Source organism: Streptomyces sp. NPDC052043 (genome assembly GCF_044548235.1).
In the GTDB taxonomy this organism is placed as follows: domain Bacteria; phylum Actinomycetota; class Actinomycetes; order Streptomycetales; family Streptomycetaceae; genus Streptomyces.
This window is the reverse complement of the sequence record NZ_JBIUBT010000014.1, coordinates 1-114,014: the sequence shown is the minus strand read 5'-3', so window position 1 is coordinate 114,014 and position 114,014 is coordinate 1. Positions and strand designations below refer to the sequence as shown.

At 71.2% G+C, this 114,014-nt stretch carries 90 protein-coding genes and 5 pseudogenes; 51 read left to right on the top strand and 44 right to left on the bottom strand.

Annotated elements, in window-relative coordinates; translation table 11 throughout:
* Nucleotides 1-33 precede the first annotated feature (33 nt).
* The 4 genes from ACIHCX_RS30260 to ACIHCX_RS30245 all read left to right on the top strand — a co-directional run bounded on the left by ACIHCX_RS30260 (nt 34) and on the right by ACIHCX_RS30245 (nt 2,130).
* Nucleotides 34-381 (top strand): sortase-dependent protein, encoded by a 348-nt coding sequence (locus ACIHCX_RS30260; protein ID WP_400035017.1) that lies wholly within the window; start codon nt 34-36, stop codon nt 379-381.
* Nucleotides 378-1,010, top strand: a complete 633-nt coding sequence (locus ACIHCX_RS30255; protein WP_400035015.1) for a class F sortase — start codon at nt 378-380, stop codon at nt 1,008-1,010. The genes ACIHCX_RS30260 and ACIHCX_RS30255 overlap by 4 nt, the downstream gene beginning before the upstream one ends.
* Before the next feature lie 153 nt (nt 1,011-1,163).
* Nucleotides 1,164-1,655, top strand: coding sequence for an RNA polymerase sigma factor (locus ACIHCX_RS30250; RefSeq protein ID WP_400035013.1), 492 nt, complete (start codon nt 1,164-1,166; stop codon nt 1,653-1,655).
* Nucleotides 1,639-2,130, top strand: a complete 492-nt coding sequence (locus ACIHCX_RS30245; RefSeq protein WP_400035011.1) for a hypothetical protein — start codon at nt 1,639-1,641, stop codon at nt 2,128-2,130. Before ACIHCX_RS30250 ends, ACIHCX_RS30245 begins: the two co-directional genes overlap by 17 nt.
* A gap of 69 nt (nt 2,131-2,199) precedes the next feature.
* Here ACIHCX_RS30245 and ACIHCX_RS30240 read toward each other — a convergent pair whose 3' ends face one another.
* The 5 genes from ACIHCX_RS30240 to ACIHCX_RS30220 form a co-directional block, all read right to left on the bottom strand.
* Complete coding sequence (locus tag ACIHCX_RS30240; RefSeq protein WP_400035222.1) at nt 2,200-2,784, bottom strand: LuxR C-terminal-related transcriptional regulator; 585 nt, start codon at nt 2,782-2,784, stop codon at nt 2,200-2,202.
* Between the two features lie 722 nt (nt 2,785-3,506).
* Nucleotides 3,507-6,308 carry an ATP-binding protein gene (locus tag ACIHCX_RS30235; RefSeq protein ID WP_400035009.1) on the bottom strand — a complete coding sequence of 934 codons (2,802 nt, stop codon included), beginning with the start codon at nt 6,306-6,308 and terminating at the stop codon, nt 3,507-3,509.
* Between the two features lie 5 nt (nt 6,309-6,313).
* Nucleotides 6,314-9,079, bottom strand: a complete 2,766-nt coding sequence (locus ACIHCX_RS30230) for an AAA family ATPase (protein ID WP_400035007.1) — start codon at nt 9,077-9,079, stop codon at nt 6,314-6,316.
* Between the two features lie 85 nt (nt 9,080-9,164).
* A complete protein-coding gene (locus tag ACIHCX_RS30225; protein ID WP_400035005.1) occupies nt 9,165-12,005 on the bottom strand; it encodes an AAA family ATPase in 2,841 nt (946 codons plus the stop codon).
* Nucleotides 12,005-12,451 (bottom strand): MarR family winged helix-turn-helix transcriptional regulator, encoded by a 447-nt coding sequence (locus ACIHCX_RS30220; protein ID WP_400035003.1) that lies wholly within the window; start codon nt 12,449-12,451, stop codon nt 12,005-12,007. Before ACIHCX_RS30220 ends, ACIHCX_RS30225 begins: the two co-directional genes overlap by 1 nt.
* Nucleotides 12,452-13,415: 964 nt before the next feature.
* Between ACIHCX_RS30220 and ACIHCX_RS30215 the strand changes: the two genes are divergently transcribed.
* Complete coding sequence (locus tag ACIHCX_RS30215; protein WP_400035001.1) at nt 13,416-14,834, top strand: glycosyltransferase; 1,419 nt, start codon at nt 13,416-13,418, stop codon at nt 14,832-14,834.
* 148 nt (nt 14,835-14,982) lie between these two features.
* On the opposite strand, the gene ACIHCX_RS30210 is transcribed toward ACIHCX_RS30215, so the two are convergent.
* Genes ACIHCX_RS30210 through ACIHCX_RS30185 form a run of 6 tightly spaced genes read right to left on the bottom strand, consistent with a single transcriptional unit; the run spans nt 14,983 to nt 20,373 of the window.
* Nucleotides 14,983-16,248: a cytochrome P450 gene (locus ACIHCX_RS30210; RefSeq protein WP_400034999.1), complete on the bottom strand. Its 1,266-nt coding sequence runs from the start codon at nt 16,246-16,248 to the stop codon at nt 14,983-14,985.
* Nucleotides 16,249-16,294: 46 nt separating this feature from the next.
* Nucleotides 16,295-17,557, bottom strand: a complete 1,263-nt coding sequence (locus ACIHCX_RS30205) for a cytochrome P450 (protein WP_400034997.1) — start codon at nt 17,555-17,557, stop codon at nt 16,295-16,297.
* Nucleotides 17,554-18,159 (bottom strand): GTP-binding protein, encoded by a 606-nt coding sequence (locus ACIHCX_RS30200; RefSeq protein WP_400034995.1) that lies wholly within the window; start codon nt 18,157-18,159, stop codon nt 17,554-17,556. The genes ACIHCX_RS30205 and ACIHCX_RS30200 overlap by 4 nt, the downstream gene beginning before the upstream one ends.
* Nucleotides 18,137-18,496: a DUF742 domain-containing protein gene (locus ACIHCX_RS30195; RefSeq protein WP_400034993.1), complete on the bottom strand. Its 360-nt coding sequence runs from the start codon at nt 18,494-18,496 to the stop codon at nt 18,137-18,139. The genes ACIHCX_RS30200 and ACIHCX_RS30195 overlap by 23 nt, the downstream gene beginning before the upstream one ends.
* Complete coding sequence (locus tag ACIHCX_RS30190) at nt 18,493-18,909, bottom strand: roadblock/LC7 domain-containing protein (protein ID WP_400034991.1); 417 nt, start codon at nt 18,907-18,909, stop codon at nt 18,493-18,495. Before ACIHCX_RS30190 ends, ACIHCX_RS30195 begins: the two co-directional genes overlap by 4 nt.
* Nucleotides 18,910-18,918: 9 nt before the next feature.
* Nucleotides 18,919-20,373, bottom strand: a complete 1,455-nt coding sequence (locus tag ACIHCX_RS30185; RefSeq protein WP_400034989.1) for an ATP-binding protein — start codon at nt 20,371-20,373, stop codon at nt 18,919-18,921.
* A 403-nt stretch (nt 20,374-20,776) separates the two neighbouring features.
* Here ACIHCX_RS30185 and ACIHCX_RS30180 point away from each other — a divergent pair, with 403 nt between their 5' ends.
* Nucleotides 20,777-21,550: a polysaccharide deacetylase family protein gene (locus tag ACIHCX_RS30180; RefSeq protein WP_400034987.1), complete on the top strand. Its 774-nt coding sequence runs from the start codon at nt 20,777-20,779 to the stop codon at nt 21,548-21,550.
* Between the two features lie 89 nt (nt 21,551-21,639).
* On the opposite strand, the gene ACIHCX_RS30175 is transcribed toward ACIHCX_RS30180, so the two are convergent.
* From ACIHCX_RS30175 to ACIHCX_RS30160, 4 genes are all read right to left on the bottom strand, one after another.
* The gene (locus ACIHCX_RS30175) at nt 21,640-23,916 is read right to left on the bottom strand and encodes a heavy metal translocating P-type ATPase (RefSeq protein ID WP_400034985.1); all 2,277 of its coding nucleotides are present in this window, start codon (nt 23,914-23,916) and stop codon (nt 21,640-21,642) included.
* A 111-nt stretch (nt 23,917-24,027) separates the two neighbouring features.
* The gene (locus ACIHCX_RS30170; protein WP_400034983.1) at nt 24,028-24,165 is read right to left on the bottom strand and encodes a hypothetical protein; all 138 of its coding nucleotides are present in this window, start codon (nt 24,163-24,165) and stop codon (nt 24,028-24,030) included.
* Between the two features lie 211 nt (nt 24,166-24,376).
* Nucleotides 24,377-26,296: an ABC transporter ATP-binding protein gene (locus tag ACIHCX_RS30165; RefSeq protein ID WP_400034981.1), complete on the bottom strand. Its 1,920-nt coding sequence runs from the start codon at nt 26,294-26,296 to the stop codon at nt 24,377-24,379.
* 106 nt (nt 26,297-26,402) lie between these two features.
* On the bottom strand, nt 26,403-27,359 hold the full coding sequence (locus tag ACIHCX_RS30160; protein ID WP_400034979.1) for a patatin-like phospholipase family protein: 957 nt from the start codon (nt 27,357-27,359) through the stop codon (nt 26,403-26,405).
* Nucleotides 27,360-27,686: 327 nt separating this feature from the next.
* On the opposite strand from ACIHCX_RS30160, the gene ACIHCX_RS30155 reads away from it, so the two are divergent.
* Together ACIHCX_RS30155 and ACIHCX_RS30150 are read left to right on the top strand one after the other, a co-directional pair.
* The gene (locus ACIHCX_RS30155; protein ID WP_400034977.1) at nt 27,687-28,109 is read left to right on the top strand and encodes a hypothetical protein; all 423 of its coding nucleotides are present in this window, start codon (nt 27,687-27,689) and stop codon (nt 28,107-28,109) included.
* A gap of 267 nt (nt 28,110-28,376) precedes the next feature.
* Nucleotides 28,377-28,754, top strand: coding sequence for a VOC family protein (locus ACIHCX_RS30150; RefSeq protein WP_400034975.1), 378 nt, complete (start codon nt 28,377-28,379; stop codon nt 28,752-28,754).
* A gap of 48 nt (nt 28,755-28,802) precedes the next feature.
* Here ACIHCX_RS30150 and ACIHCX_RS30145 read toward each other — a convergent pair whose 3' ends face one another.
* Together ACIHCX_RS30145 and ACIHCX_RS30140 are read right to left on the bottom strand one after the other, a co-directional pair.
* Entirely contained in the window at nt 28,803-29,156 is a 354-nt protein-coding gene (locus ACIHCX_RS30145) for a hypothetical protein (protein WP_400034973.1), read from the bottom strand.
* Nucleotides 29,157-29,171: 15 nt separating this feature from the next.
* Nucleotides 29,172-29,630, bottom strand: a complete 459-nt coding sequence (locus ACIHCX_RS30140; protein ID WP_400034971.1) for a hypothetical protein — start codon at nt 29,628-29,630, stop codon at nt 29,172-29,174.
* 170 nt (nt 29,631-29,800) lie between these two features.
* Between ACIHCX_RS30140 and ACIHCX_RS30135 the strand changes: the two genes are divergently transcribed.
* From ACIHCX_RS30135 to ACIHCX_RS30125, 3 genes are all read left to right on the top strand, one after another.
* Nucleotides 29,801-30,466: a nitroreductase gene (locus ACIHCX_RS30135; RefSeq protein WP_400034969.1), complete on the top strand. Its 666-nt coding sequence runs from the start codon at nt 29,801-29,803 to the stop codon at nt 30,464-30,466.
* Nucleotides 30,467-30,619: 153 nt separating this feature from the next.
* Entirely contained in the window at nt 30,620-31,759 is a 1,140-nt protein-coding gene (gene dnaN, locus ACIHCX_RS30130; RefSeq protein ID WP_400034967.1) for a DNA polymerase III subunit beta, read from the top strand.
* 218 nt (nt 31,760-31,977) lie between these two features.
* Entirely contained in the window at nt 31,978-32,562 is a 585-nt protein-coding gene (locus ACIHCX_RS30125) for a hypothetical protein (protein WP_400034965.1), read from the top strand.
* 14 nt (nt 32,563-32,576) lie between these two features.
* Here ACIHCX_RS30125 and ACIHCX_RS30120 read toward each other — a convergent pair whose 3' ends face one another.
* Nucleotides 32,577-33,776 carry an RNA-guided endonuclease InsQ/TnpB family protein gene (locus tag ACIHCX_RS30120; RefSeq protein ID WP_400034963.1) on the bottom strand — a complete coding sequence of 400 codons (1,200 nt, stop codon included), beginning with the start codon at nt 33,774-33,776 and terminating at the stop codon, nt 32,577-32,579.
* Nucleotides 33,777-33,930: 154 nt separating this feature from the next.
* Between ACIHCX_RS30120 and ACIHCX_RS30115 the strand changes: the two genes are divergently transcribed.
* Nucleotides 33,931-35,280 carry a cytochrome P450 gene (locus ACIHCX_RS30115; RefSeq protein WP_400034961.1) on the top strand — a complete coding sequence of 450 codons (1,350 nt, stop codon included), beginning with the start codon at nt 33,931-33,933 and terminating at the stop codon, nt 35,278-35,280.
* A 112-nt stretch (nt 35,281-35,392) separates the two neighbouring features.
* Nucleotides 35,393-36,595 carry a cytochrome P450 gene (locus ACIHCX_RS30110; protein ID WP_400035220.1) on the top strand — a complete coding sequence of 401 codons (1,203 nt, stop codon included), beginning with the start codon at nt 35,393-35,395 and terminating at the stop codon, nt 36,593-36,595.
* A 54-nt stretch (nt 36,596-36,649) separates the two neighbouring features.
* Here the strand turns inward: ACIHCX_RS30110 and ACIHCX_RS30105 are convergent, their stop codons facing one another.
* Nucleotides 36,650-37,090 carry a VOC family protein gene (locus ACIHCX_RS30105; RefSeq protein WP_400034959.1) on the bottom strand — a complete coding sequence of 147 codons (441 nt, stop codon included), beginning with the start codon at nt 37,088-37,090 and terminating at the stop codon, nt 36,650-36,652.
* Between the two features lie 72 nt (nt 37,091-37,162).
* On the opposite strand from ACIHCX_RS30105, the gene ACIHCX_RS30100 reads away from it, so the two are divergent.
* Both ACIHCX_RS30100 and ACIHCX_RS30095 read left to right on the top strand, forming a co-directional pair.
* Nucleotides 37,163-37,399 carry a hypothetical protein gene (locus tag ACIHCX_RS30100; RefSeq protein WP_400034957.1) on the top strand — a complete coding sequence of 79 codons (237 nt, stop codon included), beginning with the start codon at nt 37,163-37,165 and terminating at the stop codon, nt 37,397-37,399.
* Nucleotides 37,400-37,467: 68 nt separating this feature from the next.
* Nucleotides 37,468-38,211: a DNA polymerase beta superfamily protein gene (locus tag ACIHCX_RS30095; protein WP_400034955.1), complete on the top strand. Its 744-nt coding sequence runs from the start codon at nt 37,468-37,470 to the stop codon at nt 38,209-38,211.
* A 43-nt stretch (nt 38,212-38,254) separates the two neighbouring features.
* On the opposite strand, the gene ACIHCX_RS30090 is transcribed toward ACIHCX_RS30095, so the two are convergent.
* Entirely contained in the window at nt 38,255-39,310 is a 1,056-nt protein-coding gene (locus tag ACIHCX_RS30090; protein WP_400034953.1) for an ROK family protein, read from the bottom strand.
* A 293-nt stretch (nt 39,311-39,603) separates the two neighbouring features.
* On the opposite strand from ACIHCX_RS30090, the gene ACIHCX_RS30085 reads away from it, so the two are divergent.
* The 5 genes from ACIHCX_RS30085 to ACIHCX_RS30065 are packed head-to-tail and all read left to right on the top strand — an operon-like array spanning nt 39,604 to nt 45,083.
* Nucleotides 39,604-40,911 carry an ABC transporter substrate-binding protein gene (locus tag ACIHCX_RS30085; protein WP_400034951.1) on the top strand — a complete coding sequence of 436 codons (1,308 nt, stop codon included), beginning with the start codon at nt 39,604-39,606 and terminating at the stop codon, nt 40,909-40,911.
* A gap of 9 nt (nt 40,912-40,920) precedes the next feature.
* Complete coding sequence (locus tag ACIHCX_RS30080; protein ID WP_400034949.1) at nt 40,921-41,802, top strand: carbohydrate ABC transporter permease; 882 nt, start codon at nt 40,921-40,923, stop codon at nt 41,800-41,802.
* The gene (locus tag ACIHCX_RS30075) at nt 41,799-42,638 is read left to right on the top strand and encodes a carbohydrate ABC transporter permease (protein WP_400034947.1); all 840 of its coding nucleotides are present in this window, start codon (nt 41,799-41,801) and stop codon (nt 42,636-42,638) included. The genes ACIHCX_RS30080 and ACIHCX_RS30075 overlap by 4 nt, the downstream gene beginning before the upstream one ends.
* A gap of 8 nt (nt 42,639-42,646) precedes the next feature.
* The gene (locus ACIHCX_RS30070; RefSeq protein ID WP_400034945.1) at nt 42,647-43,735 is read left to right on the top strand and encodes an ABC transporter ATP-binding protein; all 1,089 of its coding nucleotides are present in this window, start codon (nt 42,647-42,649) and stop codon (nt 43,733-43,735) included.
* A 1-nt stretch (nt 43,736) separates the two neighbouring features.
* Nucleotides 43,737-45,083, top strand: coding sequence for an MGH1-like glycoside hydrolase domain-containing protein (locus tag ACIHCX_RS30065; protein WP_400034943.1), 1,347 nt, complete (start codon nt 43,737-43,739; stop codon nt 45,081-45,083).
* A gap of 6 nt (nt 45,084-45,089) precedes the next feature.
* Here the strand turns inward: ACIHCX_RS30065 and ACIHCX_RS30060 are convergent, their stop codons facing one another.
* Complete coding sequence (locus ACIHCX_RS30060; protein WP_400034941.1) at nt 45,090-47,003, bottom strand: alkyl/aryl-sulfatase; 1,914 nt, start codon at nt 47,001-47,003, stop codon at nt 45,090-45,092.
* A gap of 373 nt (nt 47,004-47,376) precedes the next feature.
* Here ACIHCX_RS30060 and ACIHCX_RS30055 point away from each other — a divergent pair, with 373 nt between their 5' ends.
* The 6 genes from ACIHCX_RS30055 to ACIHCX_RS30030 all read left to right on the top strand — a co-directional run bounded on the left by ACIHCX_RS30055 (nt 47,377) and on the right by ACIHCX_RS30030 (nt 54,096).
* Nucleotides 47,377-48,687 (top strand): DUF2254 domain-containing protein, encoded by a 1,311-nt coding sequence (locus ACIHCX_RS30055; protein WP_400034939.1) that lies wholly within the window; start codon nt 47,377-47,379, stop codon nt 48,685-48,687.
* Nucleotides 48,688-48,864: 177 nt separating this feature from the next.
* Nucleotides 48,865-50,055, top strand: coding sequence for an NAD(P)/FAD-dependent oxidoreductase (locus tag ACIHCX_RS30050; protein WP_400034937.1), 1,191 nt, complete (start codon nt 48,865-48,867; stop codon nt 50,053-50,055).
* Nucleotides 50,056-50,065: 10 nt separating this feature from the next.
* Nucleotides 50,066-51,004: a sigma-70 family RNA polymerase sigma factor gene (locus ACIHCX_RS30045; RefSeq protein ID WP_400034935.1), complete on the top strand. Its 939-nt coding sequence runs from the start codon at nt 50,066-50,068 to the stop codon at nt 51,002-51,004.
* Nucleotides 51,005-51,365: 361 nt separating this feature from the next.
* Nucleotides 51,366-52,136 (top strand): lysostaphin resistance A-like protein, encoded by a 771-nt coding sequence (locus ACIHCX_RS30040; protein ID WP_400034933.1) that lies wholly within the window; start codon nt 51,366-51,368, stop codon nt 52,134-52,136.
* A 52-nt stretch (nt 52,137-52,188) separates the two neighbouring features.
* Complete coding sequence (locus ACIHCX_RS30035) at nt 52,189-53,400, top strand: sensor histidine kinase (RefSeq protein WP_400034931.1); 1,212 nt, start codon at nt 52,189-52,191, stop codon at nt 53,398-53,400.
* A 3-nt stretch (nt 53,401-53,403) separates the two neighbouring features.
* Entirely contained in the window at nt 53,404-54,096 is a 693-nt protein-coding gene (locus ACIHCX_RS30030; RefSeq protein ID WP_400034929.1) for a response regulator, read from the top strand.
* Between the two features lie 402 nt (nt 54,097-54,498).
* Here the strand turns inward: ACIHCX_RS30030 and ACIHCX_RS30025 are convergent, their stop codons facing one another.
* Entirely contained in the window at nt 54,499-56,301 is a 1,803-nt protein-coding gene (locus tag ACIHCX_RS30025) for a SpoIIE family protein phosphatase (protein ID WP_400034927.1), read from the bottom strand.
* Nucleotides 56,302-56,428: 127 nt separating this feature from the next.
* On the opposite strand from ACIHCX_RS30025, the gene ACIHCX_RS30020 reads away from it, so the two are divergent.
* Nucleotides 56,429-60,739 carry a HAMP domain-containing protein gene (locus ACIHCX_RS30020; RefSeq protein WP_400034925.1) on the top strand — a complete coding sequence of 1,437 codons (4,311 nt, stop codon included), beginning with the start codon at nt 56,429-56,431 and terminating at the stop codon, nt 60,737-60,739.
* The gene (locus tag ACIHCX_RS30015) at nt 60,736-61,335 is read left to right on the top strand and encodes a two-component system response regulator (RefSeq protein WP_400034923.1); all 600 of its coding nucleotides are present in this window, start codon (nt 60,736-60,738) and stop codon (nt 61,333-61,335) included. The genes ACIHCX_RS30020 and ACIHCX_RS30015 overlap by 4 nt, the downstream gene beginning before the upstream one ends.
* 189 nt (nt 61,336-61,524) lie before the next feature.
* Here ACIHCX_RS30015 and ACIHCX_RS30010 read toward each other — a convergent pair whose 3' ends face one another.
* Entirely contained in the window at nt 61,525-65,268 is a 3,744-nt protein-coding gene (locus ACIHCX_RS30010) for a S8 family peptidase (protein ID WP_400034921.1), read from the bottom strand.
* 402 nt (nt 65,269-65,670) lie between these two features.
* The gene (locus ACIHCX_RS30005) at nt 65,671-66,252 is read right to left on the bottom strand and encodes a hypothetical protein (protein ID WP_400034919.1); all 582 of its coding nucleotides are present in this window, start codon (nt 66,250-66,252) and stop codon (nt 65,671-65,673) included.
* A 195-nt stretch (nt 66,253-66,447) separates the two neighbouring features.
* Between ACIHCX_RS30005 and ACIHCX_RS30000 the strand changes: the two are divergent.
* The 3 genes and pseudogenes from ACIHCX_RS30000 to ACIHCX_RS29990 all read left to right on the top strand — a co-directional run.
* Nucleotides 66,448-66,684: pseudogene (locus ACIHCX_RS30000) on the top strand (IS701 family transposase); the annotation flags it as partial.
* Nucleotides 66,685-67,025: 341 nt separating this feature from the next.
* Nucleotides 67,026-69,392: a M4 family metallopeptidase gene (locus tag ACIHCX_RS29995; protein WP_400035218.1), complete on the top strand. Its 2,367-nt coding sequence runs from the start codon at nt 67,026-67,028 to the stop codon at nt 69,390-69,392.
* 277 nt (nt 69,393-69,669) lie between these two features.
* Nucleotides 69,670-69,987 (top strand): annotated as a pseudogene (locus ACIHCX_RS29990) (DUF4259 domain-containing protein); the annotation flags it as partial.
* Between the two features lie 165 nt (nt 69,988-70,152).
* On the opposite strand, the gene ACIHCX_RS29985 reads toward ACIHCX_RS29990, so the two are convergent.
* A complete protein-coding gene (locus ACIHCX_RS29985; RefSeq protein ID WP_400034917.1) occupies nt 70,153-71,580 on the bottom strand; it encodes a PP2C family protein-serine/threonine phosphatase in 1,428 nt (475 codons plus the stop codon).
* Nucleotide 71,581: 1 nt separating this feature from the next.
* Between ACIHCX_RS29985 and ACIHCX_RS29980 the strand changes: the two are divergent.
* The 3 genes and pseudogenes from ACIHCX_RS29980 to ACIHCX_RS29970 form a co-directional block, all read left to right on the top strand.
* Nucleotides 71,582-72,198: pseudogene (locus ACIHCX_RS29980) on the top strand (L-threonylcarbamoyladenylate synthase); the annotation flags it as partial.
* A pseudogene (locus ACIHCX_RS29975) lies at nt 72,172-72,791 on the top strand (L-threonylcarbamoyladenylate synthase); the annotation flags it as partial. The pseudogenes ACIHCX_RS29980 and ACIHCX_RS29975, both read left to right, overlap by 27 nt.
* A 303-nt stretch (nt 72,792-73,094) precedes the next feature.
* The gene (locus tag ACIHCX_RS29970) at nt 73,095-75,161 is read left to right on the top strand and encodes a SpoIIE family protein phosphatase (protein WP_400035216.1); all 2,067 of its coding nucleotides are present in this window, start codon (nt 73,095-73,097) and stop codon (nt 75,159-75,161) included.
* A 303-nt stretch (nt 75,162-75,464) separates the two neighbouring features.
* Here ACIHCX_RS29970 and ACIHCX_RS29965 read toward each other — a convergent pair.
* Nucleotides 75,465-75,569: pseudogene (locus tag ACIHCX_RS29965) on the bottom strand (IS5/IS1182 family transposase); the annotation flags it as partial.
* A 124-nt stretch (nt 75,570-75,693) separates the two neighbouring features.
* Nucleotides 75,694-76,689: an XRE family transcriptional regulator gene (locus tag ACIHCX_RS29960; RefSeq protein ID WP_400034915.1), complete on the bottom strand. Its 996-nt coding sequence runs from the start codon at nt 76,687-76,689 to the stop codon at nt 75,694-75,696.
* 533 nt (nt 76,690-77,222) lie between these two features.
* Here ACIHCX_RS29960 and ACIHCX_RS29955 point away from each other — a divergent pair.
* Nucleotides 77,223-80,165, top strand: coding sequence for a SpoIIE family protein phosphatase (locus ACIHCX_RS29955; RefSeq protein ID WP_400034913.1), 2,943 nt, complete (start codon nt 77,223-77,225; stop codon nt 80,163-80,165).
* Nucleotides 80,166-80,497: 332 nt separating this feature from the next.
* Here the strand turns inward: ACIHCX_RS29955 and ACIHCX_RS29950 are convergent, their stop codons facing one another.
* Nucleotides 80,498-80,635 (bottom strand): hypothetical protein, encoded by a 138-nt coding sequence (locus ACIHCX_RS29950; RefSeq protein ID WP_400034911.1) that lies wholly within the window; start codon nt 80,633-80,635, stop codon nt 80,498-80,500.
* A gap of 644 nt (nt 80,636-81,279) precedes the next feature.
* Between ACIHCX_RS29950 and ACIHCX_RS29945 the strand changes: the two genes are divergently transcribed.
* Both ACIHCX_RS29945 and ACIHCX_RS29940 read left to right on the top strand, forming a co-directional pair.
* A complete protein-coding gene (locus ACIHCX_RS29945) occupies nt 81,280-81,753 on the top strand; it encodes a hypothetical protein (protein WP_400034909.1) in 474 nt (157 codons plus the stop codon).
* A gap of 1 nt (nt 81,754) precedes the next feature.
* The gene (locus ACIHCX_RS29940; RefSeq protein ID WP_400035214.1) at nt 81,755-82,504 is read left to right on the top strand and encodes a tyrosine-type recombinase/integrase; all 750 of its coding nucleotides are present in this window, start codon (nt 81,755-81,757) and stop codon (nt 82,502-82,504) included.
* A 14-nt stretch (nt 82,505-82,518) separates the two neighbouring features.
* Here ACIHCX_RS29940 and ACIHCX_RS29935 read toward each other — a convergent pair whose 3' ends face one another.
* Nucleotides 82,519-83,754, bottom strand: coding sequence for an IS256 family transposase (locus tag ACIHCX_RS29935; protein ID WP_400034907.1), 1,236 nt, complete (start codon nt 83,752-83,754; stop codon nt 82,519-82,521).
* Between the two features lie 456 nt (nt 83,755-84,210).
* Here ACIHCX_RS29935 and dhaK point away from each other — a divergent pair, with 456 nt between their 5' ends.
* The 5 genes from dhaK (at nt 84,211) to ACIHCX_RS29910 (ending at nt 88,349) form a co-directional block, all read left to right on the top strand.
* Nucleotides 84,211-85,203, top strand: a complete 993-nt coding sequence (gene dhaK, locus ACIHCX_RS29930; RefSeq protein ID WP_400034905.1) for a dihydroxyacetone kinase subunit DhaK — start codon at nt 84,211-84,213, stop codon at nt 85,201-85,203.
* Between the two features lie 44 nt (nt 85,204-85,247).
* Nucleotides 85,248-85,853, top strand: coding sequence for a dihydroxyacetone kinase subunit DhaL (gene dhaL, locus ACIHCX_RS29925; protein WP_400034903.1), 606 nt, complete (start codon nt 85,248-85,250; stop codon nt 85,851-85,853).
* Between the two features lies 1 nt (nt 85,854).
* On the top strand, nt 85,855-86,265 hold the full coding sequence (locus ACIHCX_RS29920) for a PTS-dependent dihydroxyacetone kinase phosphotransferase subunit DhaM (protein ID WP_400034902.1): 411 nt from the start codon (nt 85,855-85,857) through the stop codon (nt 86,263-86,265).
* Between the two features lie 275 nt (nt 86,266-86,540).
* The gene (locus ACIHCX_RS29915) at nt 86,541-87,551 is read left to right on the top strand and encodes a fibronectin type III domain-containing protein (protein WP_400034900.1); all 1,011 of its coding nucleotides are present in this window, start codon (nt 86,541-86,543) and stop codon (nt 87,549-87,551) included.
* A gap of 207 nt (nt 87,552-87,758) precedes the next feature.
* Nucleotides 87,759-88,349 (top strand): hypothetical protein, encoded by a 591-nt coding sequence (locus ACIHCX_RS29910; protein ID WP_400034898.1) that lies wholly within the window; start codon nt 87,759-87,761, stop codon nt 88,347-88,349.
* A 6-nt stretch (nt 88,350-88,355) separates the two neighbouring features.
* Here ACIHCX_RS29910 and ACIHCX_RS29905 read toward each other — a convergent pair whose 3' ends face one another.
* From ACIHCX_RS29905 to ACIHCX_RS29895, 3 genes are all read right to left on the bottom strand, one after another.
* A complete protein-coding gene (locus ACIHCX_RS29905; protein WP_400034896.1) occupies nt 88,356-88,907 on the bottom strand; it encodes a PadR family transcriptional regulator in 552 nt (183 codons plus the stop codon).
* A gap of 65 nt (nt 88,908-88,972) precedes the next feature.
* Entirely contained in the window at nt 88,973-90,988 is a 2,016-nt protein-coding gene (locus ACIHCX_RS29900; RefSeq protein ID WP_400034894.1) for an FAD-dependent oxidoreductase, read from the bottom strand.
* An 87-nt stretch (nt 90,989-91,075) separates the two neighbouring features.
* Nucleotides 91,076-91,447: a hypothetical protein gene (locus tag ACIHCX_RS29895; protein ID WP_400034892.1), complete on the bottom strand. Its 372-nt coding sequence runs from the start codon at nt 91,445-91,447 to the stop codon at nt 91,076-91,078.
* Between the two features lie 252 nt (nt 91,448-91,699).
* Here ACIHCX_RS29895 and ACIHCX_RS29890 point away from each other — a divergent pair, with 252 nt between their 5' ends.
* Complete coding sequence (locus tag ACIHCX_RS29890) at nt 91,700-93,778, top strand: SpoIIE family protein phosphatase (protein WP_400034890.1); 2,079 nt, start codon at nt 91,700-91,702, stop codon at nt 93,776-93,778.
* A gap of 44 nt (nt 93,779-93,822) precedes the next feature.
* Here the strand turns inward: ACIHCX_RS29890 and ACIHCX_RS29885 are convergent, their stop codons facing one another.
* Nucleotides 93,823-94,668, bottom strand: coding sequence for a putative protein N(5)-glutamine methyltransferase (locus ACIHCX_RS29885; protein WP_400034888.1), 846 nt, complete (start codon nt 94,666-94,668; stop codon nt 93,823-93,825).
* Nucleotides 94,669-94,936: 268 nt separating this feature from the next.
* Here ACIHCX_RS29885 and ACIHCX_RS29880 point away from each other — a divergent pair, with 268 nt between their 5' ends.
* The gene (locus tag ACIHCX_RS29880) at nt 94,937-95,425 is read left to right on the top strand and encodes a MarR family winged helix-turn-helix transcriptional regulator (protein WP_400034886.1); all 489 of its coding nucleotides are present in this window, start codon (nt 94,937-94,939) and stop codon (nt 95,423-95,425) included.
* 149 nt (nt 95,426-95,574) lie between these two features.
* A complete protein-coding gene (locus ACIHCX_RS29875; RefSeq protein ID WP_400034884.1) occupies nt 95,575-96,543 on the top strand; it encodes an acetylxylan esterase in 969 nt (322 codons plus the stop codon).
* Between the two features lie 96 nt (nt 96,544-96,639).
* On the opposite strand, the gene ACIHCX_RS29870 is transcribed toward ACIHCX_RS29875, so the two are convergent.
* Complete coding sequence (locus ACIHCX_RS29870) at nt 96,640-98,760, bottom strand: N-acetylmuramoyl-L-alanine amidase (RefSeq protein WP_400035212.1); 2,121 nt, start codon at nt 98,758-98,760, stop codon at nt 96,640-96,642.
* A gap of 511 nt (nt 98,761-99,271) precedes the next feature.
* Between ACIHCX_RS29870 and rho the strand changes: the two genes are divergently transcribed.
* Both rho and ACIHCX_RS29860 read left to right on the top strand, forming a co-directional pair.
* Nucleotides 99,272-100,420 carry a transcription termination factor Rho gene (gene rho, locus ACIHCX_RS29865; protein WP_400034882.1) on the top strand — a complete coding sequence of 383 codons (1,149 nt, stop codon included), beginning with the start codon at nt 99,272-99,274 and terminating at the stop codon, nt 100,418-100,420.
* Nucleotides 100,421-100,577: 157 nt separating this feature from the next.
* A complete protein-coding gene (locus tag ACIHCX_RS29860) occupies nt 100,578-101,765 on the top strand; it encodes a D-alanyl-D-alanine carboxypeptidase family protein (RefSeq protein ID WP_400034880.1) in 1,188 nt (395 codons plus the stop codon).
* A 48-nt stretch (nt 101,766-101,813) separates the two neighbouring features.
* On the opposite strand, the gene ACIHCX_RS29855 is transcribed toward ACIHCX_RS29860, so the two are convergent.
* The 5 genes from ACIHCX_RS29855 to crcB (ACIHCX_RS29835) all read right to left on the bottom strand — a co-directional run bounded on the left by ACIHCX_RS29855 (nt 101,814) and on the right by crcB (ACIHCX_RS29835) (nt 104,983).
* Nucleotides 101,814-102,746, bottom strand: a complete 933-nt coding sequence (locus tag ACIHCX_RS29855) for a glutaminase (RefSeq protein WP_400034878.1) — start codon at nt 102,744-102,746, stop codon at nt 101,814-101,816.
* An 87-nt stretch (nt 102,747-102,833) separates the two neighbouring features.
* The gene (locus ACIHCX_RS29850) at nt 102,834-103,670 is read right to left on the bottom strand and encodes an undecaprenyl-diphosphate phosphatase (protein ID WP_400034876.1); all 837 of its coding nucleotides are present in this window, start codon (nt 103,668-103,670) and stop codon (nt 102,834-102,836) included.
* Nucleotides 103,671-103,794: 124 nt separating this feature from the next.
* Complete coding sequence (gene crcB, locus ACIHCX_RS29845) at nt 103,795-104,163, bottom strand: fluoride efflux transporter CrcB (protein WP_400034874.1); 369 nt, start codon at nt 104,161-104,163, stop codon at nt 103,795-103,797.
* On the bottom strand, nt 104,160-104,522 hold the full coding sequence (locus tag ACIHCX_RS29840) for a DUF190 domain-containing protein (protein WP_400035210.1): 363 nt from the start codon (nt 104,520-104,522) through the stop codon (nt 104,160-104,162). Before ACIHCX_RS29840 ends, crcB (ACIHCX_RS29845) begins: the two co-directional genes overlap by 4 nt.
* Nucleotides 104,522-104,983 carry a fluoride efflux transporter CrcB gene (crcB, locus tag ACIHCX_RS29835; RefSeq protein WP_400034872.1) on the bottom strand — a complete coding sequence of 154 codons (462 nt, stop codon included), beginning with the start codon at nt 104,981-104,983 and terminating at the stop codon, nt 104,522-104,524. Before crcB (ACIHCX_RS29835) ends, ACIHCX_RS29840 begins: the two co-directional genes overlap by 1 nt.
* Nucleotides 104,984-105,381: 398 nt before the next feature.
* On the opposite strand from crcB (ACIHCX_RS29835), the gene ACIHCX_RS29830 reads away from it, so the two are divergent.
* Nucleotides 105,382-105,726 (top strand): VOC family protein, encoded by a 345-nt coding sequence (locus ACIHCX_RS29830; protein ID WP_400035208.1) that lies wholly within the window; start codon nt 105,382-105,384, stop codon nt 105,724-105,726.
* A 69-nt stretch (nt 105,727-105,795) separates the two neighbouring features.
* Here ACIHCX_RS29830 and ACIHCX_RS29825 read toward each other — a convergent pair whose 3' ends face one another.
* From ACIHCX_RS29825 to ACIHCX_RS29815, 3 genes are all read right to left on the bottom strand, one after another.
* Entirely contained in the window at nt 105,796-106,203 is a 408-nt protein-coding gene (locus ACIHCX_RS29825; RefSeq protein ID WP_400034870.1) for an SseB family protein, read from the bottom strand.
* A 173-nt stretch (nt 106,204-106,376) separates the two neighbouring features.
* On the bottom strand, nt 106,377-107,417 hold the full coding sequence (locus ACIHCX_RS29820) for a PP2C family protein-serine/threonine phosphatase (RefSeq protein ID WP_400034868.1): 1,041 nt from the start codon (nt 107,415-107,417) through the stop codon (nt 106,377-106,379).
* A 295-nt stretch (nt 107,418-107,712) separates the two neighbouring features.
* Nucleotides 107,713-108,720: a LacI family DNA-binding transcriptional regulator gene (locus tag ACIHCX_RS29815; RefSeq protein WP_400034866.1), complete on the bottom strand. Its 1,008-nt coding sequence runs from the start codon at nt 108,718-108,720 to the stop codon at nt 107,713-107,715.
* Nucleotides 108,721-108,908: 188 nt separating this feature from the next.
* Between ACIHCX_RS29815 and ACIHCX_RS29810 the strand changes: the two genes are divergently transcribed.
* Nucleotides 108,909-110,063 (top strand): Gfo/Idh/MocA family protein, encoded by a 1,155-nt coding sequence (locus tag ACIHCX_RS29810; protein ID WP_400034864.1) that lies wholly within the window; start codon nt 108,909-108,911, stop codon nt 110,061-110,063.
* 11 nt (nt 110,064-110,074) lie between these two features.
* Here ACIHCX_RS29810 and ACIHCX_RS29805 read toward each other — a convergent pair whose 3' ends face one another.
* On the bottom strand, nt 110,075-110,590 hold the full coding sequence (locus tag ACIHCX_RS29805; RefSeq protein ID WP_400034862.1) for a GNAT family N-acetyltransferase: 516 nt from the start codon (nt 110,588-110,590) through the stop codon (nt 110,075-110,077).
* A gap of 131 nt (nt 110,591-110,721) precedes the next feature.
* Here ACIHCX_RS29805 and ACIHCX_RS29800 point away from each other — a divergent pair, with 131 nt between their 5' ends.
* Complete coding sequence (locus ACIHCX_RS29800) at nt 110,722-111,528, top strand: thioesterase family protein (protein ID WP_400034860.1); 807 nt, start codon at nt 110,722-110,724, stop codon at nt 111,526-111,528.
* A gap of 133 nt (nt 111,529-111,661) precedes the next feature.
* Complete coding sequence (locus ACIHCX_RS29795) at nt 111,662-112,687, top strand: alcohol dehydrogenase (protein ID WP_400034859.1); 1,026 nt, start codon at nt 111,662-111,664, stop codon at nt 112,685-112,687.
* Between the two features lie 43 nt (nt 112,688-112,730).
* Here the strand turns inward: ACIHCX_RS29795 and ACIHCX_RS29790 are convergent, their stop codons facing one another.
* Complete coding sequence (locus ACIHCX_RS29790; protein ID WP_400034857.1) at nt 112,731-113,678, bottom strand: MIP/aquaporin family protein; 948 nt, start codon at nt 113,676-113,678, stop codon at nt 112,731-112,733.
* Nucleotides 113,679-114,014: the final 336 nt, after the last annotated feature.

The following is a 114,014-nucleotide window of genomic DNA, read 5'->3' as shown; positions in this document are numbered from 1 at the left end:
GGCGGGCGGGCGCCGACGAAAGAGAGCGATCCGATGCGCCGAACCATCCTCACCGTCGCGGCAGCCGCCTGCACCGCCGTGCTGGCGGGAACCGCACCCGCCTTCGCCGACGGGGCCGCTCCCTCCCCGGTCCCCTCCAGGGCCACCACGCCCGCCGAGGCCGGCTCGGCGACCCCCGCGCCGATCGCCGAACCGACCCGTGCCCCGGCCGGTGACCAGGTCCGCGCGGTGCCGGCCGGCGCGCCCGACACGGGTGTGACCACCCCCGCCCAGGACTCCGGCTCGCGGGACGGCCTCATCGGCGGCGGCGCCGGCATCGCGCTGGTCGCGGCCGGCGGGGCCGTCCTCGCCGTCCGCCGCCGCCGGGCGACCGGCGCATGACACCGCTCTCCAGGCGCGCGTTCGGAACCGCGGCGCTGACCGCGCTGCTCACGGGCTGCCAAGGCGCGGTCGGCGGCCGGTCCGTGACCGCGACCGCCCACCCCGCGGCCCCGAACACGGCCGACCGCACGCCGAGCACCCCGGGCGCCGCCGACTCCCCGCGTCCACTGGGGCGTTCGGTCCCGGTCCGGCTTCTGATCCCGGCCATCGGGGTCGACACCCCGTTGCTGAGCCTGGGTCTGGAACGGGACGGCACCGTGGAGGTGCCCCCGGTCACCGCACACGACCGGGCGGGCTGGTACCGGCACTCCCCCACACCGGGGCAGCTCGGACCGTCGGTCGTCCTCGGCCATGTCACGGTCGGTCCCTACGGCGACGGGGTCTTCCGTCACCTGGACCGGCTGCGGACCGGCGAGACGATCGTCGCCCGCCTGGAGAACGGCACACAGGCGCAGTTCGCCGTCACCTCCGTACGGACGGTGGCCAAGGCGCGCTTCCCGACCGACGACGTCTACGGGAACGTGGACCGCCCGGAGTTGCGGCTCATCACCTGCGGCGGCCCGCGCGACGGCGACGGCTACCGCGACAACGTGATCGTCTTCGCCACCCTCGGCGCCACCGCCCCCTGACGCCGACGACCGGCTCCACGACGGCGGCCGGGCCGGCGGAACACGACACCGCCGGCCCGGCATCCTTCCTCCAGGAGCCGCCGACCCGCCCGCAGCCCCACCGTTTTTCCCCGCACACACGTGCCCGACGCGGCACCCCGACTCTGGAGAGCGTTGAAACGGTCCCGCGACAAGGCAGCGGCCGAACTGTTCGCCGCCCTGTACCCGCGCCTCGCCGGCTGGTGCCGCCGGCTCGTCGACGACGACGAGACGGCCCACGAGATTGCCTCAGAGGCGTTCACCCGGCTCTGGGCCCGCTGGACGTCCGTCGAGGAGCCCCACGGGTTTCTCTATGTGACCGCGGCCAACATCGTCCGCGACCACTGGCGCAAGCAGGAACGCGAGCGCCGCGCCGTGCGCCGCGCCACCACCGAGGCCGCGATCCGCCCCCACTCCGAGCAGACGGACCCGTCGGTACGCCTGCTCGTGCAGTCCCTGCCGGAACGACTGCGCGTCCCGATCCTTCTCCACTACTACGCTGACATGCCGATCCGGGAGGTGTCCGTGCTGACCGGACGCAAGGAAGGCACCGTCAAAGCCGATCTCCATGCGGCCCGAGAACTGCTCCGCGTCCACCTCAGGAGAAGCCTTGACCCCTCGCTTTGACCACGACCCGGAGTTCGCGCCCGACGACCCGCTCACGGTGCTCCTGCGGCCCCCCGCCGACCGTCTCGGGCCGCCCCCGGGCCGCTACGAGGCGATCCGTCGCGCGGCCGGCCGCCGCAGGCTGCTGCGGGCCGCGGCCGGAGCGGCCCTGACCTGTGCGGCGGCCGCCGTCGTCGTACTGCCGCCGCTTCTGTCGGCTCCCTCCTCCCCCGCCACGCCCACGGTTCCGCTGGCTCCGCCGCCTCCCGCGACCGCACCGGCCCCCAGCCCCACGACCGCACCGACGGCACGCCCGTCGGACTCCGTCACCCCGCGCCCCCTCGAGGACCCGGCGACCAGGACGATCCCGCACACCCCGAACCGCGCCGCGACAACCGGCAGCCCCGGCCCGGACGTGCCCGACCCGGTCCGTCCGACACCGGCCGCCGAGGTGTCCCGGGTGCTTCGCACGCCCGGAACAGTAACTCCCCGCTAGGGACGGTCCGTTCACAGACGCGTGCGGGCCGGGGCATCCCCGGCCCGCACCAGCGGCCGCGCCGCGCCGTCAGTCCTTGATGAAGTCCTGGACCACCTTCGGCGGCCAGACGCCGACTTTCAGCACCCCCATGGAGTACGCGCGGGAGACCAGCGCCGCCCGGTTCGGCACCCGGAGTTTCCGCAGCAGACAGGTCACGTGGTACTCGATGCCCTGCCGGCTCAGGTGCAGTCGCGAGGCGAGCGGGATCGTGGAGAGTCCGGAGGCTATGCCTTCGAGGATCCGGGCGTCGATCGGGCTCAGCAGCTTCTTGCCGCGTCCGCCCACGACCTCCGAGTCGGCCGCGTCGTCCTGTGCGCCGGGCATCATGACCAGGATCGAGGACTCGTCGGGGAGACCGCCGCGCACCATGAGCGCCGTCAGCGGGACGGTGAAGGTGGCGTCGTCCCGCCCCACCGCGATGACGTCGGTGACGAAGCGATCACGCCGGCCCTCGATGAGGCCGGTGAACTGCCGCATCAGCGGCTGCTGGACACTGGGGTGGACGAGGTCGCTGAAGGTCCGGCCGCACAGCTCCGCGGACGAGCCTCCGAACTGCCAGAAGAATCCCTCACTGACCTGCTGGATGGTCAGGGTCTGGTCGAGACGGGCCATGGTGAGGCGGCCCTCGTCGGGCAACGCGGTCTGCGGCGATCCGCCGCCCTCGACGAGGTCGCGTGCACGGCCCTTCCCCGAAGAGGCAAGGGTGGACGTGAGGGTGCTCGTCCCACGTCGGGAGTTGGTGACCTGCGGCATAATCGCCCTTCGTGCGGTGGGGGGTTGTACTCCGCGTGCGGTGGACCCGGTCCTCCCGGGCCCCGACGGGACGGTTCGGCACGACGGCGCCCGGGCGCCCCCGAAGGGAGGGGCGCACACCGACGTTGGCGGCGGGCAGTGCCTCACGCGTCTGACAACGTTGCCGGACAGCGGCCTCTCGGCGCCGTCACCGAACGTCGGTCCGCGCAGCGGTGAGTACTCATGTGATGGGTGAACAGGTATCGGGTTCCCGTGGTCTTCGTGGTCTCCTGGTCACGAAACCCGCCGATCCTCCGGCGCTTTCCCCTCTCCTCTCGCGCTCCTCTCCCGGGGAAGAAGAAGGCCGAGAAGGACGCGGTTTTGCGGACCATTCAATTCGCCATTCACCACTGGAACCACACCGGGAACTCTAGAGAGCCCACGGTGATCGGGTCAACGTGAACCGGCCCGATCCGGCCGATTCTGTGGAGTTGCGGGGGAAGGTTCGGTCGGCCGCCCGAACACCGCCCACAAGGTTCGGTACGGTAACGAAACCGCAGGTCAGAGACGACTTCCAGGGAACACCGGGACCGAATGCCCGGTCATCCGGCCGCATGCACCCCGGTTTCCTGGAGAACTGCGGCCAGCTCGCGCCTGCCCGCAATGCCGAGTTTACGATAGGAGTTTGTCAGATGCTTTTCCACGGCGCGGGCGCTCACTTGAAGTTCAGCTGCAATTTCCTGATTGGTGAGGCCATTGACAACCAGGGATGCCACGCGGCTCTCGGTACGGGTGAGTACGGTCCGTACGGCCGGCGCGGAGGGCCGCCCCTCCGACGTTCCCGGTCCGGGCAGCCAGGGAACGCCGCAGGACTCCGCCAGCTCACCGGCCTCACGCAACGCCTCACGCGCCTCGGCGCCGTCCCCCAGCAGTCGTCCCAAGTCCCGCACGGCCATGAAGAGTTCCAGTCCGTTGGCGGACTCGCGAAGTGTCCCGACGGCCTCCCGCAGCAGCTCCACCCGTGCGTCCGCCCCGTCGGTGCGGGCGCGCAGCCGCAGCGCCCGGCCGATGGCCACCGGCGCTCCCCACTCCCTCGCCCGCGCGTACTCCTCCGCCGCCAGGGTCCGGGCCAGGTGATGGTCGCCGAGCTGGTGGGAGAGGGATATCGCCCAAGGGCGCCAGGGGAAGAGCACGGGATTGCGCCACCCCGCGCACTCCAGCTGCCGACCGCATTCCAGGGCCGTCTCCAGGGCCGTCCCGGCCTCGCCCCCCTGGGCCTGCTCCGCCATCCGGACCAGGCTCAGCAGTGCGGTCGGGACCGGACCGAGGGACCGGCCGGCCGCCTCGCCCACGATGCGTGAACCCAGTTGCACGTCACGCGCCGACAGCGCCAGCGCGCCCAGCACACCGTAGACGAAGCAACGGCTCTCCTCCCCTATCGTGTCGGCCAGTTCGACGACGCGCTCCGCCCGTTCCCGGGCCTGGGGCAGTCGGCCGCGCGCGATGTGGAACAGCGCCCGCCGCGCATGCCCCATGGCGTCGACCCCGCCGTCCCCGCCGCCGTCGGCCCCGCGCCCGCTCCGCTCCGTCGCGTTCAGCCAGGACTCGGCGGCCTGCGGGGCGTCGGCGCCGACCAGGGAGAACATCACCAACTGCATCACCGAACCACCGCCGGCGGCGGTCGCGGGTTCCCAGTCGAGGAGGTCGCGTGCCTGACGTACGACCTCCGACGCCGCTCCGTCGGCGCTCAGCGTCGCCGCGTGCAGCAGCACGGCCAGCAGTTCCCGGCCGCCGCGCGAACGGACCGGGGGCTCCAGGGCGCGCAGTCTGCCGACGGCGTCGGCGAGTTGGGCGTAGTCGTCGAGCCGCATGTACCGCAGCCTCGCCTCCAGGCGCAGCGCCTCGTCGCCGTCGGGGTCGTCGCGCGGGCCCGGATCCACCAGCTCGTCGGCGGCGCGTCTGAGCAGGGCGGCCCCCGACGGGGTCACGGGGCTGGTCACACAGGGCGAGAGCCGCAGCACCGCGGCGGCACGGTCACGGGCCGTGGGCAGCAGCGGGAGCGCCTGCGCGACATGGGACTCGGCGGCCGGCGGATCGAAGGACAGCTCGACCACGGCCAGCTCGACCAGCAGCTGGGCCCGCGTACGGTCCTGCTCGACGGCTTCCAGCAACGCCCGCCGCAGATACCGGGCGGCCAGTTCCGGACTCCCCTTGCGCCGTGCGGTGTCCGCCGCGCTGCGCAGCACCGGGACGGCCCAGGCATACCCGGGCGTCGGAATCGCCACCAGCTGGGCGGCGACCTGCTCCGCCGGGAGCCCGCTGTCGTACAGGACCCCCGCGGCGGCCTCCTGCCAGCGCTGCCGTTCGGCGGCGCTCATCGAGCATTCGACGGCGTCCCGTACGGACGGGTGGACGAAGCGCGCCTCGTCCTCGGCGGCCGTCAGCCCGAGTTGGTGCAGGACGCGCAGCGCCGTCGTGAGGCCGACGGGGTCGAGTCGCGCGAGGCGGCCGAGGAGTGCGGGGTCCGCGTGCCCGGCCAGGGTGGCGATCGCGGCCGCCGTGTCCCGGACGGGTCGCGGCTGGAGCAGCAGGCAGTTGAGTAAGCGGTCACGCAGGTGCGCGGGGTGCGCCGCGCGCACGAGACCGACGCTCGCGGCGACGGGCGGGCAACCCGTGAGGGCGGCTTCGGACAGCACGGGCAGGAGGAACAGCGGGCGGCCCAGGGACAGGTCGTGGCAGGCGCGGACGAAGTCCTGGTCTGCGTGGTCCCCCACGTGCGCGCGGACGAGTTCCCCGGTGGCGGCCGGGGACAGGGGCGCGGGGCGCAGAATGCGGGCCGAGGTGCTCACCACCTCGTGCACCAGTGGGTCGCGCACGCCCGGGTCGCCGTCCCGCAGGGTGCACACGAGCAGCAGCCGCAGCCCGTCCAGCCGCGGGAGGAGATGGGCGAGCCAGCGCAGCGACCAGGGGTCGGCCCACTGAAGGTCGTCGATGAGGATCAGCAGGGGTGCCGTGGCGCTCAACTTGGCCAGCAGGGAGCGCAGATCGCGCAGAACCGTTCCGTCCGTGGCGCCGGGTTCGGGCACCGCGTCGTCGCCGAGCACCTGCCGTGCGGCCCCCGCGTCGGCGAGCAGCCGTTCCCGGTCCGGTCCCGGTGCCGCGGTGAGCAGGCTGTCGAACAGCTGGCGCACCACGCCGCAGGCGAGCTCTTGTTCCGTCGGTGCGGCGTGGGCCCGCAGCACATGCACCGCGCCCTCGTCGGCGCAGCGAGGCAGTGCGTGCAGCAGCGCCGAACGGCCGATGCCGAGCGGGCCGGACAGCACCATGTGGGAAGAGCGGCCCTCGGCGGCGGCGCGCAGGGCCTGCCGTACCGCCGCCAGCTCGGCACCTCGTTCGAGCAGCATCGCGTTCAGTGTCCTTCCATCGCGCGGACCAGTTCCCGCAGTTCCTGGCGCCCGTTGATCCGCAGCTTGCGGTAGACGCGGGCGAGCCGGAGTTCGACCGCACGGCTGGAGATCTCCAACAGCGCGGCGATGTCCCGGTTGCTGCGGCCGGCCAGGAGCGCGGACTGCCGCTCGGCCTCCGAGAGGTCGCCCCAGCCCGGAACGGACACCGTGCCGGTGGCCGCTCCGGCCAGCGCCCGGGCTCTGACCGCCATGGGGGCGGCCGGGTGAGCGGCGGTCAGCGCGCACAGTTCGGCGAGCGACAGGGCGGCCATCCGCCGGTCACCGCCGCTCTCCGTCATCTCCAGGGCCGTGTATTCCGCCAGGACCCGGGCGTACTCCGGACCGGTCGGCGCCGAGCGGACCTCTCCCATGGCGGAGCGGATGTCCGTCAGGCGGTCCTTCCGCCCGGTCACCAGCACCGAGGTCAGCCTGGCCCAGGCGAGGGTGCTGCCCGTACCCCAGCGCCGGGCGAGCGCCAGTTCCTGTTCGCTCAGACGCCGGGCCTCGGCCGACTCGCCCAGGGTGTGGCAGGTCAGAGCCGTCAGCGAACGCCACGGTACCAGTGCGGGGTTGAGGTGATGGCGGCTCAGCAGCCGGCGGCCGCACTCCCGGAACTGGTCGCGCGCCTCGGCGGGGTTGCCGCCGCGCAGCGCGACCACTCCGCGCGCGAACAACAGGCGGGGCCAGTGCTCGCTGTCCTCCGCGGCGGGCGGCAGGGGCGTGGCGGCCCGCTCGCGCGCCGCGTCGTCGCGGCCGCTCTCCACGTCCACGACGGCGCGGATGCCGTACAGATGGGGCAGCAGGGCGGCCGATCTGCCGAGCAGGCGCGCCCCCCGCTCGGCGGCCTCCAGGTCGCGCTCGGCCTGGGCGTGCCGTCCTCGGCGTATGTTGAGTTCGCCGCGCAGCGCGAGGATGTGGGGGGCGGCGAGCCGGAGCCGGCTGCCACCGAGTGCGCCGAGCAGCCGGTTCAGGCCGGACTCGGCATCGTCCAGCGCGTCGGTGAGGCACAGGGCCCGGCACGCCGCCAGGGCGGGCTGGATGAGCGGGCCGTCCGGCCGCTGGTCGTCGGTGAGGGCGGCCTGCGCCAGGTTCCTGACCTCGTGGAGGCTCTCGCCGTACAGGGCGAGTTGCCAGGCGCGCACAGCGGCCTGCGCGCGTGAGGCCGGACGCTGCGGCAGGGGCGGCACCGCGGGCACGGACGGTGCGCCGTTGCCCTGGCCGGTCGGGTCGGCGACCCAGAAGAGCGCGAGCAGGTCGTCCCGTTCGGTCCCGGTCGCGGCGGTCAGCGCGTCCGCGAGCGACCGGCGCACCACCTCGGTGCCGCCCCCGGTGAGCCCGAGGTCGGCGGCGTGCAGGCGCACGGCGGCGGGGTGCTGCGGCGTGCGGATCAGCCGCTCGATCCGCAGGTCTGCGGCCTCGGGCTCGGTGACCAGGTGAACGGCGGCGAGTTCGAGGTCGAGGCCGGCGCGCTCGGCGGGGTCCCGTTCCTCCTGCGCGGCATGCGCGAGGAGCACGGCGGCTCGGTCGTGCTCGCCCTCCCGTACGGCGTGGTCCGCGTCGCGGCGCAGCGTGCGGCCCGCCCAGGCGGACCCGGTCGGGCGCGCGGCGAGCAGGAGGTCGGCCACCGCGCGGTCCCCGGCTCCGAAGCGGTGGGCGAGTTCGGCGGCCCGGAGGTGCAGATCGGTCCGGTCGTCGGCGATCATCTCCTCCAACACGCGTACTCGCAGGGCCGGTTCGACCCGCAGACGGCCGTTCGGCAGGGTGTGGATGCCGGCCGTCAGCGCCAGGGCCGTCCGCAGTCGGCGTTCGTTGAGCGAGCCGGCGCGTGCGAGCGTGCGCACGAGGGGGAAGTCGAGCAGGTCTCCGCAGACCGCCAGCGCCCGCACCACCTCGCCCGCTTCGGCGCCGAGTTGCCGCACGGCGCTCATCAGGTGGTCGCCGAGCACGGCGGAGCCGGTCGCCCGCAGGACCGGCGCCCGGGACGCGGCCGGCCGGTGTCCGAGCGCGGCGAACCGGTGCAACAGGTCGTGCAGCACCGCGGGATGTCCGCCGCTGATCCGGCCGGCCTCGGCGGTGAACGCCTCGTCCGCCCGTCCGCAGACCCGGGCCACCTCGGCGGCGATCTCGTCCGGGGGCAGGGGGGCCAGGGTCAGGTGATGGGCGACCGGGCCGGGTGCGGAGCCGAGTTCGCCCGGCCACCCGGGATCGGCCGCCGCCGCGTCGACGCCTCCGCACACCACGGCGAGCGGTGCCCCGGCGGACCGGCGCAGCAGCGCCTGGAGCCAGTGCGACGACTCGCGGTCGAGCCAGTGGGCGTCCTCGACGGCGAGGACGGTCGGACGCTCGCGCGCCGCGCGCAGCAGCCGGGCCAGCCCCGGGAAGGGCTCACGCGGTGGTGCCGGGTTGTTCACCGGTGGGCTGCCGAGTGGTTCGAGCAGTTGGGTGACCACCGCGTACGGCAGCTCGGACTCCGACAGCGCCGCCCGGGCGCGCAGCACCCGGTGGCCCGACTCGTGGGCCCGCTCGGCGGCCCAGCGCACCAGTGAGGACTGGCCGAACCCGCTGCGGCCCGACAGCGTGACGAGCACCGGGCCCGAGGTGTCGAGCCCGTCGACGGCGGCTGCCACCATGGCCCGCTCCCGTACCCGGACGCGGGACGGCGGGTCCTCGGTGGCCGGCGCCTGCCGCGCCTGGTCCTGCGGCTGGGGAGAGGGGGTTGCCCCCGTCATCCGTCACTCACCCTGTCCTCCTGCCCCCGTTCGTGTCTGCGGTGTGCGGGTCCCGGGCCGGGCGAACCCCCTTACGGACGCACCCTCACGCCCCTTCCAGCACCGGCCGGCCCGGCAGTGGCCAGGAGCGGCCGTGCAGGGTGCGCAGGGCGTCCACGAGCTGGTCGCGTCGGCGCACCCCGAGCTTTCGGTAGACGTTGGTCAGATGTGACTCCACGGTGCGCACCGTGACGAACAGCCGTTGCGCGATCTGGCGGTTGCTGGCCCCGGACACCGCCAGCCCGGCCACTTTGAGTTCGGTGGTGGTGAGCAGGCCTCCGGTCGGCGCGTCGGCGGCGTGGCCCATGCGCCCTCCGGCGGAGAGCAGCAGGCTGCGGGCCGCCTCCGCCAGCGCGAGCGCCCCGCAGCCGCCCGCGATGCCGGCCGCCCTGCGCAGCCGCTCCCGGGCGCCGGCCTCGTCGCCGTGCACCAGAAGGGCCCGGCCCAGCGCGTACTCGGCGCGGGCGTACGCGGAGACCGCGGGCGACCGGGACAGTTCGTGGGCCGACTCGGCGAGCAGGTCGAGCCCGGCCCGGCCCGGTGTGAGGACGCCCGCCGCGAGCGCGGCGAGCCCGAGGGCGCGCGGCGTTCCCCAGCGCCGGGCGCGCTCGGCTCCCTGTTCGGCCAGTTCCCTGCCCTCCGCGGGCCGGATGGCCGCAAGGATCAGGCAGGTGTCCACCCACCAGGGGGTGAGCACCGGGTTCAGCACACCGGCGGTCTCCTGCACTGCGCCGCATTCGCGCAGCAGCCGCAGTGCCTGCCGGGGGTGGCCGGTCGCCCAGCGGGTGCGGGCGCGGGTGTGCAGATACAGCAGGCAGGCGAGGGCCGAGCCGTTGGCCTCGGCGCGGCCGATCCGCTCCAGCAGCCGCTCGGCCTGCTGCGGCTCGCCGCGGTCGACGAGCACCGAGGCCAGGACCGCTCGTGCGGTCACCAGCCGTGCCTCGCCGCCGGTCCGGCCCGCCGCGGCGATCGTCGAGCGGGCTTCCGCGGCGGCGTCGAGGACGGCACCGTCACGGTGCAGCAGGTGGGACCTCAGGGACCCGGCGAGCACCCGGACCCAGGCCGTCGGTTCGTCGCCCGCGCGCCGCAGCATGGTGTCCAGCGCGGTGTGCGCCTCCGTGGTCTCGTCGGCGAGGACGAGGGTGGCGGCGGCGGTGAACTGCAGCCACGGCGGCTGCTGCGGGGAGGGCATGGCCAGCGCGCGTCGGGCGCCTTTCAGGGCCGCCTCCCGGGAGTGGCCGGCCAGCGCGGTGCGCAGGGCGGCGAGCGCCTCCGTCTGGTGCCGGTCGGTGCGCGGCCGGTACGACGCCGCCGTACCGCGGTGCTCCCGCGCCACCGCACCGGTCCCGCGCCGCCCCATGAGCAGCAGCACGGCCGCCACCTGGTCGGGCAGGTGCGGGGCGCGCTCGGGGCCGGACTCCAGGGCGTCCCCGGCGGTCTCCAGGGCTCCCAGGATCTCGGCCCGGCAGACGGCGGGCAGCGGCACGGACAGGCATGCCATGGCGTACTGGACCGCGATCGCGGCTCGCGCGCGGGTGTCGGCCGCGCCGGCGAGTGCCGCGCGGAACAGCGGAACGGCGCTCAGGGGGTCGCCGGGTGCCACCGCGAGGGCCAGCCGCAGCCGGGTCTCCCCGTCGTCGGGCTCGGCCTCCAGCACCCGCCGCAGACAGCCGGCGGCCTCGGCGAAGGCGCCGCGCTGCTCGGCCCGGGCCGCGGCGTCCCGCAGCACCGCGGTCATCCAGGGTTCCAGGGCGCCGGGCAGCCGCGTCAGATGCCGGGCCACCTCTTCGGCGGGATGGCCGGCGTCGCTGAGCAACAGCGCGGCGCGGGCGTGCGTGTCGGCCGTCTGGGCGGTGGCGAGCGGTTCGAGCAGTGCGGTGCGTACGGTCTCGTGCACCGACGCGGTGCCGTCGGGGGTGAGGGCTCCGGCGTGGCGCAGCACGGCGATCGCCTCGTCGGTCTGTGCGCGGTCCACCTCCGCCAGCACCGCGACGCGCTCCGGGGACCGCGCGCTCCCCAGCAGCGCGATCGCCGTGGCGACCCTGCGGACCCCCGGGGGCTGGCGGTCGAGCACGCGCCGCACCGACCGTGCGGCCATACCGCCGCCGAGTTCCCAGGCCTGGTGTGCTCCGGCCTCGTCGGGAGCCGCGCCGCGTCTTCTCAGCTCGCGCAGCAGGCATGCCGCGGTGCGCGGGTTGCCGCCGGTGACGGTGGCGGCGCGCTCCGCGAGTTCGGGGTGCACCCGCGTGCCGAAGACCTGTTCGGCGAGGGCGCGTACCGCGTCCGTACCGAGTGGCCCGAGGGGCATCGCGGACACCGCGGGGTGGGCGAGGAGGTCCGCCCAGGCCCGGGGAGCACGCGGCTCGGTCCCTGAACTGCGGGCGAGGACCACCAGCAGCGGTTGCCCGGCCGCCCGCCGCAGCAGGAACTCCAGCCAGCGCAGGGAGTGTTCGTCGCAGTGGTGGGCGTCGTCGAGGGCGAGCAGCAGTGGCCGCCGCGCCGTGAGCCGCAGCACGTGCCCGACGAGCCGGCGGAACACCGGGTAGGCGGGGGTGAGGGTGAACCGCTGGGTGCCGCCGGGTCCGGGCAGGAACACGGCCGGGTTGTCCGCGCCCGGTTCCGGCTCCGGGCGCTCCAGGGCCGGCGCGCCCGCCGGGGCGAACAGGGCCCGCAGCCCCGCGTAGGCTCCCGCGCCTCCGGCCGCCTCGCCGCAGTGCGCCCGCAGCACCGTCATGTCCCGGCACACGGGTGCGCGCAGCAGGCCGTCGAGGAGAGTGCTCTTGCCGTAGCCGGGCGGTGCGGTCAGGACCGCGCACCCCGTTTCGCCGCGGCACGCGGCGGCCGCCCGGGCGCCGAGTGCGGCCAGCTCGTGGTCGCGGCCGTGCATCACCTCGTACTCCGGAGGCGGTCGAGCAGGTGGTCCAGAGTGGCCAGATCGTCCTCGCTGAACCGGGCGAAGGTGGCCAGCAGGTTGCGAACGTGTCCGGCGGCCGCCCGGGCGAGGACGTCGTGCCCGGCGTCGGTGATGGCGGCGTAGGCGATCCGCCGGTCCGTGACGCAGGGGCAGCGTTCGACGTAGCCGGCCGTCTGGATCCGGTCGATCAGTCGGGTGACCCCGCCGGTGGTCAGGACGATCTGGTCGGCCAGCGCGCTCATGGTCAACTGCCCTCTTTCCGAACGGGCCAGCCGGATCAGGACCTCGAACCAGAGGTGCGGCAGGCCCACTTCCGTCCGCATGGCCGCACCCAGGCGCCGCTCGAGGTGGCTGCGGGTCTCCACCAGGCGGCCGTACGTCGCGACAAGGGGGTGGTCGATCAGGTCCGAGGAAGGCACGCAAAGATTCTATGCCAGAACAGTTGTCCAGTCAGCTATTGCCCCGTCAGAGGCATGCGATTCACCAAGTATCCGGCCAACGGAATAGGATTGCGGACCGAGGCCTGCGTTCGTACGACTCAAGCCCTCACACCTGACACTTAACTTTGCAACCGCTAACATCCTGCAGCCGGTCGACGGTTGAATGCCGCGCGGTGGACAGGCCCCCTAGGGCCGACCGGACTCGGCCGGCGCCAGCCCCCCTCTCCCCCGAGGACCACGCCCCGGCGACACCTTGAATCGTGTCACCGACGCTCCCACGACGGCCGCGTCGGCATGCGGAGCCGCCCACTCCTCGGACACACCGCCCCCACACCACCCCACCGCCGCCGCCCGCACGCTCGACACTAGGGAATTTCCGGCGCCGGGCGTGAGATCACTTGGGGAGGAGAAGCGCACCCCGGCCAGGAAGGGGCGGGAGTCCGGCGAGAACCGCGGGAGGGCCGGACCACCCCCTGCCGCACTCGCGCCCCCGCACGTACCCATGCCCGGGAGGCACGGGTACGGCCGAACTCTCCATGTTCCCGTTGGCAAATACTCTCGGACGAAATGCGCAATGCGCCAATTCGGTGCCCTCCAGGCAGCGGAAGCACCGCCTTGCCATGATGTCAAGAATAGGGTCCCGCCGAGCCGCGCCCGCTTCATGACCGAAATGCAATTGACCTGAATCCACACACTTCCCCCGCCTTTCGGAAACCGCGCCTCCCCCTCCGCGCCACGGCGCTGAGAGGCACCCGGGCGTCGCCCCGCGCCCGCGCGGAGTCGGCTCTAGGGCTTTTCCGGACACCGCTCCGTGATCATGGGCGCGACGGGTCCGCCGACAGCCCCGTCCCGCGCCCGGCGGCCGGGACGCCGACCCCATGGGAGACCAGCGATGACCGGACGCCGTGAGCCGACTCCTCCCCTCAGGGGAGGAGGGGAGCACATGAGCCAGGAGTTCGGCACCGTGCGCGCGTTCGACCCGGTCGCCCTGTCCGCCCGCCGCCCGATCCTGTTCGTCAGCCGTCCCGAGCGCGGCCTGCTGAACCCGCTGCTGGTGCTGGCCGGTGAACTCTCCCGCCAGGGCGTGCAGGACCTGTGGTTCGCCACCGACGAGCCCCGCAGGGAGGACGTGCGCAGGACGACGCACCGCGCGCCGGTCCGGTTCGCCTCCCTCGGCGAGGCGATTCCGGAACTGTCCGCCGCGACCTGGCCCGACGACGTCTACCGGAAGGTCACGCAGCCCTCCCGGTTCCGGGCTCACCGCGCCGTCGTCAGGCAGTCCTACAGGCCCGCCCTCCAGGCCGGGAAGATCCGTCGGCTCCAGAAGATCGTCGACGAGGTCCGGCCGACGCTCGTGGTCGTGGACTGCATGAGCGGTTTCGCCGTGGACCTGGCGGTCGCACGGGGCATCCCCTTCGTGCTGAGTGTGCCGTTCCTGCCCAGCAAGGTGCTGACCTCGCACAGTCCCTTCGCCAAGGGGCTCACCCCGCCCGGCTTCCCCGTCCCGCACTCGGGGCTGCCGCGCCGGATGAACCTGGCGCAGCGGGTGGCCAACGCCCTGTTCAGGTTCCGTACCCTGGCCATGTTCCTCAACCCGGCCATGACCAGGGCGCGATCGGAGGACGCCCGGGTCCGCAAGAAGTTGGGCCTGCCGCCGCCCCACCCGATGACCCGGATCGAAAAGGCCGAGCTGGTGCTGTGCCACTCGGTCGCGGAGCTGGACTACCCGTGCGACATCCCGGAGCAGATGCGCCTCGTCGGGGCGGTGCTGCCGCCCCTGCCGGAGACCGCCGGAAACGATCCGGTGCGCACGTGGCTCGACGACCAGTCGTCCGTCGTCTACATGGGCTTCGGCACCGTCACCCGGCTGACCCGGGAACAGGTGGGCTCCCTGGTGGAGGTGGCCCGCCGGCTGGTCGGCGCGCACCAGGTGCTGTGGAAGCTGCCCGCCGAACAGCAGCATCTGCTGCCGGCGGCCGACGAGTTGCCGGGCAACCTGCGCATCGAGAGCTGGGTGCCCTCCCAGCTCGACGTCCTCGCCCATCCCAGCGTCAAGGTGTTCTTCACCCACGGCGGCGGCAACGGCTTCCACGAGGGCCTCTACTTCGGCAAGCCGCTGGTCGTACGCCCCCTGTGGGTGGACTGCTACGACCGGGCGGTACGCGGCCGGGACTTCAGGGTGAGCCTGACCCTCGACCACCCGGAGAGCATCGTCGCCGACGACGTCGTGGACAAACTCACCCGGGTGCTGAGCGAGCCGTCCTTCCACGAGAACGCGGAACGGATCGGCGCGTTGCAGCGGGCCGCGGGCGGCCGGACGGCCGCCGCCGACCTCGTCCTCGGCCTTCCGGCCCTGGTCTGAGATGACCGACCAGGGCCTTCGGGCAGCCCGGGTCCCGCCCCCGACACCATCGAGGCACTGCCCGAGCTCACCCGTGGTGGCCGCCCGCCGCGGCGACCGCGGCGGGGTCCTGGTGGCCGGGTGCCCGCCGCGGTCGGGCGCCCGTCGGTCAGGCGCCGTCGGAGTTCGGCGTGCCCAGGTGGACGGGGAGGGCCTGCACCGAGTTGGAGAACATGGAGGGGACGGGGACGAGGTCGCCGGGGTCAACGGCGAGCGCCAGGTCGGGATAGCGGGCGAACAGCGCCGGCAGCGCGATGTTCGCCTCCAGCCGGGCCAGCGGCGCGCCCACGCAGACGTGCGGCCCGTGGCCGAACGAGAGGTGCCTGGCCTGGGCGCGGGTGATGTCGAAGCGGTGCGCGTCCGGCCCGTGCTGGCCGCTGTCGCGCCCGACAGCGCTGTACGGGGCGAGGATGGCCTCGCCGGCGGGGATGGTGACGCCGGCGATCTCGATGTCCTCCAGGGGGTAGCGGGCCAGGAAGTTGCCGATCGGGGCGTCCCAGCGGAGGGTCTCCTCCACCACCGCCGACCAGACCGCGGCGTCGCCGCCGAGGGCGAGGGCACGCTGTTCGGGGTGGGTGAGCAGGGCCCGGACGGCGTTGGCCAGCAGGCTGAGGGTGGTCTCGTGGCCGGCGGCGACCATCACCCACAGCGTGCCGAGCAGTTCGTCGTCGCTGAGGGTGTCGGGCTCCTCCTCGCGGGCGGCGATGAGGGCACTGGTCAGGTCGTCCCCCGGCTCCTTGCGCCGCGCCTCGACGACCCGGTCGAGCAGCAGGTAGATGTCCCGCTGGGTGTTCAGCACCTCCTCCGGAGTGGTGTCGGTGCGGAAGATGCTGTCGACGAGGGCGCGCATCTCGTCGCGCTCGTGCTCGGGCACGCCGACCAGCTCGCAGATCACCTGCATGGGCACCGGGTAGGCGAAGTGGTGGCGCAGGTCGACCGAGCCGTCCGGCAGGGCGTGCCCGGGCAGGGCGTCCAGCAGGCCCTCGGTGATCTCGACGATGCGCGGGCGCAGGGCCTGGACCCGCTGCGGGGTCAGGGTCTTGGTGACCAGTCTGCGCAGCCGGTGGTGCTCCGCGCCGTCGGCGGTCACCATGTTGGTGACCTTGACCATGCCGGTCAGGGGCCAGTCGTCGGCTATCTCGCCGTCGCGGATGGCGTTCCAGCGGTGCCAGTCCTTGCTGACCCGGGGGTCGGCCACCAGGTCGGCGAGGAGCTGGTGGTGGGTGACCGCCCAGGCGTGCACGCCGCCGGGCAGCTCGATACGGACGACGGGGCCGAGCTCACGCAGTCGGGCGGCCTCGCCGTGGTGGTCGGAGCCGGTCGGGTCGAGGCGGACCAAGGGCACCTGGTGGGCGGAGACGTCCTGGGCGGTCATGCACTACCTCCGGTGGTGTGCTGCGGTCTGACGGTACGAAAGATGATCATGTCCTACAGGCCGGGGCCGGGGACAGGGGCGGGGTGAAGGTCACCGGCAGGGAGACCGGGCAGCGGGTCCACGGCGAGGGGCGCAGGGCGATCTCGTCCGCGGGGACCTCCAGGTGGATGTCGGGCAGGTGGTGCAGGGCGGTCTCGACGGCGGTACGGGTGATCAGACGGGCGGGGATCCGGGCGGGGCAGGCGTGCGGGCCGGCGCTCCAGGCCAGGTGGGACCGGTTTCCGGGCTCCGCCGAAGGGTCGCCGTCGTGGATGCGGGGATCACCGTTGGCGGCGGCCAGACCGAGGATCAGGGCATCGCCCTTGCGGATGCGCCGGCCGCCCAGCTCGGTGTCGCGCAGCGCGTAGCGGGCGGGCATGTGGGTCATGGGCGGATGGCGCCACAGCACCTCGTCCAGGGCGTCGTCGATGCCCAGGCGCCCGCCGCGCATCCGTCCGGCGAAGCGCGGGTCGGTGAGCATCAGTTCCAGGGTGCGGGCGATCCAGATGGTGGTGGTCTCCTGCCCGGCGGAGATCATCACCACCATGGACTGCAGGACCTCGGGGTCGTCGCGCAGGTCGGGGTGGGCGAGGAACCCGGAGGTGAGGTCGTCGGTGGGTGCGCTGCGGCGGGCGTTCATGACGTCGGCGAGGATCTCCTCGAACCGGCGGTTGCCGGCCTGGGAGTCGTCGGCGGAGCCGAACAGGGCCGCCAGACCGGCCAGCAGTTCGTACCGCTCGTCCATGTCCAGGCCGAACAGGGCGGCGATGGCGAGCAGCGGAATGGACTGCGCGTACTCGGCCACCAGGTCGGCGCTGCCGCGGCCGGCGAAGTTGGCGATCAGGTCGGCGCACATCGCCTGGACCGACCGGCGCATCCGCCGCTGGTCGATCGCGCTGACCCCGTCGTCCAGCGGCCGGCGCAGCCGCCGGTGCTCCTCCTCGTCGGCTCCGATGACATTGGCCCGCCAGAACATCATCGGACCGAGCCCGGAGTCCGGGGCGACCACACCGGTCTGGAAGTCGCCCCAGTTGCGTGCGTCGCGGGAGTAGAGCCGCTCGTTGCGGGTGATGGTGAGCAGTTCCCGGTAGCCCATCACGAGCCAGGCGGCCACGCCGGGTTCCAGCTCCACCCGGGCGACGTCGCCCCACTCCTCGCGCAGCCGGCGGTAGACGCTGTGCGGATCGGCGGCCGCCGTCGCGTCGGACAGGGAGGTGAGCCCGGCCGTCGTGGTGTGGGCCGGGCAGCCCGGCGGGGGTGAGAGGGTCATGAGGCCGCCTTCCGCGCGTGGGAGAGGTCGCTCGCGTGCTGGACGAGGGCGATCAGCACATCCATCGCCTCGGTCCGGTCACGGGCGTCGCACTCCACGATCGGGGTCTCGGGCAGCAGGTCCATCGCCTGCCGCAGATCCTGCTCGCTGTAGCGCTGGGTGTCGGGGAAGCGGTTGACCGCCACGACGAACGGGGTGTCTCCGCGCAGTTCGAGCTGGTCGAGCACCTCGAAGCTGTCCTCGAGGCGGCGGGTGTCGACCAGGACCAGCACCCCCACCGCGCCCTCGGCGAGGCCCTCCCAGAGGTTCCAGAAGCGGCGCTGGCCCGGGGCGCCGAACAGGTACAGCACCAGGCGGTCGTTGAGGGTGATACGGCCGAAGTCCATCGCGACCGTGGTGGTGTGCTTGTCCGGCAGGCCGGCCAGGCGGTCCACCCCCGCGCCGGCCTCGGTCATGGTCTCCTCGGTGCGCAGCGGCCGGATCTCACTGACCGAGCCGACCAGGGTGGTCTTGCCCACGCCGAGGGCGCCGACGACGAGGACCTTCACCGGCTGCTGCACGGTTGGGGGCAGATAGCGGTCAGCGGAGCTTGCGAAGCCCATGCAGTACCTCTTCAAGAAGTGACGGGTCGGGGGAGGAGGCAGCGGGGATACCCGAACGCGCCTGCAGATGGCCGGAGTCCACCAGGTCGGACGCCAGGATGGTGACGATGCTCACCGGAAGCTCCAGGTGAGCGGCCGCCTCCGCGAGGGAGAGCAGCCGCGCGCACATCGTCAGTAACGCCCGGTCCTGGCGGCTGGCCGACACCGGCAGAGGCTTGTCCGGGTCGGCCAGCAACAGGGTGTCGACCCGCAGGGTGTTGCGGGTCGGCCGCGATCGTCCCCCGGTGAGCACGTACGGCCGCAACGGGTCGTCCCGGTACTCCTGGGGGCTGCTCATGCCTGGGCTTCCTGGCGGGCCGGAGTCGCCAGCCCCCGCTCCCCTAGCTTGAGGACCTGGGCCTGCATCTGCTGCGCCACCAGGGCCGGGTCGACGACGGCCTCGGTGACCACCGCCAGGTGCGTGCCGGTGGCGGCGGAGCGGATGAACAGAAAGCCGCCGTCCCACTCGGTCATCTGCTGGCGCACCGCCTGGTTTCCGGAGCCGAACTCCTGCGCCAGGCTCTTGCCCAGGGACTGCAGGCCGGAGCAGGCCGCGGACAGCCGGTCGGCGGTCTCCTGGTCGGTGCGGTCGCACCAGGTCACCGGAAGCCCGTCCGAGCTCAGCACCACGACGTGCCGCACCCCCTGCACCGACGTGACGTCGGCGATCATCCAGCTCTGCTCCTGCGTCGTGCGCGGGTCCTGCGTCATCGCTCTTCCTCACTCCTGCGTGTTGTTACGGACGTTGTCGCCGGCGTCGCCGGTGGTGTCGTCCGGAGTCGGGTCCGCGCCTTGTCCCCCGTGGAAGAAGGCGCCCATCCAGTCCGCCGCCTGCCGCGGCGTCAGGGCCGGCGAGGCATCCGCCGGCCGCGCGACCGTGGAGTCGGCCGTCGGCGTGCCCCGCGGGGAGCGCCGCTGCGGAAGCCGCGACGTCGCGGTGGCCTCGCCGGCGGCTGCGTCGCGGGCCTCGGGGGCGGGGTCGCGCGAGGGCTCGGGTGCCGCTGCGCGGCCACGCTGCTCCGGAAGCCGTGTGCCCGCCGGATCCAGGATCTCCACCAGCGCGGCCGGAACCAGGGCCACGGCCCGCACCCCGCCGTACGGCGAGGGCAGCAGGTCCACACCGAACCCGTGGCGGCGGGCGTACTCGCCGACCACCGCGAGGCCCGTCTGCGGCACCTCGCCCACCTCACCGACCCCCACCGGCCTGCGCCCCGAGGCCACCTCGCCGGCCTTCGCCAGCGAGTGCTCGTCCATGCCCACGCCGCCGTCGTCGATCTCGACGACGGCCCCCCGCTGCACGGAGCGCACCGTCACCGACACCTTGGTGCGCGGCGGCGAGGACTGCGTGGCGTTGGCCAGCAGCTCGGCGGTCAGGTGGATCAGCGGCTCGACCACCTGCGGTGCGGCCGCCACATCCGGGTCCCCCGCCACCTCCACCCGCTGGAAGGCGGTGATCCGGCCGGAGGCGGCCCGCACCACGTCCACCAGCGCCAGCGGCTTCTGCCACTGCTGCCCCGGCCACTCTCGGCACAGCACCGCCAGGCTCTGCGCCAGCCGTGCCTGCTGGGCCGCGGAGTGGTCCACCGCCATGCTCGACTCCAGGACGTCGGCGTTCCCCGGGTGCCGGGCCGCCATCAGCGACGCCCCCTCCTGGATACGGTGCGCCGCCGCCTGCACCCGCCGGGCGAGGGCGACCACCGCCAGCCGCAGGGTCTCCTGCCGCTCCCGGTTCTCCTCGGCCGCCTCGGCCACCGCGGCGCGCACCCGCTCCACCTCCCGGACCGCCTCCTCGTCGGCCTTGTCGCCGAAGTGCGCGGGGGGCACCGCTTCGTCGCTCAGCAGCGCGGGCAGCTGCACCGTCACCAGGTTCTCGATCTCGGCGCGCAGCGCCTCGGACCGTTTGGCCGAGAGGGCGCGCCACTGGGCCTCGCGCTTCTGGATCTCCTTTCGGAGCCGAACGTTTTCAGCCATGGCGTCACGGTGCCGACGGCGCGCCCACTCCACGATCGCCAGCAGGACCAGGACCGCCGCGCCCCCCGTCGCGGCCCATTCGGTACGCGTTCCGCCGACGATCAGGGAGACGGCGGCGGTGCAGGCGGCGGCCGCGGCCAGGACGACCGGCCACACAAGCCCGCCCGGGCGCTGATACGACGCGGGAGCTGGGGAGCGAGCCATGAAACACCCTCAAGACGAGTCGACAACAGGAAACGGGGACCATCGTTCGCGACCGCGTGTCAACGGCAGAGCCCGCCCCTGTGCCGGGACCACGGCTGAGAGGAAGGTGGAGGTTGCCTGCTCCGCCGTGATCACCGTGCGGGAGAAGCCTATAGCTCCGTACATGCCGTGGCCGGAACCAGTCGATCACACGTCGTAACGGGTGCAGCTGGTCGGTGACTCTTCGTCAAAGGGCGCCGCACGGAACGACCGTGTGAGGATCGGACCCCAGTTGTCCGCGAACTCCTCCGGAAGTGTCCGTGATCGGTAACGGACGCATCCGGCGGCCGTCGCCCCTCGTCCTGCCAAGTGGTCGGAAGGCGACCGGCAATCGGCGAGGAACTGCGGGAAAGCGGGGCGGAACATGGCACGGCACGGCGGCGGGCGGGGCTGGTACGGCAAGGTGGCCGGGGCGGCCCTCGGGGTGACGGTCCTGGCCGCAGCTGCCTCGGTGTGGACCGCGCAGGCCGGTTCCGTGGGCGACTCGTTGCCTCGGGCGGCCGCGTCGGCCACGCCGGGCAGTGGCGTCAAGCCGGTGGAGACATCCATCGCGCACGCCTCGGACACGGGGGAGCGCGGCCTCAACCTCACCATCGACGACGGCCCCGACCCCGTGTGGACCCCGCAGGTGCTCGACGTGCTGCGGGAGTACGGAGTGAAGGCCACGTTCTGCATGGTGGGAACGCAGGCGCAGGCGCACCCGGACCTCGTGAGGAAGGTGGTCGCGGAGGGGCACCGGCTGTGCGACCACACGGTGTCGCACGACACCGCCATGGACACCAAGTCCCAGGCCTACCAGTCGCAGGAGATACTCGACGCCGAACGCATGATCACCGAGGCGTCCGGGGGCGTACGGCCGATGTACTACCGGGCGCCCGGCGGGGCGTTCACCCCCTACAGCCGCAAGCTGGCGGCCTCCCGGGGCATGCGCCCGCTGGGCTGGAACGTGGACACCAAGGACTTCGAGCAGCCGGGCACGGACGCCATCGTCGCCACCGTCGAGCGGGAGCTGCCCAACGGGCCGACGCTCCTGTTCCACGACGCGGGCGGCGACCGCTCCCAGACCGTCGAGGCCCTGCGCCGGATCCTCCCCCAGCTCAAGGAACAGGGCTACTCCTTCGGCTTCCCCGTGCGCTGAGCCCCGCCCCTGCCGTCCGGGGCGGGTCCGCCCCGGACGGCAGCACGGCAGAACGGCCGACCGTTCACCCAACAGGGTTGTGCTCGCGCCTACTTGAACGACCGCAGGCGCAGGCTGTTGGTGACGACGAAGACCGAGGAGAAGGCCATCGCGGCCCCGGCGATCATCGGGTTGAGCATCCCGGCGGCAGCGAGCGGCAGGGCCGCGACGTTGTAGCCGAAGGCCCAGAACAGGTTGCCCTTGATGGTGGCCAGGGTGGTGCGGGAGAGACGGATCGCATCCGCCGCCACCCGCAGGTCGCCGCGTACGAGGGTGAGGTCGCCGGCCTCGATCGCCGCGTCGGTGCCGGTGCCCATGGCCAGGCCCAGGTCGGCGGCGGCGAGGGCGGCGGCGTCGTTGACGCCGTCGCCGACCATGGCGACCGTACGGCCCTCGGCCTGCAGCCGCCTGACCACGTCGACCTTGCCCTCGGGGAGGACGTCGGCGATGACCTCGTCGATGCCCACGGTCCGGGCGACCGACTCGGCGACGAGCCGGTTGTCGCCGGTCAGCAGGACGGGTGTCAGACCGAGCCCGCGCAGTTCGGCCACGGCTTCGGCGCTGGTCTCCTTGATGGCGTCGGCGACGGTGAGGACGCCGCGCGCCGCGCCGTCCCAGGCGACGGCGACCGCCGTACGCCCCTCGGCCTCCGCCGCGGCCTTGGCCTCGGCCAGTTCCCGGGGCAGCTCGATGGCCCACTCGTGCAGGAGCTTCTCGCGCCCGACGAGTACGGCGTGGCCGTCGACGACGCCCTGGACGCCGAGGCCGGTGACGTTCTCGAAGCTCTCCGGCACGGGCAGGCCGCCGGACCGGTCGGCCGCGCCCGCCGCGACGGCCCGCGCGATCGGGTGCTCCGAGGCGTTCTCCAACGCGCCCGCCAGCCACAGCAGTTCGCCTTCGTCCACGCCCGGGGCGGGGAACACGTCCTGGAGCCTCATCCGGCCAGTGGTCACCGTGCCGGTCTTGTCGAGGACCACGGTGTCGACCCGGCGGGTGGACTCCAGCACCTCGGGGCCCTTGATGAGGATGCCGAGCTGGGCACCGCGACCGGTGCCGACCATCAGCGCGGTCGGCGTGGCCAGTCCGAGCGCGCAGGGGCAGGCGATGATCAGGACGGCCACAGCGGCGGTGAACGCGGCGGCCGCGTCGCCCGTGACGCCGAGCCAGACGCCGAGGGTGGCGGCGGCGATCAGCAGGACCGCGGGGACGAAGACGCCGGAGATCCGGTCGGCGAGCCGCTGGACCTCGGCCTTGCCGTTCTGCGCGTCCTCGACGAGCTGTGCCATGCGGGCGAGCTGGGTGTCCGCGCCGATGCGGGCCGCCTCGACGACGAGCCGGCCGCCGGCGTTGACGGTCGCACCGGTCACGGCGTCGCCGACCGTCACGTCCACGGGCGCGGACTCGCCGGTCAGCATGGAGGCGTCGACCGCCGAGGCGCCCTCGACGACGGTGCCGTCGGTGGCGATCTTCTCACCGGGCCGTACGACGAAGCGGTCTCCTACCGCCAACTGCGCTACCGGGATACGGACTTCCCTGCCGCCACGCAGCACCGAGACGTCCTTCGCGCCCAGTTCCAGCAACGCGCGCAGCGCCGCACCCGCCTTGCGCTTGGACTTCGCCTCCAGGTAGCGCCCGGCGAGGATGAACGTGGTCACGCCGGCCGCGGCCTCCAGGTAGATGGAGGAGGAGCCGTCCGAACGGGAGATGGTGAACTCGAACCCGTGCCGCATGCCCGGCATCCCGGCCTGCCCGTAGAACAGCGCCCACAGCGACCAGCCCAGGGCGGCGAGGGTGCCGATGGAGACCAGTGTGTCCATGGTCGCGGCACCGTGCCGGGCGTTCGTCCAGGCGGCCCTGTGGAAGGGGAAGGCGCCCCAGACCACCACCGGGGCGGCCAGCGTCAGCGACAGCCACTGCCAGTTGTCGAACTGCAGGGGCGGGACCATCGCCATGAGGACGACGGGCACGCTGAGCAGCAGCGACACGTACAGACGCTGCCGCAGTGACAGCAACTCGCCGTCCGCCGCCGAAGCGGCCCCACCCTCGCTCTCGGCGGTGGGGGCGGGCGGGGCCGGCTCCTCGGCGCTGTAGCCGGTCTTCTCGACTGTGGCGATGAGATCGGCGACGTCCACGCCAGCCACGTACGAGACCTTCGCCTTCTCCGTGGCGAAGTTGACGGTCGCCGTGACCCCGTCCATGCGGTTGAGCTTCTTCTCGATGCGGGCGGCGCACGAGGCGCAGGTCATGCCGCCGATGGAGAGCTCGACCTCATGGGCGGGCGCCAGTGCCGCGCCGGATGAGACCTTCTCGGAAACCGTGCTGGTCATGGGCGTATCTCCTGGGGAAGGCCGGAACGTGCAGCGTCCGTATCAGCGGAGCGACACGTCCCGGCGCGGGGAGGTGGTGCGCGTTGCCGGGCCACAAGCCCGACGGCGCGCTCAGAGGCGGCCGGCGAACTCGTGGCCCGCCTCGTCGACGGCGGCACGCACGGCCTCCTCGTCGACGGCGGCACGCACGGCCTCCTCGTCGAGCGTGACGGCAAGGGCCCAGGAACCGGACTTCGTCTCGGTGGTCAAGGCTTCTCCCTCGGGGTGTGCGTGCGTGGGTCATCGGCGGGAGAGGCGCGGCTTCCGGCCCCTCCCGACCGACGACAACATCATACCCCCTAGGGGTATTCCTTCGGCGCGGCACTGCCGGCAGCAGGGCAAGCGGACAGACGTACCCGCACGCGACGGACGCGTCAGCGTGACGCCGCCCGCGGTCGAGGACGGCCGGGAACCGACTCGGTCACGAGGACCCGGTGCCCGTACGAGCGTGCGGCGGCGTCCTGCGGCTCCCGCCCGGCACCGGGTCCACCGGTCCGCGCAGTCCGCCGGGACCGGCTTCCGGAACCGGGCGTCCGAGGGCCGACTCGGTGCTCTCGCCGAGGAAGCCCCCCGACTGGTGCTGCCACAGCTTGGCGTAGGCGCCGTCCGCTGCGAGCAGTTCCTCGTGGGTGCCCTGCTCGACGATGCTCCCGCGGTCGAGGATGACGAGACGGTCCATGCCGGCGACGGTGCTCAGGCGGTGGGCGACCACGAGGGCCGTACGTCCGTCCACCAACCGCCACAGGGCGTCCTGGACGAGGACCTCGCTCTCCGAGTCCAGCGCGCTGGTCGCCTCGTCGAGCAGCAGGATCGGGGCGTCGCGCAGGATGGCCCTGGCGAGGGCGACGCGCTGGCGCTGGCCGCCCGAGAGTTTGACTCCCCGCTCCCCCACCAGGGTGGCGAACCCGTCGGGGAGTTGGTCGGTGAACTCCGTGACGTGCGCGGCCTCGGCCGCCGCGTGGATCTCCTCGTCGGTGGCGCCGGGCCGGGCGAAGGCGATGTTGTCCCGCAGGCTGCGGTGGAACATGGCGGGTTCCTGCGGGACGTAGGAGATCAGTGAGCGCAGGTCGGTCTGGCGCAGCCGGCTGATGTCCTGGCCACCGATCAGGACGCGTCCGTCGTCGATGTCCGCCATCCGCAGCAGGAGCCGGGTGAGCGTGGTCTTGCCGCCGCCCGACCTGCCGACCAGGCCGATCCGTGTGCCTGCGGGCACGTCCAGGTCGAGGCCTTGGAAAATCGGCTTCGCACCCGTGTGGGCGAAGGTCACCGCCTCGAAGCGGATGCCCGTGTCCCGCGGTGCGAGCGGTTCGGGTTTCGTCGGGTCGAGCACGGTGGGCGGGTCCAGCAGCAGCTCCGTGAACTGCGCGGCCTCGGTCATCGAGCTTTCCAGACGCCGGTAGATCTGGTTGAACTCGAACATGATCTGTGTGGCGTTGGAGTAGTAGGTGAAAGCGACGACGATCTCCTCGACGCCCTGGCCCGCGCCGCCGAAGGCGACGGCGACCAGCAGACCCAGCACGTTGGTCAGCACGGACATGGGGGCGACCAGGGTGTCGACGCGCAGATTGCCGTAGTCCCACGACCTCAGCGTCAGGCGACGGGAGTCCGCGACACGGCTGCGGTGTTCGTCGGCCTCCCGCCGCTCGGCCGCGAACGCCCGGATGGTCTCCATGTTCATGAGGCTGTCGGCGACATGGCCGGACACCCGGGCGATCGCCGCCTCACGGTCGTTGACGAGCCGCTGCCGGCGGCGGACCAGAGGCGTCGCGACCACCACGGTCAGCGCGATCATCACCAGAAGGCCGACGACGAGCAGCGGCTCGTAGCTCCACAGCACCACGGCACCGAACACCAGGGGGACGAGACTGCCCACGATCCGGTACGTCACCGTGTCGACGAAGTCCTCGAAGCGCTTGCCGAAGCTGAGCACCCGTTTGGTCAGGGAGCCGGCGAAGTTGTCGTGGAAGAAGGCCGCGTCCTTGGCGAGGAGTTCGTCCATGCCGCTCACATACAGGTGTTCCATGCCGAGCGCGTCCACGCGGTTCAGGCAGTGCTGCCCGATCCGCCACACGGCCTCGGCGAGCAGCAGCGTCACGCCGAAACCCAGCACGTACGGCAGCGCCGAGCTGAGGGTGAGACCGCCGCCGCCGGCGGCCTGCGCCGCCAGTTTGGCGATCAGCAGCGGGGCGACGTAGCGGATGCCGATGTTGCCCACGGCCGGCAGCAGCAGCGCGGGCAGGGCCAGCAGTCGTAGTCGCAGAAGTTCCTGACCGTAGCGGCGTAGCGCCAGAACGACCGCGCTCCTGCCCGGCGTCGGCCCTGGCGAATCTGTTGTCCCCATCACACTCCCGGAGGTTCGGAAGTCGGAAGTCTCCCGTCCGCGGAGCTGCCCAGTCCAGGCATTTACCGCGGACTGGCGAGAACCGGACACGACCGCCGGCCGACGATCACGTCGGGAAAGTGGACGGCTTCTGAGGGTGTGTGACGTCGGGGGCGTCCTGGCGACCGCCGTCAAGCCATCGGCTGGTCGAGTCAGTGGCGGCTTCCAGGAGGTGCGCCGTCTGGCCGAAGTCGATGGGAAGGATCTCGACCGGGCTCGGTGACGGAAGCACATGCACCGTCACGTGGGGGCGCGCCTTCGCGATGGAGGCGGCCATGCGTTGCTCCTCCAGCAGGTTGTACGCGTGGATCGCCATGGCCAGGACGGTGGACGGTGGAGCGGGGAGATGACAGGAAAGGCCCGGCGCCAGGACGTAGACCTCATCCGCGCCGAGCTCGATCGCATGGTCAAGGGTCGTTCCGTTGGCCACGGCCCCGTCGATGAGATGGAAGCCGTCGATCTCCACCGGAGGATAGAACCCGGGGACGGCGATGCTGGCCAACAGCGCGGGTACCGCGGGGCCACGGGCGAGGAGCACCCCTCGCCCGTCACAGGCGTCCGCGGTCAGGATCCTGAGGTCGACCTCCGCGTCCTCGATGCGGCGCAGCGGCAGGGCGTCCTCGAGGAAAAACCGGAACCGGTGGTTGCTGAAGACGTGGTTGACCCTGCCGGCCGCTGCCCGAACGATCAGCAGTGGATGGACGGGGAACACGTAGTTGACCGCACCGGACGCCGCGGCCATGCCGCGCAGCGGGCGACCAGGAAGGCGGCTGAGCAGCCCGTGCACCATCTCCGACGACACCAGCGGATACACGTCGTGCTCGCCGACCCGCAGCCAGACCCTCGCGAGTTCCTCGACACCCTGTGCGTCGGGCCGCGCCGCGAAATAGGCGGCGTTCAGGGAGCCCACCGAGGCACCCACCACAAGGTCCGGACGAATGCCGCGGGCGGTCATCGCACGCAGCATCCCCACTTGCGCCGCGCCCAGACTGCCGCCGCCCGACAGAACGAATGCGGTGGTCATCGAGTCCTCCCGGCCGCTCAGGCCCCTCAGACCAGCCTGCGGCCAGGAGCGACGGCGCGCCACTGAAGCCGGCATCCACTCCAGCGACCACGACGACACCAGCCACCGTGCGCCGCGCTGCCCGACCCGATCGTCGGCCACACGCGCCGCCCAGCTTTCCTCAGTCCCGGATGCGCACTCCCCTGCTGGCGGCGTCCGAAAGGGCTGCGGTAGAAGCTTCTGGTTCGGCGGCAACCTTGTGCAGCACACCTCCGCGGAAGCTCTCCAACGGGCAGGGTGCCGGGCGACCCAGCAACGGTTCCTCCACTCGAAGTAACGTCCCGGTGCATGTCCTTCTTCACGTTCTTCGGCCCGCCCGCGATCACACTCCTCCTCTTCGCCGTCGGGACACTCCCGTACGCGTTATGGGTGACCTGGAGGAAGCCCTCACGGCCGGCCCGCTGGGCTGTCATCGGCATCGCGGCAGCGATCGCTGCCTATGGGGCCGGAACCGTCTACGGACTCGCCTTCACGAACCCGCTCGCCGTGTGCGGGGACAAGACCGGCCACGGCGTGTACATGGATGTCGCGCGGAAATACAGCCTGACCTCCGTGAGCGTGGACAGCTTCCCTCCGTCCATCACCTGCCACTGGACCAGTGGCCACAGCACCGAAGTGGTGTCCTGGGCTCCGCCCCTGCTGTACGCAGGGCTGGCCTGCTCTGTCGCCTGCTTCGTCCTGCTCTTCCTCAACCGAACGCGAAGATCTTGAGGGTCTTTCACGTCGTCCATTCCGGTAGGGGTTCTAGCTAGGAGACGCAGGTGAACATCGTCTTGACGTCCGACCCGCGTGTCACCGCCATCCCCCCGTCCAGGACTGCGCCGAGGAGTGCGTCGACGCCCGCGCCTGCGGCCTGTTCCTCTGGCCCTCGATGCCTACGCCTGGGCGGACCTCGTTGGTGGCAGGTTTCTCACCCAGCCGGCGCAGCCGTCTCCAGGGTGTGCGTCAGGGAAGTCCACTGATCGTCCCGGAGGCGCCATGCCCTTGCAGATGAAGTTGAGCGCGATAACCCTCGACTGCCCGGATCCGCTGGCTTTGGCGGCGTTCTATCAGCAGGCCACCGGTCTGGAACTCCATTCCAAGTCGAACGCCGACTTCGCCGGTCTCGACTGTGAGGACGAAGTCGTCATCGGCTTTCAACGAGTCGATGACTACCGGGCTCCGCGCTGGCCCGAACAGACCGTTCCTCAGCAACTTCACATGTGCTTCAAGGTCGAGCAGGACTTGGATGAGGTTGAAGCCCGGCTGCTCGAGTGGGGTGCGGGCAAACCGGATCATCAGCCTCATGGGGCCAGAGCGCGTGTTCTCACCGATCCGGTCGGGCACCCCTTCTGCATCGTCGCGAAGGCTGATTGAGGAGTTCACGACGGCTGCGGGTCCCAGCCATGCGCGCCCGTCGAGCGGTCACGGCTGGGCTGACGCGGCCGACGACGGGTGCGCCCGTTCCTTGCTCAGTGCTTCCTCGGGGAGTTCGCGGGGAACGTCGTGGTAACACGCGACGTAAGGATCGTCGCTGCCGGTGAGGCCGCCGTCCCGGGCGGCCTGGCGCCGCACGGCCTCGGTGTAGCCGGTGTTGCTCCACCACCGGTCCGGTGATTCGCCTGACTCGGGGACCATCCCGGCGACCAGGGCCAGTGCCTCGACCGGGCGGCGTACGGCGACCAAGGGCGCGGTGAACGCGCCGAATGACTGCCCCACGCCCCCGAGACTGCGACGGTCGCCGACCGTCTCGACCACGGCGTCGGCGATGTCGGGCAACGTCGGCGGGCATGCTCACGGCAGGTCGTTGCGCCCCAGCCATGCCGGCCTGACCGGCACTCCATCCGAGTACCGCTCGACCTGCTGCTCCGCCGGTTCAGCCGCCGCAGTGGCGGGCGCACCCGGCGCCGCCTGCACCACAGGTTCCGGAACGGTGGGCGCATCCGGCTCCTCCACCGCGGGTTCCGGGGCGGCGGGCGCATCGGAGTCCTCAAGCAGCTCCGCCACCGTGAACCGGGTGACGAACGACTGCCACGCCCCGTCTATGACGAGCAGGAACCCGTCGTCCTGCCGCAGGAGCCGACGGCGCTTGGGACTTCTGGGGTGCTCGGGTGAGTGGCTTCGCGCCCGCCGTTCCAGCTCCGCCAGTGCCTCCTCACGCGGTCCGGTGACGTGAGCCACCACGTATGCCTCGATGTGCTTGCGTTCCCCGACGCCCACAGTCGTCTCGATGATCAATCCCCATGTCGTCATGTTCTTCGCCCCTCTGTCCTCGACACGGCCGCGCCACCCGCTGTCTACAGCACGGCTCGGAGCGAGAAAAATCAACCGGAGGACGAACAGTCCCGGGCGGGGACCTGCGGCTGCCGGCGGTCTGGAGACGGTAGAGAGGTCGTTGCCGTTGAGTGAGGGGAAGAGCGGACATGGATGTGTACGAAGCTGTGGACAGTCGCCGGGCTGTGCGGGCGTTCAGCGATGAGCCGGTGTCCAAAGAGGTACTCGAACGCGTGCTGGCCGCGGCGACGCGGGCCCCGTCGAGTGGGAACCTCCAGCCGTGGCATGTGTATGTCGTGACCGGCGAGCCCCTGGCCGAGCTGAAGAGGCGCGCAACAGCCAGAGCAATGGCGGGAGACCCTGGAGATGAGCGGGAGTATCCGATGTACCCGGCCGAACTGGCCTCGCCGTACGTGGACCGTTTTTCCGCCGCGGCTGCTCAGCGGTACAAGGCACTGGGCATCGAGCGCGACGACCCCGACAGGCCTATGAAGATCGCCGCCTTGAACTCACAGGCCTTCGGGGCCCCGGTCGTGCTGTTCTGCTACCTCGATCAGACGATGGGGCCAGGGCAGTGGGCGGACGCGGGGATGCACTTGCAGACCGTCATGCTGCTGCTGAGGGCGGAAGGGCTGCACAGCTGTCCTCAGGTGATGTGGACGATGTATCGCAGGACCGTCGGCCAGATCGTGGGAGCCGATGACGGGCTCGCGCTGTTCTGCGGTGTCGCGGTGGGATTCGAGAAGGAGGGCGTGCCACGGCTGCGTACCGGGCGGGCGGACGTGGCAGAAACAGTCAGCTTCATCGGAGTGTGACCGGGCCTGCCGGTCTCGCGTCGGCCCCGACCCTCGCAGCTCGTGTGCGGAGAAGACACCGACGCGGGGGCGTTGGGCCGACCAGAGCGTCCGTGTCAGTGCTGACGTATAGCGTGCGCGGATCAACTGGTGCGACACGATGGGGATGTACGGATGGAGTTCCGGATCGAGCGAAGCGCTCTCGCGGAGGCCGTGGCCTGGGCGGCGAAGTCACTGCCCGCGCGTTCGCCGGTGCCCGTGCTGGGCGGCCTGATGCTGGATGTGCGGGAGGGACGACTGAGCATCTCGGGCTTCGACTACGAGGCGTCCGCGAACATCGAGGTACCGGCGGAGACTCAGGCAGCCGGCCGGGTGCTCGTGCTGGGGCGCAGACTGCTGGACATTTGCCGGGTGTTGCCCGATGCGGTGGTGGCGTGCGCGCTGGAAGGCACGCGCTTCACGATGGAAGGGGGCGGTACTCGCTTCGGGCTGTCGACGTTGCCCACGGAGGAGTACCCGGCGCTTCCCGAGCTTCCCGCATCGCACGGGACCGTGGACGCGGCTGAGTTCGCGGCGGCGGTCGCGCAGGTCGAGATGGCCGCGGCCCGTGACGACTCACTCCCGGTGCTTACGGGGATTCAGCTTCGGCTGGAGGGCGGGTCGATGACGTTGGCCGCCTCGGACCGGTACCGGTATGCCGTGCGCACGATGCCGTGGAAGCCGGAGGGGACAGGTTCCGAGGCGGTGGAGATGGTGGTTCCCGGTCGGAGGCTGACCGAGATCTCCCGTTCGCTGGCGAAGTCGGGGCTGATCCGCATCGGGCTGAACGGCTCAAGCGGCTCAAAGGGCGGCTTGATCGCCTTCGAGGGAGCCGGGATGCGTACGACACTGCGGCTGCTGGAAGGGCGGCTGCCGCGCTACGACAAGTTGTTCGCCCTGGACGGCCCAGCGGTCGCGGTCACGCAGCGAGAGGCGCTCGCCGACGCGGTCCGCCGTGTCGCGGTCGTGGCGGAGCCGAACAGCCCGATCCGACTCGACTTCTCCGCCCGGGGAACGGTCCTCCTGCAGGCGGGATACGAAGACGACATCGCCTCACAGCAACTCACGGCCACTTTGACCGGAGCCGATGACCTGGCAGTTGCCTTCAACCCCGCGTATCTGCTGGAAGCCCTCACCTCTTTCAGTGGCTCGCGCGTGCGCTTCGAACTTCTGGGCGCAGGCCAGCGGGCACTGCTCAGTGGCGACCCGGACGCGGATGACGCGTCGCGCGACGACCACCGACATCTGCTCATGTCGGTACGGCAGTTGAGCTAACGGGAGTACGCGGCGCAGGGGCGTCAACGCGCCAATTCCGGCGGTCTGGTGTGGCTGGAACAGATCGATCCCTCAACAATTCCGACCGGTTCGCCTACGCTCTGCATGCTCCCGACCCCCAAAAGGGGGTTCGATGTGTCATGAAAGGTTTTGCTTCTCGTGGCTGGCACCGGTGTCTGCAGGGTCGTCAGGTCGGGACCGCTGTGGTGAGCCGAACGGTGAGGGAGCCACGACGCGACCCCGGTGCGAGCGCCGCGGTCGCCGGATGGGCCGTCGCCCTGCTGGCCGCCGCCGGTGCGGCGTGGGCCGCCGTCAGCGCGCACGCCGAGTGGCACCGGGCCCTCGCGGGAGCCTGCGCCGCGGCCGTCGTCCTGCTGATCGCCCGCGTAGTGATCCTCACCCGGCGGCTGTCCACCGAGCGTGCCCTCCGTGCCCGGGAGGCCGGGGTCGCCGGCGCCCGGGGCACCGAGGTGGCGCATCTGGCCGCCGTACGCGTCCCGGCCATCGCCGAACGGCTGCGCACCGGACAGCGACTGGAGGGTGTGCCGGGGCCGGTGGCGTCGCCGGAGGAGACCGGCGAGGAGTTCGCCCGGGCGCTGGACTCGGTCGTCGTGGCGCTCGGCTCGGACGCGGCCGTGCACCGCGAGCGCACCCTGCGCGACTCGGTGCAGGCCGCCTTCGAATCCGTGGCGCGCACCATGCACGTGATGGCGACCGTGCAGCAGCAGGTCCTGGACGAGGTCGAGCGCTCCATCGAGGACCCTCGTCTGATGGCGGACGTGTTGACTTCCTCCCCCTCGTGAACGAGTGGGGATTCCTACGGCTCGCGCCGTGGGGTTTCCTGCTTCGCCGCCGACTGCCCGCCCGGAGTGCTCCGTTGAGGTCTTACACCGGCTCCACAGGCCGACACCGCCAGCCCGGCGGCCTTCAGGTTGTTTGCCGCGTTCACGTCGCGGTCATGGGTGGTGCCGCAGCCGCCGCACATCCAGGTGCGGACGTGGAGCGGCATCCTGTCCTGCAAGACTCCGCAGTGCGAGCACAGCTTGGAGGAGGGGAACCAGCGGTCGACCGCGATCACCTCGCGCCCGTACCAGCGCGCCTTGTATTCCAGCAGGCTGCGGAACTGCGACCATGCCGCGTCGCTGATGGCGCGGGCGAGACGGCCGTTCTTCAGCAGGTTCCGAACGGTGAGGTCCTCGATCACGATCGTTTGGTTTTCACGAACGAGCCGAGTGGTGGTCTTGTTCAGGTGATCCCGCCTGCGGTCGGCGATGCGGGCGTGGATACGGGCGACCTTCCGGCGTGCCCTGGCCCGGTTGGCGCCGTCGCCCGGCGCCTTGCGGGACAGCTCCCGCTGGGCCCTCGCCAGACGGGTACGGTCGCGCCGCTCGTGCCGGGGGTTGGCGATCTTCTCCCCGGTGGACAGGGTGAGCAGGTGGTCCAGGCCCGCGTCGATCCCGACCGCCGCATCGGTTGCGGGGAGCGGCTGGACGTGGGGGTCCTCCACCAGGAGGACCACATGCCAGCGTCCGGCCGCGTCCTGGGAGACGGTCACCGTGGACGGCTCAGCACCCTCAGGCAGGGGACGGGACCAGACGATGTCCAACGGTTCGGACATCTTCGCCAGGGTCAGCCGGCCGCCTTGGAAGCGGAACGCACTGGTGGTGTACTCGGCGGACTTGCGGGACTTCTTCCGCGACTTGAACCGCGGGTACTTCGCCCGCTTCCCGAAGAAACTGGTGAACGCCGCCTGCAGATGGCGCAGAGCCTGCTGGAGCGGGACGGAGGAGACGTCGTTGAGGTAGGCGAGCTCCTCGGTCTTCTCCCACGCCGTCAGCATCGCCGACGTCGCGTTGTAGTTGACCCGCTCGGCCCGCAGTGTCCACGCCTCGGTGCGCGCCGCGAGCGCCAGGTTGTACACCTTTCGCACACACCCGAACGTGCGCGACAGCTCCGCCGCCTGCGCATTCGTCGGACAGAAGCGGTACTTGAACGCCCGCATCACGCGAGTGGCCATAACTCACAAGCTACCACGCCAACTTGTGACCCCGTAGGAGTTTTCAGTGGTGGACGCCGGATCGCCCTGACAGCAATGCGGCTTTCCCTACCCGGCTCCGAAGGAGTCCGATTCCTCCCCCGCCTGAAGACGGGGGTTTCCTCGGAGGTTCCAGATGAGCACGCCGCACCCCACGGCCGGGCCGGCCGTCAGCTGCCCCGTGACCGGCGCCCCCGGCACGGCGGCCGCGCTGTACGGGCCCGGCCTCGACGGCAACACGATGCCCGCGCTGTACGAGGAACTGCGCGGCACACACGGCCCGGTGGCGCCGGTGTCCCTCGCCCCCGGCATCGACGCCTGGCTGGTCCTGGGCCACCGCGAACTGCTCCGGCTCACCCGCGAGGAGCAGGACTTCTCACACGACCCGCGCCGGTGGAGCCTGCTGCGCGAAGGCCGGGTGCCGGCCGACTCGCCGATCCTGCCGATGGTCGGCTGGCGCCCCGCGCTGCTCTTCGCGGACGGGCAGCAGCACCGCAGGATGCGCAACGCCGTCTCGGACGCGCTGGCCGGGATCAACGGGCACGAGCTGCGCCGCAGCGTCCGGGCCACCGCCGAGGCGCTGATCGCCGGATTCGCGGCGCACGGCGAGGCCGACCTCGTCGCCGCGTACGCGCGCAGGCTGCCGATGCGGGTGATCGCCGGGCTGCTCGGGGTGGACGACGGGACCGGCCGGGAGCTGGTGGAGGCGGTGGCGGGCCTCGTGTCCGCCACCAGCGGGGCGGGGGACGCCAGCCGCAGGATGGGCGCCATCCTGCAGGGGCTGATCGAGGAGAAGCGGCGGGTGAGGGGCGACGACATCGTCTCGGCGCTGCTGCACCACCCGGCGCGGCTCACCGACGAGGAGGTGCTGCACAACCTGGTGGTGATGTTCGTCGCGGGCAACCAGACCACGGTGAACTGGATCGCCACGGCGCTGCGCATCCTGCTCTGCGACCCCGCGCTGCGCTCCTCGCTGAGCGGCGGCCACCTCAGCGTGGACGACGCGCTCGACCTGGTCCTGTGGCGCTTCCCGCCCACCCAGAACTTCCCGGCCCGCTACGCCACCCGCGACATGAGGTTCGGCGGCCAGGACATCCGGGCGGGCGACATGCTGATCCTGAGCCTGGCAGCGGCCAACGCGGATCCGGAGGTCCTGCCGGCCGACGGCACCCCGGTGGTCGGCAACCGCTCCCATCTGGCGTTCGGCGCGGGCCCGCACACCTGCCCCGCCCAGGACCCGGCCCGGCTGATCACCCGGACCGCGGTCGACACGATCCGGCACCGCCTGCCCGACCTGGAACTGGCCGTTCCGGAGGACGAGTTGGAGTGGATCAACTCGCCGTGGAGCAAGGGTCTCGGCACGCTGCCCGTGCGCTTCACCTCGCCGCAGTTGCCGCAGGGCCCAATGCCCCCTCAGGCGGCCGAGGCCCCCGCCCCCGCGTGGCCGCACCGGCACGCGGCACAGCCACAGGCCCGGCCGCGCTGACCCGTTCAAAGCCCGCCCTTCCTCGGCTTGCCCCTCCCCTCCTCCCCTCCCGAGACCTGGAGCCCTGTTGAACACGTCACCGGTGGACCCCTCGGCCGACCGTCCGCACCGCCTGGACCCGGCGGGAGGCTGCCCGCACGCGGCCAACGCCCGGCTGCTGGCCCGGGGGGCGGTCACCCCGGTGGTCCTCCCCGGCGAGGTGGAGGGGATGGCGGTGCTGGGCCACGACGCGCTGAAGGAGTTCCTCGCGCATCCCGACGTCGCCAAGAACGCACGGCACTTCACGGCGCTCCAGGCCGGGGAGATAGCCGACGGCTGGCCGCTGAAGACGTTCGCCACGGTGCAGGGGATGACGACCGCGGACGGCGCCGACCACCGGCGGCTGCGGTCGCTGATGAGCAAGGCGTTCACGGCCCGCCGGGTCGAGGAACTCCGCCCGTACGTACGACAGCTGACGTCCCGTCTGCTGGACGGTCTTGAGGCGGCCGCCACCGAGGACGGCGTCGTCGATCTGCGTACCCACTTCGCGCTGCCGCTGCCGATGGGCGTCATCTGCGAACTGCTGGGCGTGGACGGGGCCCACCACGACCGGCTGCACCACCTCTCCAACCAGATCGTGGCCACGGACATCGGCCCGGCCGAGGCGATGGCGGCCAACCGGGAGATGGTGGAGGTGCTGAGCGCGGTCGCGGCCGCCCGGACGGCCGATCCGGGGGACGACCCCACCAGCGCGATGATCGCGGCCCGTGAGGAGAGCGGCGACCGGTTCAGCCCGCACGAGCTGATCGGCACGCTGATGCTGACCATCATCGCGGGGCACGAGACGACGCTGAATCTGATCACGAACGCCGTACGCGCCCTGTGTGCCCATCGGGACCAGCTCGACCTGGTCCTCTCCGGCGGGGCGAGCTGGGCGGACGTGGTGGAGGAGACCCTGCGCTGGGACAGCCCGGTCAGCTACTTCCCGTTCCGCTACCCGACCCGCGATCTGACCCTGGACGGCACCCTGATCCCCCAAGGCACCCCGGTCCTCGCAGGGTACTCGGCGGCCGGCCGCGACACACGGGCCCACGGGACGGACGCGGCACGCTTCGACATCACCCGCACCGGCGAGTCCCGCCATCTCTCCCTGGGACACGGCGCCCACTACTGCATGGGCGCACCCCTGGCCCGCCTGGAGAGCACCACGGCCCTGGAACAGCTCTTCACCCGCTTCCCGGCCCTGGACCTCGCGATCCCGGAGCCGGAACTTCCGCGCCACGCCTCGTTCGTGGGGAACAGCGTGCAGAAGCTGCCGGTGCGGCTGAAGGGGTGAGGGACACCGTGACCGTTCTGGCCGACCGCGGGAATGTTTCCCCGCAGACGGGACCTAGCCGATCCGTTCGGCCAGAGCGACGATGATTCCCGAGGGGCCGCGGAGGTTGCAGAGCCGGTAGACGTTCTCGTACTGCGCCACCTCGCCGAGGAGTTCGGCGCCATGGCGGCGCAGACGGCTGATCGTGTCGTCGATGTCGTCGACGGCGAACATGACACGGTGCAGGCCCAGAGTGTTGGGTGGCGGGTTGAGCGGTCCGGCGGTGATCGCCGCGGGGGTGTGGAACTTCGTCAGCTCCAGCTTGCCGTGGCCGTCCGGGGTGCGCATCATCGCGATGGCGCTGCGGACCCCGTCGAGGCCGACCGTCTGGTCCGCCCAGATCCCCTCGATCTGCGCTTCGCCCTCCAGTTCCATGCCGAGCTCGGTGAAGAAGGCGATGGCAGCCTCCAGGTCGTCGACGACGATGCCTACGTTGTCCATCCGCTGAATCGTCACGAGGTGCTCCTTCTTCGTCGCGCAGTCCGTTCTGGCTACTGTTACCCCTGGGACGGAAGCAGACTCCGTACGATGATCAGCGTGACTGAACGCCGCACCCTTGGCCCTGGCCCCGAGGCCCCCGCGCCCAGCATGCGCGCCGCCCAGGCCGACCTTCTCGACGGACTCCCCGGGATCCGTCTCCCCGACCTTGACGAGTTGCGGGCCCGTGGAGCGCTCGGAACCCACCCGACGACGTCCGCGAGCCCGCGGCGGACCCTTGGAGCCGGCGGCCGCGCCGACGAGGAACCGCCCCACCTCCCCGACTGACCCGTCCTCAGCGGCAGATCCCGCCCCGCCGCAGCGACCGACCTGAGATTCCACGTACGCTCCCAGGCATGCAGCCCGAGGACCTGGTACGCGACCACACGATCTACGCCTGTGTCATGGGGTCGCGTGCCTTCGGGCTGGAGACGGACGGCAGCGACACGGACCGCCGGGGCGTCTTCCTCGCCCCCACGGCCCTGTTCTGGGGCTTCGAGAAGCCGCCCACGCACGTCGAAGGGCCGCTCCCCGAGCAGTTCAGCTGGGAGCTGGAACGCTTCTGCGAACTGGCGCTGCGCGCCAACCCGAACATCCTGGAGTGCCTGCACTCGCCCCTGGTCGAGCACGTGAACGACACCGGCCGCGAGCTGCTGTCCCTGCGCGGCGCCTTCCTCTCCCGGCAGGTTTACGACACCTTCACCCGCTACGCCCTCGGCCAGCGCCGCAAGCTCGACGCCGATGTCCGTACGACGGGCACCCCGCGCTGGAAGCACGCGATGCACCTGCTCCGCCTGCTGATGACCGTCCGCGACCTGCTGTGCACGGGCGAGCTGCGCATCGATGTCGGCGACCAGCGGGAGCCCCTGCTCGCGGTGAAGCGGGGTGAGGTCTCCTGGGCGCGGGTCGAGGCCCGCATGGCCCGACTGGCGGCGGAGACCGAGGAGGCCCTGGGGCACACCCCGCTCCCGCCGGAACCGGACCGCGCGCGCGTGGCCGACTTCCTGTTCCGGGTGCGCCGCGCCTCAGCCGATCAGCCCGACGCGCACCACGAAGTCGTCCAGGGCGCCGTGCACGGTGGCCGCGTCGGTCAGGGCTGAGCCGGCCTGCGCCTCGTCGAGCGCCGACCACCAGAATGACGGTTCACACCGCTCTGCCGAGCGCGGCGTCCACCACATCGGGGCGCAGCACGTGGTCGGCGACCTTGCGGGCCAGACCGGTGGTGACCGCGTGTTCACCAAGGGCACCAGGGGTCACCTTGAGCGTCGCGGTGATGGCGCTGAGCGCTGTCCGCCTCAGCTGTTCGTCGACGGCCTCGACCACCGTGGGGATGCGGCCGATGATTCCGCCGAGCACGAGCGAGCCCGGGTTGAGCATGGAGCTGAGGGCGGCCAGTACCGTGCCGACGTGCCGGGCGGCCGTGGTCAGCGCCTCGGTCACCCGGGCGTCGCCGGCCTGGTCGCGGGCGACGAGTTCGTCGAGGCTCGACAGCTTCAGCTGCTGGGTGAGCGCGTGGCCCGATGCGTACGCGGCGACGCAGCCGTACTGCCCGCAGCGACACCTGGGGGCGTGGTCGGACGCGATCCTGATGTGCCCGATGTCCCCGGCTGCTCCGTCCTCGCCCCCGAGGAGCATTCCGTCGACGACCAGGCCGGCGCCCAGGCCGTGCGCCCACTTCACCGCGAGCAGGGTGCCCGCGGTGTGGACCGACGCCTCCCCGATGGCCAGAGCCCGGGCGTCGTTCTCCAGGAGCACCGGCACCTGCCACCGCTGCCTGATGCGTTCCGTGACCGGGTAGTCCTTCCATCTGGGCATGGTCCACATCCGGCCGGGCCGGCCGGTCCTGGGGTCGATGGGGGCGGGCAGGCCCGTGCCGACCCCCACCAGCCGCTCCTGGGGATCTCCCTGGGCCAGCAGTTCGGCGCCCGCGTCGAGCAGCGGCAGCAGCGTGGCGTCCGCCTCGCTGTGGTACATGTCGACGAGGGCCTGGCGGGAGCGGAGTTCGCGGCCGTGGATGTCGATGACGCCGACCCGGGCCCGGGTGTGCCCGATGTCGACGGCCAGCACCCGCAACCAGCGGTCGTCGAACCGGATGAGCTGTGCGGGCCGGCCCCGTGAGGCGGCCAGTGAACCCGTCTCGTACACGAGTCCCGCGTTGACCAGTGGCACCAGCCGTGCCAGCAAGGTGGGCCGTGACATGCCGGTGGCCTCCAGCAACTGCTGCCGCGTCCACTCGTCGCCCGACCTGATGAGGGCGAGCAGCCGCCCCGGACTGGCGCTGGGTACGCGATACGGCTCTCTGTCCCGCGACCCTGTGCCCCAGCCGTCCGTGCTCCGATGCGCAACCAATTGCCGTCCCCCCCTCTTGACGCGCTCATGACATCTACGGCTTTACTTACGTCACCCCGCTTTACGTAAGTAGGTTTTACAAAAATCTGTCGACCTCAAACCCCCAACCACCCACCCATCGGAGGCCGATGATGACCACTCAGATGTCCAGACGCACCCTGTTCGGCCTCGGACTCGGCGGTGCCGCGGCAGGTCTGCTGACCGCGTGCGCGGGAGCATCCACCACGGGGGCGAGCAGTGGCGCGCTCAGCTTCCTGTCCACCCAGTTCATCCCCATCGAGGAACGGCAGAAGTTCACCGCCATCCTCAAGAACCGGGTCACGTCGCCTGCCGTCGCGTTCAACTCGGTCGAGGCCGGAACGTTCGCCACCACGGTCACCTCGCAGGTGAAGGCCGGTCGTGTGTCGGTGAGCCTGCTCGGCGGGCTCCATGGTGACCTCGCCCCGCACACCGACCGGCTTCTCGACGTGGACGACCTGCTCGGCGAGCTGTCCGACGCGCACTTCTCACGGCAACTGGTCGACGTCGCCAAGTACGGCGGCGCGACGGCCAAGTACGTCCCCTGGATGCAGGCGTCGTACGTCCTGGCCGTCCACAAGAAGGCGCTGCAGTGGCTGCCCGGCGGCGTGGACGTCCACAACCTCACCTACGACCAGTTCCTGAGCTGGATGACCGCCGCCAAGAAGGGCGCAGGCAAGCCGGTCTTCGGGCTCCCCGCCGGACCCGACGGCCTGTACCACCGCTTCTTCCAGGGCTATCTGCTGCCCAGCTTCACCGGAGGCCAGGTGGTTCCGTTCCGCAGCCCGGACGCGGTCGAGGCGTGGAAGTACATGAAGGAGCTCTGGGCCGTCTCGACGCCCGCGTCCACCAACTACGCCTATATGCAGGAGCCGTTGAGCTCCGGCGAGGTCCTGGTCGCCTGGGACCACGTGGCCCGGCTGCTCGACGCGCCCGCCAAGAAACCCGACGAGTGGCTGATGGTGCCCGCTCCCCGCGGCCCCAAGGGGCTGGGGTACATGCTGATCGTGGCCGGGCTCGGAATTCTCAAGAAGTCTCCCCGGCAGAAGGAGGCCCAGGACGTCATCAAGGCGCTGTGCACGCCGGCCGCCCAAAAGGACGTGCTGCGCGAGAACGGCTTCTTCCCCACCGTCGGCGGGGACCTGCCGAGCGGGCTGCCGGCCGCGGTCGCGATGGAGGCCGACGCCGTCTCCCGCCAGCAGAGCGCCAAGGACGCCATCGCCTCGCTGCCCCCGGTGGGCGTGGGCACCCTGGACGGCCGGATATCCCAGGTCTTCAAGGACTGCTTCACCCTGATCTGCCTGCAGAACAAGCCGGTCCAGTCGTCCCTGGACCAGCAGGCGAACAAGCTCAACGCCCTGCTCAAGCAGGTCAAGGCACCCTGCTGGGCGCCGGACGACACCACGGCGGGCCAGACCTGCCAGGTTGCGTGAGAGGGCCGGATGTCCTCACCCGTTCGACGGCGACGCCGGCAGTCCCGCGGCCCGCGCACGGCCGCGGCCGTCCTGCTGGCACCGTCCACCCTGTTCATGAGCCTGCTGTTCCTCTGGCCGCTGGGTGTCGGCATCAGCCAGGCGATCCACGGACCGCACGGTTTCACCACCGACCGCCTGCGGCAGATGGTCGAAGACCCGCAGTTCTGGCCGTCGGTCCGCAACACCGTGCTGCTGATCGCCGTGGTCATCCCCGTGCAGTTCGCGGTCGCCATCGTGATGGCGCTGCTGCTGCGCGCGAATCCGCGGTTCTCGCAGGGCTGGTTCTATCTGTGGGTCATCCCGCTGGCGATCAGCGATCTGGCCGCCGGCCTGGTGTGGCTGTCGGTCTTCGCCGACCAGGGCTACCTCAACTCGATTCTGGTGGACCTCGGGCTCCCCACCTACTCGTGGCTGTCCTACCAGCACCCCGTCACCATGTTCCTGTGCGTGGCGATCGCCGAGATCTGGCGGGCGACCTCGCTGGTGCTGGTGATCGTCGTCGCCGGCATGCAGAGCATCCCGCGTGACTACGAGGAGGCCGCCGAAGTCTTCGGCGCCACCTACTGGCAACGGCTGCGGTACGTGCTGCTGCCGCAGCTGCGCCCCAGCCTGCAGGTCGCGCTGATCCTGCGCACCGTCCTCGCGCTGCAGACCTTCGCCGTGGCGCAGGCGCTGACCGGGCAGAACTTCCCGCTGCTCGTCGGCCAGACCTACCACTGGTACAACACGCTGCAAAGCCCCGAAGTGGCCGCGGCCATGGCCCTGGTGGTGCTCGGGCTGTCCCTGGCCACCTCCATGGTCTACCTGCGGGCCCTGCGTGACCGCACTCCCGGGGGGAACCCGCGATGACCGACTCACAGGCGGCCACGGCGCCGGAACGCAGGCGACGTCCGCGGATCATGCTGCACCTGGCCTGTGTCGCCGTGTCGCTGGCGATGGCAGTGCCGCTGTACCTGATCGCGCTGGCCGCGTTCTCCACCCCGGACGCGCTGAACGAGTTCCCGCTCTCGCTGCTGCCCACGCAGGTGTCCGCGGACACCATGAGCTCCTTCCTGGACTCCGTCGGAGTGCTGCCGGGACTGATCAACTCCCTTCAGGTGGGCGCCGGGGCGCTGCTGCTGTCGCTGCTGCTCGGGGTGCCCGCCGGCTACGCGCTGGCCCGGTACACCTTCCGCGGCCGGGACGCCTACCAGCTGTTCATGCTGCTCAGCAGGGCGCTTCCCATCGTGGTGCTGTCGGTGCCGCTCGCCCAGCTGTTCCTGTCCACCGGCCTGTACGACTCCACGTACGCGGTCGTACTGCTGCACACCGCTCTGGCACTGCCGACCACCGTTCTGATCACCACCTCGGTGTTCGTCGCGGTACCGCCCGACCACGAGGAGGCGGCGGCCGTCTTCGGCGCCACATCGCTCACCACCTTCTTCCGCGTGGTGCTGCCGCAGACCCTGCCGGGCATCTCGGCGGCGGCCCTGTTCACCTTCGTCACCTCCTGGAACGAGGTGCTGGGAGCCGCGATCCTCACCCTGGACCGGCGCACGCTCCCCGCCCAGGTGCTCAGTACCCTCGGCAACTCGCCGCTGGCCTACCGCTATGCGGGCGGCTTCGCCCTGGTGGTGCCGGCGCTGGTGTTCATCGCGTTGATGCGCCGCTACCTGCTCAACATGTGGGGCACAACCCTCCGGTAAGGAAAGACATGGCCGACATATCCCTGCGCAACATCGTCAAGACCTATCCCGGAACCGAACGCCCCGCCACCGAGAACATCTCCCTGGAGGTGGCCGACGGTGAACTGCTGGTGCTCGTCGGGCCGAGCGGCTGCGGAAAGACCACGCTGCTGCGCATGATCGCCGGACTGGAGAGCCCGGACTCCGGCACCGTGAGCATCGGCGGCCGGGACGTCACCGACCTGCCGGCCCGGCAGCGCAACGTCTCGATGGTCTTCCAGTCCTACGCGGTCTTCCCGCACATGAGGGTCCGGCAGAACATCGGCTTCGGCCTCATGCTCGCCAAGGTGCCCAAAGAGAAGATCGCCGAGCGGGTGGAACGCGCCGCCGAACTGCTCAACCTCGGCGACTACCTCGACCGCCACCCCGCCCAGCTCTCCGGCGGGCAGCGGCAGCGCGTCGCGGTGGCCCGGGCCATCGTGGTCGACGCCGACGTCCTGCTGATGGACGAACCGCTGTCCAACCTCGACGCGCTGCTGCGGTTGCAGTTCCGTTCCGAGTTCAAACGCATCGTCCGGCAGATCGGCACCACCACCGTCTACGTCACCCACGACCAGGCCGAGGCGCTCTCGCTCGGCGACCGGGTCGCCGTCATGCGCGACGGGCGCATCAGCCAGCTCGGCAACCCCATCGACGTCTACGACCGTCCCGCGGACTCGTTCGTCGGCGGCTTCCTCGGCGCCCCGCCGATGAACTTCCTCCCGGTGCGCGTCACCAGCGAGGCCGGCCGCACCGGTCTGACGCTGGGCGAGCTGAGCTGGGCCGGCCCCGAGCACCTCGCCTCCTTCACCGACCGTCCGGTGCTGCTCGGCGTGCGGGCCGAGAACATCACCGTCAGCACCGGCGACGTGCCCGGTTCACTGCCCGCCGAGATCGACGTGGTCGAGCCGACGGGCGCCGCGACCCTGCTGACCTGTCGGCTCGCCGGCCACGAGATCAAGGCGCAGGTGCCTGCCACGTTCCGCGGGGAACCCGGCACCCGGGTGTCCCTCACCTTCGCCGATCCCGCTGTGCGCTTCTACGACTCCGAGACCTCACTGCTGCTGGAGAACGCCTGACATGGCCGCCCCGACCGAATCCGCCCTTGCCGCCCACGCCGCCTATGTACTGCGCGGCAATGACACCGGCACGCTGACCACCGCGGCGCCCAAGCTGTACCCACACCAGTGGAGCTGGGACGCGGCCTTCATCACGATGGGCCTGTCCACCCTCTCGGTGCCGCGGGCCATCGCCGAACTCGACTGGCTGCTCGCGGCGCAGTGGAGCACCGGCATGCTTCCGCACATCGTGTTCGCCCCGGACACCGACTACTTCCCCGGTCCGGACGTGTGGGTGTCCCAGCGCTCCGAGCACGCGCCGAAGTCGGTGCGGACCTCCGGGATCTGCCAGCCTCCCGTGCACGCCATCGCCGTGCAGCAGGTGCTGGCCGCGGGGCGAAGGGCCGGCGGTACGGCACGGAAGGAGGCCGAGGAGTTCGTCGCCCGCACCTTCGACCAGTGGCTGGCCTGGCACCGCTGGCTGGACCGCGTCCGCGACCCGCACGACCGCGGCCTGCTGGAGATCCACCACGGCTGGGAATCCGGAATGGACAACTCACCGCGCTGGGATGCCGCCTACGCGGCCGTGCTCCCCCGCGAGAAGACCGAGCTGCGCCGCCATGACCTCGCGCACGTGGAGGACGCCGCGCAACGCCCCACGGACGCCGAGTACCAGCGGTACCTGTGGCTGGTCCGTCAGATGCGCGAGGCCGGCTACGACGACGAGCGGGTCCGCGATGTCGTCGACTTCCGCATGGTGGACGTCTTCATGTCCGCGATCATGGCCATCGCCAGCGACGTCCTGGCCGAACTCGGCGACGAACTGGGCCGGTCGGCCGAGGCGGCGGAACTGCGGGAGACCGCCGGCCGCTTCCGCCGTGGTGTGCTGTCCACCGTGTCGCCGGAGACCGGCCTGGCACGGGATCTGAACGTGCTCACCGGTGCCTGGGTGCAGACCGAGACCATCGCCGGATTCGCCCCGCTGCTCAGCGGCGGCGACGACGCGCTCGTCGAACGGCAGCTCGCGCTGCTGGCCTCGGAGCGCTGGTGCGGCCACCCCGAGTTGAAGTTCGCCGTACCGCCGTCCACCTCGCCGTGCAGCGCCGACTTCCGGCCCCGCTCGTACTGGCGCGGACCGCAGTGGCCCGTGGTCAACTGGCTGTTGACCTGGGCGCTGAACCGGCAGGGGGCGACGGACCTCGCCGAGTCGATCCGCGGCGAGTCCCTGCGCCAGCTGGCCGACCTGGCCTTCGGCGAGTACTACGAACCCTTCACCGGCGAGGCGCTGGGCAGCCGCCACCAGTCGTGGACCGCGGCGGTGACGCTCGGCTGGCTGAGCGACGAGCCCGCACGGGAGACCCACCGGTAGGCGACATCACGGCGTGACGATGGCGAAGTCCGGGTCCGGATCGCCGAGGTAGCCGAGAAGTTCGGTGAGTTTGCCCGGGTCACCAGTGATGGTGACGTCTGCGCGCGCCGCCAGGTCGCCGGGAGAGACAGTCCCGAGCAGGACGGCCCGCAGGCTGGGCTCGGCAAGGGTGACCTCGACGTCCGTGGCGGCCGTGGCGGGTCCGGTGCCGGTGCCGGTGACGTGAGTGAGGACGCCGTTGCGCAGCTGCTGGGTGACGGGCTCGCCGTCGGTGAGGTTCCAGCGGACGGTGATGACCGCGTCCCAGCTGCGCGGACCGTCCACCCGGACGGCGAGGGCGTCGAACAACTGATCCAGCGTCAACGCGGCCACCACGTCGGGGGAGGCGGCGACGGTGGGCGTGCCGACCGAGCCGTGGCGCAGTTCGTGCGCACCCATCAGGTAGAAGTTCCGCCAGGTACCGTTCTCGCTGCCGTACCCGAGCTGTTCCAGGGCATCGGCCTGCAAGGTGCGGGCTTCGGCGTTGTCCGGTTCGGCGAACAGCACGTGGTTGACGACCTGGGCCACCCAGCGGAAGTCACCCTCCTGGTAGGACTGGCGAGCGCGGCGCAGGACCTCGTCCGCGCCGCCCATGAACTCCACGTACCTCCTGGCGGCTTCGACCGGGGGATGCTCCCACAGGTGGGCCGGATTGCCGTCGAACCAGCCGAGGTAGCGCTGGTAGATCGCCTTGGTGTTGTGGCTGACCGAGCCGTAGTAGCCGTGGGTGTGCCACGCCCGCTCCAGCGCCGGAGGCAGCGTCATCTGCTCGGCAATCTCCAGTGCCGTCAGGCCCTGGTTGAGCATGCGCAGGGTCTGGTCGTGGAGGTAGGCATACAGGTCGCGCTGAGTGGTCAAGAACTCGACGACGCGCTCCCGACCGAAGGTGGGCCAGTGGTGCGAGGCGAACGCCACATCGCTGGATGCGGCGAACAGGCCGACGGCTTCGGCAAGGTAGCGGGCCCACACGCGCGGGTCGCGGACCTCGGCACCCCTCAGCGTGAGCAGGTTGTGCAGGTTGTGGGTGGCGTTCTCCGCCATGCACAGCGCCGCACGATCGGGGAAATGGATGTTCATCTCCGCAGGTGCCTCGGTGCCCGGAGTGAGCTGGAACACCATCCGAATGGTGTCGACGGTCTCCGTCTGTCCGGTCCGGGTGATGTCCAGTGTCGGCGGAATCAGGCCGACCGCACCGGTCGAGGTCGTCTGTCCCAGGCCCGATCCGACCTGCCCGCGCTCGCCCTTCGGCAGAGCGGCGCCGTACATGTAGGCGGCACGGCGGCCCATGGCCGTACCGGCATGGACGTTCTCGCTGACCGCGTGTTCCAGAAAGCCGTGAGGGGCGTACACCGGCACGCCGCCGGCAACGTCCTCCTCGCTGACGACACCCCGCACACCGCCGAAGTGGTCGGCGTGACTGTGGGTGTACAGCACGCCGGTCACAGGGCGCTCCCCCCGGTGGGAGCGGTAGAGGGCCAAACCCGCCGCCGCGGTCTCGGCGCACAGCAGCGGATCGATGACGAAGACACCGCGCTCGCCTTCCACCAGCGTCATGTTCGACAGATCGAAGCCGCGCACCTGGTAGATACCGTCGGTCACCTCGAACAGGCCGTGGTCCGCGCACAGCCGGCTCTGCCGCCACAGGCTCGGATTCGCCGTGTCCGGGCACTCCCGGTCGAGGAAGCCGTACACGCCCAGATCCCACACCGCGCGCCCCGCCCGGTCGCGGATGAGGTCGTCCCGCGCCGTGCCCACAAACCCGCGGCGAGCGTCCTCGAGGTCCTGCGTGTCACGGAAGGGAAGACGCCTTCTCACCTCGTCGTTGGCCCTGGCGATCCCCGGCTGCGCGGCCTTGGCCTCACGGTACTGAGACAACACCATCTCCCTCACAGGCGGTGAGCGCGATCGACCAGCGCAGGCACATTCATGGCCCGCTCCACCCTCCCTCGCCCTCTGCTGCCCCACCAGCCGAGATCCTCCGTCGGAGGGGTACCGCATGCTCCGGCTGCCCGGTCGGAGAGCGGCGGTGCTCGTCGCGACCGCGCCGTCTCATCCGCCCGGCTGAGCCGGTTCGCCCCGCGGCCGGCGCGGCTCGATGATCGAAGTCCCCTGCCTGTCACGGCAAGCACCGAGGAGGCCGACCAGTGAACGAGTGCCGGGCGTGCAGCAGGCCACCGCCCCGGTCCGAGCCTGCGCACACACAGGTGGAGACCGCTGACGTCAGTGGCTGGGCTCCCGCGCCGGCGAGCCCCCGGTGACGTCCGGAACCTGGGCGCGGCGTCCGCTGCACGGCCGCCCAGGCCACCGTGTCCGGGGCCTGCGCGGCCCAGGCGCGGCCGCGGCCCTGGTCGCGGGTGGAGTGCTGCTGGGCTGGTTCCTGCCGCGCTGGGAGAGGAGGCTACCGCTGCGCGGCCTGGGATTCGACGCCTCCACGGCGCAGGCGACCCTCGCCGCGGTCGCCGGCAGCATGATCACGCTGGCGGGGTTCATCGTCACGGCCATCACCCTGGTCGTGCAGACCGTCCAATCCATGTCCCCCCGACTGGTCGCAGCCCTCGGCTACTTCAGCCGTTACCTCGTGCTGTTCGGCCTGCTCATCGGCACCGCCGTGTACGCGCTGGTGGCACTCAGCCACGTCCGCGGCAACAGCGTCCCACGCCTGAGCGTGACCGTCGCGATCACGCTCGTCCTCATCGACGCCGTCGTCGTCCTGTACCTGCTGGCCTCACTGCGCCACGCGGTCACCGGCGGCGGCCTGTCCCGCGGTGTCGGACAACGCCTGCGCACCGTCATCGAGCACCAGCACCCCCCGGTCACCCGGACCGCCGCGCTCGCCGACCCCGCAGACGACGGGAACCGCCAGGGCACACTCCTGGTCACACACCGCGGCCGGCCATCCGTCGTCGTCTCCGTCAATGAAGGACGCATCACCCGGCTCGCCGCCCAGAACCGGCTCCGCATCCACCTCACCCACGCAGTGGGTGACTTCGTCGCCACAGGGGACCTCGTGGCGCGCGTGAAGCCGGAAGGAGCCCCCGTCGGCCCGCGTATGGCGCGCCGGATCAGCGCCTGCGTGCGCTACGGCCCCAGCCGCACCCTCGAACAGGACACTTCGTACGGCTTGCGGCTCCTCGCCGACATCGCCGTCCGCGCTCTCTCCCCCGCCATCAACGATCCCACCACGGCCGTCCAGGCCCTCCACCAGATCGAGGACGCGCTGCTGCGACTCGCACAGCGCCCCCTCGGCCCCACCTGGCTCCTCGACGCCCACGGCACACCCCGCGTCCTCCACCCGGCCCCGCAATGGCCGGACCTCGTCTCCCTCGCCCTCGACGAAACCCTCCTCTACGGCTCCTCCAGCCCTCAGACCGCCCGGCGGCTCCAGGCCCTCCTCCAACGCCTGCGCGCCACCGCACCCCCGAACCGGCTGCCGGCCCTCACCGAACGAGAGCAAGCCCTCCGACGCCTCATCGCCGAACACCTCACCGACCCACTCCTGATGCATCTGGCAAGCCAACCGGACCAGCAAGGACTCGGCAGCCCCTCCCACACACACGGCCTCTGACGAACCACCAGGCGAAGTCGAATGACCCGCCGCCCCGTGGCCGAGGTCGGCGCCCAGGCGCCTGTCGGAGGCTCGGCCACGCGCCTTGGTTCGGTGACCCGCATCACACCCGGTTCCTGTCAGCAATCGGGGCGCCGTCTCGTTCAGGGGGCACGCGAACGAGACAGGAGCAACGCCATGAAGCACCGCATCGTCGTACTCGGCGCCGGATACGCCGGGGCCTTCGCCGCCGGAAATCTGGCCCGCCGGCTCTCCCCCGCCGACACCGAGATCACCGTCGTCAACGCCGTGCCCGACTTCGTTGAGCGGATGCGGCTCCACCAGCTCGCGATCGGCCAGGACGTCGCGTTCCGCAAGCTCGCCGACGTATTCGCGGGCACCGGGGTGCGGCTGCGCCTGGCGCGCGTCACCGGCATCGACCCCGAGCGCAGGACCGTCGCCGTGACCGGCGAGGACGGCGACGGCGACCTCGCGTACGACACGCTTCTCTACACGCTCGGCAGCTCCGTGGCCCACCATGGCGTCCCCGGCGTCGCCGAGTACGCCTTCGATGTGACCGGCCGGTCCTCGGCGCTGCGTCTGCGTGAGCGCCTGGCCGGCCTGGGCGAGGGCGGCACCGTGCTGGTCGTCGGTGAGGGGCTGACCGGCATCGAGACCGCCACCGAGTTCGCCGAGTCCCGGCCCGACCTCTCGGTCGCGCTCGCCGCCCGCGGGGAGCTGGGCGCCTGGCTCTCCCCGAAGGCCCGCCGTCACCTGCGCCAGGCCTTCGACCGGCTCGGCATCACCGTTCACGAGCACACCGGCATCGAAGCCGTCGAGCCGACACGGGCGATCGCCGCCGACGGTACGTCCATCCCGGCCGACGTGACCGTGTGGTCGGCCGGGTTCGCCGTGCACCCCATCGCGGCCGCCGGCGGCCTGGAGGTCGCCGAGACCGGCCAGGTCGTCGTCGACCGCACCATGCGCTCGGTCTCGCACCCGGACGTCTACGCCGCCGGGGACTGCGCCTATGCGATCGGCGAGAACGGCCGGCCGCTGCCGATGTCCTGCGCCTCGGCCGGCTTCACGAACATGCAGGCGACCGCCGCGATCATCGCGCGCCTGACGGGCAGCGAGGTCCCTGCCGTTGGGCTGAAGTACTACGGCAACCACATCAGCCTCGGGCGGCGGGATGCGATCTTCCAGATGGTGGACGGGGACGTCCGGTCGAAGTCCTGGTACCTGGGCGGCCGGACCGCGGCGCGGCTCAAGTCGGGTGTGCTCAAGGGGGCCGGGTGGGGCATCGCCCACCCGACCTTCGGCATGCCGAAGCGCAAGCGCCACCTGGCCACCGCGCCTGACCGGCGCGGTGTGAGAACCGCCGCGTAGGCTGCTCCGCATGGACAGCGCAGCCATCGATCGGTTCGAGGCCGGCCGGGGCCGGCTGGCCTCGCTCGCGTACCGTCTGCTCGGCTCGGCGGCCGACGCCGAGGACGCCGTGCAGGACGCGTTTCTGCGCTGGCAGGCCGCCGACCGGGAGCGTATCGAGGTGCCGGAGGCATGGCTGACCAAGGTCGTCACCAATCTCTGCCTCGACCGGCTCCGCTCGGCGCAGGCACGCCATGAGCGCGCTGTCGGAGACTGGCTGCCCGAGCCGCTCCTCGAGGGCGACCCGATGCTCGGCCCTGCCGATACCTTCGAGCAGCGCGAATCGGTGTCGTTGGCCGTGCTGACCCTCATGGAGCGCCTCTCACCGGTCGAGCGGGCCGCTTACGTCCTGCGTGAGGCCTTCTCGTACCCCCACGCCGAGATCGCCGGGATCCTCGACATCACCGAGTCCGCGAGCCAGCAGCATGTCCACCGGGCCCGACGCCGGGTCGTCGCCGAGCGTCGCAGCGGCGGCGAGGTGGACCCGGCGTCCGCGCGCCGGATCGTCGAGGAGTTCCTCGCCGCCGCCTTGTCGGGGCGCACTGAACGGCTGGTGGCGCTGCTCACGGCCGACGCGACCGCGGTCTCGGACGGCGCCGGACTGGCCAGGCGGCTGCTGCGGTGCACGACGCGCGAGCGGGTCGCCTCCTCCGTGCGGGCCGGCTTCAAGCCCACTCCGGCGAAGCAGCGGCTGGCCGGCGGCTCCCCCACATTCCACATCGCAATGGTCAACGGCTCCCCGGCCGTCCTCGCCGTGGTCGACGGCCGGGTCGTGGGCACCGTGGCGTTCGAAGTCAGCGACTGCAAGGTCGCCTCCCTGCGCGGCATCGCCGCCGCGGACCGGCTCGCGCGCCTCAATGAGGCCTGGCGGCAGCACGAACCTGACGCGCCGGTCATCAACGCATGGTGACCAGGGCCATCGGAATCCAGTGACCTGAGTCGGAGCGAGGACGGACGCCCCTTCGGCCCCCTCGCTGCACGGCACCGGGCGGACCGCACCGGACCCCGGCGGCCGCCCGGCGTCCGGGGCACCTCGGCGGTGTCATCCCCCGTGAGAGCTACCGGTTGTGTCCGCTCGCGGGTGAATCGCGGACGCGGTGGTGTTCCTAGCGTGGTCGGCGGGCCGCAGCCTGTGCGGCCGAGTCCAAGGGGAGGCCATGATGAGCGCGACATCCACCACACACCACGAGTCGGAGCACGACCGGTTCCCGGGGGGCTCCGGTCCGGGCGGGAGCCGCGTCGGCCGGATCTTTCGCTCTCCGTTCGGCTGGATGCCGATCGGCATCGTCGGTGTCGGCGTGGTCTCGGCTTCGACGGCGACCGGCCCCGGTCCACTGCCGGTGGTGGGGGCGGCCGTTGCGGTGGGCGTGTACTGGGCGGTGATGCGCTTCGTCGCGCGGCGGCCGATGCCGGAGATCGCCCGGCGCGGGGCTGTGCGGGAGGCGTTGCTCGGCTGCGGGCTCGGCCTGGGCTTCATCCTCGTGTCCACCCTCGTGATCGCGGCGTTCGGGGGCTACTCGTTCTCCTGGGCCGGAAACGGGTTCTTCTCCGTCCTGGCGTCCGCGGTCACCGTGCAGGCGGGCGCGGCGGTCGCCGAGGAGCTGATGTTCCGCGGCCTCGCTCTGCAGGGCCTGGAGCAGAAATTCGGCAGCCGTGCCGCTGTCGCGATCACCGCGCTGCTCTTCGGTGCCGTGCACATGGCCAATCCCGGGGCCACCGCGTGGAGCGGACTGTCGATCGCCATCGAAGCGGGTGCGATGCTGGGGGCGGCGTTCCTGTGGCGGCGCAGCATCTGGTTCGTCGTGGGTGTGCACTTCGCCTGGAACGCCACCGAGCAGCTGCTCGGCATCCAGGTCTCGGGCAACACCGCCAAGGGGCTGCTGTCCGTGGACGCCAGTGGTCCGACCCTGCTGACCGGCGGCGCTTTCGGCCTTGAGGCGTCGGCCGTTACCGTCCTGATCGGTGCGGCGCTGGTGGTCCGGATGTTCGTCCGCGCCCACCGCCGGGGCGGTCTGCTTCCCCGGAGGCGCGTCGCCTCCTGAGCGCTGCGCGCGGCACCGCCTACGGCCGGACGGAACGGAGAGGGAAGTGACAGTGCTCGGGTCGTCTCGCAGACTGCCGCTGCTGCAGGGGCTGTTCCGCCGGTGGGCGGAGCGGAGGCGGTCGGTCGAGGACGGTGTTCTCGCGCTGGGTCTCACCCTGCTGGCCTTCGTGCCGACCCTGTCGCAGGTCGGGGCGCAGATCGCAGACCTGTCCGGGGATGCGCCGGGAGCGCTGAGCATCGGGCTGACCCTGGCTCAGACTCTGCCGCTGGCGGTGCGCACCCGGTGGCCCGCGGTCTGCCTCGCGGTCGTCGGTTGCGCGTTCGCGATGCATCAGGCCCTGGGCTGCCCGGCGACGTTCGGGACCGTCGGGCTCTATCCCGCCCTGTACTCGGCCGGGGCCCACCAGGCCTCCTTCCGCCGCGCTCTGCCCGCCGTGGCGAGCGCGGGCTATGCCGTGCTGGCGGTCGTCCTGCACCGCCTCGGCTCACCGCAGACGATCCCGGACTACCTCGCGTTCTATCTGGTCCTGGCCGGGGTCTGGCTGGTCGGGGGCGGCGTGCGCAGGCGTCGGACGGAGGAGGCCGAGCGCCGGCGGCTGGCAGCCGAGGTGGCCGCGGCCGCCGAACGCGCGCGTATCGCGCGCGAACTGCACGACGTGGTGACCCACCATGTGACGGCCATGGTGGTCCAGGCCGACGCGGCGCAGTTCCTTCTCACGTCCGCGCCGGCGCGCGTGGACGAAAGCCTGGCGGCTGTCAGCGGCACCGGTCGCCGGGCGCTGACCGAGCTGCGGTACCTGCTCGGTGTGCTGGAGGCGACCGGTCGGTCCGCGTCCGCGGACCGGGCGCCCGCCCTGGGAAAGGTGGGGGACCTGGTCGGGCAGGCCCGCAGGTCGGGTCAGCCCGTCGAGTTCACCGAGCGGGGCGAGCAGCGGCCGCAGGGTGTGGACGTGGAACTGGCCGCGTACCGCGTGGTGCAGGAAGCACTCACCAACGCGATGAAGCACGCGGCCGGGCGGCGGACGCAGGTCCTGGTCCTGCACGGCGAGGAGCACATCGAGGTGGACGTGGTCACCGAAGGGCCCGCCCCCTCCCCGGCTGCCGCACCGGCCGCGCGGAGGCCGGGCCCTGCGGGAGGACGAGGTCTGGCCGGGCTGCGTGAGCGGGTACGGATGCTCGATGGTGAACTGGTGGCCGGACCCAGGCCCGACGGCGGGTTCCGAGTCCGTGCCGTGATCCCGTCCGAGCCCGTGCAGGAGTGAACCTTGAGCGATGCGCCGCCGCCGATCCGTGTACTCGTCTGCGACGACCAGGCACTGGTGCGCACCGGCTACGTCACCATCTTCTCCGCCCAGCCCGACATGGAGGTCGTCGGGGAGGCCGAGAACGGGCACGCGGCGGTGCAGGCCGCGCGACAACTGCGCCCCGACGTGGTCGTGATGGACATCCGGATGCCCCTGCTCGACGGCATCGAGGCGACCCGTCGGCTGGCCGGCCCCGACGCCGTGGCACCACCGAAGGTGCTGGTCGTCACCACCTTCAACGTCGACGCCTACGTCTACGACGCGCTTCGGGCCGGAGCGAGCGGCTTCCTCCTCAAGGACTCGCCTCCGGCGGAGCTGGTCGGCGCAGTCCGGACGGTCGCCCGGGGCGAGGCACTGCTGGCGCCGGCCGTCACCCGCCACCTCATCGGCCACTTCGCCGAACGGCTCCGCCCGGCGGACACCTCCCGGCGGGCCGGGGAGGACGTCGTGAGCCTGCTGACCGTCCGCGAACTGGAGGCGCTCCGTCTGATCGCCGAAGGGCTGTCGAACGCGGAGATCGCCGCGGCGATGTTCATCGCCCCCGAGACGGTCAAGACCTATGTGTCGCGGATCCTGACCAAACTCGGCCTGCGCGACCGCGTCCAGGCTGTCGTCCTCGCCTACCGGACCGGCCTGGTGCCCGACACACCATGAGCCGGTACGGCCCTGTCGGCGGCGGCCGAATTTCAGGCGGTCGAAAGCGGCGGCTGCCGTGCGGGGGGGGATGGTCCCACGACGTAGTGGACCTCGACCGGTTTGGCAGACACGGGAGGGCTGATCAGCGGCCTGGTCCGCATCCCTGCTGGTCAGCGATATCCGTTGTCATGGCCTCATGGATCTGGATCAGGTGGTTGGGCGCGACCTCTCCGGCGTAGTCGGCCGCCTCGCCAAGCTCTGTCCAGGGTCCGCTCGTGGGCCCGACCGTCTCCCTACAACCGGCGCCGCCGCAACTCCGCTCGGCTACCTCACGCCAGTCGAGTTCGAGCAACAGCTGACCTCATCACCTACGCTGTCGCTCGTCGTATGAAACCCGGTGTCCACTCCCGAGGTTGAGCCTCAGAGTGGCCGTGCCCCGAAGACCGGAACGGCCTCCAGCACCAGCACGGCCAGGTCGTCGTCCATCGGCTCGGTGCTGAAGTCGTGAACGGCCCGCCGGACCCGCTCCGCCACGGCCTTGGCGCCCAGTCCGATGCATCCGCGCAGTATCTCCGTCAGGCCGTCGTCGTCGTCCAACTGCCGTGTGCCTCTGCGGCGTTCGGTGACGCCGTCGGTAACGCACAGGAGCGTCTCGCCCGGTGCGAGGGTGAAGGTGTTGGCGTGAAACTCCTCAAGCTTGTCGATTCCGAGCAGCATCTGCGGTGCTGCGGCGGGAGTCACCGAGCCGTCGGTCGACAGCCGCAACGGAAGCGGATGGCCGGCGCTGGCTATCGTGCACAGCGTGCCGCCGGTGACCCCATCCGGCTCCAGCTCTCCGTACAGCAGGCTCAGGAAGCGCGAGCCCTCGTGCTCGCCACGGAACGTCACGGCCTCGGCAGCCTCCTCCGCCATTGCGAGGTTCAGCCGGTTGAGCAGGGCTTCGACGCCGTGGCCCTCGCGTGCCAGCAGTCGTACGAGGTGCCGGGCCAGGCCGGTGCCGGACATGGCCTCCAGGTCGTGGCCGCACACATCGCCGAGCAGGAAGCACCAGCGGTGGTCTCCCATCGGGAACAGGTCATAGAAGTCTCCACCGACGGTCTGACCCTCACCACAGGGCTCGTAGACGATCGCCGTGTCGACGCCCGGAATGGTGGCGAGGGACGTGGGGAGCTGGCTGAGCTGGAGTGTGCGGCTGATGCTCGCCTGCCGGGTGTAGTGGCGGACGGTGACTACCGCCTGGGCCACCCGCCGGGCCACGTCCTCCGCGAGCCGTACGACGGCGTCGGCCATGTGAGGGAGTCCTGCTTGGCCGATCAGGAGCGTGCCGAGGCACTGCCCGCCCGCGACCAGCGGGAACGCCAGCGCGGAGCCGTCCTTCTCGGCTCCTTCACCCGCGGGCCAGGGCCACGGGGCACCGGTCATCCCCAGCCTGGCAGGCGGTCGGTCCTTCTCCAGCGCCAGGCGGAGTGTGCGGATCCGCTGCTCGTCCATGTGCCAGACCTGGGAAAGCCGCATCTCGGTGCTGTCGGTGGTCAGCCATACGCCGCACCAGTCGGCGAGCCTGGGGACCAGAAGCTGTCCGGCGAGCGCCGCGACCATGTCCTCGTCCAGCTGTCCGACGAGCAGCTCGCCGGCCTCGGCGAGGAACGACTGTCCTTCACGCTCGGCCCACTCGACGCTGCGGCACCGGCCCTCGCGCGGCGGTGCGGCGGTATCGGACTCGGCGGCAGCCGGCTCTCGGGGGACGGCTTCGGTGAGGCCCTGCTCTTCGGTCTTGAGCGGGGTCTCCATGGCGCACTCCACAGAGAACCAGTCGGCCTTCCCGGTGCGCCGGTAGGTCACCCCCCACGACTGGGCCAGCGCGCGCATCAGCTGTCGGCCGTAGTCGCCCATGTCACTGTGCATGCCCTTTCCATCATGGAGGGTGCCGAATGGGCTGCGGTCCAGCACTTCGACCACGACACCCACCCGTCCGGCCGCACGCTGCGCGGCTTCGGCCGGCGACCCTCCACTGACGTCGAGGCAGCAGACCACTTCGATCTCGCACGCGCCCTGCGTGGCGACGCTGGTGACCAGTTCGCTGACGAGGAGTGCAGCGTCGTCGAGGAGCCGCTCGCTGATCACTGGCACTCCGGGGAACTGCAGAGCGGAGCGCTCGACGAGCGCGGCGCGCAGGAACTTGCGCGCCGTCGAAGCAGCGAGTTCGTTCGCGGGTACGCGCATCCGCGACACGGATTCACGCGAATCAAGGGGTGAGCCCACGGGCGACTCGCGGCCGGTTCCACACACATGATGAATGTACCCTAAAAGGGAAGTAATCGAATCTTTTACTTGCCGGGAATGGGTTGCCATGGACTCTGCCACCCACCCTGACCGCGCTTCTCGTGAGTCAGAACTCCGGGACCGGGGGCCCGCTGAAACCAGCCCCGAGATCGCAGCCCGACCCGGCCCCGCGTCGGACGGCGAGTGGATACGTGTGGCCGATTTGCGTCCCCTGCTCGCGGCCATGAATTCATTCTGCGACGGCGACTTCACCGTACGCACGCAGGGGCTGTCCGCGGGGGTCCTCGCCGAGATGGCGGGGGTGCTCAACCAGATCATCGTGCGGAACGCACATCTGGCCTCGGAACTCGACCGAGTACGCCGGGAAGTGGTGCGACAGGGACGGCTGGACGAGCGGCTCGCAGCGAGTCCCGGACAGGGAGCGTGGACCACGAGCGTGGAAGCGGCCAACACCTTGCTGGAGGCGTTGGCCGTCCCTGCCGTGAACGCCACCCGCGTCCTGACTGCTGTTGCGGACGGTGATCTGACGCAGCGCGTCGAGTTGCACGACGGCAAGCGCCAACTCCGCGGCGATCTGCGGCGCCTGGGGCATGGGGTGAACCGCATGGTGGAGCAGTTGTCGCTGTTCACCGGCGAACTGACCCGCGTCGCCCGGGAGGTCGGAACCGAGGGCCGTCTCGGCGGGCAAGCCACGGTGCAGGGGCTGGTCGGCGACTGGCGTAACGCAACCGAGGCCGTCAACACGATGGCCTCGCGGCTGACCGCGCAGGTGCGCGACATCGCGGTGGTGACCACGTCGGTCGCGCGCGGCGATCTGACACGCCAGGTCACCGTCGAGGCGAACGGCGAGCTCCTGGAGCTGAAACTCACCGTGAACACGATGGTCGACCAGCTGCGCGCGTTCGCCGACGAGGTGACGCGGGTGTCCCGTGAGGTCGGTACGGAGGGCCAGCTGGGCGGGCGGGCACAGGTCCCGGGCGTCTCGGGCGTGTGGAAGGACCTCACCGACAATGTCAACTTCATGGCGTCGAACCTGACCTCGCAGGTCCGCAACATCGCCCAGGTGACCACGGCGGTCGCCAACGGCGACCTGAGCCAGAAGATCACGGTGGACGCGCGCGGCGAGATCCTGCAGCTGAAGGAGACCGTGAACACCATGGTCGACCAGCTGTCCGCGTTCGCGGACGAGGTCACGCGCGTCGCCCGCGAGGTCGGCACCGAAGGCCGGCTCGGTGGCCGGGCACAGGTGCGCGGCGTCTCGGGGGTGTGGAAGGACCTCACGGACAACGTCAACTTCATGGCAGAGAACCTGACCTCGCAGGTCCGCAACATCGCCCAGGTCGCCACCGCGGTCGCCCAGGGCGACCTCGGCAAGACGATCACCGTGGAGGCGAAAGGGGAGATCCTGGAGCTGAAGTCGACGATCAACACGATGGTCGACCAGCTGTCGGCGTTCGCGGACGAGGTCACGCGCGTCGCCCGCTTGGTCGGCACCGAGGGCAACCTGGGTGGACAGGCGCAGGTTCGTGGGGTCTCGGGCGTGTGGAAAGAGCTGACCGACAATGTCAACTTCATGGCGCTGAACCTGACCTCGCAGGTCCGCAACATCGCCCAGGTGACCACGTCCGTCGCCAACGGCGACCTGTCGAAGAAGATCACGGTGGACGCGCGCGGCGAGATCCTGCAGCTGAAGGAGACCGTGAACACCATGGTCGACCAGCTGCGCGCGTTCGCGGATGAGGTCACGCGCGTCGCCCGCGAGGTCGGCACCGAAGGCCGGCTCGGTGGCCGGGCACAGGTGCGCGGCGTCTCGGGGGTGTGGAAGGACCTCACGGACAACGTCAACTTCATGGCAGAGAACCTGACCTCGCAGGTCCGCAACATCGCCCAGGTCGCCACTGCCGTCGCCCAGGGCGACTTGTCGAAGAAGATCGATGTGGACGCGCGCGGCGAGATCCTGGAGCTGAAGACGACCATCAACACGATGGTCGACACGCTTTCCTCGTTCTCGTCCGAGGTCACCCGCGTCGCCCGCGAGGTCGGCAGTGAGGGGCAGCTGGGCGGTCAGGCCCGTGTGGAGGGCGTCTACGGAACGTGGAAGCGGCTGACCACCAACGTCAACGAGCTTGCCCTGAACCTCACCACCCAGGTCCGGGCGATCGCGGAGGTGGCCAGCGCCGTCACCCAGGGCGACATGTCCCGCGCCATCACGGTCGAAGCCCAGGGCGAGGTCGCCGAACTGAAGAACAACATCAACCTCATGGTCTCCAACCTCCGCGAGACCACCCGCGCCAAGGACTGGCTGGAGTCCAACCTCACCCGCATGGCCGCCCTCATGCAGGGCCATCGCGACCTTGTGGAGGTCGCCGACCTGATCCTGCGCGAGCTGACCCCGCTGGTGAACGCGCAGTTCGGTGCGTTCTTCCTGGCCGAGGCAGGCGCGCCGCACGGCGAGGGCCTGCAGTTCATCGCCGGGTACGGCACCGACCGGGCCGGCGAGAGCAGCCCGCTCCCCGGTACCGGCACCCCAGGCCGCGGCCTGATCGCACAGGCCGCGCAGGAAAAGCAGCGCATCATCATCACCGACGTCCCGACGGACTACATCACCATCAGCTCCGGGCTCGGCATGGCGTACCCCGCGAGCATTGTCATCCTGCCGATCCTCTTCGAGGATCAGGTGCTCGGCGTGATCGAGCTGGCCTCGCTCAGCAAGTTCAGTGATGTGCACCTGGCCTTCATGGATCAGTTCGCCAACACGATCGGCGTCTCGATCAACACGATCATCGCCAACTCCCGAACGGAGTCCCTGCTCTCGCAGTCCCAGCGCCTCACCTCCGAATTGCGCGAGCGCTCGGACGAACTGCAGTGCTCCAACGCCGAGTTGGAGGAGAAGGCGGCCCTCCTCGCAACCGCCTCACGGTACAAGTCGGAGTTCCTGGCGAACATGTCGCACGAGCTGCGCACCCCGCTCAACTCGCTGCTGATCCTGGCCCGGCTGCTCGCCGACAACCCCGACGGGAACCTGTCCGAACAGGAGGTGCAGTTCGCCACCACCATCCACCGTTCGGGCTCGGACCTGCTCCAGCTGATCAGCGACATCCTCGACCTGTCGAAGATCGAAGCCGGCCGGATGGACGTGCGCCCGAATATACTGCCGCTGGTCAAGCTGCTTGACTACGTGCACGCCACCTTCCGGCCGCTCACCATCGACAGGGGCCTGGGCTTCGATATCGCCGTCGGCGAGAACGTACCGGCCGAGCTGTACTCCGACGAGCAACGCCTGCAGCAGGTGTTGCGCAATCTGCTGTCCAACGCCCTGAAATTCACCCACTCCGGCAGCGTGGAACTGCACGTCGAGAAGGTGCCGGGGGAACAGTTCGAGGAGGAGACACTCAAAGACGCCGAAGCCGTCATCGCTTTCTCCGTCAAGGATACCGGGATCGGCATCGCCCCCGAAAAGCTTCCGATGATCTTCGAGGCGTTCCAGCAGTCCGAGGGCACCACCAACCGCAGGTACGGCGGTACCGGCCTCGGCCTGTCCATCAGCCGGGAGATAGCCGGGATGCTCGGCGGCAAGATCGTCGCGGAGAGTGAGTTGGGCGTGGGCTCCCTCTTCACCCTCTACATTCCCTCGCACTACCCAGGCTCCACCACCGGGCTGGGCCCGGCGGAGCTGCACACCGTCGGCGTCCCGCTCGCGGAGGACCGGGCGCCGGCAACCGCCGCCGAGGACGCATCGCCTGGGCAAGTGTTGGACAGCGCGGTGAGTGCCGGCATCCTGGATCCGGGCCGCCTGAGCCCGGACGACCTGATGGGCAGGGGAGCCACAGGGGCCGCTGACGGCCGCCAGGACGCCTGGCCGGAGGCGACTCGGCTCAAGGAATGGCTCATCGGGCGTCCCGGCCGCGTACTGGCAGGCCGTCACATCCTCATCATCGACGACGACATCCGCAATGTCTTCGCCCTCACCCACGTACTGGGCCGCGTGGGCATCACCGTGAAGTACGCCGAGAACGGCCGGGAGGGCCTCGAGGTCCTGGAACGGTCCCCTGATGTGTCCCTGGTCCTGATGGACATCATGATGCCGGAGATCGACGGATACGAAACCACCCGCATCATCCGGAACACACCCCGTCTCGCACACCTGCCGATCATCGCGCTCACTGCCAAAGCGATGCCCGGAGACCGCGAGAAAGCGATAGACAGCGGCGCCTCCGAGTACGTGCCCAAGCCGGTGAACGTCGACCACCTGCTGTCGGTCATCTGCGATCTGCTCGACCCGCAGAACGGCTCCCCGCAGCCGGCGCAGGACCGGGACGCCGATGAACCGTCCAACGCAGAGGACAGCGCCGACGATCCGCCCAGGGAAGCGCCATGAGCACCAGCCCGGTCGACCAATGCAGCATCCTGATCGTGGACGACATGGAGGAGAACCTCATCGCGTTCGAAGCCGTGCTCGGCCCGCTCCACCAGCACCTCGTCCACGCGCGCTCGGGGGAGGAAGCGCTGAAGGCAATGCTGCGAGAGGAATTCGCGGTCGTCCTCCTGGACGTCCGGATGCCCGGCATGGACGGCTTCGAGACCGCCACCAACATCAAGCGCCTCGACCAGACCAAGGACGTGCCCGTCATCCTGGTGACGGGGACCGAGCCCGGTACTGACTACACCTACCGGGGATACGCGATCGGCGCCGCCGACTTCATCACCAAGCCCATCGATCCCTGGGTGCTGCGCACCAAAGTCAACGTCTTTCTCGATTTGTACCGCAAGAACCGTCAGTTGGCGACGCGCGTGCAGCCTTCGGACGCAGACCGGCTTGCGGAGATCACCAAGCGGCTCGCCCAGATCGAGCTGCTGCTACGCAACAATCCCGAAGCGGAGACGGCCAGTCTCGCCGACCGCATCGCGGAGGTGGAACGTGCGGTGGGTACTCTCCTCCCAGGCCGCACCGGCCACTATTCAGCGTCGGGATGACGGAAGCCGCCCAGCCGTCCGTCGACCCCTGAATCGTCTCGCGGTAGGCAGGGTTCATACGGACGGCGCCGGCGTGGTCCCGGGCGGCTGTTCCTTGCCGGCGGAGCCCCGGTCTTTCGAGTGGTCCGCCGGACGGCCCCACCCCCACGGGAAGGCCGCCCGGCGGACCGGTTCGGATGACTCGTCGAACTAGCGCACGTCGTACGCGCGGTTCACGGTCTGGGTGACCGAGTTGCCCTTCGAGTCGGTCGCGGCGATCTTGACCGTGACCTGCTTGCCCGTGGCGCCGGTGTGGTTCACCGTCGCCGTCCAGACGCCGTCGCTCTGCGCCGTCTTCGCCTCGGTCCAGGTCTGGCCGTTGTCGTACGAGTACGACAGGGCGACCTTGGTGAGCCCGCCCGGCGTGTAGCCGGTGTGGCCGGTGACCGTCAGGCCGAGCCTCTGGCCGTCCTCGGCGGGAAGCGTCTTCAGCCCGTCCTCCGGGAGCGTGAGGTGCGGGAAGAGGAGCGGGATGCCCTGCGAGTAGACGTTCTCGTCGAGGTGCGAGCGGAACGACCAGGTGGTCGTGGTTTCCAGCGAACGGTTCCAGACCCCGCTGCTGTCCAACTTCATGGTGTTCAGGGTCATCTCGTACGCGGCGTCCTCGGACGGCACCGTGAAGACCCCGGAGGGCCAGGAGCTGGATCCGATGAGTTTGCCGTCGCGCTCCAGCGTCATGCCGCCCAGGTCGCCGAACCCGCCCTGCATGCCGAGGTGTTCGCCGTCACCCCAGAAACCGGGGGCGACACCGATCAGGTTGCCTTGGCGCTCCGCGGCGAGCATCTGCTTGCCGTCGTCGTCGAGCGGGGTCGTCGGGGCGACGACCCCGCCGTACCACTCCTGGGTCCGCTTCTCGCCCTTCGCGTACGTGCGCACCGGGTCGATCATGAACTCGCCCCAGGGGAAGCTGCTGGACACGAGCTGACCGAAGCCGGTGCCGGCCGAGTACAGCTCGGTGCGAGTGAACGGGGCGGGGACGGTGGCCAGTTCGGCGAAGCCTGCGGACAGTCCGTTCGGGCGGACGACCGAGGGGAAGTCGACGTAGTCGGCCGCCTTGCCCATGGCGCGGTAGGTCGCCTTGTTCGTGGCGAGGTCCGCGTCGTCGACCCGGTAGGTGCGCTCGGAGCGGATCTGGCCGTCTTCGGGGAAGGCCAGCGTGTAGACGTACGGGCTCTTGGCCGTCGCCTTCCAGCGCAGGGAGGTCTCGCCGGCGGCGATGCGGGCGGCGAGATCGGTCCCCTCGGCGGTCTCGACGGCGAGGACCGGGACCGGTCCGCCGGTGAAGCCGACGCTCGGGAACCAGCGGCCCGCGGCCTCGCGGTAGAGGATCAGGCCCTTGACGCCCGCCTTGCCGGCGTCCTGCGCGATGGTGTTCAGCGCGTCGCGGTCGGCCAGCTTGACGAGCGCCAGCTTGCCCTTGGCCGCGGCCAGTTCGGCGGGCGTGCCGGACTTGCCGTCGACGATCTGCGCGGAGCCGGTGCCGTCGAGGTTGACGGAGCTGGTGGAGCCGGTCGTCGGGTGCAGTGCGGGGCCGCCCTCGACGGCGAGCTCGGAGATCTGGGGTGCCGCGGCGCGCCAGAAGCTGTCGAACTCGAAGTCTCCGTCCTTGGCCTGGCCCTGGACGTCCGCGTAGTAGGCGTTCAGTCCGCGGCCGCCCTCGATGGTGGCCGCGTGCAGCCAGGTGTCGTCCCAGGTGCGGGCGAAGCCGAGGGTGGCGCCGCGGACCTCGGTGGGCCGGTCGGTGCGGATGTCGAGCCGGTGCGCGTCGCGGGCGTCGAGGACGATCGTGGTGTCCTTGGCGATGTCCACCTGCGGGCGGCCCAGGAAGGTCGCGGAGTCGGCGGCGGTGCCGTCCGCGGTGGGCGTCTCCACGAAACTGGACAGGAAGTAGGCGCCGGGCCGGATCTGGTACGTCTGCTCGGTGGCGCCTTCGTTGTAGCGGCGCTCGCCGGAGGCGTTGTCGGTGCCGATCACGTCGAGCGAGGTGCTGCCGCCGGCGGGCTTGCCGTGCCGGTCGAGGACCTTGACCTTCAGGGTGACGGTCTCGGGCTGCACGTAGAGCGAGAACGGCGTGCTGATGTGCACCCCGTCCGGGCCGGTGGCGAGGACGCGACCGGTGACGTCACCGTACTGGGCGGCCTTGAGCTTGGCGCTCGGGTCGATGGCCAGCGGGACCTTGACGGTGCCGCCCGCCGGGACGGTGACCGTGCGCTCGCCGATCTTGGCGACCGGGGTCGTCACGGTGGAGCCGTCGTTGCCGGTGACGCGGTCGACGGCGAGCTTCAACTGCACCGGCGTGTTGGTGGTGTTGGTGTACGGCACCTGGACGGTGGTGCGGTCGGCGACGCTCTGCGGCCAGTTGAAGGCGCCGCCCTGGACGGCGTCGGCGCCGAGGACCGTCTGGTCGATCGCGGCCTTCACGTCGAGCCGCCCGCCGCCGGTCTCCCGGACGTCGCCGGGGATGTCGGTCTCGGCGGAGGAGACGAGCGCGGACTTGACCTGCTGCGCGGTCCAGTCGGGGTGGCGCTGCTTGACGATGGCGGCGGCGCCCGCGACGTGCGGGGTGGCCATCGACGTACCGCTCATGGACTCATACGCGTACACGCCCCGGCCGCCCGCGGCGGCGGCGGAGATGGCGACGCCGGGGGCGGCGATCTCCGGCTTGAGGGTGTGGGTGCGCTGGACCGGGCTGCGGCTGGAGAAGTTCGCCGTGGAGTCGTCGCGGTCGACGGCGCCGACGGTGAGGACCTCGGGAACACAGCCGGGCGAGGACACGGTGTTGTTGCTCGGGCCCGAGTTGCCCGCGGCGATGACGAAGAGCGTGTCCTTCGCGGACAGCGCGAGTTCCTGCGTGGCCTGCGACAACGGGTCGGAGCAGTCGAGCTCGGACGGGTTGCCGAGGCTCATGGAGACGACGTCGGCCTTCTGGTCGACGGCCCACTGCATGCCGGCGATGATCCACGACGTGGCGCCCTCGCCCCAGTCGTTGAGGACCTTGCCGTTGAGGAGCGTGGTGCCGGGCGCGACGCCCTTCTTCTTGCCGTCGCTTGCGGCGCCGGAGCCACCAACGGTGGACGTGGTGTGCGTGCCGTGGCCCTGGTGGTCGTCGGCGCTGTCGGAGTCGGTGAAGTTCTTCGACTCCGCGACCCGACCCTTGAGGTCGGGGTGGTCGGTGTCGACGCCGGTGTCGAGGACGGCGACCTTGGTGCCCTTGCCGTCGTACCCGGCGGCCCAGGCCTGGTCGGCGTGCACCTGCTTGGTCGACTTGTCGAGCAGGGCCTTGACCTTGGCGTCGAGCCACAGCTTCTTGAGGTCGCCGCCGGCGCGGGACTTCGAGCTCGTGATGTCGGCCCAGAAGGCGGCGGCCTTCTTCTTGTCGGCCTTCAGGGCGACGCCGTCGACGGGCTCCAGAACCGGTCCGGTCTCAGCACCGCGCGGCGCGGCGGGCAGGGCTCTCTCCACGTCCACGGACTTGTCGTACGTGGCGATGAGCGGCAGCGATTCGCTGTGCGCGTCGTCGTAGCCCTGCCGGATCAGCCCTGTGACGTTGAAGAGTTCGTCGTCGACGAGGCCGTCGGCGATCGCCTTGACGGCGCCGTCCGGGTAGACGTACAGGTTCTTGCCCGACGTCCGGGTCTGTACGAGCGGCGCGGTCCCGTCCGCACCGGGTAGCACGGTCGCCACGCTGTGGCCCGAGCCGTCCTTGGTCACCATGACCCGGTCGCCGGTGACGAGGGTGACGACGGAGCCCGCGCCGTTCTTCGCTGCTGCCTCACTGCCGACCAGCGGCCTCGCGGTGTCCGTCCGTGTTCCGGCCGCGGTCGGGCCAGCCGCGGTGACGGCCAGGACGACGGCTGTTGCCGCCGCCGAGGCCGTACGCGATATCGCGCGCATCGTTCGCTCTCCCTATCCCCAGGTGAAAGCGCAGGTGATACGGCATCAATGCCGTATACCCGGGCTGAAGTTGGTACTGCGGTGGCGCCACATTGGCATACGCAGCGGTCGTGCAGGGAAGAGCGGCGCGGCGGGTTTGTGCCGTGGCGCGCCGTGGCGGTTTCCCGCCACCGCGCGGCCGGATCCGACGCTCGGGGAGGAGTATCGCCGCATGTGCGTGAATCCCAGGTGCAGCCGAAGGCAGCGGCGGAGATCATCAGCCTGCCCTGGCAGACGGGTGCACGCCCTCCCTGAGAAGCGGCCGATAAGCCCGTAGGCGGCCATTCGCTCGTTCGCCTGACCGGTCGCCACGGGTGACCTTCGCTGCCGCAAGGGCCGATACTGCCGGTAGAAACGACGCGTCTACGAAGTGTGCTTGCCAGCCAGTTGGGGTGCTGCGGAGGCCTCCACGATACGCATCTGCTGCCGACGGTGACTGAGCGACTGGTAAGCGACCAGTACCAGCAGTACAGCAAGCAGAGCGGCGGAGGTGATGGCAGTTCCCACTCCAAGGCCGCCTTGACTGACGGGCTTCTCTACCGCGTTCTCCGCAACCGCCCCCAGCGGGCGCGTCAACACATAGGCCGCCCAGAACAGCACCGTCCCCGAGATCGACGTCGCGTAGTGTGCGACAAGAATCAGCAGCATCGCCCCGGACAGGACCAACGCACTGTCGCGGAACCCGATACCCAGACCGTCGGACAGGAAATCACCGCTTGAGGTTCCCAACGTGTTGGAAACCAGTGTTGCGGTCCAGTACAGGGCTTCACCTTCGGTGGTGTTGATCCGTTCGACGTCCATGGTCTGCCCCGTTGCCCGCCATTCGAGCAGCACCAGGACCAGCAGGACGGTCAGCACGATCGCGCCGCCAGCGTAGCCCAGCCCGGCAGTGCGGTTCATGAAGTCCGACATCGCGGTGCCCACGATGCTGGTCGTCAGGATCACCGACCAGAACACGATGGGCCGGAAGTTCAACGCTGAGCCCGGAGGCAGCCCCGGCGAGCATGGCGACGTTGCACTCGAGCGCCGCCGTTGCACTTGTCCACCATGTAGAGCCAGCCGCCCGTATCTGGCAGGCAGAAGAAGCGTTCAGCAGACCATCGCGTCCATGAAGATCCGCCCCTCGCGAATACGGTGCAGTTCTGGTTGTCCGACCTGCCCTCCGGCATGTCTCTGACCACGCTGGTCCGGCTCGCCAAGCTCCGCTGGCGCATCGAGCACGACTGCCGGGAGATGAAGCACGCCCTGAGCCTGGCCCACTTCGAGGGCCGAACCTGAGGCGGCTGGCACCACCGCGTCACCGTTGTCTCTGTCGCGCATGCCTTCTGCACCCTGCAACGACTGGCTCGGGCCCCAAAAGACCCGGCGTCGGCCTGATCCTCTACCAAGTAGTCCGCGAGCTACGGACACTACTCGGGGTCTGGACCGGCGCCTGCCCGACCTGCCACCGCGACCTACCAGCACCAATACGGACCTGACCAAACCCTACAACGGTGGTGGTGAGGGATAACCCTCGAATCGACACCCCCCTGAGTGACATGAACCGATCAATGCTGCCACTCTTCCTCCAGCCACGACCGGACCGTCGCGGTGACCGTTCCCCCCGCACCGTTCAGCTCGTTCCGGACAGCACGTCCCGTCTGCCCGGTCTCTCAACGGCCGCAGGACTCGCGGCCGCAGCAGGAGGAGTACGAGTGAGACACAATCCCCGTCGGGCAATGGCGGCAGGCGCGCTGGTGGCGTCCACCGCCCTGCTCGTCCTCGGCACCCAGGCCGTCCCCGCGACCGCCAAACCCGCCCCCCATACCGGCTCCCTGCGAACAGGCGCGCTGCAGGCGAAGCTCACCGGCGCCCAGCGCGCCGCGCTGATCAAGAGCGCGGATGGCAACTCGACGCAGACGGCGCACTCCCTCGGCCTGGGTTCGAAGGAGAAGCTGGTCGTCAAGGACGTCGTCAAAGACAACGACGGTACTCTGCACACCCGCTATGAGCGCACCTACGACGGTCTGCCCGTCCTCGGCGGCGACCTGGTCGTGCACACCTCGCCGACCTCCGAGGCGTCGGGCACGGTGAGCACCACCTTCAACAACAAGCGCTCTCTCAAGGTGTCCACCACCACCGCGGCGATCACCAAGTCGGCCGCCGAGACCAAGGCGCTGAAGACGGCCAAGGCCCTCGACGCCGAGAAGCCCGCGACGGACAGCGCCCGCAAGGTCATCTGGGCCGGCGACGGTACCCCGAAGCTCGCCTGGGAGACGGTGGTCAGCGGTTTCCAGGACGACGGCACGCCCAGCAAGCTGCACGTCATCACCGACGCGACCACCGGCGACGAGCTGAACCGCTTCGAGTCCGTCATGACCGGCACCGGCAACACCCAGTACAGCGGCACGGTGACGCTGAACACTACGCTGTCCGGCTCGACGTACCAGCTGTACGACACCACGCGCGGCGGCCACAAGACGTACACCCTCAACGGCGGCACCTCGGGCACCGGCACCCTGATGACCAGCTCCAACGACGTCTGGGGCAACGGATCCGGGTCCAACACGGCGACCGCTGCCGCGGACGCCGCCTACGGCGCCCAGACGACCTGGGACTTCTACAAGAACACCTTTGGCCGCAACGGCATCAAGAACAACGGCGTCGCGGCCTACTCCCGGGTCCACTACAGCAGCAACTACGTCAACGCGTTCTGGGACGACAGCTGCTTCTGCATGACCTACGGCGACGGCTCCGGCAACGCGCACGCGCTGACCTCGCTGGACGTCGCCGGCCACGAGATGAGCCACGGTGTCACCGCCGCCACCGCCAAGCTGAACTACTCCGGCGAGTCCGGTGGCCTGAACGAGGCCACCTCCGACATCTTCGGCACCGGCGTGGAGTTCTACGCCAACAACCCGTCGGACCCCGGTGACTACCTCATCGGCGAGAAGATCAACATCAACGGCAACGGCACCCCGCTGCGCTACATGGACAAGCCCAGCAAGGACGGCGCCTCCGCCGACTACTGGTCCTCCACCGTGGGCAGCAAGGACGTGCACTACTCGTCCGGTCCGGCGAACCACATGTTCTACCTGCTCTCCGAGGGCAGCGGCGCCAAGACCATCAACGGCGTCAGCTACAACAGCCCGACCTCGGACGGCGTCGCCGTCACGGGCATAGGCCGGGATGCGGCCCTGCAGATCTGGTACAAGGCGCTGACGACGTACATGACGTCCAGCACCAATTACGCCGGTGCCCGCACCGCCGCCCTGAATGCTGCCGCGGCGCTGTACGGCACCAACTCCACCCAGTACGCCGGTGTGGGCAACGCGTTCGCCGGGATCAACGTCGGCAGCCACATCACGCCGCCGTCCGACGGCGTGACCGTCACCAACCCCGGTGACCAGTCCTCCACCGTGGGCAAGGCGGTGAGCCTGCAGGTCTCGGCTTCCACCACCAACGGCGGAGCGCTCACCTACAGCGCGACCGGTCTGCCGGCCGGTCTGTCGATCAACAACTCGACCGGTCTCATCTCCGGCACCCCGACCACGGCGACCACCTACAGCACCAAGGTGACGGCGACCGACAGCAAGGGTTCGTCCGGCTCGGCCTCCTTCAACTGGACGGTCAGCCCCTCCGGCGGCGGCTCGTGCACCTCGGCCCAGCTGCTGAGCAACCCGGGCTTCGAGTCGGGCAACACCGGCTGGACCACCAGCAGCGGTGTGATCGACAACAACCAGAACCAGCCGGCGCGCACCGGCTCCTGGAAGGCCTGGCTCGACGGGTACGGGACCACGCACACCGACACGCTGTCCCAGTCGGTGACGATCCCGGCCGGCTGCAAGGCGACCTTCAGCTTCTATCTGCACATCGACACCGCGGAGTCCACCACCGGGTCCGCGTACGACAAGCTGACGGTGACTGCCGGGGCGACCACGCTGGCGACGTACTCGAACCTCAACGCCGCCGCCGGTTACCAGCTGAAGTCCTTCGACCTGTCCTCCTTCGCGGGCTCCACGGTCACCCTGAAGTTCACGGGTGCGGAGGACTCCATCCTCTACACGGGCTTCGTCATCGATGACACCGCCCTGACGGTCAGCTGACCTGTGTTCCATCCGTGGGGGCCGTCCGCCGGGACGGCCCCCACAGCGCGTTTGCCGGCCCTTCTCATGCGTCAACCGCGGCCCGTCGTCCCGTGGACGGTGGGCACCACCCGGCTCGGCCGCCCTCGGTCTGAACCGACGGAAGTTCGTCGAACCCAACGGCAGAACCAATCGAGAGTTGCGGACAATCACTGCTCGACGACCCGGCCACCCCCGGCCGTCCTCTCCTCGGGCCGTCGCCGGATGAATCCTCCACCACCCGGACACCCTCACCGAGCGGACGATCGACGCCACCGGCTACCTCACGGAAGCGGAAGAAGCGGCGGCCGCCGCCGCACTGATCGCGGCGCAATGCCCCGGAGGCGACCCCGTCGACACACCCTACGGCCCGGAAACACCCATGCCCGCGTTGCCCACCGACCTTCGGACGCTCGCCGACGAAGCCCTCGCCCGCATCGCCTGCGACGAGGCGGGGCTGGCCTCAAACTGGGTCGCCCCGGAGGACTGGAAACAATGGCGGGCGATGCTCAACCACCTTCGCGCAGTACTCGCCCCGCCGCCGCCTTCCATCGCACTCTTCGATGTCCAGTCATAACTGAGCGTCGCTCGGCACGGAAGTTGTGCCCGAACCCCCGGAAGTGAACGAAGCCAACGGCAGTAAGGTCACAGCGCTCACCTCGTCGCTCCGGGATAGGTTTGTGTTCCGGGAGGCCTGGTCGGCAACGTCGCAGTCCTGCTCCGGAGGGGTCCGCCATGCCGCTCACGTTCCGCCTCGGCCATCGCGTTCACCCCAGTCGTCCGGGTACGTGGGGAGCTGACCCCTGACAAGGCCGATGACATCCGTAAAAAGCTCTGCGAAGCCTTCGCGCACGCCCCTGCCGTTGCCGAAGTGAACCTCAGCAAGGTCACCTACCTCAGTCCAGAGGCCGGCATCCTCCTCGTGGCGGCTGCAGCCACCGCACGCGCGCCTGATCTTGACCACGCTTCGGCACCCAGCCTGCGCGTTCTGCGCAACCTGAGCGTCCAGCGCCTCATGGACGATGCCACTCCGTCGGCACAAGGGGCTTGAGCCATTAACCGGTGGTGGAAGCGGCGGCGGTGCTGCCAGGGAACGGTGCCAGCGGCTTGTAATAGCACTCGGAGGCTTGTGGGGGGGGCCGCGGCTGTTGTGCCTTCCTGCAGGGCGTTCGAGGGCAATCATGGCGGCATCGTCGTCCAGTCGGCCGCCCGCGTGTGCGAGCAGGTCGCTGCGAAGGTGCTCCAGGAGTTCCTCGGGGTGCTGCCCGCTCCAGGCGGCGGCGCGTTCGGCGAGGGGATAGAAAGCGCCGCGGGAGTTGCGGGCTTCGGCCACGCCGTCGGTGTACAGCAGGAGCAGGTCGCCCTGCCCGAAGTGGAACGTGTCGACACAGTGACTGGGCTTGTCCAGCTGCAAGCCGAGCGGGAGGCCAGCCTGGTGGGCGCAGAGCGCGGTGGCCTGTCCCTGGTGTAGCCGCAGCGGCGGAGGGTGACCGCAGTGGACGATCTGGACCGAGGGAGCGTGGTCGGGGATGTCGATGAGCATCGCGGTGACGAAGCACTCCTGCGCCAGGTCGTCCTCACCGGGTTCGGCCAAATTCCAGCACACGCTCGCGTCCAGGTAGCTGGTGAGTTCCACCAGGCCCGTCTGCCGGTGCGCGGCCCCTCGGAAGGCGCTCAGCAGGAGCGCTGCGTCGCTCACGGCGGTCAGGCCCTTGCCACGGACGTCCCCGATGAGCAGCCGGGTACCGTGGGCGGTGCGGGCGGCCGCGTACAGGTCGCCGCCGATATGCATCTCCCGCTCCGCCGCCAGGTACACCGCAGCCACGCGCAGGGGCCCCATCTGTGGGGGCAGCGGGCGCAGAACCAGGTTCTGGGCGATCTCGGAGACCTGACGCACCCGCGTCAGCTCCCGTACCTTCCGCTCCCGTATCCCGGACAGGAGCGCGGCGAATGCCGAGGCCGCCACCACGGCGACGATCTGCGCCATCCGCTGCGCCGAGTGCAGGTCCTTGAGAAGGACGGCGAAGATCACCTGGTCCGCCAGGGCCAGCGCTCCGGTCAGTGCGGTCAGCTTCGGCCCCAGGGTCACCGCGGCGAGCACCGGCGCGACGATCAGGAGCGGTCCGACGTGCGGGTGGCCGGGAGTGGCCAGGTTGACGGTGGTGATCACGATGATCAGCGCAAGCGGAACACCGACAAGGCCGCGCGTCTCGTACCACGGCCGGCGGCGACTTGCAGGGCACTTTTGGGAGGGCATACTTCCGTGTACCCGTATTGCGGCCGACTGCCGTCCGCTTCCGCCATCACGGTCACCGCGTCCAGCCCCCGAGTGCTCGTCGACATCGCGGATGAACAGATCTTTGTGCGCCAGCAGGTCGGCTTCGACCTCGCGGCCTGCCTCCCGCAGCTCGTCGACGGCCAGGGACGTCCCCCTGGTCACCCTCGTCGACGACTACGCCGAGGCGCTCCGTTTTCGCGCCGAGGGCCGTCCAGGATGTTCCCGCGCCAGCACGCCTGCTGGCCGAACATTTCTGGCCGGGGCCGCTCCGGCTGGTCCTGCGGCGCGGTCCCCGCGTGCCCCCCCCGAAGCGACCGGAGGCCTGGAGACGGTGACCGTGCGCGTTCCCGACCACCCTGTCGCGCTTGCGCTCCTGCCAGCCTTCGGTGCCGGTGTCACGGCTCCGTCGCCAACCGTTTCGGCTCGGTCAGCCCCACAACGGCGGACCATGTCCGTGCCGAGCTCGGCAGGGCGGTCGACTTCGTGCTGGACGGCGGCCCCTGCGAGGTCGGCGTCGAGTCGACCATCGTCGACGCCACGGGCGATGCCCCAAGCGTCCTTCGGCCCGGCGGGGTGACGCTCGAGGACCTCGAAGCGGTGCTGGGGTGCCTGCCCGCGGTCCCCGCGACGAGTCGTGTTCGGGTGCCGGGCCAGCACCCGTCGCATTACGCGCCGCGTGCGCGGGTCGTCCTCGTCGAGCCGGAGAAGGTTGTCGCCGAAGCGGAGCTCGCGCAAGAGCTGGGGCACCGGGTGGGCGTCCACGTACCGCCCCTCGTAAGCGACGACCGTCCCCCATCCCCGGCACGCCTCACACCCCGTCCCCCGCGCCAGGTCGGCTCGGGGGACGGTGCTGGGGTCCTCACCCACGTATACGGCTATCCACCGGCCGTTGATGGGCTGTCCCAATCCCGACCCCGCGCTCAGGACCGGTGAAGGCGCACGCCGTGGTGACGGTCCCGGGTTCGTTGGCCACCTACACACGCGGGCTGTACGGGTTCCTGCGCGAACTCGACCAGCGGGGGTGCGACCTCATCATCGCGTCCTTGCCGATGGAGGAGGGGCTGGGGCTGGCGATCGCCAACCGGCTCCGCCGCGTGGCCGGCCAAGCATGCTCACCGAGATTCCCCGCCCACCAGACTTTGACCTGCGGCGGAGTGTCGCAACGTGGGATTCGCCGAGCAGTCACCCCGCACGACCACGTGCTGTCCAGGGTGGGTGAGGGAGCGGCTGCCGGCAACGCTGTCGGATTGAACGCTAAGAACTTGATCTCGGTCCGTGACACGTGGCGCGGCGGGTCGATAGTCCAGGAGGAACATGGAGATACCGAAGCCAGACTTCAGGCACAGAGCGAAGCCGAGGCACCACGGCGCGACACGTGGCGACGGCTGGCGGAGGGAGTGTTTGGTATGACATCCGAATCCTTCCCATCCAGCGGCGACGAGCCGGGCACCGGGCCACCCCATCTGAACGGGTTGCTGGACGTGCTCAGCATCGCCGCGGTGGTGCTGAATGCCGACGGGAGGATCGTGTTCTGGAGCCCGCAGGCCGAGGAGCTCTTCGGCTACAGGGCACAAGAGGCGCTCGGCCAGTACGCGGGCCGGCTACTGGTGCACGAGGAGCACCTGACGTCCGTCGTGTCGCTGTTCACCGACGTGATGGAGACCGGCCGGAGCTGGGGCGGTACCTTTCCCATCCGCCGCAAGGACGGCAGCACCCGCCTGGTGGAATTCCGCAACGTGCGGCTGCTGGATGATCTCGGGCACGTCTACGCCCTGGGCATCGCGGCCGATCACACCACGCTCCAACGGGTGGAAACCGGCCTGGCCCTGTATGAACGGCTGATCAACCAGTCACCGATCGGCGTGGCCCTGCTGGACCCCGACCTCCACTACCTGTTGGTCAACCCCGCGCTCGAGCACATCGACGGCGTACCCGCCGAAGCGCGCATCGGCCGCCACCTCCGTGAGACCCTGCCCTTCCCCGACATCGACACGATCGAGTCGGCCCTGCACCAGGTGCTGACCACCGGGAACCCGCTGCTCGACCAGTACGCGGTCGGCCGCGCCCCCGCCCACCCCGACACCGAGCACGCCTGGTCACTGTCCCTCTACCGGCTGGAGGACCCGGGCGGGCGGGTCCTCGGCGCCGCGACCCTGGCCGTCGACGTCACCGAACGGCACCGGGCGGCCACCGAAGCCGATCGGGCCCGACGGCGCCTGGCCCTGATCGCCGACGCCTCCGCCCGCGTAGGGACCGCCCTGGACGTCGACCTGACCGCCCGCGAGCTGGCCGAGATCGCCACACCCGATCTCGCCGACCTGGTCGCGGTGGACGTCCTCGACGACGTTCTGGCCTGCCGCCGCACCGGCACACCGGACAGGGGCCCGGAACTCTTCCGCGCCCTTGCGGTCAAGGCGGCCTTCCCCACCGTGGCCCTCCGCGCCGCCGACCCTGCCGGTGACCCCGCCGCGTATGACAGCGACCGCCTGGTCACCCTGTGCGTACACACCGGAAGGCCGGTCCTGGTCCGGCACGTGGACGACGAGGACCTGCAGCGCATCGCCCGCGATCAGCAGGCCGGCACGCTCCTGGCCCGCGCCGGCGTCCACTCCTACCTCGCGGTGCCGCTCATCGCCCGGGGCGAAGTACTCGGCGCCCTGGACCTCATGCGCACCCGCAACCCGCTGCCCTTCGACGAGGACGACGTCATCCTGGCCAGTGAGCTGGCCAACCGCGCCGCGGTCAGCATCGACAACGCCCGCTGGTACCAGAGCGTGCGCAACGCCGCCGTCACCCTCCAGCGCAGCCTGCTGCCGGAGCACCCACCGCACCTGGTGGGCCTGGAGGTCGCCTCCCGCTACCAGCCCGCCCAGGCCACCAGCGAGGTCGGCGGCGACTGGTACGACGTCATCCCCCTACCCGGCGACAAGACCGCGCTGGTGGTCGGCGACGTGATGGGCCACGGCATCGATGCCGCCGCCACCATGGGCCGCCTTCGCACCGCCACCTGTGCCTTCGCGGACCTCGACCTGGCCCCCCACGAAGTGCTCCAGCACCTCGACAAGATCACCTGCGGTCTTGAGCACTACATCGCCACCTGCATCTACGCGGTCTACGACCCTCACCGGATGCAGTGCCACATCGCCAATGCCGGGCACATGCCACCCGCGCTGGCCCGACCCGGCCCCGCCCCCCGGCTACTCAACCTACCCACCGGCGCCCCCCTCGGCGTCGGCGGCATCCCCTTCGACACCACCACCGTGAACGTCACGACCAGCGACCTACTGGTCCTCTACACCGACGGCCTCGTGGAAACCCGCCACGACCCCATCGACCAACGCCTGGAGATCCTCCTCAGCCTCCTCGACGAACCCAACCGCCCCCTGCAAGAGACCTGCGACCTGCTCCTGCACACCCTGCGCCACCCCGACGACCACGACGACGTCGCCCTCCTCATCGCCCGGGCCCAGTAAGCCGCGCAGCACGTGCCGCACCTCCCCGCCGAACGCCTCAAGACGCACAGCCTTCCAACAGACCAAACATGAAGGGCTACAGCCCCGACACGAGCGCGTGGAAGACGCATGAGGAGGATCGGTTCGAACCGCCAACTCGCGGGCGAATCCGAACTGATCCGTCCAACGAGCGACCAAGTGGGGAGATCGAGCACACGTGGTCGTTTTCAAGGCTCCGTCTGACCGCGATTCCATGAATAATCTCGGTGCCGCGGCAGGCTGCCGCCGAATCGGTCTCTCGACGGCGCTGACTAACTGATCATTTCAGAATGAAGTTCTAAGGCGGCGAAGGCACATGATGCTGCAGGCCAGTTCGAGCAGGCCCTGGTGGAGGTCGGCGCGGCGCTCGTAGCGGATGCGGAGCCGTTGAACTGGTGCCATGGGTCCAGTCTGGCAGGAGTTCAGTCCCGCTCGACCAACTAGGCCCCGATGCACATGGCGTCCAGGTCGCACGCTGGAACGTGGCCAGGGCGTGCGCGGGCCGTCGTCCGCGCTACGCCGCGCGGTCGAGCAATTCGGGCACGCACTGGGCGGTGGGGTGCGCCTTGAATAGGGGGATGAGTTCTCGGACCATTTGTACGCACCGTGGCGCGCCGATTCGCTCGGCCAGATTGAGGGAGTCGAGCGCTGCTGCGGCAGCGAGGTCTGGCTCCCTGAGATCAAGATGGCTTTTGGCCTGATACGCGAGGAAAACACCGCGAGTTTTGTCTCGGCTGCCAGGCAGCAGTTCCTGCCCCTCCCGGATGAGCTGGTGGGCTCGGCGGGTGTCACCGAGATCGAGCAGGCTCTGTCCGGAGTCGACTGCGAGGTCAGCTTCAGATAGCCACGAGCACCAGGCAGGCACAGGTTCTCCGGACGAGGCGGCAAGAAGGTGTTCCGCTGCGGCGAGGGCCCGCAGAGTGGCACGTTTCTCGCCCTGCGCTGCCATGGCTCGTGCAAGCCGAAGTTGTAGCAGCGACCGGGCAGCCGGGTGTCGGGTCCCGGACAGGGCTCGTTCGAGAATGCCAGCGGCCGTCTGCGGGTCGCGCCGCCAGGATGCCTGATAGGCGAGGTCTCCGAGCAGCGCCGCGCCCATATCCCGATCACCCCCAGAGTTGGCGCTGTGCAGGCCGGCGATCCAGTACTGACTCGCCTCGGCGTGAAGTCCGTAGTCGAAGCGGTGCCAGCCCACCGTTTGGCTCAGGCCCGCGGCAAGTGCGAGGAGGCGCAGCTTGACTGTCTGGCCGCATTGGCCGCCCTCGATGATGTCCGTGACCGTAGTCAGGAGTGCGTCAATGAGGGGCACGGTGTGCTGGCGTTGCTCGGTCGCCTGGGCGGTCAGCCGGGCGCTGGTCTCCTCCAGCAGGGTGACGAGATCCTCACCGACCGCTTTGGTGCCGTCGTTGTTGGCCCAAGCCCAGGTGTCGGCCGACGCCCAGGTGGAGGCCAGCGTAATCAGGGCGCTGCCAGAGATGGCTGTCAGGAAGGTACGGCGGGAAGCGCGTTCCATGGTCGTTCGCCATGCCTCTCGGAGAGCCGGAACCAGGCTGGCTGGACCGAGCGGAATCACCATGCCGCCGAGGCCCGGCAGCCAGTGGGCCACGAGTGGGATCGACCGCCTCGGCCGGAATCTCCAATGCCTCGGCGATGTAGGACTGGGAGTCCGCGTCGGGTGTGACTCCCTCCATCTCCCACTTGTAGACGCGTTGTTTAGTCGCGCCCGATCTCAGGCCGCGGCGTTCGGCTGCCCGTCGGATCTCCCGCGCGAGATCCACTCCTGTCATCCCGCGCGCCATCCGGGCTCTCGCCCATGGGTGCGTGTTCTCGGCCACGTCGCCATCCAATCAACCCTGCCTACACCGAGCGTAGCCGCGCACCGGCCGGGATGACCGCGGGATGACCGCCAACGCCTATCTCTGTCGGGACAGTTGGCCGACACTCGATCACTCCAGCGACACATCGCAGGTCGTGTAGGCGCCTCTGGCCCCGGCTCCCGGGGCGTCCGGGGGCCGGGGGCCGGAGGCCGAGCGTAAAATTGGCAGCGTGAACCCGCGACTGACTTTGCTCAGTACGGTGGCTTCCGGTGTCCCGGAAAGCAAAGTCTTCCGGCTGGCGCTCCAGCACGCCGTGGGTGAGTTGCGGGCTCTGGGTGGAATGATCCATCTCTGTGGTCCCACGTCCGCGTTGTGCCTGGCGTCGGCGGTCGGTCTGCCACCCGCTCTCACTCGTTCCTGGGAGATCATCGACCAGCAGAGTCCGCTTGCCCCGGCGCGTGCCCTGCACCAGGGCACCGCTGTATGGCTGCCGCTGCCTCCCAGCGGAGCCGCCGACGCCCCAGGGCCCGGCACAGGCCTGGCCGCCCTGCCGGTGTCCGGCGGGGGCCGCATCGTGGGCACCCTCACCGTTCTGACAGGCGACCGGAGCGAGCCGACCCCGGAACACTGGGACTTCCTCCGGACCCTCGTCGCCTGGGCCGAGGAGCGCATGTCGCAGGCTCCGAAGATGTCCGAATCTGCACCGACGGAGCCCGACGGTGAGCAGCCCCGGCAGGGGGTGCCAGGTCTCAGGGTCGGCTGGTGGGACTGGAATCTCCAGACCGACGAGCTTATCTGGGACGCGGCGATCATGGAGTTGTACGGCAGCAGGCCGGCCGATTTCACCGGAAAGATCCAGGACTGGATGCACATCCTCCACCCCGACGACCTGGCACCCACACTGGCAGAGGCGCAGCGGGCGATCCGCGACCACTCGGTGTACGAGGCCGTTTACCGGGTACGCCGTCTGGACGGCACGTACGGCTGGTCGCGGGCCCGCGGTATGCCCACGTACGACGAGCGGGGCCGGCCGCTCCGGATGGTCGGCGTGAGATGGGAGAGCAGCGAGTCGCCTTCCGCTCGGGACGCGCTCAGCCGGGCCCTTCGTCAGATGAGCGACGGTTTCCTGGCGGTGGACGCCGAATGGCGCATCATCTTCACCAACCTGGAAGCAGAACATGCGCTGGGCCTCTCTCAGGAGGAACTCTTCGGGCGTGTGCTGTGGGACCTGCCCGCCGCACGACGGATCAAGGGCCTGGAGCGTCGCTGTCAGAAGGCCGCCGCCGAGGAGAAGCCCGCCAGCTTTGATGTACGCATGCCGGACACGGGGCGTCGCTATCGGCTGCGGCTGGCCCCGGGGCCCGTAGGCCGCGCCCTCTACCTGACGGACGTCACCGAGAAACTGCATATGCAGGAGGAGCGCCGGGCGGCCGAGCGTGCCGCGTCCGAGCGAGCGGCCCAGATCACGGAGCTGACCGCGGCGCTCGCCAAGGCGACGACCTCACAGGACGTGGTGAACGCTGTCGCGCAGTGGGTGCTGCCAGCGTTCAACGCCGTCGGACTCATGGTGCAGGCCATCGAAGGAAACCGGCTCCTCGGTGTCGGGGCCGTCGGGTACGCGGACGACTTCCTGGACCTCCTGAACAGCCGCACCACAGGGGGCACCAGCCCGTCCTGGAAGGTGATCCGGTCCGGAGCAGCGGCGTTCCTGTCCTCGCCGCGGGAATACGCTGCGTACTCGCCCGATCACGCCGACCTGCCCGACATCGCCCACAAGCAGGCCTGGGCGTTCCTGCCGCTGACGGCGTCCGGTCACACCTTCGGGGTGTGCGTCGTGTCCTGGGACCGTCCGCATCGGCTCAGCGACGACGAGCGCTCATTGCTGACCACGATCAGCGCCCTCATCGCGCAAGCCCTGGAGCGGGCCCGGCTCTGCGACGCCGAGCGCATCCGGTCCCGCGAACTCCAGCGCAGCCTGCTTCCCACCGGCCTACCCGACCTGCCCGCATGCGTGACCGCCGCCCGTTACCTCCCCGCCGGGGAGGGCATGGACGTGGGCGGCGACTGGTACGACGTCGTCCCGCTCTCCAGCGGCCAGGTCGCCCTCGTCGTCGGCGACGTCATGGGCCACGGCCTGCCCGAGGCGGCCGCCATGGGCCGCCTGCGCACGGCCGTCCATACCCTGGCCGACCTCGAACTGCCCCCCGACGAAATCATGGGGCACCTCAACGACATTGTCGGTGACATGGGCGAGGAGTCGTACGTGACCTGCCTGTACGTGCTCTACGACTCCACCACACAGGTCTGCTCCATCACCCACTCCGGGCACCCGCCCCCGGCTCTGGTGCACCCCGACGGCACCGTGCTGTTCCCGAAACTGGGCGCCAACCCGCCTCTAGGTGCGGCCGAGCCGCCGTTCCAGACGGTCGAGCTGACGGTGCCCGAAGGCACCCTGGTCGTGCTCTACACCGACGGCCTCGTCGAGTCGGCGAAACGCGACATCGACGCGGGCATGGCAGACCTGGCCCGGCTCCTCCGCACCGCCCACGAGGACGGCCGTGACGCGGATCTGGAGCGCCTCTGCGACACTCTGACGGCTGGCCTGCTCCCCGCCGAGCACCAAGCGGCCGACGACGCAGCGCTCCTCGTTGCCCGCCTCCAGGCCCTGAACGCGGACAGGATGGCCTCCTGGCCGCTCACCGAGGACCCAAAGGCGGCCAGTCTGGCCCGCCGCCATGTCCGTGAACAACTCTCCGTCTGGGGCCTGGACGACCTGACATCCACCACGGAGCTGCTGGCCAGCGAATTGGTAGGCAACGTCGTACGGCACGCCAAGGGACCGGTCCGCCTGCGTCTGCTGCACGGAGCCGAGCTGATCTGCGAGGTCTTCGACGGCAGCCTCACGATGCCCCGTATGCGCCGCGCCGCGGACACCGACGAAGGCGGCCGCGGGCTGCAACTGATCACCGCGCTCTCGCAACGCTGGGGCAGCCGCTACACGGCGAAAGGAAAGTGCATCTGGACCGAGCAGGCCCTGCACGGCCCGGACGACCGCAGGAACCAGTCGTCCGATGCCTTGAAGCTGATGTTCCCGAACACGGATGGATTCGACAGAACAGGCGGATTCGACGTGGACCCGACCGGGCTCTCCTCCGGGGAGGAGGAGCAGTAGGGGCTACTTCAGGGCTATCGATCAACTCATCCACAACTCTTGAATATGCTCATCAAGTTCGATCCGTGGTTGACCTCGGGCCATAAGCAACAAATCCCGGCCGAGCCGCTCGCCAACCGCTCGGGGGTGGGGCACTTGCCCAGGAAACCGGGTAGTACCCCTCCTGTGTCGTGCCCCTCTGCGCCACCGCCGGACACTGGCTCCACTATGGTCCCTGCATGCCGCGTAAGCCCGACTCACAGCGAGGAGGCTCGCTAACACGCCAGTTGCCTCGGCTATACCAGCTTGCAGGCCCCGGGGCGGCACATGCTCGGCCGTCGCGAACAGGCAAGTCAGTCAGTGGAACTGACCGTCAAGGTGTAGCGCTCGGCTACGTTGCGCACCCGCTCGGCCACCAAGCCCTCGTGCTCCACGTTGAGGAAGACCAGGCCTGTGGTGGCTGACGAGTCGAGGGGTCGTGCCGATGACATCGCCCACGCCATACTTCATGTACGCGCTCACGGCGCCGGGCACTTGGAGCAGCGTGTCCACGTCCGGAAGTTCCTGGATCCTGCCCGGACGGATCGGAAGGTCACAGTTGACGACGATGCCGGGGGCATCGGTGCGCTGCCAGTCGGGTGTCAGCCCCAGGGAGGTGTCGATGAACGCCCCCCATAGATCCACCCCATGCTGCATCTTGACGCCTCGTGCGATGCCGCCGCCGGGACGGCAGGTGATCTCGCCTACGCGGAGGAAGAGCCTGTCTTGAACAGCTCCAGGTGTGTGATTCCTGAACGCAATCCGAGTGCCGCCACGACTTGGCGGTGCAGTCCGGCGATCTTCTCCCCGTCCGGGTGGGCCCCGGGCAAGACGTAAGAGCCGGTGAAGGCATCCGAGCGAATCCGCGTGGTCAAGGGCCGAGGCCGAGCCCGCACCGGCGGGTCGCCGAGCGCGATGAGCAGGCCGTGACCGTGTGGAAGGAGGCAACCTGGGACGAGGTAAATGAGCCCGGGCGGCCTGCGGAGGTTACGTCTGCTTCGAGGACGAAGCAGGCTTCACCGAAAGCCGCCCCGAGGACGCACCTGGGGCCGGCGCGGCCGCACCCCGGTCGTGACCGTCAGCGGGCGACGCCCCGGTGACGCGCTGGCTTTCGGGCCGGTTGCAGACCAGCGACCGCGCGGAGTCCGTCCGCCACTCACGCGATGCCTTCCGCTACTTCCTGCGCTGGCTCGCCAGGGCCCACCCCGAAGTCGACGCGATGACCCAGCTGGAGCGGCGGCACGTCGAGGGCTTCATGGCCCACCTGCACGAGCACATCAATGCCCGGACCGGCAGGCCGCTGACGGCACGGTCCCGCTACACCTATCTCAGCCCGCTGCTGCAGTTCTTCCGCGAGACCAGCCAGTGGGGCTGGAGCGATGTCCCGGGCCGCCCCCTGCTCGGCCGCTCGGACATGCCCAAACTCCCCTCCGCGCTGCCGCGGTTCATCCCCCGGGCCGAGCTGGACCGCCTCATGGACGCGGTCGAAGAACTCCAAGACCCCCACCAACGAGCCACTCTGCTTCTGCCGCGCTGGAGCGGCGCTCGACGCGGGAGATCGCACGGCTGACCTGGACTGCCTGGACGCCTACCTTGACGGCTATCCGCGGCTGCGGATCCCGGTCGGCAAGACCTACACCGAGCGCATGGTCCCGCTGCATCCCCAGGCGGCGGACGCCCTGCGCGACCTGATCGACGCAGCCAAGGCCGCGAACGCCGCGGCCCGCCACGACGCATGGGCCCAGCGGCCGGTCCGCTACGTGTTCATGCGACGGGGCAAGCCGATGGGCCGGCACTTCCTCTTCGAAGACGCCCTGGAGATCGCCTGCCGCAAGGCCGGACTCGTCGACGGCGACGGCAACCTCACCGTGACCGCCCACCGGTTCCGCCACACGGTCGGCACCCAGCTCGCCGACGGAGGCGCCCAGATCCAGACCATCATGGCGGTCCTCGGGCACCGCAACGCGCAGATGTCGGCCACGTACTCCCACATCAGCGGCCCCGTCCTGAAGGAGCAGTACGAGAAGGTCATCGCCGCCGGCGGACGGATCGCGGGACCGGCCGCCGAGGAGCTCCTGAACAGAAGGATCGGCGAGGGTGAGGCGGACGAGTCGGCGCTGACCGGAGAATCGCTGCCGGTGACCAAGAATCCCGGCGATGACGTGTACTCGGGGTCGGCGGTGTCGCGGGGCGGGCCGGTGGTGCGCATGTGGGCCCGGGAGCGGAACGAGCCGTGGCGAAGGGAGCGGTGCAGGCGATCCTCGGCCTCGCACAGGCCGGGTCACGTCCGCTGGAGTGGTGTATCGACGGCCACTCGGTGATCTCGTCTTTGAGGCTATGCGGTGAGTTCGGTGGGCAGGGTGGTGTCGTTGGTCTGTGACTCGATCGGGTGGAGGCGGGCTTTGGCGAGGGGTTCGCGGCTCATGTAGCGGCGGGCTTCGGTCCACTCGTCGTTCTGCTCGGCCAGGACCGCGCCGACCAGGCGGATCACGGCGGTGCGGTCGGGGAAGATGCCGACCACGTCGGTGCGGCGCCGGATCTCCTTGTTCAGTCGCTCTTGCGGGTTGTTCGACCAGATCTGCCGCCAGATCTCCCGCGGGAAGGCGGTGAAGGCCAGCAGGTCGTGCTGGGCGGAGTCCAAGTGGGATGCTGCCTTGGGGGACTTGGCCTCCAGTGCGTCGAGGACGTGCCGCATCTGGGCTTTCACGGCGTCGGTGTCGGGCTGTTCGAAGACGGTCCGCAGCAGCGTGGCCACCCAGGGCTGGGCCGACTTCGGCACCTGGCTCAGCAATTTTCTCGCGTAGTGGGTGCGGCACCGCTGCCAGGATGCGCCGGGCAGCACGGCGCCGATGGCGTCGACCAAGCCGGCGTGCGCGTCGGAGACGACGAGTTGGACGCCGGACAGCCCACGGGCGATCAGTGAGCGCAGGAAGGCCAGCCAGCCGGCCCCGTCCTCGGCGGTGGCCACGTCCAGACCGAGGATCTCGCGGTGTCCGTCGGCGTTCACGCCGGCCGCGATGAGCGCGTGGACGTTGATGCGGCCGCCCTCACGGACCTTCTGGGTCAGGGCATCGACCCAGACGAAGGTGTAGGGGCCAGCATCCAGGGGACGGTTACGGAAGGCGACGACCTGCTCGTCGAGGTGCTTGGCCATCGCGCTGACCTGCGACTTCGACAGCTGGGTGACGCCCAGGGACTCGGCGAGCTTCTCCACTCGGCGGGTGGAGACCCCGAGCAGGTAGGCGGTGGCGACCACCGAGATCAGGGCCTGCTCGGCCCGCCGACGTCGTTCCAGCAGCCAGTGGGGGAAGCAACTCCCGGACCTGAGCTTGGGGACGGCCAGTTCGACGGTGCCCGCCCGGGTGTCCCACTCGCGCGGGCGGTAGCCGTTGCGGTGGTTGACTCGCTCGTCGCTGACCTGGCGGTATTCGGCGTTGCAGAGGGCGTCGGCCTCCGCGGACATGAGCGCGTCGGCGAATGTTTTGATCATCGCGCGCAGCAGATCGGGACTCGCCGCGGCGAGGTTGTCCTCCGCGAGGGCGTGCAGGGGCAGACTGTCGGGTGCGGTCATCGTGCTGATCTCCTTCGAGGCTTCGACACTTCGAAGATCAGCCGGTGGCCGCTCATCTATGCGGGCACCATCCCGATGCCGGAGCAAACCCCCGGATCAGGTCGAACCCATACACCACTTCCCTGGACGCAACCCGCCGCGCCCCTGCACCCGCCTGCCCTGGCTGACGGATGCCCGCTCTCCCTGGGAAACGGCCGATGAGCCCGCAGGCGGCCATTCGCTCGTTCCTGACCGGTCGCCACAGGTGACCTTCGCTGCCGCAAGGCCGATACTGCCGGTAGAAACGTCGTGGCCGCGCCGCGTCCGCCGCGCCGCCCCCTGCACCTGACGACCCGCCATGGAAGTGAGCGTCCAGTCAGCACCAGTACCGCGAGCAGCCTTCGACCACCGTTACGCACTGTGACCAGCCGAGACGCGGGTTGATGCCCCGCTTGTTAGGCTCCGTAGGAGGTACCGATGAAAATGCTCATCAACGTCGCCGAAACCGTCGTGGCGGACGCGCTGCGCGGTATGGCGGCGGCCCACCCCGAGCTGACGGTCGACGTGGAGAACCGGGTCGTCGTGCGGCGGGACGCTCCCGTGGCGGGGAAGGTCGCGCTGGTCTCCGGCGGCGGATCGGGGCACGAGCCGCTGCACGGCGGGTTCGTCGGGCCCGGGATGCTCGCGGCGGCCTGTCCGGGGGAGGTCTTCACCTCACCGGTGCCGGACCAGATGCTGCGGGCGGCGGCAGCCGTGGACAGCGGGGCGGGCGTGCTGTTCGTCGTGAAGAACTACACCGGCGACGTGCTCAACTTCGACATGGCGGCCGAACTCGCCGAGGACGAGGGCATCCAGATCGCGAAGGTGCTCGTCAACGATGACGTGGCGGTGACCGACAGCCTCTACACGGCTGGACGGCGCGGCACCGGCGCGACCCTGTTCGTGGAGAAGATCGCGGGCGCCGCCGCGGACGAGGGTCAGCCGTTGGAGCGGGTGGAGTCGATCGGCCGGCAGGTCAACGAGAACTCCCGCAGCTTCGGCGTCGCGCTGAGCGCCTGCACCACCCCGGCCAAGGGCAGCCCCACCTTCGACCTGCCGCCCGGTGAGCTGGAGCTCGGCGTCGGCATCCACGGCGAGCCGGGCCGGGAGCGGCGGCCGATGATGACCTCGCACGAGATCGCCGACTTCGCGGTGCACGCCGTCCTGGAGGACATGAGCCCGAGCAACCCGGTGCTGCTGCTGGTCAACGGCATGGGCGCGACCCCACTGCTGGAGCTGTACGGCTTCGGCGCGGAGGTGCACCGGGTGCTCGCCGAGCGGGGTGTGGCCGTCGCCCGCACTCTGGTGGGCAACTACGTCACCTCCCTGGACATGGCGGGCGCCTCGGTCACCCTGTGCCAGATCGACGAGGAACTGCTGCGGCTGTGGGACGCGCCGGTGAGCACACCGGGCCTGCGCTGGGGCAGGTGACGTCGCGAGCGCCTCGACCGTACCTACCACGCAAGGGAGATCCAGTGCTCGACGCCGACTTCTTCCGCCGCTGGATGACGGCGACCGCCGCGTCCGTGGCCCGCGAGGCGGAATGGCTCACCGCCCTCGACTCACCCATCGGGGACGCCGACCACGGCACCAATCTTCAGCGCGGGTTCACGGCCGTACGGGCCGCGCTGGAGAAGGAGGCTCCACCGGCACCCGGCGCGATCCTGGTCCTCGCCGGGAAGCAGCTGATCTCGACGGTCGGCGGCGCGTCGGGGCCGCTGTACGGGACGCTGCTGCGGCGTACCGGCAAGGCGCTCGGGGACGCCGCCGAGGTGAGCGAGAAGCAGTTCGCCGAGGCCCTGCGGGCCGGGGTGGAGGGGGTCATGACGCTGGGCGGGGCCGCACCGGGCGACAAGACCATGATCGACGCGCTGGTCCCGGCGGTCGACGCGCTCGGTGACGGTTTCGCGACGGCCCGCGCCGCCGCCGAGGCGGGCGCCGAGGCGACCATTCCCCTGCTGGCCCGCAAGGGCCGGGCGAGTTATCTGGGCGAGCGCAGCATCGGGCACCAGGACCCGGGGGCCACCTCGTCCGCCCTGCTGATCGCGGCCCTGGCCGAGGCCGCCGCGGCGGAGGTGTGACATGAGCGGCGAGAAGGCGGTCGGGATCGTGCTGGTCTCGCACAGCGCCGAGGTGGCGTCCTCGGTGGTCGAACTGGCGAAGGGGCTGGCGGGCGGTGCGGCGACCGTGCCGGTGGCTGCGGCCGGCGGCCGGGAGGACGGCGGGCTGGGCACCAGTGCCGAACTGGTCTCCGCCGCGGCCGCGTCCGTGGACCGGGGCGCCGGGGTCGCCGTGCTCACCGACCTCGGCAGCGCGGTGCTCACCGTGAAGGCGCTGCTCGCCGAGGGCGACGAACTGCCGGGGAACACACGGCTGCTGGACGCCCCGTTCGTCGAGGGCGCGGTCGCCGCGGTGGTCACGGCGGCGGCGGGAGCCGACCTGGACGCCGTGGAGGCCGCGGCGTCGGAGGCGTACGGCTACCGGAAGGTGTGAGCAGCGGCCGGGGGCCTGGGTCCATGCCGACCCAGCCCCCGGACCGCCTGCGACGACGCGGGAGGCAGCGACGACAGCTGCCCGCGCCACGGCGTGAACTCCCCTGCTCTGCGGGGGAGTTCAGCCCGGAAGGAGCTTCAGCATACGTAATGCCCCGGCACTCCCACCAACTCCGGCCCTCTTGATGCGCTCCCCTCAACACGCCATATTGGTCCGGACCATTGTTCGTCCGGTGTGCGGGCCGTCCGCGCCGCCGTTCCCGGGGAGGCAGACCCGTGCGACGCGTTCCCGCCCCCGCTTCCCGCCGTCCCCGCGCGCCCGCTCGTGTCGTGGCACTGTGCGGTGCGCTGGCACTGCTCGCCGCCTGCGGCCGGAGTGTCGCGGACGACGGGGAGGGCGGCCGGCTACCCGGCGCTCCGACCGGCGTCACCGCCGCCGCGGGGAGCGCGAGCAGCGTGCACGTGATGTGGAACGCGCTGCCCGCGGCCTCGGACATCGGCACGTACGAGGTGTATCGCGGCACCACGAAGGTGAAGGCCGTACCGGCCCGTGAGCACATGGTGGACGTCATCCGGCTCAGCCCGTCGACCACGTACGTCTTCACCGTTCGGGCGCGGAGCACCGACGGCCGGCTCGGCCCGCGCAGCCGGCCGGTGCGGGCGACGACACCGGCCGCCGTCGCGGCCGACCACTCGGCCCCCAGCCGCCCGCTCGACGTGCGCGGCCGGACGATGGGCAGCCGGGCCGTCCAGCTGTCCTGGTCCCGTTCGACGGACGACCGGGGCGTGGTCTCCTACGAGGTCTACCAGGGCGGGACGAAGATCCACAGCGTCGGCGGCAGCCAGAGCGCCGCCGTGGTCACCGGCCTGCGGCCGGGCACCTCCTACGTGTTCACCGTGCGGGCCCGCGACGCGGCCGACAACCTCTCCCCCGCCGGCGCCCCCGTCCGGCTCACCACCGCGCCGGGATCCGACGACGGCCGGGCCACCGCGCCGTCCTCCTTCCGCGCCACGACCCACCGGACGGACGGGGCGTACTACCTCGACCTGAGCTGGGTCCCTCCGCGCACCGACGGTGTGGTGACGCAGTACCAGATACAGCTGGACGGACAGCCGGCCACCTCCCTCGTCTGGGGCGGCACGGCACCGCGCGCGAAGGCCTCGTACAGCTTCTACCTGGGGCGCGAGGCCGGGGTGAGCCACCGGGTGCGGATCCGGGCGATGCTCCCGGACGGCACCTGGGGCGGCTTCTCGCCCGAGGTCTCGGTGACGACCGGGAAGCCCTGAGCACCCGACCACACGGCCGCAACCGGGGGCAGCCCCGAGCACCCGACCGGGCGTCGGCCGCCCGGGCGGCGCCCACCCGTACGGACGCGCCCCGCATGCGGGCGGCCGTGGCGGGACGTTGGCTGGCTCCGAGGCAGCACGGGCGATTCCCCTATCTCCGGCGGCACATGGGATGGTCCGCCGACCGTGCCGCCGGAGGACAGTCCCATGCGCCATACTCAGCCCCCCTCACACTCCGCGGCCGTCGTCACGGCGGCCGCCCTCCTCGCCCTCGGTCCCGCGGCCGGCACCGCCGACGCCGCCGGCACCGGGATATCCGTCTCCGCCAACGGCTCGACGGTGACCGTGACGACCAGCGTGTGCAGCCAGGTCAACGGCCGCTGGGGCACTGCCTCGCTGCTCGCCGGCAACCAGACGAACTTCACCCAGGGACGCCAGGTGGCGCTCACCGGGACGGCCGGCGGCCAGGCGGCCGCCTGGCAGAGCGTGAGCCCCGGCACCTACACCGTGGCCGTCGTCTGTGCGAACAACATCACGGCGGGCACCCAGTCCATCAACGTCACCGGCGGCCGCGTCGGGCCGACCGTCTCGCCGAACGTCGCACCGAACGTCGCGCCCCCGAACACCCCGAACATCGCGCCCACGGCCGCGCCGACCCGGGGTGTGCTGGGCGGCCTGGGCGGGGGCGTCAAGGACTACGGGCCCCTCACGCTCACGGTCGGCGGGACCCTGGTCGGGGCGGCGGTGGTCGCCACCGGGTGGGCGCTGCGCCGACGTTCGAGGCCACAGCGGTTCTGACCGTCCTCACTGCGGGTCCTGCCCGGGCAGCTCGACGAACTCCTCCAGCGCGTGCCGGAGCCATTGCGCCCAGAAGGTCTCCAGGTCGATACCGGCGCGCAGGACCAGGTGCCGCAACCGATCCTCGGGGCTGTCCCTGCCGGGCGGGAAGTCACGCTCCTCGATCTCCCGGTACCTCGCCAACTGCCGCTCGTGCAGCTCCAGATGGTGCTCGAGGTCGGTCTGAAGGCCCGCGGTGCCCACCACGGCCGCCGCGCGCAGCCGCAGCAGCAGGGCGTCGCGGTAGGGCTTCGGCTCCTGGGAGGCGGCGGTCCAGCGGGCCAGTTCCGCGCGGCCCGCCGGCAGCACCTCGTAGTCCTTCTTCTGCCCGCGGGCCGGCTCCGTCGCCGGCAGGCCGCGGATCAGGCCGCCGGCCTCCAGCCGTCCCAGCTCGCGATAGATCTGCTGATGCGTCGCCGACCAGAAGTAGCCGATGGACTTGTCGAAGCGGCGCGTCAGCTCGAGCCCCGACGACGGCTTTTCGAGCAGGGCCGTGAGGATCGCGTGCGGAAGTGACATGGCGATCATCCTAGGGACGGGCCGCACACCGGCGGCGGTCCCGCGGGGCCGCCGCCGCTCGTCTCCTACAGGGCCGCCGCCAGTTCCGTGCCCTGCCTGACGGCGCGCTTGGCGTCGAGTTCGGCGGCCTCGTGCGCGCCGCCGATCAGATGCGCGCGGCGCCCGGCGGCGACCAGCTCCTCGTACAGGTCGCGCCGCGGCTCCTGCCCGGTGCACAGCACGATCGTGTCTACCTCCAGGACCGTGCTCGTGCCGTCGACGGTCAGGTGCAGGCCCCGGTCGTCGATCCGGTCGTAGCGCACCCCGGGCACCATGGTGACCCCGCGGTGCCTCAGCTCGGTGCGGTGGATCCAGCCGGTCGTCCTGCCCAGCCCGGCGCCGACCTTGGTGGTCCTGCGCTGGAGCAGGTGCACCGTGCGCGGCGGTGCGGGCCGCCGCGGCGCGGTGAGTCCCCCGGGCGCGCGCTGGTCCATGTCGACTCCCCAGAGCCGGAAGTACGCCGCCGGGTCCTCGCTCGCCCTGTCGCCGCCGTCGGTGAGGTACGCGGCCACGTCGAAGCCGATGCCGCCGGCTCCGAGGATCGCCACCCGGTCGCCGACGGGTGCGCCGTCCCGGAGCACGTCGAGGTAGCCGAGGACGCTCGGGTGGCCGACGCCGGGGATGTCGGGGGTGCGCGGGGTGACGCCGGTGGCGACGACCGTCTCGTCGTAGTCCGCGAGATCACCGGCGCTCACCCGGGTGTCCAGCCGTACGTCCACGCCGTGCGCGTCGAGTTGGTGGCGGAAGTAGCGCAGCGTCTCGTCGAACTCCTGCTTGCCGGGGACCTTGCGGGCCACGTTGAGCTGTCCGCCGATCTCGCCCGCCGCGTCGAACAGGGTGACCAGGTGGCCGCGTTCGGCGGCCGAGACCGCGCAGGCGAGCCCGGCGGGTCCGGCACCGACCACGGCGACCCGCTTGCGCCGCCGGGTCGGGGTCAGGACCAGCTCGGTCTCGTGGCAGGCGCGCGGGTTGACCAGACAGGAGGTGATCTGCCCGCTGAAGGTGTGGTCGAGGCAGGCCTGGTTGCAGCCGATGCAGGTGTTGATGGCCTCGGGGCGGCCCGCTGCGGCCTTGGCGACGAAGTCGGGGTCGGCGAGCATCGGGCGGGCCACGGAGACCATGTCGGCGTAGCCGTCGGCGAGCAACTGCTCCGCGACTTCCGGAGTGTTGATGCGGTTGGTGGTGATCAGGGGGACGGAGACCCGGCCCATCAGCTTCTTGGTGGCGAACGCGTAGGCACCGCGCGGTACGGAGGTGGCGATGGTGGGGATGCGGGCCTCGTGCCAGCCGATGCCGGTGTTGATGAGGGTCGCCCCGGCGGCCTCGACGGCCCCGGCGAGCGCGACGACCTCGTCCAGGGTCGAGCCGTCGGGCACGAGGTCCAGCATGGACAGCCGGTAGATGATGACGAAGTCCTCGCCGACGGCCTCGCGCACCCGGCGCACGATCTCGACCGGGAAACGCGTCCGGTTCTCGTAGGAACCGCCCCACCGGTCGGTGCGGTGGTTGGTCCGCGCGGCGATGAACTCGTTGACGAGGTAGCCCTCGGAGCCCATGATCTCGACGCCGTCGTACCCGGCCCGGCGGGCGAGGCGGGCGGTGCGCGTGTAGTCGTCGATGGTCCGCTCGACATCGGCGTCGGTGAGCTCGCGGGGCACGAACGGGCTGATGGGAGCTTTGAGGGGGCTGGGCGCGACCAGGTCGCGATGGTAGGCGTAGCGGCCGAAGTGCAGGATCTGCAGGGCGATCCGGCCGCCCTCGCGGTGCACGGCGGCGGTGACGGTCGCGTGCTGCTCGGCCTCCTGCTCGGTGGTGAGCTTCGCGCCGCCCTCGTACGGCCGCCCCTCCTCGTTGGGCGCGATGCCGCCGGTGACGATGAGCCCCACTCCGCCGCGGGCCCGGGCGGCGTAGAACGCCGCCATCCGCTCGAATCCACGCTCGGCCTCCTCGAGGCCGACGTGCATCGAGCCCATGAGGACACGGTTCGGCAGCGTGGTGAAGCCCAGGTCGAGCGGGCGCAGCAGATGGGGGTAACGGCTCATGTCCGTAGTTGTAGAGGACGCCGAGGGGGTTGTGCAACTAGTTGCATAAACCCCTCGGCGTCTCCTGCGTCTCCTCGACGGTCCGCGTCAGCGACCTTCCAGGCGGACGTGGAGTTCACGTTCCTGATCGCCGGAGGCCATGCACAGGTCCTGGACGGTGAACAGGGAGTCCAGGGTGGTGCGGAAACGGTCGATCGCCCAGTAGCCGCCCTGCACGTCAACCACGACGGACGACCCGAGCCGGGTGGGCCCGCGCTCCGCCCCGTGCCGTTCGGCCACGTCGAATGTGCCGAGCCATACGGTCGGGCGCACCTCGTGGTAGTCCCTGGGCACGTCGTCCGCGCACCGGTCGGAGGAGAAGCAGGCGCACAGCACGTCGAACACGGTCCGGGCGTCTTCCTTGGTGCATCCGCTCAGCTCCACCGAGACGGATTCGGGGTGCTCCGGCTCGTTCGCCATCACGATCACTCCCTCTCGTGGCCGGGGTACCGCACGAAGTTCCCTCCGCGCGGCCCTCCACTCACAAGAACCAGCAAAGCACCGTTTCCCGGCAGAACACCACCGCCGGCCGATTCGGCGCGAAGGAGCCCTTCCGGTGCGGGATGGTGGAAGGAAGCAGTGGACCGCCTCGACGACGGGTGCGGGCGCGGTACGCCAGGGGTGCCCGCACCGGAACGACGGGCCGCGCGGACAGGCGAAGGCGGTGCGTGGATGACTGCTTCCGGGGCCCCCTCTGCCGAGGGCGAGGAGCCGGCGGGCCGGGCCGCACGGCCGGGCGGACTGCTCGACGTGCTGGGCGTCGCCTCCGTGGTCCTGGACGCCCGGGGACGCATCGTGCTGTGGAGCCCGCAGGCCGCGGAGCTCTTCGGCTACTCGGCGCGGGAGGCACTGGGGCAGTACGCGGCCCAGCTCATCGTCCACGAGCAGCACCTCGACCTGGTGATCGAGCTGTTCTCGGACGTGCTGCGGACCGGCCGGGGCTGGGCGGGCACCTTTCCCGTCCGGCACAAGGACGGCAGCACCCGCCTGGTGGAGTTCCGCACCATGCGGCTGCTCGACGACCGCGGGGAGGCCCACGCGCTCGGGCTCGCCGCCGACCAGTCGACCGTACGGCGGCTGGAGCGGGACGTGGCGCTGTCGGAGCGGGTTGTCTCGCAGTCCCCGATCGGCCTGGCCGTGCTGGACAACCGGCTGCGGTACGTCTCGGTCAACCCGGCCCTGGAACGCATCAACGGCCTGCCCGCCGAGGAGCACGTGGGCCGCACGGCCCGCGCGCTGCTGCCCGGGTTGGACGCGGAGGCCCTGGAGTCCGAGGCTCGCCAGGTACTGGAGACCGGGCAGCCGCTCGTCGGCCTGTCCACGGTCGGCAGGACCCCGGCCGATCCCGGCGAGGACCACGCCTGGTCGTACTCGCTGTACCGGTTGGAGGACGCCGGCGGCACCGTGCTGGGCGTGGCCGTGTCGGTCGTCGACATCACCGAGCAGTACCGGGCGGGCGTCGAGGCGGAGGCCGCACGCCGCCGCCTGGCCCTCATCGCCGACGCCTCGGCCCGCATCGGCACCACCCTGGAGCTGGAGCGCACGGCCCGGGAGCTGGCCGACGTCGCCGTGCCGGAGCTGGCCGACGTGGCCGCGGTGGACCTGCTGGAGGCCGTGGTCGAGGGGCGCCGCAGCAGCCTCGGACCGGCCGAACCGGCGGCGATCCGGGCCCTGGCCGTACGGGCGGACCACGCCGCGGACGCCCTGAAGGCGGCCGATCAGCCCGGACAGATCGCCCACTACGGCCCCGAACGGCTGGTCACGCTGTGTGTGCGTACCGGGCGCCCGGTCCTGGTCGCGCGAGTCAGGGACGAGGACCTGCCCAGGATCGCCCGGTCCCCGAAGGCCGCCTGGCTGCTGGGCCGGGCGGGCGTGCACTCGTATCTGGCCGTGCCGCTGATCGCGCGGGGCGAGGTGCTGGGCGCGCTGGACCTCAAGCGCACCCGCAATCCGGAGCCGTTCAGCGCGGACGACGTGCTGCTGGCCGGGGAGCTCGCCGCCCGCGCGGCCGTGCTGATCGACAACGCCCGCTGGTACCAGAACGCCCGCGACGCCGCCCTCACCCTCCAGCGCAGCCTGCTGCCCCGGCACCCGTCGGTCACGGGCGGGTTGGAGGTCGCCTCCCGCTACCAGCCGGCGGGCGGCACCGTCGAGGTGGGCGGCGACTGGTTCGACGTGATCCCGCTGGAACGCGACAGGACCGCCCTCGTCGTCGGCGACGTCATGGGCAGCGGCATCAACGCGGCGGCCACGATGGGCCGGCTGCGCACCGCGACGAAGGCCCTGGCCTCGCTGGACCTGGACCCCGCACAGCTCCTGGAACACCTCGACCGGATCACCGACGGCCTGGACCACTCCATAGCCACCTGCCTCTACGCCGTGCACGACCCGCACCTGCGGCGGTGCCTGATCGCCAACGCCGGGCACCTCCCCCCGGCCCGGATCCCGGTGGGCGGTCCCCCGGAGCTGCTCGACCTGCCCACCGGGGTTCCGCTGGGCGTCGGCGGCATCCCTTTCTCCACCACGACGGTGCACCTGGATCCGGGCGACCGGCTGGTGTTCTACACCGACGGGCTGGTCGAGACGCGCCGGGAGTCCCTGGACGAGCGCCTGGCGACGCTGCTGACGCTGCTGGGCGGCCCGGCCCGGCCGCTGGAGGACCTCTGCGACCTCCTGCTGCGCACCCTCCACCGGCCGGACAACCACGACGACGTGGCCCTGCTCGTCGCCCACGCCCATGCACTGCCGTAGTCCCCCGGCCACGCCGACGCCACGACCCCACCGCGTCAGTGTGGTCAGTGTCTGGTCCCGGTCACCACGTTCGCGCAGAGGTCTTCCGAGACAGCGAGGTGTGTGGTCAGGCCCGCCCGGGTGAAGGCGGCGAGGGCTTGTGGGGCCTGGTGTTCGCTGGTCTCGACCAGGAGACAGCCGCCGGGGGCGAGCCAGTCGGCGGCCTCGGCGGTGACACGGCGCAGGACGTCGAGGCCGTCGGCACCGCCGTCCAGGGCGACCAGCGGTTCGTGGTCGCGGGCCTCGGGCGGCAGGAGGCCCACCTCTCCCGTGGGCACGTAGGGCACGTTGGCGGCGAGGATGTCGACGCGGCCCCGCAGACGTCCTGGGAGCGCGTCGAACAGGTCACCCTCGTGCACCGTGCCGCCCCTGGGGACGACGTTGCGCCGGGCGCAGCGCGTCGCGGCCGGGTCGATGTCGGCGGCGTGCAGTTCCACCGGGCCGAGCGCGGCGGCCAGCGCCGCGCCCACCGCGCCCGAACCGCAGCACAGGTCCACGACGACGGACGCCTTCGGTGACCGGGCCACCGCCTGGTCGACCAGGAACTCGGTACGACGCCGTGGCACGAAGACACCCGGGTCCACGGCGATCCGCAGACCGTGAAACCCGGCCCAACCGAGGACCTGTTCGAGGGGGAATCCAGCGACGCGCCGCTCCACCAGGACGGCGAGCTCCCGTGGCGTGCGCGCGCCGGTGAGGATCAGTTCGGCCTCCTCCTCGGCGAACACGCAGCCGGCGGCGCGCAGCGCGGCGACCACCCCGGCACGCGGGGGCGGGGAAGCGGGAGAGGGAGAAGAAGGACCGGAAGAGGGAGTGGAGGACGAGGCAGGAGGGGGAGGAAGTGCGGGCATGGAATGCCGGGGCCTTTCGGGAGCCGAAGGGCGCTCCCGCGGTCACCTACCGACGGTGATCCGCGCCGTTGCGAGGGGAGAGCACCCGAGCTGACACAGCGGTAATGGGTCTCACCTCCTCGGTTTCCTGCGACCGGGACCCTCCGCGGCCGCAGGTCACCCTACCCCAACCCTCGGCCGCAGACTCCCTCTTCGGCCCCACCGGTGGCCGGCCCCCATCTCCCAGGCCAGTTGTACTATGCAACCGGGAGAGCACGGGAGGCATTCGGTGACCGCAGCGACAGAACCGGACGAGGGCGCCGTCACACGGCGGACGCCCGCCGGGGAGACGGCCGTCGAGACCATCCACCGCGAGATGACGGTCTTCGCCCGCCGGGCCCGGGCCTCGGCGGGGCGCATGCACCCCGAACTGTCGCTGGTGTCGTACACGCTGCTCGGGCATCTGGAGGAGAGCGGCGGCTGCCGGGCCACGGACCTGGCCGCGCACTACGCGCTGGACAAGTCCACCGTCAGCCGGCAGGTGTCCGCGCTGGAGCGCGCCGGGCTCGTCGAGCGCCGTACCGACCCCGGCGACCACCGCGTCCAGGTGCTCCACCTGACGGCCGCCGGCCGGCGGATCCTCGCCCGGGTCACCGAGAGCCGCCGTGCGGCCTTCCACGAGCGCCTGGCCGGCTGGCCGGAGGACGACCTCGAGCGGTTCGCCGGCTACCTCACCCGTTACAACGCCTGGCACCACCGGGACGACGACGGCGCCTGACACGCCCGGGGCCGCCCGCGCACCTCGTCCGGAACGAACGCCTCGGCCGACGGCGGGCCGCGCCGGGGCCGTACGGTGTGGCGTCCTCAGTCTCTTCACACGTCTCTACGCATGTCTCTATGCATGTCTCTACGCAAAGGCGGTTGGTGATGGCCCTGTTCGACCTCCCTCTCGACGAGCTCCGCGAGTACCGCAGTTCGTCCGTCGAGCCCGAGGACTTCGACGCCTTCTGGTCCAAGACGCTCCAGGAGGCCCGCGAGCACGACCTGGACGCCCGGTTCGACCTGGTGGACGCGGGGCTGGCGACGGTGAAGGTGTACGACGTGACCTTCGCCGGCTTCGGCGGGCACCCGGTCAAGGGCTGGCTGACGCTGCCCGCGCGGGTCGACGCGCCGCTGCCGCTGGTCGTGGAGTTCGTCGGCTACGGCGGCGGGCGCGGCCTGGCGCACGAACACCTGCTGTGGGCGTCGACGGGCCGCGCGCACTTCGTGATGGACACGCGCGGGCAGGGCAGCGTCTGGGGCGGCGGAGGCGGCACCCCCGATCCGGTCGGCGGCGCGCCGGCGCATCCCGGATTCATGACCCGCGGTCTGGACGCGCCGGAGAACTACTACTACCGCCGGGTGTTCACCGACGCGGTCCGGGCGATCGAGGCGGCGCGCTCGCACCCGCTGACCGACGCCGGGCGGACCGTGGCGACCGGCGTGAGCCAGGGCGGCGGCATCACGATCGCGGTGGGGGCTCTGGTGCCGGACCTGGTCGCGATAGCGCCGGACGTGCCGTTCCTGTGCGACTACCCGCGCGCGGCGACGCTGACCGACCGCCACCCGTACCGGGAGATCGGTCTCTATCTCAGGACCCACCGCGGCCGCACCGAGGACGCCCTGCGCACGCTGTCGTACTTCGACGGCGTGCACTTCGCGGCCCGCGGCCGGGCGCCCGCGCTCTTCTCGGCGGCCCTGGAGGACCAGACCTGCCCGCCCTCCACGGTGTTCGCCGCGTTCAACGCCTGGGCGCACCAGGACAAGCAGATCGAGGTGTACGACTTCAACGACCACGAGGGCGGCGGCCCCTATCAGGAGGCGGCCCAGGTCCGCTGGCTGCGGTCGTACGCCTGACGCCCCGGGGCCCTGCATGCCCGCGAGCCCGGCAGTCGCCTGTGGGCGGCTGCCGGACTCGCGGTGTTGCCCGCTCCCGGGCGCGGGAGGGATGGGCTACTTGATGTAGACGAGGCCGTCCGTGGTGATCGTGGCCCGGCCGGAGGTGCCGACGACGACGATCTTGACGGTGTGCTTGGCACTGCTGGACCAGGTCTTGGTCCAGATGGCCTGCCGGTACTGGGTGGTGGAGGACTTCAGGTCGACCGTGGCGACCTTGGTGCCGTCGACGTAGACGTAGGCCTGGCCGGAGGTCGAGGCGCGGGAGACCACCCAGGCGGCGGAGCGGCCGGTGAAGGTCCAGGTGAGGGAGGCGCCCTTGGAGCCGCTGGAGTACGACTTGCCGCCGAGGTAGCTGGTCGACGAGCGGCTGGTCCAGCTGCCGGACTTGGTGGCGGAGCTCTCCTGGAGGATCACGGGCGTGTACGACGGGGACGACGTGCGGGAGTTGCCGGCGTAGTCATTGGCGCGCATCGACCAGGTGGAGGCGGCGCCGGACTTGGCGGTGCGGCTGGAGCTGGTGGTGGTCGGGCCGAAGGTGGCCGTGGTCGGGGACAGCAGCTCCACGGAGCGCAGGGCCGTTTCGTCCGCCGCCTTCCAGCTGAGGGTGACCGGGACGGCGGCGGTGTTGACGGTGCCGCCGCGCAGGGCGAGCTTCGGTGTGGTGGTGAAGGTCGGGGCGGTCGTCTCCGCCGTGACGTTCAGCGCGGCCGTGGTCGCGGTCTTCCCGGACTGGTGCACGGCCCGCACGGCAACGGTGTGCTTGCCCGCGGCCACCGTGGCAGAGGCGGAGGTGGCGGTGCCGGACGTCGTGGCGACCGTCTTGCCGTCCACCAGCAGCTGGAAGTTCTTGATGAGCGAGCCCGGTGTGGTCGCCGTCCACTTCACGGTGAGGGCGCCCTTGGTGTAGTACGTCGAGCCCGACAGGGTCGCGCCGGTGACCGAGCCGATCTTCAGGCCCTGCACCGGGCCGGCCGCCCAGGAGCGGATGGTGGGCAGCTGGGCGTACAGGGAAGCGCCGGGGCACTCGGTGGCGTAGCCGTCGCGGTGACCGGAGATCCGGTTGAAGGTGTACGTGCTGCCCGCGGTGAAGCTGGTGCCGGAGAGGTTCTTCTGAGTGGCCGCCGTGGTCAGCTGGACGGTACCGGCGGGGTCGGCTCCGTACTGGCCGAGCTTCCAGGCCGCCACGCGGGCGACGGAGGCCAGTGCGGCGCTGGAGGCGCTGGTGGAGGTGTAGTCACCGAGCACTGCGATGCCCGTGGACTCCCGGTTCCAGCCGTAGGTGTGGGCGCCGAGGACCGGCAGGCCGACACCGCCCTTGCGGCCCTCGAAGACGGTGCCGCACTTGTCGACCAGGAAGTTGTAGCCGATGTCGTTCCAGCCGTTGCCGCTCGGCTCGGCGTGCGTGTGAAACGCGTAGATGCCGCGCACGATCGACGCCGACTGGTCGCAGGTGTAGGCGGCACCGTCCGTGTGGTGGACGAACACAGCCTTCACATCGGCGTTGTACTCCGACGGGTCGGGGCTGAGCGACTCGTCGGCGCCCCAGTCGGCGCGCGAGACGATCGGCGGCTGGGGGACGGTGGACGGCGGCGCCGACGGGGTGTCGGGCGGCATGTCGGTGCTCGTCGCGTCGGGGCTGGTTCCGGCGACGAAGGCGGCCGGCTCGTTCCCGGTGGGAGCCTTGGTCTCGGCGTCGGTCACCACGCCCGGATCGACCAGGTTGACCTTGAGCCCCTTGGGCATCGGGCCGGTGGTGCCGTTCTTGCGGACGATCTGCACCTGAACGCCGTCGGAGGGCCCGACCCACAGCGGCTCGGACGCGCCGCGCACGCGGCTGCCGGGCTTCTCCAGCGGGTCGGCGTCCAGTTCGAGGTCGCGCCAGGCGCTCCACTCGCCACTCGCCGTGCTCCGGGTGCGCACCTGCGCCGTGCCGTGCAGCCGCTGGGTGGCACCCGTCCAGGTGACGCCGAGCAGCGAGAACTGCTGGGTGTCCGTGCGAGGCAGCTCGCGCCTGGCGTCCGTGTCGCCGTTCAGCGCGAGGTCGTAGACCTTCGGCGGGCGCTTGGCCCGGCCCGTGGCGCCGTGGTCGGCCGAAGGACTGGCGACGGCGTACGTCACGATGCCCCCACCCCCGAGGACCACGGCACCGAGCGTCAACCACGCCCGTCTTTTCAGGCTCAGCGGTCTGTACGCGTGCGACGTACGACGGCTCACGGCGAATCCACCCCCACAGGGCCCGAAACGGACCGAAGAAGAAAATCAGAAGGCACACCCGTCACGCGGGTGGTCGGTTCTTTCAGCGCTTCGCTGTCGGCGAACGTCACGGACAGATGGGTGACAGTGGCGCAGATCACTCCGACCGGCGTGCGGCGGCGCGCTCCTACGCGGGCGGGAACTCCACGGCAGGCGAGCCGGGTGGTATGGTTCTGTCAGCACTTGTGTACGCCCTGTTGCGGGCGCCGGTGCGTTTCTTCATCAGTTCGCCGGTTCGCCGCGCCTGTCGCGGTCGACGCGATCTGCTTCTTCTCACCCTCTCCGTGAGCGGCGATCCGCCCTCCCCGGGCAGCACGCCGCGGCCGAGGTGGTGTCTCCCGCCACAGGCCCTGCTCCACGCCTCCCTGTCGCGGCTTCTCCTTTCCCTCCCCCGCACGCCCCGTGCCGTCCGTCCGCGAAAGGACCTCCCTCCATGACCATCACCCTCGAACGCCCCGCCGCACCGCGGCAGCCGTCCGCGGCTGCCCGGTCCGTCACCGGTGTCCTCGACATCGACGCGTCCGGCAAGGGGCATCTGCGCGGCGAGGACTGCCTGCCCACGCCCGCCGACCCCCGTCTCTCCCCGGCGCTGATCCGCCGCCACGGCCTGCGCAAGGGCGATGCCGTCACCGGCGTGCGCGGGCAGCAGCACACCGTCAGCGAGGTCACGCGCGTGGCCGGCCGCGCGCCGGACGAGGCCCGGGCCCGGCGCCGCTTCCACGACCTCACTCCGCTGCACCCGAGCGAGCGGCTGCGCCTCGAGCACCCCGCCGCCGGGCTCACCGGCCGCGTCACCGACCTGATCGCGCCCGTCGGCAGGGGGCAGCGCGGGCTCGTCGTGGCACCACCGAAGACCGGGAAGACCGTGCTGCTCCAGCAGATCGCCGCCGCCGTGGCCGGCAACCACCCCGAGTGCCGGCTGATGGTGGTGCTGCTCGACGAACGCCCCGAGGAGGTCACCGACATGCGGCGGCGTGTGCGCGGCGAGGTGTATGCCTCCACCTTCGACCGGTCCCCGAGGCAGCACATCGCGCTCGCCGAACTCGTCGTCGAGCGGGCCAAACGGCTGGTCGAGGCGGGCGAGGACGTGGTCGTCCTGCTCGACTCGCTCACCCGGCTGTGCCGGGCCCACAACAACGCGGCCGCGGCGGGCGGCCGCACCCTCAGCGGCGGGGTGGACGCGGGCGCGCTCCAGGGACCCAAGCGGCTCTTCGGAGCAGCGCGGTCGGTCGAGGAGGGCGGCTCGCTCACCATCCTGGCCACCGCGCTGGTGGAGACCGGCTCCCGTGCCGACGACTTCTTCTTCGAGGAGCTGAAGAGCACCGGCAACATGGAGCTGCGGCTGAGCCGCGAACTCGCCGACCGCCGCGTCTTCCCGGCCGTCGACATCGACCCCTCGGGCACCCGCCGCGAGGAACTCCTGCACAGCCCGGCCGAGTTGACGGCGGTGCGTGGTCTGCGACGCGTACTGCGCGGCCGCGAGGGCAGGACCGGCCTGGAGACCCTCCTGGAACGGCTGCGCGACACGCCCGACAACGCCACGTTCCTGCGCCGCGTCCAGCCGACCCTGCCCCGCGGCTAGCCGGCCGGGCGCTCGACGCCCCTCCCCCTCGCGCCCGCTGCGCGTCCGTCAGCACATGCGTCCGTCGGGGCGTGCGCTAGGACATCCGGGTGCCGGCGAACCCCGTTCGGCTCTGGACAGCGTCCCACGTGCGCCCTTTTGTCCCTAGGTTTGCGGTATGAAGATCAGATTTCCTATGCGCGCCTCCGTAGCGGCCTGCGCACTCTGCGCCGCGACCACCCTGGCGCCGGCCTCTCCGGTCGCGGCCCTCGGCCCGACCGGCGGGGGCCCGGGCGCCATAGTGCGGCCCGAGGCGACCGTGCCGCAGCCGGCCGTGCTGTACGGCGAGGGCACTCAGGTCCGGCTCCGCAGCGGGGCGCACGCGCTTCCGGACGTCTCCGCGCTGTCCTGGGTGGTGGCCGACGCCGCATCCGGCGAGGTGCTGGCCGCGCACGACGCGCACCGCAGACTGCCGCCCGCGAGCACGCTCAAGACGCTGTTCGCGCTGACCGCGCTGCCGGCCTTCCCCGGAGGCATCCGGCACACCGTCAGCGCCAAGGAGCTGCTGGGCATCGGGGAGGGCAGCAGCCTGGTGGGGGTCGTCCAGGGCCACACGTACCAGGTGGCCGATCTGTGGCGGGGGGTGTTCCTCAACTCCGGCAACGACGCGGTGCACGTGCTCGCCGCGCTCAACGGAGGCTGGGAGCACACGGCCCGGCAGATGGAGGACAAGGCCCGCTCCCTGGGTGCCCTGGACACCACGGTCGTCTCCCCCGACGGCTACGACGCCGACGGGCAGGACTCCTCGGCGTACGACCTGGCCGTGTTCGGGCGGGCCGGACTGCGCGACCCGGACTTCGCGCGGTACTGCTCCACCGCGCGAGCCGCCTTCCCCGGCACCGACGGCACGTTCCAGATCGCGAACACCAACCGCCTGCTGACCGGCGCCGACGGCGTGGCGCCGTATCCGGGTCTGATCGGGATCAAGAACGGCTACACCACCAACGCGGGCAACACGCTCGTCGCCGCGGCCCACCGCAGCGGGCGCACCCTCGTGGTGACGGTGATGCACCCCGAGGCGGGCGGCCACGCCGTCTACGAGGAGGCGCGCGCGCTGCTGGACTGGGGGTTCGCCGCCGCCGGGCACGTCGATCCGGTCGGCTCGCTCGACGCTCTGCGGCCCGTCCCGCGCGAGGCGACGACCGGGGCGAAGCCCAAAACGGCGGTCGTGGCCTCCACCGGGTCACCCCGGTCCGCCGGGCCGGACTGGACGCAGACGGGGGCCATCGTGGGCGCCGCCGGGCTGGGCGCGGGGGTCCTGCTGCTCGGCCTGCGGTTCCGGTACAAGCGTGCCTCGCGCGCCTGACCGGCCGACGACCGGGCGCGGTCCGCACGGTGTCGCCGGGGCCGCCCCTCAGAACACCGACAGGCCGGTGAGGGTCGTGAAGCGGTCCAGGGCCGCCACGCCGGCCACGGAGTTGCCGCGCTCGTCCAGGCCGGGGCTCCACACGCACAGCGCGATCCGGCCCGGTACGACGGCGACGATGCCGCCGCCCACGCCGCTCTTGCCGGGCAGGCCGACCCGGTAGGCGAAGTCGCCGGCCGCGTCGTACGTCCCGCAGGTCAGCATGACCGCGTTGACCTGTTTGGCCTGGCTGCCTTCGAGCAGCCGGGTGCCGTCCGCCCGTATGCCGTGCCGGGCGAGGAACGAGGTGGCCAGCGCGAGGTCGGCGCAGGAGGCCGCGATCGAGCACTGGCGGAAGTACTGGTCCAGCAGGACAGGCACCGGATTGTCGACGTTCCCGTAGGACGCCATGAGGTGGGCGAGGGCGGCGTTGCGGTCGCCGTGCGCGGTCTCCGACGCGGCGACCTCCTCGTCGAAGTCCAGCTCCGGGTTGCCGCTCTCGGCGCGCAGGAAGCGCAGCAGCTCGCCCGCCGCGTCGCCGGTACGGGTCTGGAGCCGGTCGGTGACCACCAGGGCGCCGGCGTTGATGAACGGGTTGCGCGGGATGCCGTTCTCGTACTCCAGCTGCACCAGGGAGTTGAACGGGTTGCCGGAGGGCTCGCGGCCCACGTGCTCCCAGAGTTCGTCGCCCTCGCGCGCCAGGTCGAGGGCGAGGGTGAACACCTTGGTGAGGGACTGTGTGGAGAACGGCTCCCGCCAGTCCCCCACTCCGTACACCGTGCCGTCCAGCTCCGCGACGGCCATGCCGAAGGCGCGGGCGTCTCGGGCCGCGAGCGCCGGGATGTAGTCGGCCGGACGCCCGCGGCCGGGCGTGTGCCCGATCTCCTCGGCGATGCGCTCCAGGACCGGCAGGTAGGTCGGGGACGACGTCATGATCGCCATTCTGCCTCCGGGCCGGTCCCGGTGCGCTGCGACGGCGGCCGGCCGGCGGGCACGGCAGTGCCGCGGAACTCGGCCGCCACCCGGTGCTCAGCTGCTGAGGACACCCGTGCCGAGCAGGCCGAACAGCAGCAGGCCGACCAGGATCCGGTAGACGACGAACGCGTTGAAGGAGTGCTTGGCGACGAACTTCAGCAGCCAGGCGATGGAGCCGTAGGCCACCACGAAGGACACCACGGTGCCGACGGCGAGGGGAACGGCGCCCACGTTCTCGCCGAGCGCGTCCTTGAGCTCGTAGATGCCGGCGCCGGTCAGGGCCGGGAGGCCGAGGAAGAAGGACAGGCGGGTGGCGGCGACACGGTCCAGGTCCAGGATGAGCGCGGTCGACATGGTGGCGCCGGAGCGGGAGAAGCCGGGGAAGAGCAGGGCGAGGATCTGGGAGCTGCCGACCAGCATCGCGTCCTTGAAGGAGGTGTCGTCCTCACCGCGCTTGTGCCGTCCCATCTGGTCCGCGCACCACATCACCACGCTGCCCGCGATCAGCGAGCCGGCGACCACCCACAGGGAGCCGAGCGGCCCCTCGATGAAGGGCTTGGCGGCCAGGCCCACCACCACGATCGGCATCGTCGCGAAGATGACCCACCAGGCGAACTTGTAGTCGTGGTGGTAGCGCTCCTCCCGGTGCGCCAGTCCGCGGAACCAGGCGGACATGATCCGCACGATGTCCTTGAAGAAGTACACCAGCACGGCGGCGATGGCGCCGACCTGGATGACGGCGGAGAACGCGACGACCGACGCGTCGTCGACGGGGATGCCCATGAGCCCCTCGGTGATCTTCAGGTGGCCGGTGGAGGACACCGGGAGGAACTCGGTCACCCCCTCGACGACTCCGAGGACGACGGCCTGACCGACGGAGATGGCGCTCATGGGATCCAGTTCTGGGGACGGTGATCGACAGTGGTGGTCACACACTTACGGTGCCGAGGTGACAGCCCGGTGACGGGCACCGGAATCCCATGGCAACCGTCGGAGGCTTCCGGCGGTCCACGCCTCAGAGGACTCCGGCGATCCACACCCCGGCGAAGGCCGCGCCGAGCCCCGCCGCGACGCTGGCGACGACGTTGGCGAGGGCGTAGGAGCCGGCACCGGTCTCGGTGAGCCGCAGCGTCTCGTAGGAGAAGGTCGAGTACGTGGTCAGGGCCCCGCACAGACCGGTGCCGAGGAGCAGTTGCAGGTGCGGTCCTGCGACGCCCCCGGCCGCCGCGCCGGTCAGCAGGCCGAGTATCAGACAGCCGGAGACGTTCACCACGAAGGTGCCCCAGGGGAACACCGAGTCGTGCCGGGACTGCACCGCACGGTCGGTGAGGTAGCGCAGGGGCGCGCCGACCGCCGCCCCGGCGACCACCAGCAGCCAGTTCACGACGGCGCCCCGCCCTTCGCGGCCGCGCGCCCGACGTACCGGATGACCTCGCAGTCGTCGAGCATCACCAGCCCCTCGGCGACCAGCTCGTCCAGCTGCGGCAGGAACGCCCGCACCCGCTCCTCGGTGTCCACGATCACCACCGCCACCGGCAGGTCCTCGCTCATCGACAGCAGTCGTGAGGTGTGGATCAGGGAGGTCGCGCCGAACCCCTCCACACCGCGGAAGACGCTGGCACCCGCGAGGCCCGCCGCATGGGCCCGGTGGACGATCTCGGAGTACAGGGGCCGGTGGTGCCAGGTGTCGTTCTCCCCGACGAAGACGGTCACGCGCAGTGCGCTGCCGGTGAGCCTGGTCATCATCCCTGCCTCCACTTCAGAACACGGCGGGCCGCCGTCATGGCGAGCCACACCGCCGCGAGCGCCGCGCACGGCGTCGCGGCGAGGTACGCAAGGCCGGTGCCGGCGTGGCCGGAGTCCACCAGCCGCTGGATGTCGACGGCGTACGTCGAGAAGGTGGTGAAACCACCGAGCACACCGGTGCCGAAGAACGGGCGGACCAGCCGGTGGGCGCCCCACACGTCGGTGATGACCACCATGAAGACACCGATCACCGCGCATCCGAGGACGTTGACCCAGAAGATCGCCCAGGGAAAGCCCCCGGTCGGGGCCGGCAGCCACTGCGAGACGGCGTAGCGGGCGGTGGCCCCGAGCGCTCCGCCGAGCGCCACCACCGCGACCACCGGTGTCTGCGTCCGCCAGGCACGCCGCCGCGCGGGACTGGTCCGCGCCCGCAGGCTCTCTTTTTCCGGGACGGTCATGCTGCTGCGTCTCCTGCTCGCCCGCGTCCGGGCACCCCGGAACGCTCCTTGTACGCGAGTAGGGACCGTTGGCGGCACCAGTGCCACGGTTTCGGTACGGCGGGCCCCACCGCCGCGCCGCGAGGTCGTCGCGGCCGGGGTCCAGGCTAACCCCACCCCGATCCGTACCGCACGCGCCGACGGGGGTGTGTACGGCGAGGGGGTGACGCCTGCCGCAACCGGTCAGGATCGGAGAAGCCGCGCGGCACCCGGCCGCCCTAGCGTGGAACCGTCGACGCACACGTCGGCCCCCTCCTCTGTCGAGGGCGGAGACATTGCTCTGTCGAGTGCGAAGCCTCTGCCGAGTGCACGGCCTCCGCCGACCACAGAGCCGAACACCAAGGAGCACCACCATGGCCCTGACCGCCGGCCTCCAGACGATCATCTACCCCGTCAAGGACCTCGACCGGGCCAAAGCCCTGTTCAGCGCGCTGCTGGAGGTCGAGCCGTACGCCGACACGCCCTACTACGTCGGGTACAAGGCTGCCGGGCAGGACGTCGGGCTCGACCCGAACGGGCACTCCAAGGGCATGACCGGACCGGTGCCGTTCTGGCACGTCGACGACATCAGGGCCCGGCTGGCGGCGCTGGTGTCCGCGGGCGCCGAGGTGCTCCAGGACGTGCAGGAGGTGGGCGGCGGCAGGCTGATCGCCTCGGTGAAGGACGCCGAAGGCAACCTGATCGGCCTCCTCCAGGACGCCTGAGCCGGCCGCCGCGGCGGTGCCGCCCACCGCGGACGGCCGGGCGGGTTCGGCCGGTCCTCGCGGCGCCGCTCAGGCCTGCGGCCGGGCCAGCAGGTTGCGCACTCCCTCCGAGGTGAGCGTCAGACCGTGGGGCGAACTGGCGTCTATGGTCAGCGACAGGTCGTCGGCCGGCCACTGGGACGCCAGCGCGCCGAGCGGCACGAGGCGGTAGCGGGAGACGAAGGGCAGCAGGTCGGACATCTCCAGTTCGGAGGTGAACACGGGCACCACCGGCGCCCCGCCCGGCTGTTCGAGCACGGGCAGGGCCACCGCCGTGGGGTTGGTGGCGTCCTCCTCGCTCGCGTCGTCCGGCACGGGGACCAGCACGTCGCTGCTCGCGAGCGTCTCCAGTGCCCTCGTGTCCTCGGCGTTCTCGACAAGCACGTCCAGCGCTTGCTGGGCGGGCGTCGGGGTGTTGTCGTTCGCTGGTGTCTGCATGGCGGTTTTCCCTGGTCGCGGCAGTCGAGCGGCCCGCCCGGCAGCTGACCGGCCGGGCACGGGCTCTGCTCGCGTACCCGATCGCACACCGCGCAATCACCGGGCGCCGGGAGATTCCACGAGCCGTACCGGCCGACGGCCGTGACCGGCGGTCCGCGAGGCGGCGCCCGGTGTCACCACGGGGTGCGGCGGATCGCGACGGCCGCCGCGTCGTCGCCCAGGTGGCCGTGGGTGTGGGCGAGGAGGTCGTCGTGGAGCCGGCGCAGGACGAGGTCCGGCGGTTCGCCGGCCCAGGCGCCGGCCCGGTCGGTGAGGGGGTAGAAGTCGCCCCGCGCGTTGCGCGCCTCCAGGACGCCGTCGGTGTGCAGGAGCAGGGTGTCGCCGGGCAGGAAAGGGAACGAGGCGACCACGTAGTCCACGGCGTCGGACAGTTCGCCCAGTCCCAGTGGTGGTGCGACGACCTGCGCGGTCAGGGGCTCGGCGCTCGCCCCGCCGATGAGCAGCGGGGCGGGGTGGCCGCAGTTGAGCAGGTGCAGCACGGGCTCGGTGTCGGGGATGTCCACCAGCAGCGCGGTGGCGAACGACTCGTCGATGTCGAGCATCTGCGCGGTCTGCCACTGCCGGAACTCCCAGCGCATGGCGCCGTCCAGGTGCACGGCCAGCCGCGGCAGCGAGGGCCGGCGGTGCGCGGCCGCGCGGAAGGCGCCGAGCAGCAGCGCGGCATGGCTGATCGCGGGCAGGCCCTTGCCCCGCACGTCGGCGATGAGCAGCCGGGTGCTGTGTCCGGTGCGGGCGGCGGCGTAGAGGTCCCCGCCCATGGTGGCCTCGTCCTGGGCGGCGAGGTACAGGCAGGCGATCCGCAGGGGGCCGCTGCGCTCGGGCAGGGCCGGGAAGAGCACGTTCTGGACGGCCTGGGCCACGACCCGACTCTGCGTCAACTGGTGCTCGCGCCGGTCTCGGAACAGGCAGAACACCACGATCATACCGGAGACGATGATCAGGGACGCGACCTCCGCCTGGAGGTTCTGGGTGCCCAGCGTGCCCTGGACCCCTCCGATGGAGAGCTCGGTCCCGGCGGCCAGCGCGCCGATCAGCGCGGTGAGCCAGGGCCCGGAGAACGCGGCGGTGAACGCGGGAGCCGCGACCAGCAGCGGGCCGAGGTGCACATCCGGCGGGGTGAAGGCGTCCACGACGCCCACCACAGCAATCAGCACCAGGGGGATGAGAATCAGGACCCGTCCCGATGGTGAACGCCGTAGGTCCATGAGCGACACACGCCATGTTCTCACCCCTGGGCCGACCCGGCGAGGCGGCGGTCGCCGCAGGCCGCGCCGCCGGAGGCGGGGCGGTGGACGGCGCCGTGCGTGGGCCCTCCGCGACGCGGAGGCGCGGAGGACCCCGGTGGGCTCACTGCCGAACCCCGGGGTCCGGGTAACCAGCGACCGGGGGCCGATGCACGGGGCCTGCCCCCGGACGTCCGCCCCGGCCGTCGGACCGGGAGGGTGCGCGTCAGTCGGCTGCGGCGGGTGGTGCGGTCGTGCCGCGCACTTCCAGGACCGGGCTGGTCAACTCCACCGTTCCGGGCGAGTCCGGATCGTCGATGCGGTCGAGCAGCCGCTGGGCGGCGCGCCGGCCCACGTCGTGGCCGGCGTTGTCCACGGTGGTCAGCCACAGGTGGCGCAGACGCGACAGGTAGGTGTTGTCGTAGCCGGCCAGGGAGAGGTCCCGGGGGACCCGAAGGCCGCTCTCCTCCGCGGCGGACAGCGCGCCGACACAGGCCATGTCGTTGACCGCGAACACGGCGGTGGGCCGCCGGGCCCGGCTGAGCAGCCGTACGGTGGCTCGGTAGCCGCCCTCCTCGGTGAGGTCGCCCTGCTCGACGACCGCCGTGCCGGCCAGCCCGTGCAGGCGCATGGTGGCCTCGAAGCCGCGGCGGCGCAGCTCGCCGACCGCGCCCCGGCCGGCGATGTGGGCGATGTGCCGGTGGCCGAGGGCGATGAGGTGCTCGGTGGCCAGCCGGGCGCCCTGCTCGTCGTCGCCCGCGACGACGTCCACCCGCGGCAGGTCGGGTTCACGGGTACCGGCGACGACGGTGGGCACCCGGCCGGCCGCGACGCGCAGGGCCCGCGGGTCCCACAGGGTTCCGACGGCGACCAGGCCGTCGACACGCAGTTCGGTGAAGGTCCGGGTGAGGTCCTCCCCCAGGCGCCGGTTGAGGTGGCCGTCGGCGAGCAGCATGTGCAGACCGCGGTCGTACAGGCGGGAGTTCAGCCCGTCGAGGAGTTCCACGAACCAGGGGTTGCGCAGGTCGTTCAGCAGCACGCCGACGGTGCGGGTGCGGCGCTCGCTGAGGCTGCGGGCGGCCGCGTTGGGCCGGTAGCCGAGTTCCTCGACCGCGGCGAGGACCGCCCGCCGCTTCTCCGGACGCACGCTGCCGGAGCCGCGCAGCACCAGCGAGACCAGGGACTTGGACACACCGGCGCGCGCGGCGACGTCGCGGATGGTGGGTGGGCGCACGGTGTGGACCGTTCCACGGGAGCAGGCCTCTTGTAAAGGGCCGGGAAGCGGTCCGGAGGCGCCGGAAGGGAGCTTCACACGGCGGCTCGATTGGCGTCCTGCCTGTCTTGCGAGGTGGCTTGACACCCTGCGAGGGGCGGCCCCATGGTGAGCCACCAGGTTGTGGATCGGTCCAAACGAGGGGTGTCATGGTGCCTACGCTCGGCGTCGCCGTCGTCGGATTCGGCTGGATGGGGCGGGTGCACACGCAGGCGTACTCCCGTGTGGCCCACCACTTCCCCCGGCTCGCGGTACGTCCGCGTCTGGTCGCCGTCGCCGACGAGGTGCCCGGCCGGGCCGAGGAGGCGGCCGAGCGGTACGGCTTCGACTCCGCCACCCGCGACTGGCGGGAGGTCGCCGCCGACCCCCGGGTGCGGGCGGTCAGCATCACCGCCCCGAATTTCCTGCACCGCGAGATCGGTGTGGCCATGGCCGCGGCGGGCAAGCACATCTGGATCGAGAAGCCGGTGGGCCTGAGCGCCGACGACGCCCGCGCGGTCGCCGAGGCCGCCGCCGAAGCCGGTGTGCGGGGCACGGTCGGCTTCAACTACCGCAACGCCCCCGCCGTCGCCGCCGCCCGCGAGCTGATCGCGGCCGGCGAGATCGGCCGGGTCACCCATGTGCGCATCCGGCTGTTCAGCGACTACGCGGCCCATCCTGAAGGTGCCCTGACCTGGCGCTACGAGCGGGAACGCGGCGGCAGCGGGGTACTTGGCGACCTGGCCTCGCACGGGGTCGACCTGGCCCGCCATCTGCTCGGCGAGATCGAGTCGCTGGCCGCCGACACCGCCGTGTTCGTGCCCGAACGGGCCCGGCCCACCGGCGCCACCGCCGGTCACACCCGGGCGGCCGGCGGCGAGCTCGGTCCGGTCGAGAACGACGACTACGTCAGCTGCCTGCTGCGGTTCGCCTCCGGCGCGCGCGGCGTCCTGGAGGCGTGCCGGGTCTCGGTGGGCGAGCAGAACGCCTACGGCTTCGAGATCCACGGCACCCGGGGCGCGCTTCGGTGGGACTTCCGGCGCATGGGCGAACTCGGCGTCAGCCGCGGCACCGGGTACCAGGACCAGCCCGTCAGCACCGTCTACGTGGGGCCCGGCCACGGCGAGTACGAGGCCTTCCAGCCGGGTGCGGCCAACGCCATGGGCTACGACGACCTCAAGGTCATCGAGGCGTACCACTTCCTGCGCTCGGTCGCGGAGGGCGCGGCCCACGGCGCCACCCTCGACGACGCCGTGGCCGCCGCGGTGGTCCTGGACGCGATGGCACGCTCCGCCGAGCGGCGCGCGTGGGTGACGCTCGGCTGACCCGCGCCGCCTCATCGCAGCGTCAGGTCCGTGCGCGGCGTGATCGCCCAGTGGTTGGTGCGCAGCACCCGGCCGGCGAACGCCGTCTCGCGCTCGCCCACGAACCGGAAGCCGAGCGAGCGGCAGATGCCGTTCGAGGCCGCGTTGGTGGTGGCCGGGAAGGCGTGCACCACTCCCCAGCGGTCCTCGTCCCGCGCCCGTTCCAGCAGCGCGCGGGCCGCGCGCCCGCCGAGGCCGCGGCCCTGGTACCGGGGCAGCACCATCCAGCCGATCTCCGACATCGGGCCGTCGTCGCCGTCGTGGGTCCAGACGGTCACCGTCCCGGCCACCTCCTCGGGGATGTCCGGGTCGGGGACGATCATCTTGATCCAGGCGGTGCCGGCCGCCGCCTGCCGGGCGTCCCGGCGCACCTTGTCCGCCATGCCGTCGGCCGGCAGGGGCCCGCCGAGCTCGGCCATCATGACCGGGTCGCAGCGCATCCGGACGTAGGCGTCCACATCGTCGGGGGTGACGTCACGCAAGAGCACGGGGCCTCCTGAGCGCAGGTGGGTGTAGGTGCCACGTACGGGCTGGGTCATGATGGGGCCTGCCCGGCCGATCCGGCGCGCGAACCCGTGCCAGTTCGGCTTCCTGTGAACAGCCTGAGGAGAAGCCCCCGTTGAACACCGGCGCCCCGGCTCCCGACAGCTACTACGAGCGCATCGACGAGCGCCGTTTCAAGCCCACCGCACACGCCGGCGGCGCGTGGGACGTGCGCGAGCAGCACTTCAGCCCACTGGGCGGACTGGTCGTCCACGCGGTCGAGGACCATCTGGCCGCGCGTGGGGGCAGCGCGCTGATACCGGCCCGGATCAGCTACGACATCCTGGGCCGCCCGGCCCTGGACGAGTGCGAGATCGAGGTGGAGACCCTCCGCCCCGGCCGCACCATCGAACTCCTGGAAGCCGTCGTGCGCATCGCCGGCCGTCCGGTGGTCCGGGCCCGCGTCTGGCTGCTGTCGGCCCAGGACACCGCGGCCGTCGCCGGGGGCGCCGGCGACCGGCTCGCCCCGCCCGAGGGGCTCTCGTCCTGGGCGATGGACGAGCTCTGGCCGGGCGGTTTCATCGCGTCCCTGGACATCCGCCCGCTCGCCCCGCCGAGCCCCGGCCGCACCACCGCCTGGGTCTCCACCCCGCTCACCCTGGTCGCCGGCGAGCCCAGCAGCCCGCTCGCCTCGTACCTCTCCCTCGTCGACACGGCGAACGGCATCGCCGCACGCCAGTCGCCCACCGAGTGGATGTTCCCCAACGTCGACCTGACCGTGCACCTGCACCGCCGCCCGGAGGGCCGCTGGACCGGTCTGGACACCACCGTCGCCTTCGGCCCGACCGGCGTGGGCCTGACCAGCACGGTCCTGCACGACCTGCACGGCCCGGTCGGCCACGCCCAGCAGATCCTGACCGTGCGCCCCATGCCCGGCGGCTGACCGGGGCCGGGCCCCGCGCCGTCGCGGACCGGCCGCCCGCCGCGGCCCGGTCCGGCGCGTACGGCGCGCGCGATCGGCGCGGAACTGATGTCCTGGTTGCGGGGGCCGTCGTACCCGCTTCCGGGAGAGACAGATGAGTACCTACACAGTCGCGCAGGCGACCGCCGCGGGAGGTCCGTTCGAGATCGCCGAGCGCGAGGCGGCGGAGCCGGGCCCCGGCCAGGTGGCGATCACCGTGGAGGCGTGCGGAGTCTGCCACAGCGACAGCTTCTTCGTGGACGCGGCGCTGCCCGGCATCACTTTCCCGGTGGTTCCCGGGCACGAGATCGCCGGGCGGATCGAGCAGCTCGGCGAGGGGGCGCGGGACCAGGACTGGCGGGTGGGCGACCGGGTGGCGGTGGGCTGGTTCGGCGGGAGCTGCCACCACTGCACCCCGTGCCGGCGGGGCGACTTCGTCGTGTGCCCGAACCTGAAGGTCCCCGGCTGGTCCTACGACGGCGGCTTCGCCGAGCGGGTGATCGCGCCGGTCGACGCCCTGGCCCGGATCCCCGACGCGGTGGCGGCGACCGACGCCGGACCCATGGCGTGCGCGGGCGTGACCACGTTCAACGGACTGCGGCGCAGCTCCGCGCAGCCGGGTGATCTGGTGGCCGTGCTCGGCATCGGCGGCCTGGGACACCTCGGGGTGCAGTACGCGGTGGCCATGGGCTTCGAGACGGTGGCGATCGCACGCGGGGCCGACAAGGCCGACTTCGCCAAGCAGCTCGGCGCGCACCACTACGTCGACAGCACGACGGACACGCCCGTCGCCGACGCGTTGCAGTCGCTGGGCGGCGCCAGGACCGTACTGGCCACGGCCGGCAGTTCCGAGGCCACCGCGGCGACCGTCGACGGACTGTCGCCCCGCGGTGAGCTGGTGGTCATCGGTGCGGCACCCGAGCCGCTGGGGATCAGCCCGCTCCAGCTGATCACGGGCGGCCGGATCGTCCGCGGCCACCCGTCGGGCACCGCGCGGGACGTGGAGGACACCATGGCGTTCAGCGCCCTGCACGGGATCCGTCCGATGACCGAGGTCGTGCCGCTGGACCAGGCCGGTGAGGCGTACCGGAAGATGCTCGCCGGTGCGGCCCGGTTCCGCATGGTGCTCACGACCGGATGACCGACCGGCCCACCAACCTGACGGAACGTCCAAACGAGAGGCCCTAGGTGTCGTCCTCTCTCTCGGTCAGGCGGGTGGTTCCGGGCTCCGGGAGTTCGTCCTGCTGGCCCCGGATGTGCAGGACGTCGCCGATGAACAGGTCGTACACGAGGACACCGACCACCCCGCCGACGAGCGGTCCGACGATCGGGATCCACCAGTAGTGGCTGAACGACCCGGCCTGGCTGCCGGGTAGGGCCAGGTCTCCCCACCCGGCGAAGAACGTGAAGAGACGCGGTCCGAAATCACGGGCCGGGTTGATGGCGTACCCGGCATTCGCTCCGTAGGAGAAGCCGACGGCGGCCACCACGAAGCCGATGACCAGCGGGCCCAGGTTGGCCATCACGGCGGTGTTGCGCAGGTCGATGACCGCCACGATCAGCATGACCAGGAACGCGGTGCCGACGATCTGGTCCACGAGCGGACCCCAGGAACCGCCGTGGAAGTAGGGCGCCGGGAACGTGGCGAAGATGGAGAACGAGGCGACGGTGTGCCCGTGCGTCTTCGGGGCCTTCATCGCCTGGTCGAAGGTGTTGATCGCGTCGTGATAGACCGCGTACACCAGCGCCGCGCCGACGAAGGCGCCCACCACCTGCGAGATCCAGTACGGAATCACCTTCGCCCAGGGGAACCTGCGACGCACCGCGAAGGCCAGTGTCACCGCCGGGTTGATGTGCGCCCCGCTGACGCCTCCGGCGACGTACACGCCGAAGGCCACCGCGAAGGCCCAGCCCCAGCCGACCAACAGCCAGTCGCCGGAGCTGACGAAGAACGTCGTGGGGCCGGCGGTGCGTCCCGAGCCGGGCAGCGCCGCGACCGCCATGGCCACCGAGCCGCATCCGAAGGCGATGAGGACCAGCGTCCCGAGGAACTCTGCCATGCATTCGCCCCAGAGCCCGCCACGGCGCCTGAGCCGTGAGGGTCTCAGCAGGGGCGGGATTTCCACGGCCATATCGGCCCCTTCGACGAACGGTCCGGCGAACGGCCCACAGCCCCGCACAGGGTGGCCACGCGTCGCCGCCCGGCCCCGGGCGGCCCCGCCTCACCGCCCAGTCTGCGCGCCGGTACTGACCCGGGCCACTCGGCCCGGCCCGAGACAACGGCCCCGCCGTCCCCGGCACTCGGCGCGCCGGACGGGGGATTTCGCGACCCGCCGGCCACCGCGCCGACCTGCAGGGCGGTTGCAAGTTCCGGGATCGCGTAGATCGTCCGTGTCCAGCGGGAGTTGACGCGGCAGCAGCACAGGCACGAGACCGTTGATCATCAGGGTGTCTACGCCAGCTGATCA

What these genes read in the sequence shown, in the direction of transcription:
- ACIHCX_RS30260 (WP_400035017.1), top strand. Translation starts at nt 34, where the DNA reads ATGCGCCGAACCATCCTCACCGTCGCGGCAGCCGCCTGCACCGCCGTG.
- ACIHCX_RS30255 (WP_400035015.1), top strand. Translation starts at nt 378, where the DNA reads ATGACACCGCTCTCCAGGCGCGCGTTCGGAACCGCGGCGCTGACCGCG.
- ACIHCX_RS30240 (WP_400035222.1), bottom strand. Translation starts at nt 2,784, where the DNA reads ATGGCCCGTCTCGACCAGACCCTGACCATCCAGCAGGTCAGTGAGGGA.
- ACIHCX_RS30235 (WP_400035009.1), bottom strand. Translation starts at nt 6,308, where the DNA reads ATGCTGCTCGAACGAGGTGCCGAGCTGGCGGCGGTACGGCAGGCCCTG.
- ACIHCX_RS30230 (WP_400035007.1), bottom strand. Translation starts at nt 9,079, where the DNA reads ATGACGGGGGCAACCCCCTCTCCCCAGCCGCAGGACCAGGCGCGGCAG.
- ACIHCX_RS30225 (WP_400035005.1), bottom strand. Translation starts at nt 12,005, where the DNA reads ATGCACGGCCGCGACCACGAGCTGGCCGCACTCGGCGCCCGGGCGGCC.
- ACIHCX_RS30215 (WP_400035001.1), top strand. Translation starts at nt 13,416, where the DNA reads ATGAGCCAGGAGTTCGGCACCGTGCGCGCGTTCGACCCGGTCGCCCTG.
- ACIHCX_RS30210 (WP_400034999.1), bottom strand. Translation starts at nt 16,248, where the DNA reads ATGACCGCCCAGGACGTCTCCGCCCACCAGGTGCCCTTGGTCCGCCTC.
- ACIHCX_RS30205 (WP_400034997.1), bottom strand. Translation starts at nt 17,557, where the DNA reads ATGACCCTCTCACCCCCGCCGGGCTGCCCGGCCCACACCACGACGGCC.
- ACIHCX_RS30200 (WP_400034995.1), bottom strand. Translation starts at nt 18,159, where the DNA reads ATGGGCTTCGCAAGCTCCGCTGACCGCTATCTGCCCCCAACCGTGCAG.
- ACIHCX_RS30195 (WP_400034993.1), bottom strand. Translation starts at nt 18,496, where the DNA reads ATGAGCAGCCCCCAGGAGTACCGGGACGACCCGTTGCGGCCGTACGTG.
- ACIHCX_RS30190 (WP_400034991.1), bottom strand. Translation starts at nt 18,909, where the DNA reads ATGACGCAGGACCCGCGCACGACGCAGGAGCAGAGCTGGATGATCGCC.
- ACIHCX_RS30185 (WP_400034989.1), bottom strand. Translation starts at nt 20,373, where the DNA reads ATGGCTCGCTCCCCAGCTCCCGCGTCGTATCAGCGCCCGGGCGGGCTT.
- ACIHCX_RS30180 (WP_400034987.1), top strand. Translation starts at nt 20,777, where the DNA reads ATGGCACGGCACGGCGGCGGGCGGGGCTGGTACGGCAAGGTGGCCGGG.
- ACIHCX_RS30175 (WP_400034985.1), bottom strand. Translation starts at nt 23,916, where the DNA reads ATGACCAGCACGGTTTCCGAGAAGGTCTCATCCGGCGCGGCACTGGCG.
- ACIHCX_RS30165 (WP_400034981.1), bottom strand. Translation starts at nt 26,296, where the DNA reads ATGGGGACAACAGATTCGCCAGGGCCGACGCCGGGCAGGAGCGCGGTC.
- ACIHCX_RS30160 (WP_400034979.1), bottom strand. Translation starts at nt 27,359, where the DNA reads ATGACCACCGCATTCGTTCTGTCGGGCGGCGGCAGTCTGGGCGCGGCG.
- ACIHCX_RS30155 (WP_400034977.1), top strand. Translation starts at nt 27,687, where the DNA reads ATGTCCTTCTTCACGTTCTTCGGCCCGCCCGCGATCACACTCCTCCTC.
- ACIHCX_RS30150 (WP_400034975.1), top strand. Translation starts at nt 28,377, where the DNA reads ATGCCCTTGCAGATGAAGTTGAGCGCGATAACCCTCGACTGCCCGGAT.
- ACIHCX_RS30140 (WP_400034971.1), bottom strand. Translation starts at nt 29,630, where the DNA reads ATGACGACATGGGGATTGATCATCGAGACGACTGTGGGCGTCGGGGAA.
- ACIHCX_RS30135 (WP_400034969.1), top strand. Translation starts at nt 29,801, where the DNA reads ATGGATGTGTACGAAGCTGTGGACAGTCGCCGGGCTGTGCGGGCGTTC.
- dnaN (WP_400034967.1), top strand. Translation starts at nt 30,620, where the DNA reads ATGGAGTTCCGGATCGAGCGAAGCGCTCTCGCGGAGGCCGTGGCCTGG.
- ACIHCX_RS30120 (WP_400034963.1), bottom strand. Translation starts at nt 33,776, where the DNA reads ATGGCCACTCGCGTGATGCGGGCGTTCAAGTACCGCTTCTGTCCGACG.
- ACIHCX_RS30115 (WP_400034961.1), top strand. Translation starts at nt 33,931, where the DNA reads ATGAGCACGCCGCACCCCACGGCCGGGCCGGCCGTCAGCTGCCCCGTG.
- ACIHCX_RS30100 (WP_400034957.1), top strand. Translation starts at nt 37,163, where the DNA reads ATGATCAGCGTGACTGAACGCCGCACCCTTGGCCCTGGCCCCGAGGCC.
- ACIHCX_RS30095 (WP_400034955.1), top strand. Translation starts at nt 37,468, where the DNA reads ATGCAGCCCGAGGACCTGGTACGCGACCACACGATCTACGCCTGTGTC.
- ACIHCX_RS30090 (WP_400034953.1), bottom strand. Translation starts at nt 39,310, where the DNA reads ATGTCACGGCCCACCTTGCTGGCACGGCTGGTGCCACTGGTCAACGCG.
- ACIHCX_RS30085 (WP_400034951.1), top strand. Translation starts at nt 39,604, where the DNA reads ATGTCCAGACGCACCCTGTTCGGCCTCGGACTCGGCGGTGCCGCGGCA.
- ACIHCX_RS30080 (WP_400034949.1), top strand. Translation starts at nt 40,921, where the DNA reads ATGTCCTCACCCGTTCGACGGCGACGCCGGCAGTCCCGCGGCCCGCGC.
- ACIHCX_RS30075 (WP_400034947.1), top strand. Translation starts at nt 41,799, where the DNA reads ATGACCGACTCACAGGCGGCCACGGCGCCGGAACGCAGGCGACGTCCG.
- ACIHCX_RS30070 (WP_400034945.1), top strand. Translation starts at nt 42,647, where the DNA reads ATGGCCGACATATCCCTGCGCAACATCGTCAAGACCTATCCCGGAACC.
- ACIHCX_RS30065 (WP_400034943.1), top strand. Translation starts at nt 43,737, where the DNA reads ATGGCCGCCCCGACCGAATCCGCCCTTGCCGCCCACGCCGCCTATGTA.
- ACIHCX_RS30060 (WP_400034941.1), bottom strand. Translation starts at nt 47,003, where the DNA reads ATGGTGTTGTCTCAGTACCGTGAGGCCAAGGCCGCGCAGCCGGGGATC.
- ACIHCX_RS30050 (WP_400034937.1), top strand. Translation starts at nt 48,865, where the DNA reads ATGAAGCACCGCATCGTCGTACTCGGCGCCGGATACGCCGGGGCCTTC.
- ACIHCX_RS30045 (WP_400034935.1), top strand. Translation starts at nt 50,066, where the DNA reads ATGGACAGCGCAGCCATCGATCGGTTCGAGGCCGGCCGGGGCCGGCTG.
- ACIHCX_RS30040 (WP_400034933.1), top strand. Translation starts at nt 51,366, where the DNA reads ATGCCGATCGGCATCGTCGGTGTCGGCGTGGTCTCGGCTTCGACGGCG.
- ACIHCX_RS30025 (WP_400034927.1), bottom strand. Translation starts at nt 56,301, where the DNA reads ATGCGCGTACCCGCGAACGAACTCGCTGCTTCGACGGCGCGCAAGTTC.
- ACIHCX_RS30020 (WP_400034925.1), top strand. Translation starts at nt 56,429, where the DNA reads ATGGACTCTGCCACCCACCCTGACCGCGCTTCTCGTGAGTCAGAACTC.
- ACIHCX_RS30015 (WP_400034923.1), top strand. Translation starts at nt 60,736, where the DNA reads ATGAGCACCAGCCCGGTCGACCAATGCAGCATCCTGATCGTGGACGAC.
- ACIHCX_RS30010 (WP_400034921.1), bottom strand. Translation starts at nt 65,268, where the DNA reads ATGCGCGCGATATCGCGTACGGCCTCGGCGGCGGCAACAGCCGTCGTC.
- ACIHCX_RS29995 (WP_400035218.1), top strand. Translation starts at nt 67,026, where the DNA reads ATGGCGGCAGGCGCGCTGGTGGCGTCCACCGCCCTGCTCGTCCTCGGC.
- ACIHCX_RS29970 (WP_400035216.1), top strand. Translation starts at nt 73,095, where the DNA reads ATGACATCCGAATCCTTCCCATCCAGCGGCGACGAGCCGGGCACCGGG.
- ACIHCX_RS29960 (WP_400034915.1), bottom strand. Translation starts at nt 76,689, where the DNA reads ATGGAACGCGCTTCCCGCCGTACCTTCCTGACAGCCATCTCTGGCAGC.
- ACIHCX_RS29950 (WP_400034911.1), bottom strand. Translation starts at nt 80,635, where the DNA reads ATGTCATCGGCACGACCCCTCGACTCGTCAGCCACCACAGGCCTGGTC.
- ACIHCX_RS29935 (WP_400034907.1), bottom strand. Translation starts at nt 83,754, where the DNA reads ATGACCGCACCCGACAGTCTGCCCCTGCACGCCCTCGCGGAGGACAAC.
- dhaK (WP_400034905.1), top strand. Translation starts at nt 84,211, where the DNA reads ATGAAAATGCTCATCAACGTCGCCGAAACCGTCGTGGCGGACGCGCTG.
- ACIHCX_RS29920 (WP_400034902.1), top strand. Translation starts at nt 85,855, where the DNA reads ATGAGCGGCGAGAAGGCGGTCGGGATCGTGCTGGTCTCGCACAGCGCC.
- ACIHCX_RS29910 (WP_400034898.1), top strand. Translation starts at nt 87,759, where the DNA reads ATGCGCCATACTCAGCCCCCCTCACACTCCGCGGCCGTCGTCACGGCG.
- ACIHCX_RS29905 (WP_400034896.1), bottom strand. Translation starts at nt 88,907, where the DNA reads ATGTCACTTCCGCACGCGATCCTCACGGCCCTGCTCGAAAAGCCGTCG.
- ACIHCX_RS29900 (WP_400034894.1), bottom strand. Translation starts at nt 90,988, where the DNA reads ATGAGCCGTTACCCCCATCTGCTGCGCCCGCTCGACCTGGGCTTCACC.
- ACIHCX_RS29895 (WP_400034892.1), bottom strand. Translation starts at nt 91,447, where the DNA reads ATGGCGAACGAGCCGGAGCACCCCGAATCCGTCTCGGTGGAGCTGAGC.
- ACIHCX_RS29890 (WP_400034890.1), top strand. Translation starts at nt 91,700, where the DNA reads ATGACTGCTTCCGGGGCCCCCTCTGCCGAGGGCGAGGAGCCGGCGGGC.
- ACIHCX_RS29885 (WP_400034888.1), bottom strand. Translation starts at nt 94,668, where the DNA reads ATGCCCGCACTTCCTCCCCCTCCTGCCTCGTCCTCCACTCCCTCTTCC.
- ACIHCX_RS29875 (WP_400034884.1), top strand. Translation starts at nt 95,575, where the DNA reads ATGGCCCTGTTCGACCTCCCTCTCGACGAGCTCCGCGAGTACCGCAGT.
- rho (WP_400034882.1), top strand. Translation starts at nt 99,272, where the DNA reads ATGACCATCACCCTCGAACGCCCCGCCGCACCGCGGCAGCCGTCCGCG.
- ACIHCX_RS29860 (WP_400034880.1), top strand. Translation starts at nt 100,578, where the DNA reads ATGAAGATCAGATTTCCTATGCGCGCCTCCGTAGCGGCCTGCGCACTC.
- ACIHCX_RS29855 (WP_400034878.1), bottom strand. Translation starts at nt 102,746, where the DNA reads ATGGCGATCATGACGTCGTCCCCGACCTACCTGCCGGTCCTGGAGCGC.
- ACIHCX_RS29850 (WP_400034876.1), bottom strand. Translation starts at nt 103,670, where the DNA reads ATGAGCGCCATCTCCGTCGGTCAGGCCGTCGTCCTCGGAGTCGTCGAG.
- ACIHCX_RS29840 (WP_400035210.1), bottom strand. Translation starts at nt 104,522, where the DNA reads ATGACCAGGCTCACCGGCAGCGCACTGCGCGTGACCGTCTTCGTCGGG.
- crcB (WP_400034872.1), bottom strand. Translation starts at nt 104,983, where the DNA reads ATGACCGTCCCGGAAAAAGAGAGCCTGCGGGCGCGGACCAGTCCCGCG.
- ACIHCX_RS29825 (WP_400034870.1), bottom strand. Translation starts at nt 106,203, where the DNA reads ATGCAGACACCAGCGAACGACAACACCCCGACGCCCGCCCAGCAAGCG.
- ACIHCX_RS29810 (WP_400034864.1), top strand. Translation starts at nt 108,909, where the DNA reads ATGGTGCCTACGCTCGGCGTCGCCGTCGTCGGATTCGGCTGGATGGGG.
- ACIHCX_RS29795 (WP_400034859.1), top strand. Translation starts at nt 111,662, where the DNA reads ATGAGTACCTACACAGTCGCGCAGGCGACCGCCGCGGGAGGTCCGTTC.
- ACIHCX_RS29790 (WP_400034857.1), bottom strand. Translation starts at nt 113,678, where the DNA reads ATGGCCGTGGAAATCCCGCCCCTGCTGAGACCCTCACGGCTCAGGCGC.